General features: G+C 73.7%; 77 protein-coding genes and 1 riboswitch. Of the genes, 35 read left to right on the forward strand and 42 right to left on the reverse strand.

Going from position 1 to position 87,984, the window contains the following annotated elements:
- Both ACWF9Z_RS24240 and ACWF9Z_RS24245 read right to left on the reverse strand, forming a co-directional pair.
- On the reverse strand, nt 1-636 hold a 636-nt coding region (locus ACWF9Z_RS24240; RefSeq protein WP_453605120.1), incomplete at its 3' end, for a hypothetical protein.
- A 70-nt stretch (nt 637-706) separates the two neighbouring features.
- A complete protein-coding gene (locus ACWF9Z_RS24245) occupies nt 707-2,683 on the reverse strand; it encodes an acetoacetate--CoA ligase (RefSeq protein WP_453605122.1) in 1,977 nt (658 codons plus the stop codon).
- Between the two features lie 256 nt (nt 2,684-2,939).
- Between ACWF9Z_RS24245 and ACWF9Z_RS24250 the strand changes: the two genes are divergently transcribed.
- On the forward strand, nt 2,940-5,291 hold the full coding sequence (locus ACWF9Z_RS24250) for a glycoside hydrolase family 31 protein (protein WP_453605124.1): 2,352 nt from the start codon (nt 2,940-2,942) through the stop codon (nt 5,289-5,291).
- A 150-nt stretch (nt 5,292-5,441) separates the two neighbouring features.
- On the opposite strand, the gene ACWF9Z_RS24255 is transcribed toward ACWF9Z_RS24250, so the two are convergent.
- Together ACWF9Z_RS24255 and ACWF9Z_RS24260 are read right to left on the reverse strand one after the other, a co-directional pair.
- On the reverse strand, nt 5,442-7,283 hold the full coding sequence (locus ACWF9Z_RS24255) for a M1 family aminopeptidase (protein WP_453605126.1): 1,842 nt from the start codon (nt 7,281-7,283) through the stop codon (nt 5,442-5,444).
- A 334-nt stretch (nt 7,284-7,617) separates the two neighbouring features.
- Nucleotides 7,618-8,127 (reverse strand): NUDIX domain-containing protein, encoded by a 510-nt coding sequence (locus tag ACWF9Z_RS24260; protein ID WP_453605128.1) that lies wholly within the window; start codon nt 8,125-8,127, stop codon nt 7,618-7,620.
- 29 nt (nt 8,128-8,156) lie between these two features.
- On the opposite strand from ACWF9Z_RS24260, the gene ACWF9Z_RS24265 reads away from it, so the two are divergent.
- The 4 genes from ACWF9Z_RS24265 to ACWF9Z_RS24280 all read left to right on the forward strand — a co-directional run bounded on the left by ACWF9Z_RS24265 (nt 8,157) and on the right by ACWF9Z_RS24280 (nt 10,970).
- Nucleotides 8,157-8,906 (forward strand): M15 family metallopeptidase, encoded by a 750-nt coding sequence (locus ACWF9Z_RS24265; RefSeq protein ID WP_453605130.1) that lies wholly within the window; start codon nt 8,157-8,159, stop codon nt 8,904-8,906.
- Between the two features lie 13 nt (nt 8,907-8,919).
- Entirely contained in the window at nt 8,920-9,258 is a 339-nt protein-coding gene (locus ACWF9Z_RS24270; protein WP_453605132.1) for an Mpo1-like protein, read from the forward strand.
- 63 nt (nt 9,259-9,321) lie between these two features.
- Nucleotides 9,322-9,783: a Zn-ribbon domain-containing OB-fold protein gene (locus ACWF9Z_RS24275; protein WP_453605134.1), complete on the forward strand. Its 462-nt coding sequence runs from the start codon at nt 9,322-9,324 to the stop codon at nt 9,781-9,783.
- Nucleotides 9,780-10,970, forward strand: coding sequence for a lipid-transfer protein (locus ACWF9Z_RS24280; RefSeq protein WP_453605136.1), 1,191 nt, complete (start codon nt 9,780-9,782; stop codon nt 10,968-10,970). The genes ACWF9Z_RS24275 and ACWF9Z_RS24280 overlap by 4 nt, the downstream gene beginning before the upstream one ends.
- A gap of 187 nt (nt 10,971-11,157) precedes the next feature.
- Here ACWF9Z_RS24280 and ACWF9Z_RS24285 read toward each other — a convergent pair whose 3' ends face one another.
- From ACWF9Z_RS24285 to ACWF9Z_RS24300, 4 genes are read right to left on the reverse strand one after another with little or no spacing between them, the layout of a single operon-like run.
- Entirely contained in the window at nt 11,158-11,784 is a 627-nt protein-coding gene (locus tag ACWF9Z_RS24285; protein WP_453605138.1) for a GTP-binding protein, read from the reverse strand.
- Complete coding sequence (locus ACWF9Z_RS24290; protein WP_453605140.1) at nt 11,765-12,223, reverse strand: DUF742 domain-containing protein; 459 nt, start codon at nt 12,221-12,223, stop codon at nt 11,765-11,767. The genes ACWF9Z_RS24285 and ACWF9Z_RS24290 overlap by 20 nt, the downstream gene beginning before the upstream one ends.
- Before the next feature lie 10 nt (nt 12,224-12,233).
- Nucleotides 12,234-12,671, reverse strand: coding sequence for a roadblock/LC7 domain-containing protein (locus tag ACWF9Z_RS24295; RefSeq protein ID WP_453605142.1), 438 nt, complete (start codon nt 12,669-12,671; stop codon nt 12,234-12,236).
- A complete protein-coding gene (locus ACWF9Z_RS24300) occupies nt 12,668-15,703 on the reverse strand; it encodes a nitrate- and nitrite sensing domain-containing protein (protein WP_453605143.1) in 3,036 nt (1,011 codons plus the stop codon). The genes ACWF9Z_RS24295 and ACWF9Z_RS24300 overlap by 4 nt, the downstream gene beginning before the upstream one ends.
- 394 nt (nt 15,704-16,097) lie before the next feature.
- On the opposite strand from ACWF9Z_RS24300, the gene ACWF9Z_RS24305 reads away from it, so the two are divergent.
- Nucleotides 16,098-16,577, forward strand: a complete 480-nt coding sequence (locus ACWF9Z_RS24305) for a hypothetical protein (protein WP_453605145.1) — start codon at nt 16,098-16,100, stop codon at nt 16,575-16,577.
- An 18-nt stretch (nt 16,578-16,595) separates the two neighbouring features.
- Here ACWF9Z_RS24305 and ACWF9Z_RS24310 read toward each other — a convergent pair whose 3' ends face one another.
- From ACWF9Z_RS24310 to ACWF9Z_RS24320, 3 genes are all read right to left on the reverse strand, one after another.
- Entirely contained in the window at nt 16,596-21,233 is a 4,638-nt protein-coding gene (locus ACWF9Z_RS24310) for a hypothetical protein (RefSeq protein WP_453605147.1), read from the reverse strand.
- Between the two features lie 57 nt (nt 21,234-21,290).
- Entirely contained in the window at nt 21,291-22,202 is a 912-nt protein-coding gene (locus ACWF9Z_RS24315; RefSeq protein ID WP_453605149.1) for a hypothetical protein, read from the reverse strand.
- Between the two features lie 124 nt (nt 22,203-22,326).
- A complete protein-coding gene (locus ACWF9Z_RS24320) occupies nt 22,327-23,838 on the reverse strand; it encodes a hypothetical protein (RefSeq protein WP_453605151.1) in 1,512 nt (503 codons plus the stop codon).
- A gap of 189 nt (nt 23,839-24,027) precedes the next feature.
- On the opposite strand from ACWF9Z_RS24320, the gene ACWF9Z_RS24325 reads away from it, so the two are divergent.
- From ACWF9Z_RS24325 to ACWF9Z_RS24335, 3 genes are all read left to right on the forward strand, one after another.
- Nucleotides 24,028-24,831, forward strand: coding sequence for a LamB/YcsF family protein (locus ACWF9Z_RS24325; RefSeq protein WP_453605153.1), 804 nt, complete (start codon nt 24,028-24,030; stop codon nt 24,829-24,831).
- An 8-nt stretch (nt 24,832-24,839) separates the two neighbouring features.
- On the forward strand, nt 24,840-25,526 hold the full coding sequence (locus tag ACWF9Z_RS24330; RefSeq protein WP_453605259.1) for a 5-oxoprolinase subunit B family protein: 687 nt from the start codon (nt 24,840-24,842) through the stop codon (nt 25,524-25,526).
- Nucleotides 25,527-25,663: 137 nt separating this feature from the next.
- Nucleotides 25,664-26,539: a 5-oxoprolinase subunit C family protein gene (locus ACWF9Z_RS24335; protein ID WP_453605154.1), complete on the forward strand. Its 876-nt coding sequence runs from the start codon at nt 25,664-25,666 to the stop codon at nt 26,537-26,539.
- 140 nt (nt 26,540-26,679) lie between these two features.
- Here ACWF9Z_RS24335 and ACWF9Z_RS24340 read toward each other — a convergent pair whose 3' ends face one another.
- The gene (locus tag ACWF9Z_RS24340) at nt 26,680-28,086 is read right to left on the reverse strand and encodes a HEAT repeat domain-containing protein (protein WP_453605156.1); all 1,407 of its coding nucleotides are present in this window, start codon (nt 28,084-28,086) and stop codon (nt 26,680-26,682) included.
- Nucleotides 28,087-28,418: 332 nt separating this feature from the next.
- Nucleotides 28,419-28,844, reverse strand: coding sequence for an ankyrin repeat domain-containing protein (locus ACWF9Z_RS24345; protein WP_453605157.1), 426 nt, complete (start codon nt 28,842-28,844; stop codon nt 28,419-28,421).
- A 279-nt stretch (nt 28,845-29,123) separates the two neighbouring features.
- Between ACWF9Z_RS24345 and ACWF9Z_RS24350 the strand changes: the two genes are divergently transcribed.
- The gene (locus ACWF9Z_RS24350; protein WP_007262923.1) at nt 29,124-29,318 is read left to right on the forward strand and encodes a hypothetical protein; all 195 of its coding nucleotides are present in this window, start codon (nt 29,124-29,126) and stop codon (nt 29,316-29,318) included.
- Nucleotides 29,319-29,368: 50 nt separating this feature from the next.
- Nucleotides 29,369-31,051, forward strand: coding sequence for a hypothetical protein (locus ACWF9Z_RS24355; RefSeq protein ID WP_453605159.1), 1,683 nt, complete (start codon nt 29,369-29,371; stop codon nt 31,049-31,051).
- A 76-nt stretch (nt 31,052-31,127) separates the two neighbouring features.
- Here ACWF9Z_RS24355 and ACWF9Z_RS24360 read toward each other — a convergent pair whose 3' ends face one another.
- Nucleotides 31,128-32,630 (reverse strand): SCO1417 family MocR-like transcription factor, encoded by a 1,503-nt coding sequence (locus ACWF9Z_RS24360; protein WP_453605161.1) that lies wholly within the window; start codon nt 32,628-32,630, stop codon nt 31,128-31,130.
- Between the two features lie 263 nt (nt 32,631-32,893).
- On the opposite strand from ACWF9Z_RS24360, the gene ACWF9Z_RS24365 reads away from it, so the two are divergent.
- The 3 genes from ACWF9Z_RS24365 (at nt 32,894) to ACWF9Z_RS24375 (ending at nt 35,831) form a co-directional block, all read left to right on the forward strand.
- Nucleotides 32,894-33,664, forward strand: a complete 771-nt coding sequence (locus ACWF9Z_RS24365; RefSeq protein WP_453605162.1) for a glycerophosphodiester phosphodiesterase — start codon at nt 32,894-32,896, stop codon at nt 33,662-33,664.
- A gap of 67 nt (nt 33,665-33,731) precedes the next feature.
- Entirely contained in the window at nt 33,732-35,114 is a 1,383-nt protein-coding gene (locus ACWF9Z_RS24370; RefSeq protein WP_453605164.1) for an MFS transporter, read from the forward strand.
- Between the two features lie 342 nt (nt 35,115-35,456).
- Nucleotides 35,457-35,831 carry an RNA polymerase-binding protein RbpA gene (locus ACWF9Z_RS24375; RefSeq protein WP_007262928.1) on the forward strand — a complete coding sequence of 125 codons (375 nt, stop codon included), beginning with the start codon at nt 35,457-35,459 and terminating at the stop codon, nt 35,829-35,831.
- 85 nt (nt 35,832-35,916) lie between these two features.
- Here the strand turns inward: ACWF9Z_RS24375 and fxsA are convergent, their stop codons facing one another.
- The 4 genes from fxsA to ACWF9Z_RS24395 all read right to left on the reverse strand — a co-directional run bounded on the left by fxsA (nt 35,917) and on the right by ACWF9Z_RS24395 (nt 39,960).
- Nucleotides 35,917-36,513, reverse strand: coding sequence for an FxsA family membrane protein (gene fxsA / locus ACWF9Z_RS24380; protein ID WP_453605166.1), 597 nt, complete (start codon nt 36,511-36,513; stop codon nt 35,917-35,919).
- A 184-nt stretch (nt 36,514-36,697) separates the two neighbouring features.
- Nucleotides 36,698-37,468, reverse strand: coding sequence for a polyprenol monophosphomannose synthase (locus tag ACWF9Z_RS24385; RefSeq protein ID WP_453605167.1), 771 nt, complete (start codon nt 37,466-37,468; stop codon nt 36,698-36,700).
- Between the two features lie 347 nt (nt 37,469-37,815).
- Nucleotides 37,816-39,462 carry an amidohydrolase gene (locus ACWF9Z_RS24390; RefSeq protein WP_453605169.1) on the reverse strand — a complete coding sequence of 549 codons (1,647 nt, stop codon included), beginning with the start codon at nt 39,460-39,462 and terminating at the stop codon, nt 37,816-37,818.
- A 57-nt stretch (nt 39,463-39,519) separates the two neighbouring features.
- On the reverse strand, nt 39,520-39,960 hold the full coding sequence (locus tag ACWF9Z_RS24395) for an Lrp/AsnC family transcriptional regulator (RefSeq protein WP_356654368.1): 441 nt from the start codon (nt 39,958-39,960) through the stop codon (nt 39,520-39,522).
- Between the two features lie 229 nt (nt 39,961-40,189).
- Here ACWF9Z_RS24395 and ACWF9Z_RS24400 point away from each other — a divergent pair, with 229 nt between their 5' ends.
- The gene (locus ACWF9Z_RS24400; protein ID WP_453605171.1) at nt 40,190-40,636 is read left to right on the forward strand and encodes a hypothetical protein; all 447 of its coding nucleotides are present in this window, start codon (nt 40,190-40,192) and stop codon (nt 40,634-40,636) included.
- 101 nt (nt 40,637-40,737) lie between these two features.
- Here ACWF9Z_RS24400 and ACWF9Z_RS24405 read toward each other — a convergent pair whose 3' ends face one another.
- Nucleotides 40,738-41,841 (reverse strand): phosphotransferase family protein, encoded by a 1,104-nt coding sequence (locus ACWF9Z_RS24405; protein WP_453605173.1) that lies wholly within the window; start codon nt 41,839-41,841, stop codon nt 40,738-40,740.
- A gap of 154 nt (nt 41,842-41,995) precedes the next feature.
- Nucleotides 41,996-43,132: a hypothetical protein gene (locus tag ACWF9Z_RS24410; RefSeq protein WP_453605175.1), complete on the reverse strand. Its 1,137-nt coding sequence runs from the start codon at nt 43,130-43,132 to the stop codon at nt 41,996-41,998.
- Nucleotides 43,133-43,463: 331 nt separating this feature from the next.
- Here ACWF9Z_RS24410 and ACWF9Z_RS24415 point away from each other — a divergent pair, with 331 nt between their 5' ends.
- A complete protein-coding gene (locus tag ACWF9Z_RS24415) occupies nt 43,464-43,679 on the forward strand; it encodes a hypothetical protein (protein WP_453605177.1) in 216 nt (71 codons plus the stop codon).
- A gap of 329 nt (nt 43,680-44,008) precedes the next feature.
- On the opposite strand, the gene ACWF9Z_RS24420 is transcribed toward ACWF9Z_RS24415, so the two are convergent.
- The 6 genes from ACWF9Z_RS24420 to ACWF9Z_RS24445 form a co-directional block, all read right to left on the reverse strand.
- Complete coding sequence (locus tag ACWF9Z_RS24420; protein WP_453605179.1) at nt 44,009-45,181, reverse strand: acyl-CoA dehydrogenase family protein; 1,173 nt, start codon at nt 45,179-45,181, stop codon at nt 44,009-44,011.
- A gap of 144 nt (nt 45,182-45,325) precedes the next feature.
- Nucleotides 45,326-46,012 carry a TetR/AcrR family transcriptional regulator gene (locus tag ACWF9Z_RS24425; RefSeq protein WP_453605181.1) on the reverse strand — a complete coding sequence of 229 codons (687 nt, stop codon included), beginning with the start codon at nt 46,010-46,012 and terminating at the stop codon, nt 45,326-45,328.
- Between the two features lie 283 nt (nt 46,013-46,295).
- Complete coding sequence (locus ACWF9Z_RS24430) at nt 46,296-46,448, reverse strand: SCO1431 family membrane protein (RefSeq protein ID WP_453605182.1); 153 nt, start codon at nt 46,446-46,448, stop codon at nt 46,296-46,298.
- Between the two features lie 137 nt (nt 46,449-46,585).
- Entirely contained in the window at nt 46,586-47,008 is a 423-nt protein-coding gene (locus ACWF9Z_RS24435) for an SPW repeat protein (RefSeq protein WP_453605184.1), read from the reverse strand.
- 132 nt (nt 47,009-47,140) lie between these two features.
- Nucleotides 47,141-47,662 carry a hypothetical protein gene (locus ACWF9Z_RS24440; protein WP_453605185.1) on the reverse strand — a complete coding sequence of 174 codons (522 nt, stop codon included), beginning with the start codon at nt 47,660-47,662 and terminating at the stop codon, nt 47,141-47,143.
- 121 nt (nt 47,663-47,783) lie between these two features.
- Nucleotides 47,784-49,220 carry a peptidase C39 family protein gene (locus ACWF9Z_RS24445; RefSeq protein ID WP_453605187.1) on the reverse strand — a complete coding sequence of 479 codons (1,437 nt, stop codon included), beginning with the start codon at nt 49,218-49,220 and terminating at the stop codon, nt 47,784-47,786.
- A 143-nt stretch (nt 49,221-49,363) separates the two neighbouring features.
- Here ACWF9Z_RS24445 and ACWF9Z_RS24450 point away from each other — a divergent pair, with 143 nt between their 5' ends.
- Nucleotides 49,364-50,017, forward strand: coding sequence for a uridine kinase family protein (locus ACWF9Z_RS24450; RefSeq protein WP_453605189.1), 654 nt, complete (start codon nt 49,364-49,366; stop codon nt 50,015-50,017).
- Between the two features lie 401 nt (nt 50,018-50,418).
- Complete coding sequence (locus tag ACWF9Z_RS24455; protein WP_453605191.1) at nt 50,419-52,383, forward strand: AAA family ATPase; 1,965 nt, start codon at nt 50,419-50,421, stop codon at nt 52,381-52,383.
- An 18-nt stretch (nt 52,384-52,401) separates the two neighbouring features.
- On the opposite strand, the gene ACWF9Z_RS24460 is transcribed toward ACWF9Z_RS24455, so the two are convergent.
- The 10 genes from ACWF9Z_RS24460 to ribD all read right to left on the reverse strand — a co-directional run bounded on the left by ACWF9Z_RS24460 (nt 52,402) and on the right by ribD (nt 61,221).
- Complete coding sequence (locus ACWF9Z_RS24460; protein ID WP_453605193.1) at nt 52,402-53,505, reverse strand: hemolysin family protein; 1,104 nt, start codon at nt 53,503-53,505, stop codon at nt 52,402-52,404.
- Nucleotides 53,502-54,923 carry a hemolysin family protein gene (locus ACWF9Z_RS24465; RefSeq protein ID WP_453605195.1) on the reverse strand — a complete coding sequence of 474 codons (1,422 nt, stop codon included), beginning with the start codon at nt 54,921-54,923 and terminating at the stop codon, nt 53,502-53,504. The genes ACWF9Z_RS24460 and ACWF9Z_RS24465 overlap by 4 nt, the downstream gene beginning before the upstream one ends.
- A gap of 202 nt (nt 54,924-55,125) precedes the next feature.
- Nucleotides 55,126-55,590, reverse strand: coding sequence for a PH domain-containing protein (locus ACWF9Z_RS24470; RefSeq protein ID WP_453605196.1), 465 nt, complete (start codon nt 55,588-55,590; stop codon nt 55,126-55,128).
- Between the two features lie 81 nt (nt 55,591-55,671).
- Entirely contained in the window at nt 55,672-56,520 is an 849-nt protein-coding gene (gene hisG, locus ACWF9Z_RS24475) for an ATP phosphoribosyltransferase (RefSeq protein ID WP_453605198.1), read from the reverse strand.
- 110 nt (nt 56,521-56,630) lie between these two features.
- Nucleotides 56,631-56,912: a phosphoribosyl-ATP diphosphatase gene (locus ACWF9Z_RS24480; RefSeq protein WP_453605200.1), complete on the reverse strand. Its 282-nt coding sequence runs from the start codon at nt 56,910-56,912 to the stop codon at nt 56,631-56,633.
- A 35-nt stretch (nt 56,913-56,947) separates the two neighbouring features.
- Nucleotides 56,948-57,433: a 6,7-dimethyl-8-ribityllumazine synthase gene (ribH, locus tag ACWF9Z_RS24485; protein ID WP_356654284.1), complete on the reverse strand. Its 486-nt coding sequence runs from the start codon at nt 57,431-57,433 to the stop codon at nt 56,948-56,950.
- 82 nt (nt 57,434-57,515) lie between these two features.
- Nucleotides 57,516-58,817: a bifunctional 3,4-dihydroxy-2-butanone-4-phosphate synthase/GTP cyclohydrolase II gene (locus tag ACWF9Z_RS24490; protein ID WP_453605201.1), complete on the reverse strand. Its 1,302-nt coding sequence runs from the start codon at nt 58,815-58,817 to the stop codon at nt 57,516-57,518.
- Nucleotides 58,814-59,467 carry a nicotinamide mononucleotide transporter family protein gene (locus ACWF9Z_RS24495; RefSeq protein WP_453605203.1) on the reverse strand — a complete coding sequence of 218 codons (654 nt, stop codon included), beginning with the start codon at nt 59,465-59,467 and terminating at the stop codon, nt 58,814-58,816. Before ACWF9Z_RS24495 ends, ACWF9Z_RS24490 begins: the two co-directional genes overlap by 4 nt.
- The gene (locus tag ACWF9Z_RS24500) at nt 59,464-60,117 is read right to left on the reverse strand and encodes a riboflavin synthase (RefSeq protein WP_453605204.1); all 654 of its coding nucleotides are present in this window, start codon (nt 60,115-60,117) and stop codon (nt 59,464-59,466) included. Before ACWF9Z_RS24500 ends, ACWF9Z_RS24495 begins: the two co-directional genes overlap by 4 nt.
- Nucleotides 60,118-61,221, reverse strand: a complete 1,104-nt coding sequence (gene ribD, locus ACWF9Z_RS24505) for a bifunctional diaminohydroxyphosphoribosylaminopyrimidine deaminase/5-amino-6-(5-phosphoribosylamino)uracil reductase RibD (RefSeq protein ID WP_453605261.1) — start codon at nt 61,219-61,221, stop codon at nt 60,118-60,120.
- A gap of 262 nt (nt 61,222-61,483) precedes the next feature.
- Nucleotides 61,484-61,614: riboswitch (FMN riboswitch) on the reverse strand.
- A 458-nt stretch (nt 61,615-62,072) separates the two neighbouring features.
- Between ribD and ACWF9Z_RS24510 the strand changes: the two genes are divergently transcribed.
- From ACWF9Z_RS24510 to ACWF9Z_RS24520, 3 genes are all read left to right on the forward strand, one after another.
- Nucleotides 62,073-64,469: a chitinase C-terminal domain-containing protein gene (locus ACWF9Z_RS24510; RefSeq protein WP_453605206.1), complete on the forward strand. Its 2,397-nt coding sequence runs from the start codon at nt 62,073-62,075 to the stop codon at nt 64,467-64,469.
- 97 nt (nt 64,470-64,566) lie between these two features.
- Nucleotides 64,567-65,487 carry an RNA polymerase sigma factor SigJ gene (gene sigJ / locus ACWF9Z_RS24515; protein ID WP_453605207.1) on the forward strand — a complete coding sequence of 307 codons (921 nt, stop codon included), beginning with the start codon at nt 64,567-64,569 and terminating at the stop codon, nt 65,485-65,487.
- Nucleotides 65,488-65,548: 61 nt separating this feature from the next.
- Entirely contained in the window at nt 65,549-66,304 is a 756-nt protein-coding gene (locus ACWF9Z_RS24520; protein WP_453605209.1) for an SDR family oxidoreductase, read from the forward strand.
- A 124-nt stretch (nt 66,305-66,428) separates the two neighbouring features.
- Here ACWF9Z_RS24520 and ACWF9Z_RS24525 read toward each other — a convergent pair whose 3' ends face one another.
- Entirely contained in the window at nt 66,429-67,541 is a 1,113-nt protein-coding gene (locus ACWF9Z_RS24525; protein ID WP_453605263.1) for an ROK family transcriptional regulator, read from the reverse strand.
- Nucleotides 67,542-67,695: 154 nt separating this feature from the next.
- Between ACWF9Z_RS24525 and ACWF9Z_RS24530 the strand changes: the two genes are divergently transcribed.
- From ACWF9Z_RS24530 to ACWF9Z_RS24545, 4 genes are all read left to right on the forward strand, one after another.
- Nucleotides 67,696-68,910: an MFS transporter gene (locus ACWF9Z_RS24530; RefSeq protein ID WP_453605211.1), complete on the forward strand. Its 1,215-nt coding sequence runs from the start codon at nt 67,696-67,698 to the stop codon at nt 68,908-68,910.
- Nucleotides 68,911-68,971: 61 nt separating this feature from the next.
- Nucleotides 68,972-70,483 carry a uracil-xanthine permease family protein gene (locus ACWF9Z_RS24535; protein ID WP_453605213.1) on the forward strand — a complete coding sequence of 504 codons (1,512 nt, stop codon included), beginning with the start codon at nt 68,972-68,974 and terminating at the stop codon, nt 70,481-70,483.
- A gap of 76 nt (nt 70,484-70,559) precedes the next feature.
- Nucleotides 70,560-71,210 carry a DUF5995 family protein gene (locus ACWF9Z_RS24540; RefSeq protein ID WP_453605215.1) on the forward strand — a complete coding sequence of 217 codons (651 nt, stop codon included), beginning with the start codon at nt 70,560-70,562 and terminating at the stop codon, nt 71,208-71,210.
- A gap of 109 nt (nt 71,211-71,319) precedes the next feature.
- Nucleotides 71,320-71,583 carry a hypothetical protein gene (locus ACWF9Z_RS24545; protein WP_453605217.1) on the forward strand — a complete coding sequence of 88 codons (264 nt, stop codon included), beginning with the start codon at nt 71,320-71,322 and terminating at the stop codon, nt 71,581-71,583.
- Between the two features lie 70 nt (nt 71,584-71,653).
- Here ACWF9Z_RS24545 and ACWF9Z_RS24550 read toward each other — a convergent pair whose 3' ends face one another.
- The 3 genes from ACWF9Z_RS24550 to ACWF9Z_RS24560 all read right to left on the reverse strand — a co-directional run bounded on the left by ACWF9Z_RS24550 (nt 71,654) and on the right by ACWF9Z_RS24560 (nt 74,858).
- Nucleotides 71,654-73,351 (reverse strand): flavin monoamine oxidase family protein, encoded by a 1,698-nt coding sequence (locus ACWF9Z_RS24550; RefSeq protein WP_215031711.1) that lies wholly within the window; start codon nt 73,349-73,351, stop codon nt 71,654-71,656.
- 64 nt (nt 73,352-73,415) lie between these two features.
- Nucleotides 73,416-74,216, reverse strand: a complete 801-nt coding sequence (locus ACWF9Z_RS24555; protein ID WP_453605219.1) for a carbon-nitrogen hydrolase family protein — start codon at nt 74,214-74,216, stop codon at nt 73,416-73,418.
- Nucleotides 74,217-74,393: 177 nt separating this feature from the next.
- Nucleotides 74,394-74,858, reverse strand: a complete 465-nt coding sequence (locus ACWF9Z_RS24560) for a hypothetical protein (RefSeq protein WP_453605221.1) — start codon at nt 74,856-74,858, stop codon at nt 74,394-74,396.
- A gap of 361 nt (nt 74,859-75,219) precedes the next feature.
- Here ACWF9Z_RS24560 and ACWF9Z_RS24565 point away from each other — a divergent pair, with 361 nt between their 5' ends.
- Nucleotides 75,220-75,927: a GNAT family N-acetyltransferase gene (locus ACWF9Z_RS24565; protein ID WP_453605222.1), complete on the forward strand. Its 708-nt coding sequence runs from the start codon at nt 75,220-75,222 to the stop codon at nt 75,925-75,927.
- A 370-nt stretch (nt 75,928-76,297) separates the two neighbouring features.
- The gene (locus ACWF9Z_RS24570) at nt 76,298-76,711 is read left to right on the forward strand and encodes a WhiB family transcriptional regulator (RefSeq protein ID WP_453605224.1); all 414 of its coding nucleotides are present in this window, start codon (nt 76,298-76,300) and stop codon (nt 76,709-76,711) included.
- On the opposite strand, the gene ACWF9Z_RS24575 is transcribed toward ACWF9Z_RS24570, so the two are convergent.
- Nucleotides 76,689-77,144, reverse strand: coding sequence for an Lrp/AsnC family transcriptional regulator (locus ACWF9Z_RS24575; RefSeq protein WP_243334460.1), 456 nt, complete (start codon nt 77,142-77,144; stop codon nt 76,689-76,691). The two genes, ACWF9Z_RS24570 and ACWF9Z_RS24575, sit on opposite strands and share 23 nt — an antisense overlap.
- A gap of 10 nt (nt 77,145-77,154) precedes the next feature.
- Complete coding sequence (locus ACWF9Z_RS24580) at nt 77,155-78,624, reverse strand: amino acid transporter (RefSeq protein WP_453605225.1); 1,470 nt, start codon at nt 78,622-78,624, stop codon at nt 77,155-77,157.
- Between the two features lie 307 nt (nt 78,625-78,931).
- On the opposite strand from ACWF9Z_RS24580, the gene ACWF9Z_RS24585 reads away from it, so the two are divergent.
- From ACWF9Z_RS24585 to ACWF9Z_RS24620, 8 genes are all read left to right on the forward strand, one after another.
- Nucleotides 78,932-80,062: an LLM class flavin-dependent oxidoreductase gene (locus ACWF9Z_RS24585; protein ID WP_453605226.1), complete on the forward strand. Its 1,131-nt coding sequence runs from the start codon at nt 78,932-78,934 to the stop codon at nt 80,060-80,062.
- Complete coding sequence (locus tag ACWF9Z_RS24590) at nt 80,055-80,870, forward strand: SDR family NAD(P)-dependent oxidoreductase (RefSeq protein ID WP_453605227.1); 816 nt, start codon at nt 80,055-80,057, stop codon at nt 80,868-80,870. Before ACWF9Z_RS24585 ends, ACWF9Z_RS24590 begins: the two co-directional genes overlap by 8 nt.
- Nucleotides 80,867-81,961 carry a GDSL-type esterase/lipase family protein gene (locus ACWF9Z_RS24595; protein WP_453605228.1) on the forward strand — a complete coding sequence of 365 codons (1,095 nt, stop codon included), beginning with the start codon at nt 80,867-80,869 and terminating at the stop codon, nt 81,959-81,961. The genes ACWF9Z_RS24590 and ACWF9Z_RS24595 overlap by 4 nt, the downstream gene beginning before the upstream one ends.
- Before the next feature lie 145 nt (nt 81,962-82,106).
- Nucleotides 82,107-83,090 (forward strand): SCO0930 family lipoprotein, encoded by a 984-nt coding sequence (locus ACWF9Z_RS24600; protein WP_453605264.1) that lies wholly within the window; start codon nt 82,107-82,109, stop codon nt 83,088-83,090.
- Nucleotides 83,091-83,287: 197 nt separating this feature from the next.
- Nucleotides 83,288-84,103 carry a LytR/AlgR family response regulator transcription factor gene (locus ACWF9Z_RS24605; protein ID WP_453605230.1) on the forward strand — a complete coding sequence of 272 codons (816 nt, stop codon included), beginning with the start codon at nt 83,288-83,290 and terminating at the stop codon, nt 84,101-84,103.
- 270 nt (nt 84,104-84,373) lie between these two features.
- Nucleotides 84,374-84,649: a hypothetical protein gene (locus ACWF9Z_RS24610; RefSeq protein ID WP_356661365.1), complete on the forward strand. Its 276-nt coding sequence runs from the start codon at nt 84,374-84,376 to the stop codon at nt 84,647-84,649.
- A 116-nt stretch (nt 84,650-84,765) separates the two neighbouring features.
- Nucleotides 84,766-86,592 (forward strand): sodium/solute symporter, encoded by a 1,827-nt coding sequence (locus ACWF9Z_RS24615; protein ID WP_453605231.1) that lies wholly within the window; start codon nt 84,766-84,768, stop codon nt 86,590-86,592.
- On the forward strand, nt 86,589-87,824 hold the full coding sequence (locus ACWF9Z_RS24620; protein WP_453605233.1) for a histidine kinase: 1,236 nt from the start codon (nt 86,589-86,591) through the stop codon (nt 87,822-87,824). The genes ACWF9Z_RS24615 and ACWF9Z_RS24620 overlap by 4 nt, the downstream gene beginning before the upstream one ends.
- Nucleotides 87,825-87,984: the final 160 nt, after the last annotated feature.

The raw sequence follows: 87,984 nt of genomic DNA on the forward strand, positions 1-87,984 counted from the left end.
CGATCGCGCCGCCGGGGTCGGCGGGTGGCGGGCGGCGACGCGCTGTCCCCCCTGGGTGGGGCGCCTCCCCCCCTGGGGGGGGGGGCCCGGGCCGGCCCGGCCCACGAGGCGGTCGAGGGCGTCGGCGGCGCGCCGCAGGGAGGCCGTCCCGATGTCCTCCCCGCAGTCGGCGCAGCTGCCCACGGCGGTCAGGAGCCCGGCGGCGTACTCCCAGGTGGCCTGCCGGACGGCCTCCTCGACGAGGAGCGGGGCCAGCTCGTCGACGGAGCGGCCGGCGTGCGGGAGCGCGGCGCCGGTGCCGGCCAGCTCGGCGGTGAAGCGGGTGCGGCCCTCCGGAGTGTCCGGGTCGATCCCGTGCTCCGCGCAGTACTCGGCGTACTCCCCGGGGTCGAAGAGGGCGACGGTGGTGTGGATGCCCTGGGCCGTGAGGGAGCGGAGCAGTCCGTCCACGTGGTGGAGGTAGTCGCGGTGGTCGTCGAAGGTGAAGCTGCGGTAACCGCGCATGGCCGCGAAGTCCCCGGCGTCGGCCAGGAGGCCGACGGTACTGGGGGCTTCGCGGCGCAGTGCGCGGCGCCTGCTGGCGGGGGCGGGTCGTCCCGCCGTGGTTCCGGTCCTGGTGTCGTGCGAGCGTGGCATCGGTTCCCCCTGATGTGCGATCACTTGCTCACCGAGAGTAATCATCGCCACTGACAACGGCCCCCAGAGGTCAGCCCCGGGTGCGGGCGAGGTCCTCGTAGAAGCTCAGGAGGTCGAGGTTGTCCACCGAGCCGGGGTTGACGGCCTTGGCCATGGGGGCGCCCTGGAGGAGGCGCTTGACCGGGACCTCGATGCGCTTGCCCGTGAGGGTGTGCGGGACGCCCGGTACCTCGATGATGTCGTCGGGCACGTGGCGCGGGGAGAGCTCCTCGCGGATGGTCGCCTTGATCCGGGCGCGGAGGGCGTCGTCGAGAACGGCCCCGGGCGCGAGGTGGACGAAGAGCGGCATCCAGTAGCCGCCGTTCGGCTCTTCCAGGCCGATGACCAGGGACTCCTTGATCTCGGGGAGTCGCTCGACGGCCTCGTAGATGTCGGCGGAGCCCATCCGGACGCCCTGCCGGTTCAGGGTGGAGTCGGAGCGGCCGTGGATGACGACGGAACCGTGGTCGGTGATCGTGATCCAGTCACCGTGGCGCCAGACGCCGGGGAACATCTCGAAGTAGCTGTCGCGGTAGCGGCTGCCGTCGGGGTCGTTCCAGAAGCGGATCGGCATGGAGGGCATGGGGTTGGTGACCACGAGCTCGCCCACCTCGCCGGTCACGGGCTTCCCGGACGGGTCCCATGCCTGGAGGTCGGTGCCCAGGCAGGCGGCCTGGAGTTCGCCGATGTGGACCGGGAGGGTGGGGACCGCGCCGGCGAAGCAGCTGCAGACGTCGGTGCCGCCGCTGACGGAGGCGATCCAGAGGTCCTCGGCCACCTCGTCGTGCAGCCAGCGGAAGCCGTCGGGCGGCAGCGGGGAGCCGGTGGTGGCCACGCACGTGACCGCGGAGAGGTCGAAGTCGCGGGAGGGACGGACTTCCGCCTTGCGGCAGGCCATCACATAGGCGGCGGAGGTCCCGTAAAGAGTGGCTTTGGTCCGCTCCGCGATGCGCCATTGGGCCCCTGTATCGGGGAATCCCGGGCTGCCGTCGTAGAGCACCACGGTGGTTCCGGTGAGCAGGCCGGAGACGAGGAAGTTCCACATCATCCAGCCGGTGGAGGTGTACCAGAAGAACCGGTCCTCGGGACCGAGGTCGCAGTGGAGGCCGATCTGCTTGAGGTGCTCCAGGAGGATGCCGCCCTGGGACTGGACGATCGCCTTGGGCAGGCCGGTGGTCCCGGAGGAGTAGAGGACCCACAGCGGGTGGTCGAAGGGGACCGGCTCGAAGACGGGCTCGGTGTCGCCCGAGGTGAGGGCGGACCAGTCCAGGGCGCCCGCGGGGGCCGGCGTGCCCAGGAGCGGGATGTGGACGACGGCGCGCAGCGAGGGGAGCTCGGCGCGCAGCTCGGCGACGGTGTCGCGGCGGTCGTGCTCCTTGCCGCCGTAGCGGTAGCCGTCGACGGTGAAGAGGACGACGGGTTCGACCTGCTGGAAGCGGTCCAGGACGCTGCGCGCGCCGAAGTCGGGGGCGCAGGAGGTCCAGACCCCGCCGACGGCGGCGGTGGCGAGGAGCGCGGTGACGGCTTCGGGGATGTTGGGGAGGTACCCGCTGACCCGGTCGCCGGGGCGTACGCCCAGGGCGCGCAGTTCGGCGGCGAGCGCGCCGACCTGGCGGCGGAGCTCGGCCCAGGTGACGGGGGTGGGCTCGTGGGTCTCGTCCACGTGGAGCAGCGCGGCGTCGCCGGCGCGGGCCGGGTCCTCGCCGGCGCGCAGGGCGTGCTCGGCATAGTTGAGGGTGGCGCCGGGGAACCAGCGTGCGCCGGGCATGGACCGGTCCGCGAGGACGGAGGCGTACGGGGTGGTGAAGCGGACGTCGAACCACTCGGCGACGGCCTGCCAGAAGGTGTCGAGCTCGTCGACGGACCAGCTGTGCAGGGCCGGGTAGCCGCCGTCGGCGGGGGCGCCGTGGTGCTCGGCCGCCCAGGCCTGGAAGGCGGTGATCCGGGCTGCGGCGATCCGGTCGGGGCCCGGGGACCAGAGGGGCTCGGGCGGGGTGGCTGCGGTCATGGGTCGGCTCCCGGTCACGTCTGCGGCTCGCGCTTCGTAAGCGTGTCGTCTTGGTGGGTCGTGTGCTGTCCGTACGGTGCGGTGTCCGTACGGTGCCACCGCGCGGGGGGTGTGCGCGCGACGGCTCACAGGGACGATGCCATGTGATCGACATCCGCACCAGAGCGGTCATCGGGGGTCGGCTGTGATCCTTTTCCGAGTGAACGGCAGTTGAACGCAGCCTGCTGGGCCGGGTGGCGGTGGCAGGGTGGGCGCCATGGACGGCTCTGGACTGGTGCGTGTGCTCAAGGACCTCGGCAGCGAGCGGGGGCGGCGCGCTTGGCGCGCCGCCTGGCGCAACCGGCGCGTGGACGCGGCGGGGCTCGTGCCCCGGGGCGCGGAGCGGGCGCGGGTCCCGGGGCTGCTGACCGGTACGGAGCCCCGGCCGGGCGGGGGTGTACTGCGGTTCACCCGTTCGGAGCTGCTGATACGGGTCACCACGGGCGGGGCGGTGTTCTGGGGCTGGGACGGGGCCGCGCCTACGCCCTCGTACGCGGTGGTCGGCGAAGGGCCGGATCCCGATCCGCGCGCGGTGCTGGAACCGGACACCGGGGGCGGCTGGCGGGTGGTGTCGGAACGGGTGACGGTCGCGGTGTCCCGGCACGGGGCCGTGGAGGTGCGTACGCCCGGCGGGGCGGTGCTGCGGCGGGAGCTGCCGCCGCGCTGGTGGGAACCGGCGGAGGGGCCGGCCGGGGGCGGGTCGGCCCGCTGGCTGCTGCGCGGTCAGGTCCCGGCGGACGCGCGGGTCTTCGGTCTCGGGGGGCGCGCGGCCGGACCCCGGCTGAGGGACGGCTCGTACCGGCTGTGGAACACCGATCCCCAGCACGGGTTCGGGCCGGGCGACGACCCGCTGTACATCACCATGCCGGTCCAGCTGGTCGTGGCGGACGCGGGGACGCACCTGGTGTTCCACGACAACACCTGGGACGGGCGCGTGGTGTTGCGCGAGGGCGAGGAGGGCGCGGGCTCGGGGGCCGACCGGCCGGGGACCTGCGAGCTGCGCATGGAAGGCGGTCCGCTGCGGTGCTGGGTGCTGGTGGGTCCGCCCGCCCGGGTGCTGCAGGGCTGGTCGGGGCTGACGGGCGGGGCCGCCGTGCCGCCGGACTGGGCGCTCGGGTACCAGCACGCGCGGTGGGGGTTCGGGAGCGCGGCGGAGGTCCGCCGGATCGTGGCCGGTTACACGCGGCGGGGCCTGCCGCTCTCCGCCCTCCATCTGGACATCGACCACTACGACGGGCACCGGGTCTTCACGGTGGACCAGGAGCGGTTCCCCGGCCTTCCGGGGCTGGCCTCCGAGTTGGCGGCGGACGGCGTGCGCCTGGTCTCGATCGTCGACCCGGCGGTGAAGGCGGGCGACGCGCTGCACGCCTCGGGGCTCGCGGTCGGCCCGCACGGGGCCTTCGTGCGGGACGCTGCGGGGCGCGAGGTCCGCGGCGAGGTGTGGCCGGGTGAGTGCGCGTACCCGGACTTCACCGACCCGGCCGTGCGCGCGTGGTGGGGCGGGCTGTACGCGGAGCGTCTCGCGCAGGGCTTCGCCGGGTTCTGGCACGACATGAACGAGCCGGTCTCCTTCGCCGCGTTCGGGGACCGGACGCTCCCCCGCTCGGCGCGCCACGCACTGGACGGGGCCGGCGGCGACCACCGGGCCGCGCACAACGTGTACGGACTGACGATGGCGCGGGCGGGCTGGGAGGGCCTCGTACGGCTGCGCCCGGCCGAGCGCCCGTTCCTCTTCTCCCGGTCGGGGTGGGCGGGGATGCAGCGGTACGGGGGCACGTGGTCGGGGGACGTGGAGAGCACCTGGGACGGGCTGCGGGCATCGCTGGCGCTGGTGCTGGGGCTCGGACTGTGCGGGGTGCCCTACTCGGGTCCCGACGTCGGCGGCTTCTGGGGGTCGCCCTCCCCGGAGCTGTACCTGCGGTGGCTCCAGCTGGGCTCGTACCTGCCGCTGTTCCGGACCCATGCGGCGATCGGGGCCGGGCGGCGGGAACCGTGGGAGTTCGGGGCGGAGGCCGAGGAGGGCGCGCGGGCCGTCCTGGCCGAACGGGAGCGGCTGCGCCCGTACTTCGTGACGCTGGCGCACCTGGCGCGGCGGACGGGGGCCCCCTACGTACGGCCGCTGTGGTGGGGGGCGCCCGAGGACCGGGCGCTGCGGGACTGCGAGGACGCGTTCCTGCTGGGGGACGCGCTGCTGGTGGCTCCGGTACTGGAGTGCGGGTCGGACCGGCGGGCGGTGCGGCTGCCGCGCGGCCGGTGGTACGACACGGCGACGGGCACGGCGTACGAGGGGCCCGGCCAGGTGCTGCTGGACGCGCCGGCCGACCGGATCCCGGTGCTGGCGCGGGCGGGCGCGCTGCTGCCGGTACGGGGCACGGACGGGTCGGTGGCCCTGGAGGCCTGGGCTCCGGCGCGCGGGCGTACGGGCGGGGGGCTGGTGATCCGCGATCCGGGGCCGGGTTTCGAGCCGGGCGAGCCGGAGCGGTACACGGTGCGGTGGATCGGCGACGCGGTGGTGGTGGAGGACGAGGCGGGGGCGCCGGTGGAGGGCGTGGTGGTGCGGGGGCTCTGAGGGGCGGCCCGCCGAGCGGGCCCGCATCCCCGGGGGTCACCTCCCCCGGGGACCGCATCCCACGGGCCTCATCCCCGCGGGCGGCGCCGAGAAGCGGATGCGCCGCGGGCGGCCCCGGGACGGGGCGCACCCGCGGCGGACCGGTGCCCGCTAGCCGTCGATGCGGTGCGTGGACCAGAACGAGGTCAGGTCCGTGGTCGTGGCGGCCTGGGCGGCCGCCTTGAACTCGGCCGTGGTCGAGACCCCGTACCAGTGCGAGGTGGCGTAGTCCTTCAGGAGTTTGGCCATGACCGTGTCGCCCAGGACGCGTCGCAGGTCGTGCAGGGCGCACTTGCCGTAGCCGTAGACGACGGTGGAGTAGCGGGACGAGTGGGCGTCCCAGTAGGCCATCGAGTTGGTGATCTTCTCGGCCGACGAGGCCCAGGAGACGCTGTTCCAGCAGCTCGCGCCGGTCTTGTTCTGCGCGAGGTCGGTGGCGTAGTCGGTGAACGACTCGTCCAGCCAGGGGCTGGTGTACTCGTCGTCGCCGACGATGCCGTACCACCACTGGTGGGCGATCTCGTGGGTGAGCGCCGTGGTGCTGACCAGGTCGAGGACGAACCCGGGGTACTCCATGCCGCCGAACCAGTAGTTGTTGTCGATCACCGCGTCCAGCTCGCCGTACGGGTAGGCCCCGAACCTGGCGGAGTGGGCGTCCACGGCGGACTTGGCGGTGGTGAGCATCGACTGCGAGTCGGCCGCGCTGATGCCGGAGACGGAGTAGATGTTGACGGGGGTGCCGGCGGCCGAGGTGCCGGAGATCTTGCTGAAGGGGCCGGCCGCCCAGGCGAACTCACGGACCTTGGTCGCGGTGGCGGTGGTGACCGTGCGTCCGCTGGTTCCCGGGGTGTCGACCGAGGCTCCGGTGGCCGGCACCAGTAGGGAGGTGGGGTGGTCCAGGGTCACCTTGAAGTCGGAGGCCAGCGCGTAGAACGACTCGCCGTTGTTCGTGTACGGGTCCAGGTGCCAGCCGGCTCCGTCCCGGACCGCGAGCACCGGCAGGGCGTTGCCGACCATGCTGAAGGCCCCGTCGTAGCCGAACCGGTCGGCGCCGCTGGGGACGGTGATCCCCAGGTCGAAGCCGATGGTGGCGCTCTGGCCTTGGGCCAGCGGCGTCGGCAGGGTGATCTGGAGGGCGGTGCAGCCGACGGACAGCGCGCCCGCGGTGCCGCCGGTGACGTTGGTGACCGTGATCGGCATCGCGGAGCAGCTGCCGTGGTAGTTGTCCCACAGCCGCAGGTACACCTCGCTGAGGGCGGTGGCGGAGGCGTTGGTGAAGCTCGCGCTCTCGTGGCCGGTCCAGCCGGTGCCGCTCGCGTTGCTGCTCAGGTCGACGGTGTACGCGGGTGAGGCCGGAGTGCGCGTGTTGTCCGCGGGCGGGACGGTGCCTCCGGAGGTGTCGAGGGCGATGTCGTCGATGACGAAGTTCGTCTTGAGGCTGGAGTCCTCGGTGCCGGTGAAGGCGACGGTGACGGTCTGGCCCGCGAACGCCGAGACGTCGAAGGACTTCTGGGTGTAGCCGGTGTTCTTGTCGAGGTTGGAGTACGTCGCCAGCGTCGTGGTGCCGATCTTCGCCGTCAGCTTGTCGTACTTCGTCGACGTGGTCGTCTCGGTGGTGTCGACGTGCAGCCAGAAGGTGAGGGCGGCGGTGCTGCACCCGGAGGGGATCGTGACGCTCTGGGAGAGCGTGTCGGTGTGCGTGCTGCCGACGCCGTCCAGCCAGGCGAAGTAGGTGCCGCCGTGGGCGCTCTGACCGGCGCGGTTGGTGATCACGCTGGTCTGTGACTGGCTCCAGGGCGAAGTCCCGCTCTCGAAGCCGCCGTTGGCGACCACCTGGGCGGGGGTGCAGGCGGCGGGCGCCGCTGCCGCGGAGGCGGCGGGCAGTGCGGAGGCGACCAGCGCGGCGATGGCGAAAGCGCTCGCCGCGAGGGCCTTGTGGGGGGTGGATCTCACGCGAAACTCCTTTGAGGCGGCCGGGATCGCGGCCTGCTCGGCGGCTGCCGGGCCGGCTTGGGTGCGCCGGAGGGCAGCCGTGGGGGTGACGGCTGCGCGAAGCCTGGCAGATTTGACCGGAGCATGCCATCAGAGTTCGGTAAAGGTGTCCCCCTCTCCGCTCGGCGGACGAGGACGTCGGCGGACGAGGACGTCGGCGGACGAGGACGTCGGCGACCGAGCGGAGCGGCGCGCGGCTCCCAGCCGGCGGGGCGGGGCGGAAACCGGCGGCCTCCCGGGGCGGCGGCCGCGGTCCGGCCCGTGGAGTTCCGGGTCCCCCGTTACCGGTGCCCGCTCACGCGTACCGTCCCGCGAACCAGTCATCCGCCGCCCGCGTGTGCAACGGGAAGGCCAGCTCCCGCGGACCGCGCAGCACGTGCCAGCCCGTCGTCTCGTCCGTCGGGACGGACGCGGGGAGGGAGGAGGCCGGGCGGGCGGGGAGGAGGCCGAAGAGGAGCAGGTGGCCGGCCGTGGAGGTGTGCGCGGCCGCGAGGGCGACCTCGGCGGCCGGGGCGAGGATGCCGGTCTCCTCGTGGAGTTCACGGACGACCGAGGCTCGCCAGTCCTCGCCGAAGTCCATGAAGCCGCCGGGCAGGGCGACGCCGCCGAGCGCGGGCTCGATGCTGCGGGTGATGACCACCAGGCCGGTGCCGAGCTCGTCCTCGACGGGGAGGAGGGCGACCGCCACCGGGAGGGGGTTGCGGTAGGCGACCGCGCCGCACGAGCGACACGTACGGGGCCAGTCGGTCGAATCGAACAGTGCTCCGCAGGAGGAGCAGTGCGAGTCCTTCAGGTGGGCCGGCATGCGGCGATGATAAGCCAAGGGGCATGCGGATGACGGTCGTTGCGGGATGGATCGGAGCACTGGGAGTGCTGGGAGCGCCGGGAGCTCCGGCCACGGGCGCCCCGGCGCCCGGCTTCGCCGTGCTCGCGGAGGTCGATCCGAGCATCGGGCAGGAGATGCGGTACGCCACCGCGCACAATTTCACCGGCGCGGTCGTGGACGGCTACGAGGAGCCCGTCTGCCTGCTCGCGCGGCCCGCCGCCGAGGCCCTGCGCAGGGCGCAGCGGGAGGCGCTGCGCCGCGGGTACTCGCTCCTCGTGTACGACTGCTACCGGCCGCAGCGGGCCGTCGGCCGGTTCGTCCGCTGGGCCCGGGACCCGGCGGACCAGCGGACCAAGGCGGAGTTCTATCCGGGGGTGGCCAAGGAACGGCTGATCCCGGACGGGTACATCGCCGAGAGGTCCGGACACAGCCGCGGCAGCACCGTGGACGTGACCTTGACGGAGCTGGTGCCGCGTCGGGCGACGTTCGCCCCGTCGCGGGCGCTGCCCGGGGCGGCACGGGGCCGCGAGCCCCTCGACATGGGGACCCCCTTCGACTACTTCGATCCGCTCGCGCACACCGACAGCCCCCGGGTGACGGGCGCGGCCCGCGAGCACCGGGAGCTGCTGCTGCGGGTGCTCGGCGGCCAGGGGTTCGTGAACCTGCCCGAGGAGTGGTGGCACTTCACGTACCGGCCGGAGGCGTTCCCGGACGCGTACTTCGACTTTCCCGTCTCTGTCGCGTCCGTTCACCCCTGAGTACCGTGCCCGCATGACTTTCAGTTCGTACGAGGAGTTCTGGCCGTACTACGTCGCCATGCACTCCCGCGCCGCCACCCGCTGGGTCCACCTCACCGGCACCCTCACCGGCCTCGCCCTCACCGCCTACGGACTCGCGCGCGGGCGGAGGCGCTACGTCCTGGCGCTCCCCCTCATCGGGTACGGGACGGCCTGGCCGGCGCACTTCCTCATCGAGAAGAACAACCCGGCCACCTTCGGCAATCCGGGCTGGTCGCTGCGCGGGGACGCGCAGATGATCCGGATGATGCTGGCCGGGCGGGACGCGGAGCTGGGCGAGATCGCGCGGAAGTGGCTCGCCGAGAACGGGTGACCGGGGGCGTGTTCCCGTGACAGACTCCTGACGGATCGTCAGATTCTGTTTTCGGGAGGGGTCTTGGAACGCACACGTACACCCGTCGTGAGCGGGTGGTTCACCGAGGACGGTGCGGGGGGCGGCCTCCGGCTGCTCGGCACCCGGTGCTCCGCCTGCACAGCCGTGTTCTTCCCGCGCGAGGACGCGTACTGCCGCAATCCGCACTGTCCGGGCGGCGGCGAGCTCGTCGAGACCCCGCTCTCCCCGCGCGGCCGGATCTGGTCCTACACCGACGGGCGGTACCGGCCGCCCGCGCCGTACGTGTCCGACCCGGACGCGCCCTGGACCCCGTACACCCTGGTGGCCGTGGAGCTGGAGGCCGAGGGGATGGTCGTGCTGGGGCAGACGGTGCCCGGGGTGACGGTCGCCGATCTGGCGGTCGGGATGGAGGTCGAGGTGGTGGGCGGCGTGCTGAACGAGGACGCCGCGTCCGGCACCACCTGGACCACCTGGCACTTCCAGCCGGTGGGGGTGGGGCGATGAGCGCCGACGTCGCCGTCCTCGGGGCCGGTATGCACCCGTGGGGCAAGTGGGGGCGCAGCTTCGTCGAGTACGGGCGGGCCGCCGCCCGGACCGCGCTCGCCGACGCCGGACTGGAGTGGACGGACGTGCAGTCCGTCGTCGGGGCCGACACCGTGCGGTCGGGATATCCCGGCTACGTGGCCGGCGCGACCTTCGCCCGCGCGCTCGGCTGGCAGGGCGCGCGCGTGACCAGCGTGTACGCGGCCTGCGCCTCGGGCGCCCAGGCCATCGGGGCGGCCAGGGCGCAGATCCTGGCCGGACTCGCCGACGTCGTCCTCGTCGTCGGGGCGGACGCCGCGCCGAAGGGCTTCTTCGCCCCGGCGGGCGGGGAGCGGCCGGACGATCCGGACTGGCTGCGCTTCCGGGTCCTGGGGGCCACCAACCCGGCGTACTTCGCCCTGTACGCCCGTCGGCGCATGGCCCTGTACGGGGACACCGGTGAGGACTTCGCGCAGGTCAAGGTGAAGAACGCCGCGGCCGGACTGCTCAACCCGAACGCCCGCTACCGCAAGGCCGTGACGGCCGAGGAGGTCGCCGCCTCGGCGGTCGTGGCCGATCCGCTGCGACTGCTCGACATCTGCGCCACCTCCGACGGGGGCGCGGCGCTCGTGCTGAGCAGCATGGACTTCGCGCGCTCGCGGGGGATCGCGGACCCGGTGCGGATCAGGGCCGTGTCCACGGTGACGCCCACCTATCCCCGTACGGTCCTCGACCTGCCGGACATCGCCACCGACTCGGTGACCGCCGTGGCGGCCGCGCCCGGTTCCTTCCGGTCCTCGATCGCGCGGGCCGCCTACGAGGAGGCGGGGCTCGGGCCGGACGACCTCTCGCTCGCCGAGGTGTACGACCTGTCCACGGCGCTGGAGCTGGAGTGGTACGAGGACATCGGCCTGTGCGGGGAGGGCGAGGGGGCCAAGCTCGTGCGGGAGGGGGCGACGGCGCTCGGCGGGCGGATTCCCGTCAACACCAGTGGCGGGCTGGCGTCGTTCGGGGAGGCCGTACCGGCGCAGGCCATCGCGCAGGTGTGCGAGCTCACCTGGCAGTTGCGGGGCACGGCCGGGGACCGGCAGGTGCCGGGGGCGCGGGCCGGGATCACGGCGAACCAAGGGCTGTTCGGGCACGGTTCGGCGGTCGTCGCCGTCCGGTGACGGCCGCCGCGCGGCGGCGCGGCCCTGCTGAACAGGGGCTGTTGTCCGAATGCTTGACGGCCCCCGGCGGCGGGTTCACACTCGCTCCACAGTCCCGCTCCGCGACGGGACCAGAGCCCCCCATGTGAGCCGCGGCCCGTACCCCAGTCGGCGGGGGTACGGGTCGCCTCCATGTCAGCCCCGGCGCTCAGGCCCCGGCGCTCAGGCTCTGCCGACGGGCCCGCGCCAGCGTCATCGCGTGTTCCACGACCCCCACCAGGACGTCCTTGACCGACTCCCGGTCGCGGGCGTCGCACAGCAGCACCGGCACCTCGACGCCGAGGTCCAGGGCCTCCCGTACGGAGACCACGGGGTGCCGGTCGGCGCCGTCGAAGCAGTTCACCGCGACCACGAAGGGGATCTCGCGCCGTTCGAAGTAGTCGATGGCGGCGAAGCAGTCCGCGAGGCGGCGGGTGTCGGCGAGCACGACGGCGCCGAGCGAACCCTGGGCCAGTTCGTCCCACAGGAACCAGAACCGGTCCTGTCCGGGCGTGCCGAACAGGTACAGCACCAGGTCCTCGCGCAGCGTGATGCGCCCGAAGTCCATGGCCACGGTCGTGGTGTTCTTCCCCTCCACTCCCCCGGTGTCGTCGACGCCCCGGCCCGGCTCGGAGAGCCGTTCCTCCGTCCGCAGCGGTCTGATCTCGCTCACCGCACTGACCAGGGTGGTCTTGCCCACCCCGAAACCGCCCGCGACCAGGATCTTCAGGGTCAGCGGTTCGACCGGCGTCACGGCATGCATGGCGCCGGTGCGGCTAGAGCGCCCGAAGGCCATCGATCACCTCACGCAATATGGATTCATCGGGCAGTTCGGCCGGGGGCACCGGCCGGCTCACGTGAACCAGCTCTTCGTCGGCGAGATCGCCGATCAGGACGCGGACGACGCCGACCGCGAGGTCGAGGTCGGCCGCGAGTTCCGCGACGGACTGCGGCCGCGCCCGGCACAGTCCGAGGATGTGGGCGTGTTCCGGGGAAAGGGTCGCGTCCCAGACGGGATCGTCGGCCGCGGCTTCCGCGACCACCAGCGCGATCAGGTCGAGCCGGTGCTGGCCCGCGTGACTGGTCCGGCCGCGGGTCATCGCGTACGGGCGCACGACGGGACCCGCGTCGTCGTCGAACCACTGCTCGGCGGCCCCGTCGGGCGCCGCTCCGGAGGCCGCCCCGTGGGTCGGGGCGGGGATGCGGGCGGGGTAGTCCTGGCCTGGATCGCTCATGCCGTCCGACTCACCCTCCGGCTGGCAGCCCGGTGCGCGGGGCGGTCGCCAGGTGGTCGCCGACGCGCTTGACCATGAGGGTCATCTCGTACGCGACCTGCCCGACATCGGACTCCGAGTCGGCGAGGACCGCCAGGCAGCTGCCGTCCCCGGCGGCCATGACGAAGAGGAACGCCTCGTCCAGTTCGACCACCGTCTGGCGGACCGTGCCGGAGTCGAAGTGGCGGCCGACGCCCTTGGCCAGGCTGTGGAAGCCGGAGGCCACGGCCGCCAGGTGCTCGCTGTCCTCCCGGGTCAGGTCGGCGGAGCTGCCGGTGGGCAGGCCGTCGCCGGAGAGAACCACGGCCTTGCGGATGCTGGCGACCTTCTCGACGAGCTCGTCCAGGAGCCAGTTGAGCGGTCCGGAGCCGCGGCCCCAGGTGTCGTTGCCGGACTGCGGTGCCGTCATCGGCCGTCCCCCTCGTTCTCGTATCCGGGGCCGGAGGCGGCAGAGGTGCCGTCCCCGGACTCGGACTGCTGCGGTGCTCGGTGCCGGGCGTCCCGGTGTGCGGCCTGCCGTACGCCGGGACCCGCGGCCGCGTCGGCGTCCTGCGCGGTGTTCCGCGGGGCGTCCTGCGCGGTGTTCCGTGCGGTGTTCTGCGCGGTGTTCTGCCGGGCGTCCCGTTCCTGGGCCTCCCGCTCGGCCCGCTGCCGCGCGTGCTGGTCCCGGCCCGCCGTCCAGCCCCGCTGGAGGGAGGACATGCGGCGGCGCACCTCGTCGGCGTCCCGGTCCGCGATCGGCTCCGTGGCGGCTTCCGCGGGGGCGGGGGCCGGAGCGTCCTTCAGCTGGGGCGCGAGGTTGGCCTGGCGGACGCGTCGGGGCAGGCCGCTGCCGCCGCCCTGGCCGGGCGTGGCCCGGTCCGCTCCCGCGGCATCCGGGGCCTGGGCCGGGGCGGGATCGGGGACCGCCGCGACGGGGCGGGGCTGGATCCGGCGGCCGTGCTCGGCGATGAGCGTCGGCGCGGGCCTGCGGCGCGGGAGCGGTACGGCTCCCTTGGCGCGGGGGCCGTCGGGGCGGACGGAGTCCGGGTGGGAGGTCTCCAGGCGGACGGGTCCGGTGGGGGCCAGGGGGCCTCGGTCCCGTTCCCGGAAGCCGTCGCGGCCGCCGCCGTTGCGGTCGCCGGCGTTGACGTTGCCGTTGCGGTCGCCGCGGTCGGCGGCGTCCGCCGTACGGTCACCGGCGCGGTCGCCCTTCCAGGGCGTGCCGCGCTCGGCGTGCCGCTCCGCGTGCGGGCGGCTCGCCTGGCGCAGGCCCAGCAGGGAGCTGCGCGGGGTGCCGTTCGGCGGGGTCTCGTCGTCGAGCGTGGTCATGGCGGGCCGGCCGTTGGCTCCGGTGCCGCCGGCGACGCCGACGACGCCGGTGAGGCCCGCGATGCCGGCCGGGGATCCGTCCAGGACGGTGGCGGGGTCGTCGAGCCCCAGCATGCCGACCGGGGCCTCCAGCTCGACGGGCCCGCGCAGTTCGGCGCCGGCCGGGAGCCTGCGGTCCCCGGGGCCCGGCTCGACCGCGGCCGCCGCGGGGCGGGCCCGGCCGCCCGCGGCCTTGCCGCCGGCCAGGCGGATCCCGGTGCCGTTGGTCTCGGGAGCCTCCGTCAGCAGGGTCATCGGGAGGAAGACCACCGCGGTGGTGCCCCCGTAGGGGCTCTGCTGGAGGCCGACCTTGACCTCGTGGCGCTGCGCGAGCCGGCTGACGACGAAGAGGCCGAGCCGGTCGGTGTCGGAGAGCTCGAACTCGGGGGTCTCCGACAGCCTGAGGTTCGCGTCGAGGAGCGCCTCCGGGGTCATGCCGAGGCCGCGGTCGTGGATCTCCAGGGTGAAGCCGTTGGCCACGGGCTCGCCGAGCACCTGGACCGCCGTGTGCGGCGGGGAGAACACCGTCGCGTTCTCGAGGAGTTCGGCGATGAGGTGGGTGATGTCGGCGACGGCCGGGCCCGCGATGCCCAGGCGGGGGAGCCTGCGCACCTCGATGCGCTCGTAGTCCTCGACCTCCGCGACGGCGGCCCGTACGACGTCCATCAGCTGGATGGGCTTGCGCCACTGGCGGGAGGGCGCGGCGCCGGAGAGGATCACCAGGCCCTCGGCGTGGCGGCGCATGCGGGTGGTCATGTGGTCGAGGCGGAAGAGGTCGGCGAGCTCCTCGGTGTCCTCGGTGCGCCGCTCCATGGTGTCGAGCAGGGTGAGCTGGCGGTGGAGCAGCACCTGGTTGCGGCGGGCCAGGTTGACGAACACCTCGGAGACCCCGCGGCGCAGTTCCGCCTGCTTGACGGCCGCCTCGATGGCCGCGCGCTGGAGGGTGTTGAGGGCCAGGCCGACCTGGCCGATCTCGTCCTTCTCGTACTCCAGGCGGGGTGCTTCCGTCTCCAGGTCCACGAGTTCGCCCGCGGCGAGGCGGCGCATGACGCCGGGGAGGCGGACGCCGGAGACCTCGTGGGCCTCCTTGCGCAGCCGGGACAGGTCGCGGACCAGCTCGCGGCCGATGCGTACGGACAGGACGAGGGAGACGAGCAGGGCGATGAAGCCGAGGACGCCCGCGACGGCGGCCTGGACCAGCACGTTCATGGCCACGGGCTCGACGCGCTCCTGGTAGCGGTCGCCGGCGGCGGTGCCCATCGTGGCGAGGTCGGCGAGGACCTTCTGGGAGGCCTCGTCCCACTGGGCGGGGGTCGCGCTGCGCGGGTTGCGTCCCGGCCCCTGGGCGATGAATCGTTCCTCTGCCTCGCGCAGGGCCCTGCTCTCGGGGTTGTTCCAGTACTGCTCGAACTGCTCCCGGTCGGCGGACGGGAGGAGGGCCAGGTTGAAGTCGTAGAGCAGCTTGCGGTTGGCGACGAGGTCGGAGACGTGCCGGATGTCCGCCGGGCTGACGCTGCGCGCGGCGAGGGCCGAGGCGACGACCGCGTCCTCGCGGGAGAGGGTCTCGCGGGCGTGGGTGATGCCCACGAGGGCGCGGCCCTGCTTGTCCATCTCCACGTTCTCGAGTGCGTGGAGATTCACGAGGAACTCGTAGCAGGGGTCGACCAGCCGGCTGTAGAGCTCCAGCGCCTGGCTGGTGTCGAGGGAACCCGAGTCGACCGCGGTGCGGAGCGAGCCGATGCCGTGGAAGGCGTCGAGGATGGAGTTCAGGCGCCGGGCGGCGGCAGGGCTGAGCTCGTCGCGGACGTCGGGGTCCTTGGCGTCGGCGGTGATCTTCGCGACCACCTCGTCGGTGGCCTTGCGGCGCTTGACGAGTTCGGTGGTGGCGGTGGACGCCCGGGGATCACCGATGACCACGAGGGTCTGGCGGCGTTCGGTCTGGATGACCCGGACGACGTCCTCGACGGGGTAGCCGACCTTGTCGATGACATAGGCGACGCCGAGGAGCTGCGCGGCCTGCCGGCCGGTGATCACCGTGGCGAAGCCCCACAGGGCGGTCAGGGAGACGAGCGGCACAAGAAGCAACGCCACGATCTTCCGGCGGATGGATTTCCCGCGAAAGCGCATGGCCTCCCCAGCCTCCCCCAGGTCAACCCCGCTGTCGGGGGCCGGTGTTCCGTCATTTAAACGGCGTGAGCCTACTACTGCCACAGCGCACCTTCGAAGGCGTGTCCGGACATTTTCGGCCGAAGGTCTGGCCGAAGATCACGAGTTGTCCGATAGGTCCGCCAAGAGCGGCCCGATTTGTGGCACATGACACTTGGTGCGGCGTCAGTTCCCGTAACGGGATGGATGGCTGGAATTCTTCGTTCCGCTGCGATTCCGGGCATCGCGCGCGGGCGCGGCGCGGGAATCTCCGGGCCCCTCCGTACGTCTACCTGTTCCGGGGGCGCATGACCGGCCCCGGGGAGGGGAGGAGCGGAGCATGGCGACGAAGCACGAGGACGGTACGGCAGGGCCCGGAGCGTCGTCCGGGCGGGCCTTGTGGGTCGAACAGGCGGCGGGGACGCGGCGCATGCCGGATCCGGTCCGCGAGTCCGCCGTGCGCGCGGTGCTGATCGTCGCCGTGACGCTGACGGTCGCGACGACGGCCTTCTTCCTGACGGTCACCGGCTCCTGGCTCGCCTTCCCGCTGGCGCTCTGCGCGATAGCCGGGACCGTCGTGGCCACCTGGGGCGTGCTGGACGTCATGATCACGCGGCAGACGTGGAACCAGCGGTACGGGGTCGTCTCGGAGCCGAGCAGCACGGCGCGGGGGCGGCGGCGCGAGCGGCGGCGGTCCCGCCGCGAGGCGGCCGCGGCCCGGTCGCGGCCTCCCGTGCCGCAGCCCCGGCAGCCCGACCGCGTCCGCGGGCACGGCGAGGCGAGCGGCATCTGGCCGCCGGCGTCCGGGACCGGCCGGTGACGCCGCACCGGCCGCCCGTCACGCGGACGAGGCGGCGCCGCGGCGGAACATGCGGGTCGCCGTGATCTCCCCGTGGATGGTCTCCTCGTCCGGTGCCTGGTGCGGCAGCCCCGGGCGCAGGTGCTCCTCCACGCTGATGTACTTCAGCCCCGCCCTCAGGTCGGCGTCGTTGCGCAGCCGGATCACCAGCGGGAACTCGGCGAGGGCCGTGGTGTCGAACAAGCCCGTCGTGTAGAGCAGCTGGACGCCGAGCGCGTCGGAGACGGCCCGCTGGAGCTCCAGCAGGTACGTGGCGTTGGCGCGCCCGATCGGGTTGTCGAGGAACAGCGTGCCCGCGTGCCGCTGCTTGTCGCGGCCCCGGTCGTTGCTGCGCAGCGCCGCCATCGTGCAGTACAGCGCGATCGCCGCGGTGAGCAGCTGGCCGCCGGAGAAGACGTCGCCCATCTGGCCGACCGGCACCCGCTCGGCGCGCAGCACCGCGTCCGGCTTGAGGATCTCCACCGCGATGCCCTTGGGTTCCAGGGCCGCCTGGACCCCGTGCAGCAGCAGTGACATGCCGTCGCGGCGGCCCTCGCCGAAGGAGGCGGTGCTGTTCTTCTTCACGGCCGCGCGGGTGGCCTCGTCGATGACCTCGCCGAGGCGTTCGGTGAGGGTGGCCTGGTCGGGCTCCTCGAAGCGGATGCGCAGGAACTCCTGGCCCGACCACTCCCCCAGGCCCTCGGGGAGCTGGGAGAGCCGCTGGGCGGAGCGCAGGGTGGCCAGGGCGGACTCCACGAGTCCGCGCAGCCGGTCCACGATGCTGTCGCGGTTGCGCTCCAGCTGCGCCAGCTCGTCGGTGAGGACGCGCAGCCGGGGGGCGAAGGCGACCGCCCAGGCCGCCGCGTGCTCGGGCAGGGCGGAGGCGGGCAGTTCGCGGATCTGCTGGCGCGCGGGGGTGCGTACCTGCTCATAGCGGTTGGCGTTGGCGTGCCGGACGAGGGTGTCGCTCGCCTCGCGTACGGCGGACTCGGCGGCCGACAGGTCGGCGGTGCAGGCCCGGAGCGAACGGCGGGCCTCGGCGGCCGACTGGCGGGCCTCCTCCAGGGTGCCGGCGTGCGCGACCGGCTCCTGCTCGTCCTCCTGGTGGGTGTGGTCGCGCAGCAGGTCCCGCAGCAGGGCGGCGGTCTCGTCGAAGCCGCCGGCCCCGTCCTCGGCGGCGCGGTGGGCGCGCAGCAGGTCGGCGTGGGCCGCGCGGGCGGACTCCACGGCGGCGGTGTGCGCGCCGAGCTGGGCGGTGGCGGTGCGCAGCAGGGACTGGGCCTGCTCGACGTCCGCGGGGACCAGTTCCTCGGGCAGCTCGGTGTGCGCACCGCCCTCGGCGGGGGCGTGCCGTTCGGCCTCGCCGCGCAGGCGTCCGAGCTGCTCGCTCGCGGTGGTCGCGCGGGTCTCCAGCATCTGTACGAGGGCCTCGGCGCGCGCGGAGGCGGCCTGCCGGGAGGGGCCGTCGGAGCCGTCGGTGCCCTCGAGGAGCTGGGCGGCGCGGGTGCGGACCTTGTTGGTGAGCCGGTCGAGCTCCGCGAGGGCGGCGCTCTCGTCGCTCTCGGCGCGGGCCTGTTCGGCACGCAGGTCGGCGCCGACGCCCACCTTCTCGTAGAGCTGGGAAGCGGCCCGGTAGGCCTCGCGGAGGTCGGGGAGCGGGGCCTTGCGCGTGCCGTCTCCGGCGGGCAGGGGGTCGGGGGCGCCCGCGATCTCCGCCCGTTCGGCGCGCAGGGCGCGGGCCGTGCGGCGGGCGTCGTCGGCGGCGCGCTGGGCGGCGCGGCGGTCCTCGTCGGCGGCGCGGGCGCGGTCGAGGCAGACCTCGGCGCGGGCCTCGGCCTCGGCGGCCTCCTCGGCGAGTTCGCGGACCTTGGCCTGCCAGCCGGCGCGCTCGCGCAGGCGGTAGGCGAGACCGGCGAGGGCGTCGGCCACCCGGCGGGCGCGCTGGGCGGTGTCCTGGCGCTCGTCGCGGATCCGCGCGGCGTCGGCGGCGGCCTCGTCGGCCTCGGCGCGTACCGTACGGGCCTCCGCGAGCTCGGCGTCGGTCTCCTCGGCGAAGGTACGGGCGGCGGCGGCCTGGCCCGCGAGCTCGGTGAGGCGGCCGGGCGGGCAGCCGGTGCGCCAGGAGGCGAGCCGGGCGGCGAGTTCGCGGTCCGCGGAGAGGCGGGCGGCCAGGTCACGGATCTCGGTGTCGCGGGCGGTGGCCCGGGTGCGCAGCGCCTGGCGCTCCTCGTCGGCGGCGTGCTCGTCGTGCATGGCCGGGTTCGGCGGCACGATGAAGATGCCGGAGGCGCCCGGTGCGTCGGCGGCCCCGGCGGGCGGCACGGGGGCCAGCAGGGCGGCGGCGGTGCCGACGGCGACGGTGGAGCGGGGCAGCAGGGCGGCGCCGGAGAGCACTTCGCGGGCGCGGGCGTGGGTGTCGGGGTCGGTGATGACGACGCCGTCGACGAGTTCGGGGCGGGCCGCGAGGACGGCGGCGTGGTCGGCGGGGTCCACGGACTGGGCGAGGTAGCGCCAGCCGGGGAGGGCCGGGATGCCGTGTTCGCCGAGGTACTCGACGGTGGCGAGGACGTCGGGGCCGGGCGGCAGCAGGCCGCCGTCGCCGAGGGCGCCGAGGATGCGGGAGTCGTCGGCGGCGGCGGTGCGCAGCTCGAACAGCTGGCGTTCCGCCGCGGCGACCCCGTCGGTGAGCAGGACGCGCAGGTCGTCGGCGCCCCGGTCGAGGTCCTCGGGCGTGAGGCCCCCGGCGGGGGCCTCGTGGCCCGCGGCCCGCTCGGGCCGCTCGGGACGGCCGGCGTCCGGGGCGCCCAGGAGGGCTGCCAGCCGCGGGGCTTCGGCGAGCGAGGCGGCGGCCCGGTACTCGGCGCCGTACGCGGCCTCGGCCGCGTCGGCGGCGTCCGCCGCGCGGGCGGCGGTGAGCTCGGCGCGCGATTCCGTCCCGGTGGCGTCGCGGGCGGCCTCGGAGGCGCTGCGGGCGGCCTCGCGGGACTCGTCCCAGGCGGCCACGGCCGTCTTCTCGGCGTCGGACGCGGCCAGCGCGGCCCGCGCCGGGTCGGCGTCGGGGGCGGAGTCGTCGAGCCAGCCGGCCCGCACGGCCTCGTCGGTCTCCTGCTGGACCTCGGCGAGGCGGGCGCGCAGGTGCTCGGCCTCGCTGCGGGCCCGCTGGGCGGCGGTGGCGGCGGCGGTGGCGTCGCGGTGGGCGGCCTCGCCGGTCTCCTGGAGGACGGCGGAACGCTCCTCCTCCTCGTTGGCGGCCCGCTCGCCCTGCTCGGCGGCGGTGTGCAGGGCCCGTACGAGCTCGACGGCGGCGGTGGACCGCGCGGCCAGCGCCGGGGCGGCGTCCCGCTCGGCCTCCAGGATCGCGGCGGCGACCCGGGCGGAGCGGTCGGCTGCGGCGCGGTGGCGCAGCACGTTCTCGGCGGCCTGCCAGGCGGCGTGCAGGGTGCGGGCTTCGAGGAGCTCGCGGCGCTGCGCGGCGGCGGCCTTGTCGGCGACGGTCAGGGCCAGCGAGGCGTGCCGGTAGGCGAGTTCGGCGGAGACGGCGGCGCTGCGGGAGCGTGCGGAGTCGGCGGCGGTGACCGCGTGGGCGGCGCCGGTGACCCGCTGCGCGAGGTCGGCGGCGCGGCCGCGCTCCTCGGTGGCGCGGGCGGACAGCCGCCGGGCGAGGGAGCGCGTGCGGCGTTCGGCGCCGGCGTGGACGTCGCGCAGCCGGGAGCGGCTCTCGGCGGCCTCGACGATCTTGGTGAGGAGGTCCACCGATCCCGCGGTGAACTCCCGTTCGGCCATCAGCTCGGAGCGGCGGCCGAGCTTGTTGCCGAAGCCGTGGACGAGGTCGGCGAGCCCGTCGGTGTCACGGGTGTCGGTGACGGCGCGCAGCAGCAGGTCGGTGAAGTCGGAGTCCTTCTTCACCGCGAAGAGGCCGGCGGCCTCGCCCTCGTCGGCGTTCATCTCGCGCTGGTAGCGGAAGAGTTCGGGGTCGAGGCCCAGCTCGGTGAGGTGCTCGTTCCAGCGGTCGTGGATTTCCTCGAAGTACACCTCGAGGTGCGGGTAGGCCTTGCCGGCCTCGGTGAGGGCGTCGCGGAAGCCCTTCATCGTGCGGCGCCGCCCCTTGGCTCCGGAGACTCCCTCGACGGGCGGGCGCACCGAGGTGGCCTCGGCCACCGGGAGGTTGTCCAGGCCCAGACCCGGGCCGGGGCGGAAGGAGTACCAGGCCTCGGCGAACTTGCGCGGGTCGTTGGAGACTTGGCGCCCGCGCCACTCGCTGACCTTGCCGACGACCACGCACGCGCCGGTCTGCGTGTGCTGCCACTCCAGCGCCACGTGACCGCAGTCGTCGGCGAGCAGGAACTTGCGCAGCACGCCGGAGCTGGCGCCGCCGAGGGTGTTGCGGTGGCCGGGCAGCATCACCGAGAAGATCAGCTTGAGCAGGACGGACTTGCCGCCGCCGTTCTCCAGGAACAGCACGCCGGCGGGCGCGGGGCGGCGCGGCGGCCCGGTGGGCTCGTCCTGGAAGAACTCCGCCTGCGCGGGCGCCGGGTGGGGCACCGGCGCCCCGACTCCGCGCAGGTCGAGCACGGTGTCGGCGTACCGCGCGCCGGCGGGCCCGATGGAGTAGAGGCGGATCCGGGACAGCTCGTACATGGCGGCGGGTTCTCGCGGTCTCTCGTAAGGGTGGGGGTACGGGGATCGGGGCGCGGGCTAGGCGTGGAAGGGCAGCCCGGCGTCGGCGGCGAGCTCCAGGTCGTCGCCCTCGGGCGGCGGCAGGAGGCTGGCGGAGCCGTCGCTGACGGGGACCACCCCGAGGTCCAGGAGCTCGGCCATGGCCGCGCTGCCCGCCATGTCGCGGACCTGGAGCTGGTAGCGGGGGGTGGTGCGGTAGGTGCCTCCGGAGTCGTCCCCGGTGCGCTGGAGGAAGCCGGAGTCGGTGAGGAAGGCGGCGGCCTTGCCGACGATGCCGGTGGTGGAGCCGGCCAGGCGGCGCGCGTCCTTGGTGGCTCCGGTCGCGCTGCGGCGGGCGTAGACCCGCCAGGCGGCCTCCAGGCCGGGCGCGTCGGAGGCCGGGTCGGTGTTCTCGCCGAGCTCCTCCGCGCGCTCCTCCAGCCGGCGGCAGGTCTGCCGGACGAAGGAGTCGACGCCGTTGACGGTGATCCGGCCGATGTAGCCGTCGTCGGCGAGGTCCTCGGGCCGGGGGAAGGCGAGGGCGGCCACGGCGAGGTGCGCGAGACCGTGCAGGAAGCGGTCCGCCGAGTCGGCGGTGGCGCGGCGGGCGTAGTCGCCCATGCGGACGGCGAAGACCGAGTCCTCGTCCGCGGCGACGGCCATGCCGGCGCGGGGGGACACCTCCAGGACGACGAGCCCGAGGCCGGTGGCGACGGCGTCGGCGAGCCGCCCGAAGGCGGTCTCCTCGCGGTAGCGGCGCAGCAGTTCGGCGTACTCGGCGTCGCGGGCGGGCAGCAGCTTGGGCTGCAGCCCGAACGCGACCAGCCGGGCCGCGTCGGCGGCGTCCGCCGGGGTCACGGAGGCGGTCGCCTGTCCCGGTACGGCCGGGACGGCCGACGGCGCGTCGGGCTCGCTCCACGCGGGGTGCTGCTCGGCGTGGTGGTCGCTCACGGGTACTGCCTCTCGTGGTGTGCGGTGGTGCGTGCTGCGGGCGGGGCGGAGCCGGACGGTGGCGCCGGGGCGGGGGCGGGGGCGGGCCCGGCGGAGCCGGACGGGGGCGCCGGGGCGGTGGCGGTCATGCCGCCTCCGTGCGGTCCGCCGTCATGGCCGCCGAGTCGAGCAGGGCGGTTCCGACGATGAGGTCCGCGCCGCCGAATTCGGGGTCGTCGAGCTCGGTGCCGTCGTCGACCGCGAAGAGCAGCCGCTCCTCCCCCTGGCGGTAGGCCGTGCCGACCGCCGGGCTCGCCGCGTGGACGGCCAGCAGGGCGACGAGGTACGGCAGGTCCGGGTCGGAGCGGCGGGCCTCGGCCAGGAGGCCGGACAGCCGGCGCGGGGCGTCGTGCGGAAGCTCCAGGAGCTCCATCGCGGCGGCGAGCTGCTCCTCGCTGAAGCGGCTGTCGTCCGGGGTGGCGATCAGGTCGGGCTCCGGCATCTCCACGCCGAGGTGCTCCCGCTCCACCGGCGGGGTGAGCAGGATCTCCACCAGGTCGGCGACGCGCACCGAGACCGGGGTCCGCAGGCCGGCACCGGACGCGAAGAAGGCGTCCGTGACCCGGGAGGCCTGGGCGAGCGGCAGCGGCAGGACGGGGGCGACGAGCTGCCCGTACAAGTCGATCCCGGAGCGGGCCGCGGGAGCCGCGAAGGCCTGCCGGTCCTGTTCGGCGCGGAACAGCGGGCCCGCGTCCAGCAGCCGGGACTGCAGCTGCGTGTGGCGGCGGATGCAGTCCTTGACGATGTCGACCAGCTCGGCGGCGCGCCGCTTGTTGTCCGGCTCCTCCGCCTCGTCTCGCGCCTTGCGGATGTTGGTCAGGATCGCGTTCTCGTGGCGGTAGCGGTCGGCCACGTGGTCGAGGGCCTCGGCGATCATGTCGGGTACGGTCACCAGCCAGTCCACCGCCCGTACGTTGCGCCGGGTCGCGTCCAGCGTGCGGCGCAGGGTCTCGGCGTACTGGACGGTGCGGTAGCGGGCCTGCTCGGCGGCGAGCTGGGCGTCGGCGAGCCGGCCCCGGCTGATCAGGACCTCCAGTTTGACCTCGGCGGCGATCTGCGCGCTGGTGACGTCCGTGTCGAGGGCGCCGACCAGGACGTTGACGGCTTCGTCCGTCGTGCGCAGGTACACCGCGCCGCCGTACCCGGGAACTTCCTCGATCAGCTTGAAGTCGTAGTCCCGGCGGACGTACACCCCGTCGGGCCCGAACGTGCCGTAGATCGCGCGGAACCCCCGGTCGACGCTGCCGACGTTGATCAGGTTCTCCAGCACCCAGCGGGCCACCCGCTCGTGCTCGGCCGCCGGGCGTCCCGGCGCCTGGGCGGCGACCCTCGGCAGCAGTCTGGCCACTATCTGCTCGTGGTCGGCGCCGGTGTCGAAGTCCATGTTGAGCGTGACCAGGTCGATCGCGGCGAGCGCGACCTCCGCCATCGCGTAGATCCCGTACTCGCCGGCCAGATTGGCCTTGCGTACGTCGAGGTCGTGCAGCGGGGCGGTGCAGGCGAGCGCGCGCAGCCGCCGGGCCAGGCCCTCGTCGGCGGCCGGGCCCGGCGCCGGGGACGGAAGGGTCTTCGCCGTGGCAGGGAAAGTCACGGACAAAGACTAGGCGCTGATACTGACAACATCCCAAACGGGATGGTTCGGCCCGTTCGCTCCCACCGCCGGCGGGACCACCCGGCGGACGGGCGGCCGGACACGCGGCCGGACGGACGGCCGGACGGACGCGGGGCACGGACGCGGGGCACGGAGGACCGGCGGACGGAACCCGCCCTGTTCTACGCTCACCGCATGGCTTCCATGATCACACCGGATTCGCCCGGCCCCGCCGCCCCCGTGATCGACCTCAACGCCGATCTCGGCGAGGGCTTCGGCCGGTGGACGCTGACCGACGACAAGGCCCTGCTGTCCGTCGTCACCAGCGCCAACGTCGCCTGCGGCTTCCACGCGGGCGACCCGTCCATCATGCGCCGCGTCTGCGAGCTGGCGGCGGCCCGCGGGGTGCGGATCGGCGCCCAGGTCTCGTACCGGGACCTCGCGGGCTTCGGCCGCCGGGCCATGGACGTGCCGGCCGACGAGCTGGCCGACGAGATCGCCTACCAGATCGGGGCGCTGGAGGTCTTCGCCCGGGCGGCCGGCTCTGCGGTGTCCTACGTGAAACCGCACGGGGCGCTCTACAACCGCACCGTGCACGACGCCACCCAGGCCGGCGCCGTCGTCTCCGGCGTGCTGCTGGCGGCCGGGCGGCCGGGGCTCCCCGTGCTCGGCCTGCCCGGCTCGCTACTGCTGGCCGCGGCCGAGCACGCCGGGCTGCGGGCCGTCCCGGAGGCCTTCGCCGACCGCGCCTACACCCCGGCGGGCACCCTCGTACCGCGCGCCGAGCCGGGAGCCGTGGTCGACGACCCGGACGCGGTGGTCGTCCGCGCCGTCGCGATGGCCACCGAGCGCGCGGTGACGGCCGCCGACGGATCCCGTGTCCCCGTCCCCGCCCGCTCGCTCTGCCTGCACGGGGACACGCCCGGGGCGGCGGAGCTGGCCCGGCGGGTCCGGACGGCGCTCGGCGCGGCCGGAGTCCGGGTGGAGGCGTTCGCGTGACCGGCGCGGTGAGGACGCTCGCCGTCGGCGCCGACGCGCTGCTGCTGGAGGTGGACACCGCCGAGGAGGTGGCCGCGCTCCACGCGGAGCTGCTGCGCCGCCGGGCGGGGGCCGCGGGGACGGCGGAGGCCGCCGGGACGGCGGGGACGGCAGGGACGGCGGGGAGGGAGGACTCCGCCGGCCTGGAGGGCGTACGGGACATCGTGCCCGCCGCCCGTACCGTCCTGCTCGACGGCGTACGGGACCCGCGCGCCCTCGCGGCCCGCATCTCCCGCTGGACCGTCCCGCCGCTCGCACCGGCCGACGGTCCGCCGCCGGTCACGGTCCCGGTGCGTTACGACGGACCGGACCTGGCCGAGGTGGCCGCGCTGTGGGGAGTGGCTCCCGAGGAGGTCCCCGGCATCGTCGGCGGCATCGGGTTCCGCGTCGCCTTCTGCGGCTTCGCCCCCGGCTTCGGCTACCTGACCGGCCTCCCGCCCCGCTTGCGCCTCCCCCGCCGCGCGACGCCCCGTACGGCCGTCCCGGCCGGGTCACTGGCGCTGGCGGGCGAGTACGCGGGGGTCTATCCGCGCTCCTCCCCCGGCGGCTGGCAGCTGATCGGCTCGACCGACGCGGTCCTGTGGGACCCCTCGCGCGAACCGGCCGCGCTGTTCGCGCCGGGGGTACGGGTGCGGTTCACGGAGGCGGCGGCGTGAGCGGGGGCACGGGGGGCGCCGGAGGCACGGGGGCCGGGGAGTCCGCGGGGTCTGTGGGGTCTACGGGGTCTACGGGGTCTACGGGGTCCGGGCCTACGGGGCTCGTAGGGCGCGGGCAGGCCTCGCATGCCGTCGAGGTGCTCCGGCCGGGCGCGCTGACCACCGTCCAGGACCGGGGCCGGCCCGGGTACGCGCATCTCGGCGTACCCCGCTCGGGCGCCCTCGACGCGGGGGCGCACGCGCTGGCCAACCGCCTGCTAGGCAACCCGCCGGAGGCCGCCACGCTGGAGACGACCCTGGACGGCGTGGGTCTGCGCGCCGTGGGCGGCCCGGTGGTGGTGGCCGTGACGGGAGCGCCGTGTGGTGTACGGGTCTGCGGGCGAGCGGTGCCCTGGGGAGCCCCGGTCCTGCTGCGAGCCGGGGCGGAGCTCGAGGTGGGCCGGGCGGAGTCGGGAGTGCGCAGCTACGTCGCGGTGCGGGGAGGGTTCGCCGTACAGCCGGTCCTGGGCAGCCGCTCGACGGATCTGCTGTCGGGCCTCGGGCCGCCGGTCCTCACGGCGGGGGCGTTGCTGGAGGTGGGGCCGGCCGGTCCGGATCCGGTGGCCGGGACGGACGCCCTGGCGGTGCCGGGCCCGCCCTCGGAACTCGTGCTCCCGCTCCGGCTGGGGCCGCGGACCGACTGGTTCGACCGGGAGTCGGTCACGGACCGGCTGCTGCGCGCGCGGTACCGCGTCTCGGCGGCCTCGAACCGCATCGGCCTGCGCACCGAGGGCCCCCCGCTGTCCCGGGCCCGCGGCGGCGAACTGCCGAGCGAGGGCATGGTGCTGGGCGCGGTCCAGGTCCCCCCGGACGGCCACCCGGTGGTCTTCCTGGCCGACCACCCGGTCACCGGCGGCTACCCGGTCATCGGCGTAGTCCCCCCGGGCCCCGCCCTCGACGCAGCCGCTCAGGCCCGACCGGGGATGGGGGTTCGGTTCGTGGGGGTTCGGGTCGGGGGAGCTCGGTTCGGATGAGCTTGGTTCGGGGGGCGGGGACGTTGACGGTGGGGCGGGGTAGGCCGGGCTGCGGCCTGCCGGGGGCGAGGCCCACCCCACCCCCGCCGAGCCGTCAACGCCCCCGCCCGACCGCAGCGAAGGCCCACCCCACCCCCGCCCTACACCGCCGACTCCGGAGCGATCCTGTTGCGGACCGCCGACTGGACGTCCTCTTCTTCCGCCGGGTCCGCCGCCAGGCGGCGGAGTCGCGGGGTCACTCGGGCGTCCGCCGTCGCCGCGTGGTGGGCGGCGACCTCGCGCGTGGTCTCCTCGCAGTCCCAGAGGCATTCGACCGCGAAGCCCTCCGCGAACGACGGGTCCGTGGCCGCCAGGGCCCGCGCGGCGCGGCCGCGCAGGTGGGACGAGGCCGTCTCGCGGTAGACGTGGCGCAGCACCGGTGCCGCGCAGCCGACCGCGAGCCGGCCGGCTCCGTCGACCAGGGCGAACAGCCGCGCCGCGTCGGGGCCGGCGCCCCGCACCGTGGAGCGCAGGGCTCCGAGCACCAGGCCCGCGTCCTCGGCCCCGCCGCGGGCGGCCAGGATGGCCGCCGCGGCCGCTCCGAGGGCGTCGGGGCGGTGGATCCAGCGCCGGGCCCGCTCGACGGCGCCGGGGCCGCACATGCGCTCGTACGCGGCTACGGCCGGTTCGTCGCCGGCGGCTTCGATGAGGTCCAGTACGGCCGGGTTCTCCGGTTCCGCGAGGACCAGGTGGTGCAGGGCGGTGGCGCGGGCGGCCTCGCCGCAGGCGCCGGCGGCCGCCGCGAGGATCGCGGAGCGGTCCTCCGGCGTGGCCACGGCGGCCAGGCAGCGGGCGGCGGGGACGTGCAGGGGGGTCCCCCGGCTCAGGCCGTCGGCGGCCCAGTCGAAGACGGCCTGGACGCCCCAGCCGGGCTGGGGGCCGCGCGGGGTGAGCTGGCGCTGCCAGCGGTCGAAGGAGCCTTGCTGGCGGGCGGCGCGCAGGCGGGCGGCGTAGGCGGGGGCCTCGGGGTTCTCCTCCCACAGGCGCCAGGGTCTGGGCTCGTAGGCGTCGCGGACGGCGGCGGCGAGCCGCGCCTCACCCTCCGGGGTGGCGGGGAACCGGGCGAGGACGGCGTCGGCCAGCGAGCGCAGGCCCTCGTCGTCGTCGCGCAGGGCGAGCTCGTCGAGGGCCCAGGCCCAGTTGGCGCCCGTGGCGGCGTAGCGGCGCAGCAGCATGAGTGCGTCGTCGCGGCCGTACGAGGCCAGGTGTCCGAGGACGGACAGGGCGAGGCCGGTGCGGCGGTCGTCCTCGTCGTCGAGGTCGTCGACGCCGAAGAGGTGGGTCTCGATCGCGCCCAGGGGGCCGTCGAGATCCAGGTACAGCCGGGCGTAGTACAAGGAGCGGTTCTCGACCTGCCAGTCCTGGCGCGGATCGCCGGCCACGCACCGGTCGAGCGCCGCGAGGGCCTCGGCCCTGGGCGCCGCGAGGGCGTGCAGCGTGCCGTCGCCGCGGCCGCGCTGGAGGAGACCGAGCAGGGTGCCGCTCGGCGCTATGACTGGTTCGAACATGGGAATGGCCTCAAATCAAGCTGGGGACGCAACCGGGAATCAAAATTCACAGGGCCGCGTAACAGCATGTGAGGACGTCCGCCGTCATGTTCCGCTCGATGTAGACCATTGCCTTCTCACTCTCGTCGGTGCTTCGCGGCCAGGGCGGCGGTCCCCCGGCAGGAAGGGAGCCGGACACCCGTTGTGTCCTGCCCGCTCCTGCCCGTCCGCCATGTCCGCGAATCGAATCCGTCGTCATGATGACCCAGTCGGTTTGTGCGCCGCGACCACATTTAAGGCCGCCGTGACCAATCCGTGAGGTCTGGGCCGGTCAGGGACCGGCCAAAAGCGGACTACTTGGCTCCGAAAAGTTCCAGCAGGTCAGCCTTTGCGAACATGCGGGCCGTGTCCACGGCGGAGGGGGTTCCGGCGTTCGGGTCGGCCCCGCCGGCGAGCAGCGCACGGATGACGGCCTCCTCGCCCTTGAAGACGGCCCCGGCGAGCGGGGTCTGGCCGCGGTCGTTGGCGCGGTCGGCCTCGGCGCCGCGGGTGAGCAGGGCCGTGACGGCGTCGGCGTGGCCGTGGTACGCGGCGAGCATGACGAGGGTGTCGCCGCGGTCGTTGGTGAGGTTCGCCGGGACGCCCGCGTCGAGGTAGGCGGCGAGGGTCTCGGTCTCACCCTGACGGGCGAGGTCGAAGATCTTGGTGGCCAGCTCGATGACGTCCTCGTCGGGAGCGTCCGGGGAGGCCTGGGAGCTGCCCTCGACGTGCTCACTCATCGGTCGTACCGCCTTTCACGGGCAGGGGTGCGTACGGCAGCGCGTCCGTACGGGTGAATCGCCAGAGTAGCGCCCGGACCTGCACATGAGCGGAGCGGGCCGAGGCAATGATCACCCTGCGGCCCCCTTGCGGCCTGCCCGCCCGGCACGCCAGCCGGGCTGGGCCGGTCAAGTGAAAATTCTTCATATTCACCCATATGCACCTTTTGTCGCATTGATACTTGCTGTGAGCCTGGAAGAACTGATGGTGACTGTCCCCACCCACCAGGAGAACTCCTCATGGTCCTTTCCATCTCAGGTGTCGTCCTGCTCGGCATCATCTGCTTCCTCTTCTTCAAGAAGGACGGAATGAAGCTGACGCACGCGTTCGTGTGCGCGCTCTTCGGCTTCTTCCTCGCGGGCTCCGCCATCGCCCCCAGCATCACGGCGAGTACGGCGAGCCTCGCGAGCCTTCTCGGCGGGATCAAGCTCTAGCGCCCCGCCCAGGCAACCACCCGAAGCATCCACAACTCCAGGAGACGCCCGTGGTCCGGCGCCCACTTCCCCGCATCCTCAGCAGCGGCACCGTGTCGCTGACCCGGGGCCGCGACTTCGCTCGCACGGCCGCCGACAGCGCCACGGACGTCCTCCATCCGCTCCTCGTCATCGGACGGGGACTGCGCGTCCTGGCCTCGGCCGGGCGGCGCAAGTGGTGCGACACCCCCAAGGACAAGCGTGGTCCCGCACTGTTCCTGGGAGCCGCCTGCGTCCTCGTGGTCGCACTCGTCCCCTACGGCCCCCTCACCGCCCTGCTCACCCTCATGGCGGCGGCGGCCTGGCAGGGACGCGACCGCACCCCGGTGAAGACCGGACCCAGCGATGCCGAGACCGAGCGCCTCGGCTCCCTCTACGAAGCCCTCGTGCCGTACTTCTCCATTCCGGAGGATCCGAGTCCGCTCTTCGCCCACGGCGGGGACTGGGACAAGGCCTTCAGCGGCTACGAGTTCGACGAGGCGGGCCGCGTCACCCGGCTCCACATCCGCTACCCGGCCTACTTCACCGACGGCGAGGCCGCCTCGCGGGCCCGGATCGAGGCACTGCTGCACGCCAAGTCCGGGCGCGGACGGGAGTATCTCTTCGACTGGGACGAGGAGGGCAACCAGCTCGGCCTGAGTGTGCTGGCGGCGCTGCCGACAGGTATCGCCGCCCAGCCCTTCGTGACGTCCCCCGGTGAGACCGTGCTCGGTTTCACCGACGCCGGCGGGGTGCAGCGCACCCTGCCCGTCCTGGAGGCCGACGTACCGCGCGACATGCCGCCGGTCATCTGGCGCACCGGCTCCCGCTCCGCCGAGCCCCACCTGCTGGCCGTCGGCCAGCCCGGCAGCGGAACCTCCACGCTGCTGCGCTCGGTCGCCCTGCAGGCCCTGCGGCACGGGGGCGACGTACTGATCGTGGAGGGCGGCGGCAGCGGCGAGTACTCCTGCCTGTCCGGCCGCGCCGGCGTGCTGGCCGTGGAATGCGGGCTGGCCGGGGCGCTGGCCACCCTGGAATGGGCCGCGCGCGAGACCGAGCGGCGCCTGATCGCCACCCATCGCGCCCGGGAAGCGGGCCGGGCCGCGCCCGAGGACACCCGCCGCCCGCTGTGGATCCTGCTCGACCGGCCCAGCGTGCTGGGCCACCTCGCCGCCGCCGAGGGCGCCCCCGACCCGCTCGCGCAGCTCCAGGTGCCGCTGCGGCACGGGCGCGCCGCGCACGTGACCGTGGTGGTGGCCGAACAGTTCGACCACCTGGAGCTGCTGCACGACTCCGTCTGGCAGCACACCCGGGCCCGGGTCGTCCTGGGGTCCGCCTCGATCCAGCAGATCGCCGACGTGCTGGGACTCCCCCCGCACACCACGCCGACGGCCGTCGCGCCGCCCGGGCGCGGGTACGCCCGGCTCGGCACCGGTCCCGTGCACCGGCTGCAGGTGCCCGCCACCCCGGACCCGTACGACGAGGCCACCCACCCGTCGCACCGGCAGGCGGTACTGGAGCTCCTGCCCGAGCGGCAGGCCCAGCCCAAGGCCGTGCCGGACCACGCCACACCGACGAAGCCGCTGCGCATCCTCCAGCCGGTGCAGCCCCTGCAGCCGTCGCAGGCGGTCCAGCCGGGGCAGCCGCCGGCCCAGGCGCAGGGTCCGTCGATCGACACCCCGGGGATCCCCGAGGTCCCGGTGGACGCCCCCTGAGGAGCGTCAGGCCGAGGGGTGGAGGGCGCCGGGCGCACGGCCCGCGGACCACGCGGCAGGCGGCCCGGCGGCGCTCCTACGCGACGAACGTGCGCGGCGGCTCCGCGCCGCCGCCGCCCGCGCCCGTGCCGACCAGCCGGGCCGCGGCGGCGAGCCGGGCTGCCGCCTCCTCCGCCACCGGGCCGCCGACGGTGAACGGGAGCCGTACGTACCCCTCGAAGGCACCGTCGACCCCGAACCGGGGGCCCGAGGGGACCCGTACGCCGACCCGCTCCCCCACCTCGGCCAGCCGGGAGCCGGAGAGGCCGCCCGCGCGGGCCCACAGCGTCAGGCCGCCGCGCGGTACCTGGAACTCCCAGTCCGGCAGTTCCCGGCGCACGGCCGCCACCAGGGCGTCGCGGTTCTCGCGGGCCTGGTCGCGGCGGATCTCGACGGCCTGCGCCCAGCCGCCTGTGCGCATCAGCCAGTTCACCGCGAGCTGTTCCAGCACGGGGGTGCCGAGGTCGGCGTACGCGCGGGCCGCCACGAGGCTGCGGATGACGTCGGGAGCCGCGCGGACCCAGCCGATGCGCATGCCGGCCCAGAAGGCCTTGCTGGCGGAGCCGACGGTCACGACCGTGGAGCCGGCCGGGTCGAAGGAGCAGACCGGGCGCGGCATCTCCACGGCCGGATCGAGCTGGAGCTCGATCATGGTCTCGTCGGCGACGAGCACGGTGCCGGCCGAGCGGGCGGCCTGCACCATGGCGCGGCGCTGCTCGTCGGAGGCGAGCGCGCCGGTCGGGTTGTGGAAGTCGGCGACGACGTAGGCGAGGCGGGGGGCCGAGTCGCGCAGGACCTGGCGCCAGACGTCCATGTCCCAGCCGGTCAGCCCCTCCGCCATGGCCACGGGCACCAGGCGGACCCCGGCGGCGCGCATGAGCTGGAGGATGTTGGCGTAGGAGGGGGATTCGACGGCGATCCGCTCGCCGCGCCCCGCGAAGAGGCTGCAGATGGCGTCGATGGCGCCCATCGCGCCCGTGGTGACCATGATCTGCTCGGGCATGGTCGGGATGCCGCGCTCGGTGTAGCGGTCGGCGAGCATGCGGCGCAGGGCGGGCAGCCCGGCCGGGTAGTCCCCGTGGGTGTGGGCGTACGGGGGGAGTTCCTCCAGGGCTCCCTGGACGGCCCTGGTGAGCCACGGCTCGGGGGCCGGGAGGGCGGCGCAGCCGAGGTCGATCATCGAGCCGAGGGATTCGGGGGGCAGGGGTTCGAGGCCGCGTGCGGGCGTCGGGTTGCCGGCCGGCACCGAGGTCCAGCTGCCGGCGCCCCGGCGGGACTCCAGGAACCCCTCGCCGCGCAGGGCCTCGTAGGCGGCGGCGACGGTGGTGCGGCTGACGGAGAGCACCACCGCGAGCTCCCGCTCCGCGGGGAGGCGCGCGGCGACGGGAACGCGGCCCTCGAGGACGAGGAGGCGGATGCCGTCGGCGAGGGAGCGGTACGCGGGCAGCTTGCGCGCCCCGGGCACGGCGGCCCGCCCCTGCTGGGAGGTGATGAGCCGGCCGAGCTGTGCGGCGCCTACCGCCGAGGTCCACTGCGCCATGGGTTCCGGTCCACCTTCGTCGAATTGGCCCCCTACCGGCCCCTGGGGTCCGGTATTGGATTGATCCCGCCGGTCCAGACTGTCACGCGGTGGTTCCTTCCGGCCAGGGGGCCCCGTGTGCGGGGGGTCCGCGGCGCCGGGCGGACGGGCCCCGCCCCGGGCGAGGGCCCCGCACGGTCCGCCGGAACCCCGCCGGCGGGCCGTTCACCGGCCGGACACCGGGGCACTCCCGCCCCGGCGGGAACAGGGGGCATACTGCCGCGGTGACGCACGTACGCCTTCGCCATCCCTATCTCGACCACCCCGCTCCGATCCCCTTCGCCCATCGCGGCGGGGCCGCGGACGGGCTGGAGAACACCGCCGCCGCCTTCCGGCGGGCCGCCGACGCGGGGTACCGGTACTTCGAGACCGATGTGCACGCCAGCGCCGACGGCAAGCTGGTCGCCTTCCACGACGCGACCCTGGACCGGGTCACGGACGGCCGCGGCCGCATCCGGGAGCAGCCGTGGAGCCGGATCCGGGAGGCCCGGGCCGGCGGGACCGAGCCGCTGGCGCTCTTCGAGGACCTCCTCGAGGAGTTTCCGCAGGCCCGCTGGAACGTGGACGTCAAGGACGAGTCCGCCCTGCACCCGCTGGTCAATCTGATCGCGCGCGCGAAGGTCTGGGACCGGGTGTGCGTGGGCTCCTTCTCGGAGAGCCGGGTCGCGCGGGCACAGAAGATCGCCGGTCCCCGGCTGGCCACCTCGTACGGGGTGCGCGGCGTGGTCGGGCTGCGGCTGCGCTCGTACGCGATCCCGGCGGCGCTGCGCGCGGGCGCGGTGGCGGCGCAGGTTCCGGAGACGCAGGCGGGCATCCGCGTGGTGGACCGGCGGTTCGTACGCACCGCACACGAACGGGGACTCCAGGTGCACGTGTGGACCGTGAACGAACCGGAACGCATGGAGGCGCTGCTCGACCTCGGTGTCGATGGCATCATGACCGACCGGATCGACATCTTGCGCACGGTGCTGGACCGGCGCGGGGCCTGGGCCTGACCGGCCGCGGGCCTGCGCGCGCACGGTCGGGGGCCGCGGCGGTACGGGGACCAGCGAGGGGGCACTCATGAGTGCGCAGACCACAGATCAAGCGGAACCGGGTGCGGAGGACGGCAGAACCGCCGCCGCGGCCGCCGCGGCACGCAAGCGCGAACAGCACGGCTGGTACTTCTACGACTTCGCCTGCTCGGTCTATTCGACGAGCGTGCTCACCGTGTTCCTCGGGCCGTACCTGACGGCGGTGGCCAAGGCCGCCGCCGACGCCGACGGCTACGTGCACCCGCTGGGCATCCCGGTGCGGGCCGGCTCGTACTTCGCCTACTCCGTGTCGGCCTCGGTGATCGTGGCCGTCCTGATCATGCCCCTGGTGGGTGCGCTCGCGGACCGCGGCGGGCGCAAGAAGCCGCTGCTGGCGGCGGCCGCGTACACGGGAGCGGCGGCGACCACCGGGATGTTCTTCCTCGGCGGCGAGCGCTATCTGCTCGGCGGGCTGCTGCTGATCGTCGCGAACGCGGCGCTGTCGGTCTCGATGGTGCTCTACAACGCCTATCTGCCGCAGATCTCCACGCCGGACGAGCGGGACACCGTCTCCTCGCGCGGCTGGGCCTTCGGCTACACCTCGGGCGCCTTCGTCCTCGTACTGAACCTCGTGGTCTACCAGGGCCACGACTCGTTCGGACTGTCGGAAGGCGCGGCCGTACGGATCTGCCTGGCCTCGGCGGGACTGTGGTGGGGAGCCTTCGCGATCGTCCCGCTGCGGCGGCTGCGTGACCGGGCCGTGGTCCGGGAGGCGGGGGCGGGGCCGGCGGTCAGCGGCTGGAAGCAGCTCGTCGCCACCCTGAAGGACATGCGGCGCTACCCGCTGACCCTGTCGTTCCTGCTGGCATACCTGATCTACAACGACGGCGTGCAGACGGTGATCTCCCAGGCCTCCGTCTACGGCTCGGAGGAGCTCGGGCTCGAGCAGTCCACTCTGATCGTGGCCGTGCTGCTCGTGCAGGTCCTGGCGGTGGCGGGTGCGCTGGGGATGGGCCGGCTGGCGGCGCGGTACGGATCCCAGCGGACGATCCTCGGTTCGCTGGCCGCGTGGGGGCTGACGCTGGCCGCCGGCTACTTCCTGCCGGCCCGGACCCCGATGTGGTTCTTCGTGCTCGCCGCGATGATCGGGCTGGTGCTGGGCGGCAGCCAGGCGCTGTCGCGCTCGCTGTTCTCGCACCTGGTGCCGGCGGGCAAGGAGGCGGAGTACTTCTCGGCGTACGAGATGAGCGACCGCGGGCTGAGCTGGGTGGGACCGCTCGTCTTCGGCATCACCTACCAGGTCACGGGGAGTTACCGGGACGCGATCATCTCGTTGGTGGTCTTCTTCGCACTGGGTTTCGTGCTGCTCGCCAGAGTGCCGGTGCGGCGCGCGGTGGAGGCGGCGGGGAATCCTGTACCCGAGCGGATCTGACCGGATCCGAGTGGACTCGGGTGGATATCGGCTGGGCCTCGAGCGGATCCGAGAAGGATCCAGGACGCGAATTCGGAACAGATTTCGACGTTCAAGCGAAGGGCCGGTAGTGTACGCCTTTGGCCTGCCAGGCGGACCGTTACTGCGTGCTTACGAAGTGAAGACGTTGGGTGACATCTGCTGCCAGATGTGACAAAACGGGCATTGGTGGGTACAACAAGGGGCGGCACGACGGGCGACGCGTGACCCGGAGCGGGAATCTATACCGCCGACCGGACGTTGACCGGATGACGACGACAGCGACACCTGTCCTGTGGGCGACAAGCCCGGGAGGCACGATTCATGAGTGAGCGAGCTCTCCGCGGTACGCGGCTCGTGGTTACCAGCTACGAGACGGACCGCGGCATCGATCTGGCCCCGCGCCAGGCGGTGGAGTACGCATGCCAGAACGGACATCGATTTGAGATGCCGTTCTCGGTTGAGGCAGAAATCCCGCCGGAGTGGGAGTGCAAGGCGTGCGGCGCCATGGCACTCCTGGTGGACGGGGACGGGCCCGAAGAGAAGAAGGGCAAGCCTGCGCGAACGCACTGGGACATGCTCATGGAGCGACGCACCCGCGAGGAGCTGGAGGAAGTGCTGGCCGAGAGGCTGGCGGTCCTTCGTTCCGGCGCCATGAACATTGCCGTGCATCCGCGGGACAGCCGCAAGTCCGCCTGACAGCCGGACGCCAGCACAGCAAGACAGCAAGAAGCCGAGGGCCCCCGCCACACTGCGTGGCGGGGGCCCTCGGCTTTGTCGTGGATCAGGGGGTGAGCGGCGGCCGGTAGGCGGAGTCGGCGCCGGAGCCGGGCTGCGCCGGCCGGTCCTCGCGGACGACCTCGCCCGGGATGACCTCGCCCGGAATGACCTTGCCGTCCGGGTAGTGGATGCGGGCCTGCTGGAAGGCGTCGCCGAAGGATCCGGTGGGCGCCGACGCCATCTTGCGCTCCAGCGTCCTGGACGCGCGGCGGCCTATCCAGGCGCGGACCGGCGGGAGCAGGCAGAGCAGGCCCACCGCGTCGGAGATGAGGCCCGGCATCATCAGGAGGAGGCCGGCCAGCATGGTCAGGCCGTTGCCCCGGCCGGGCTGCGCCGGAGCGGGCTGTTTGCCCGCCTGGGCCTGCTGGAAGGTGTCCGTCAGGTTCTTGAAGGCGCGCCGCCCGGCCCTCTTGATGAGCACCGCACCGAGGACCAGGCCGCCCACGAGCAGCAGGGCGACGGCACCGCCGCCGAACGCTCCGGCGACCAGGCTGAGCAGCCAGATCTCCAGGATCAGCCAGGCCGCGATGGCCAGGGGGAGGAAGGTGCGGGCCGGCGAGCGCCGCCGGGGGGCCGTAGAGGTCGGAACTCCGGTCGTCATACCACCAGTGTGCCTGGGCCGATATAAAAGCGTCCTCAGCCGGAGGTACCGGACATCCCCTAGGGGTGCCGGGACGGGCGGGACCGGGGCGGGCCGGACCCGGACGGGACGGGCGGGACGGCCGGACCGGGACGGCGCGCACCGGCGGCCGCCCCGGCACCCGCCGCGGCCGGCCTGCCGCGGGCTACTTGCCGCGGAGTCTGCCGGTCACCTTGTTCACGTGTTCCGTCACGCCCCACTGGGTGACCCGCCAGAGGGCCTCCACCACGATGTCCTTGCTCATCTTGCTGTCGCCGAACTCGCGCTCCACGAAGGTGATGGGCACCTCGACCACGCGGAAGCCCTTGCGCACGGCCCTGCGGGCCAGGTCCACCTGGAAGCAGTACCCGGCGGAGGCCACGTCCTCCAGGCCGAGGCCCTCGAGGGTCTCGCGCCGGAAGGCCCGGTAGCCGCCGGTGATGTCCCGGAGCGGGACGCCCAGCATCATCCGGGAGTACGTGGAACCGCCGCGGGAGAGGAATTCACGGCTCTTCGGCCAGTTGACGACCCGGCCGCCGGGGACCCAGCGGGAGCCCAGCACGAGGTCGGCGCCTTCGAGCGCGGTGAGCAGCCGGGGCAGTTCCTCGGGCTGGTGGGAGCCGTCGGCGTCCATCTCCACGATGACGCCGTAGCCCTGGTCCAGGCCCCACTGGAAGCCGGCCAGGTAAGCCGCTCCGAGCCCTTCCTTGCCCTTGCGGTGCAGGACGTGGACGTGCTCGTCCTGGGCCGCGAGCTCGTCCGCGAGCTTTCCCGTTCCGTCGGGGCTGTTGTCGTCCGCGACCAAGATGTGGGCCTCGGGCACAGCCGCGCGGACGCGGCCGACGATCAGCCCGATGTTCTCCGCCTCGTCGTAGGTCGGAATGATCACCAAGGCCGTGCCGAGCGGTCCGTAGCTTCGCTGTCCGCCGTCGCTCACTGATTCCCCTTTTGCGTTCTCGTACATCCCGTACGTCTTCGTGTACGTCGTGTCGCAGAGGATGATTTTAGAACAGCGATCGGAGCCCGCGGTCCTTCGGGCCGGACCGGCGCCCGCTGGCTGCGGGCCGCCTGACCGTTGTCTACTGGACCGACGGGCCCCGACCGGAGGCCACCCTCCCCCGTGCTCCTTCGAAGCAGGGGGACCCCCTTCCGGCGAAACCTTCCCTCGCCCCCGAGGCGCGGGCGCGGCTGAGCGAACGGCTCCGTCCGGTACGGACGTCCGGTGGTGGACCCGGCCGAACCTATCCGGGTCCGGCCGCCCTGACCGAACCAGGGACCGCCGGATCACCCCTGTGGCCGTACGAATACCTCCCGGCCGCCGACGACGGTGGCCAGGCAGACCGGCAGTTCCGCGCCGGGGGTCAGGTCCGGGAGTCCGGGGGTGCCGGAGCGGGGGTCGGTGGACCAGCGGGCGACCCGGTCGTCGGGGGCCTGCACCACCAGCTCGGCGGCCTGCCAGACCGCGTAGTCGGCCGGGGCGCCGGGAACGAGGGTGCCGGCGTCGTCGCGGCCCAGGGCCCGCCAGCCGCCGCGGGTGTGGGCGGCGAAGGCGGCCCGTACGGAGATCCGGTGGGCCGGCGTGCGGTGGAACGCGGCCGCGCGGACCGTGCCCCAGGGATCGAGCGGGGTGACGGGGGCGTCCGAGCCGAACGCGAGCGGGACGCCCGCCTTGAGCATGGCCGCGTACGGGTTGAGCGTGCGGGCGCGCTCCGCGCCGAGCCGGTCGGCGTACATGCCCTCCTCGCCGCCCCACAGCGCGTCGAAGGCGGGCTGGACGGAGGCGGTGAGGCCGAGCGCCGCGAAGGCGGCGATGGCGGCCGGGGTCATCATCTCGGCGTGCTCGACGCGGTGGCGGGCGGCCCGGACGCGGTCGAGGCCGACCTTGTCGGCGGCGGCCGTGACGCCGGCGATCACGGCGCTGATCGCCGCGTCGCCGATGGCGTGGAAACCGGCCTGGAGCCCCGCCTCGGTGCAGGCCGCCACGTGCGCGGCGACGTCGTGCGCGTCGAGGTAACCGGTGCCGGTGTGGCCGGCGTCGGCGTACGGGGCGTGCAGGCAGGCGGTGTGCGAGCCGAGGGCGCCGTCGACGAAGAGGTCGCCGGCGGCCCCGACGGCGCCGAGCGCCTTGGCCTGGTCGAGGTCGCGGTCGGCCCAGTAGCCGAAGACCCGGGGGCCGGGGCGGGTGCGCGCGAGCTCCATGAGGGCGGTGAAGTCCTCGGCGGAGGAGATGTCCGGGCCTGCGCACTCGTGGACGGAGCCGATGCCGAGGGAGGCGGCCCGGTCCAGGGCGGCCCGCTGGGCCTCGGCGCGCTGGGCCGGGAGGAGGGCTTCGAGCGCCGCGCGGCGGACCTGGTGGTGGTCGTCGCGGGTCAGCGGCTCGTCGCCGGCGCTCCGGACCCCGGGGACGAGGTCCAGGAGGGCCGTGGACACCACGGCGGAGTGCACGTCGATGCGGCTGAGGTAGAGCGGCCGGCCGCCGGTGGCCTCGTCCAGTTCCCGGCGGGAGGGGGCACGGCGCTCGGGCCAGCGGGCCGCGTCCCAGCCGTGCCCGAGGAGGACCCGGTCGGCGGGGCGGCGGTCCGCGTACGCCCGCACCCGCGCGAGGGCCTCGGCCAGGGAGGCGGCCCCGGAGAGGTCCAGTCCGGTCAGGGCCAGGCCCGCCGAGGTGGTGTGGACGTGGGCGTCGGTGAAGGCGGGTGTGACGAGCGCGCCGCCGAGGTCGACGACCTCGTCCACGCCCTGCGCGAAGGCGTCCGCGGCGCCCTCGGAACCGACCCAGGCGACGTGGCCGCGCTCGACCACCATCGCGGTGGCGAAGGGGTCGGCGGGGCTGTGGACCTCTCCGCCGCGCAGGAGGACGGTCCGGTGGGGTCCGGAGGCGGCGGAGGTGCCCGGTGTTCCGGCGGCGGAGTCGGCAGTGCGGTCTGTCATGCCGACAGTCTCCCCTTTGGGGCGCGCCGTCCGCACGGTCGGGGTCGCCCGGGGCGGTTACACGCGCGGGGGGCGGGATTCGTACGGGGTGGAGAGGACCACCGTCGTGCGGGTGGCGACGTGGGCCAGGGCGCGCAGGCGGCCGAGGAGGTCTTCCAGTTCCAGGGGCGTCGCGACGCGGACCTTGAGGATGTAGTTCTCGTCGCCCGCGACGCTGTGGCAGGCCTCGATCTCGGGAACCCCGGACAGCCGGTCCGCGATGTCGTCCGGCGCGCTCGGGTCGAAGGGCTTGACCGAGATGAAGGCGGTCAGCGGCAGCCCCACGGCTTCGGGGTCGACGACGGCCGCGTAGCCGCGGATGACTCCGCGCTGTTCCAGGCGGCGTACTCGCTGGTGGACCGCCGACGTGGACAGGCCGGTGGCCTTGCCCAGGTCCGTGTAGCTCATCCGCCCGTCCCGCACCAGCAGATCCACGATCTGGCGGTCCAGCTCCTCCATTGCGCTCATAGCCGCACAACTTACGTCCCTGACCCGCTCCAGGCCCAGCCGTGTCCACGTTTTGACGCGGCACCACATGGCACCTGCGCCGGGCATGTGACCAAGGCCACAGGAGTACGCGGGCGTACGACGGCCGGATGTGGTTACTCGTGCCGTGCGACGGGAAGTGCTTGGGATGGCCGTGGGCGAAGAAGCTGCCCGCCCGGCCCACCCAAGGGGGAGTACATCCATGCTGAACACCAAGCGCGCCGGTCGCACAGAACCGGAGCCCCTGGAAATCGTCGAGGGCGACTACGCCGACGACGACGACTACCTCGGATACGCCGAGGGATTCGAGATCCACCACGCGGTCTGCCCGGACTGCGGTCAGGCGATCGCCCTCGTCGCGGACGAGGAGTTCCTGCCGCAGCACGCCCTCTGCCTGACCCCGTGGAACCCCTTCGGGCTCACGGTGTGCGCGGGTACCGGGCGGCCCGCCTCCGACGCGCTGCCCACCCTCGGGCTCGCCGCCGAGGGGACCGCGGAGCTGGAGCCCGTCGTGCACCTCGCGCTGCCGCAGGGGCTCGACTGGCGTACGCAGCCCTTCTCGCACGTCGGCGGCCCCGGCTCGCGCCCGGTCCGGATGCCGGCGCCCGCGACCCTGCCGCAGAAGCGGCAGCACGCCCAGGCCGCCTGAGCCGCCCGGGCGCCGTACGTCCGCGCATCCACGTCCCGCACCCACGTCCCGCTTCAGCGCTTCCGCGCGTCCACTTCCGCGGCCGAACTCCCGCGTACGGGCTACCAGTACGTTCCCTGCACCATGGCGGCCAGGCTGGCATGGTGCAGGATCAGGCCGTCCGGGTCCGCCGGGACCTCCACCTCGCCGAAGTGCGCCTGCCGGTAGGCGATGCGCAGCATCACGATCCCGTGCCGCAGGGCTGCGTAGAGGGTGTGGAACTCCATGTCCCGCGGCGTGTGCCCGGTGAGTTCGGCGTACCGGCGCTCGATGTCGTCGCGGCGCAGGAACTCCGGCAGGCCGGGCTGGCCGAAACCGACGGTCAGGTCCTGGAAGAAGCGGTGGAGGTAGACCGTCCAGCCGAGGTCGACCTCGCGCGGGGCGAGGGCCGCCATCTCCCAGTCGAGGACGGCGACGGGCGCGAAGCCGTCGGCCTCGTAGATCACGTTGCCGATGCGCGCGTCGCCCCAGTTGAGTACGGCCGGGCCGCCCTCGTCGGCCGGCCAGAGGTCTTCGAGGCGGTCGAAGGCCCGTTCCAGCAGCGGGGACCTGGACTTTCCGGTCACCACCCAGTCGTAGTAGGCGCGTTGGGCGTCGACGTGGCGGCGCAGCGGGCTGCCGTCGCCCTCGGGGAGGAGGAACTGCGCCTCCTCGGGCGGGAACTGGTCGTGGAGCCGGGCCAGGAGGGAGACGCTCGCCTCCTGGAGTCGGGCGCGTTCGGCGTCGGTCGCGGCGTGGAGCCAGTTGCCCTCGTAGGTGTAGGGCATCACGTCGGGCGGTACGCGGCCTTCGGCGCGGGCCATCACGAAGAAGGGCGCTCCGAGCGGAGCCGGGTCCTCTTCGAGCCACTGGACGCGGGGGACGGGCAGGTCGGTGTGCGAGGCGACCAGGCTCATCACGCGGTGCTGGCGGGGCATGTCGTAGGTGGGGAAGACGGTGTAGGCGGCCGGGTCCGCGGCGAGGCGCAGGGCGCAGGCGCGGACGGGGGCGTCGGGGTGTTCGATGTCGAAGAGCAGGGTCTCGCTGGACATGCCGTTGGAACCGGGGACGGAGACGTTGGTGACCTTCGCGCCGGGGAGCTCGGTGTCGAGCCAGGCGGCGAGGCGCCGGCCGAGTTCCTCGGGTTCGCGGGTGGAGGTGCGGGGGCGTGGTGCCGGTCCTGCCATGGGGATACCCCTTCCTGTTCCTGCCTGACTGCCTGACCTGCCTGACCTGCCCGGTGCCGGCCGTTGCCGCCTGGCCTGCCCGGTGCCGGCCGGCCTGTCGGCCTGCTTGCCTGCTCCGGCCCGCTCCGGCCGGCTTTCGTCCCGTCCGCCGCCGCTACGGGGCCACGGAGCCGTAGTCGGTGAAGCCGCTCGGGTCGTGGCGGCCGAAGCTGCCGTGTTCGAAGATGCCGAAGCCGGTCCGGCCGTCGAGGGTGAAGCGGGCCGAGTGGTCGGTGACCCCGAAGGCGGCCATGGGGTGGGCGGCGGGGTCCGAGAGGTCGTACACGCGGCGGTCGGTCCAGCCGCGGCCCTTCCAGGTGCCGTGCTGCCAGTCGGACGCGGGCGGGTAGCCGGCGCCGACCGCGAGCGGGGAGGAGTTCAGGATCTCCACGCCCAGTTCGAGGGGCTTGCGGCCGGCCGGGTCGGTGAGGTGCACGACGGCGCTCACCGGGTGGCGGGTTCCGGGCCGGTAGCGGATGTCGGTGTGCGGCCAGCCGAGCTGTACGTCGTGACGGCCGCTGTCCTCGGGGAAGACCTCGACGGCTTCGCTGAGGTTGCGCAGGCCGTCGGCGTCCTCCTGGGCGATGACCATCAGGAAGCGGTCCTCGAACCGGACGGGGATCCAGAGCCAGTGGAAGCCCTCGGGCCGGTACTCCTCGGCGGCGCGGCCGCCGTCCTCCCCGGGGATCGGGCGGACGCCCCAGCTGCGGTCGCGGGTCCCGGTCCACTCGGCGGCGTCGAGGACGTACTCCTCACCCTTGGCGCGGAGGGTGCCGGTGACGTGCCCCGCCTGGACGAAGCGACGGCCTTCGAGGAGGAGGCGGTCGCCGCGACGCTGCGTGTGGTGCGGCTCCCAGAGGGCGGGGAACTCGGCGGTCCAGCTGATGTCGTACGACAGTCCGTCGGGGTCGTCCGGGTCGGCGGCGCAGGTGAGCCCGATGCGCTTGAGGGGTTCGTCGACGGCGATCCGGAGCGGGCCGACGGAGAGGTTCATCCGGTCGTCGGTCAGGGCGTCGGAGGCGCGGACGGCGAGGAGTTCGTCACCGACGCGCAGGGTGGCGTAGGCGTCGATGACACCGGCGTTGGGGTAGACCCCGAGGCCGACGATGAGGACGGCGCGGCCGGCGTGGTCGAAGACGTGGAAGATGCAGCGGTCGTAGGCGTTGCGGTCGCCGGTGACGAGGTGCTTCATCGACAAGGGGGCCTGGTGGATGGGGTACTCGTCGAGCGATATGGGGCGGTCGGCGGGCATGACGAAACCTCCGGGGCGGTGTACGGGTGGCACCTGGGCGGAAATGACGGTACGTCAGATTCGGTGGCGTCGGCCAGAGTTGTGGCACGAACTGTCAGGAAGGCACGGTGTGCGGCGGGAACCGGCGGGGCGGTTCACGACCGTGGCCCCGCGGCCGTGCCCGCACTCCCCCGCACTCCCCCGGCCGGCGCCGGCCGGCACCTCCCGGCGGGCCCGGACGCGCCCGGCGGAGGCCGCCGCACCCGACGAAGAGAGGGAAACGGGGGGCTTGTCGAACGGATGGGCGGGGTTACCCGTGGCTCCGGTGGCGCGTTGGCCCGGTATGACCACGATGGAGACTTCCACGCCGAAGGTGGGGCGCCGCCGACGGGCACCGGCAGCAGGAAACGAAGAATCGGTTCAGCTCGCCGCCGACCCGCCCATCTACAGCGCGCTGCTCACCCGCTGGACCGAGGACGGCCGGACCGTGCCCGGGCGGCGCGATCCGGAGTGGTCCAAGATCACGTCCTCGCCCATCTGGCCGAGCGGGCCCCTCTTCGGCGCCTGACCGCCCGCCGCGCGAGCGGGCCGCCGCCGGCCGGACACCTCAGCGGCCGGACACCTCAGGGGGCACCCCAGAGGGCACCTCAGCGGGTACTTCAGCGGATGCCGCAGCAGACGGACAAGCCGTCGAGTGCGGCTCGTGCGTCCACCCCTGGCCATGCGCACACACGGGTCGCGATCCGGCCGCACCCCCGGGCCGAGGACCGGCCTGACACCGCACTCGGAGCGGGTCACCGGGTCACGGCGACCGCTACGGCACCTCACCTCACCTCACCTCACCTCACGGCCACAGCACCTGCGCGGTGACCGGAGGGGTTCAGCGGGTCGCGGGTGCTAGCGGGATTCCGGGCCCGCCAGGTGGCGGGCGATCACCATGCGCTGGATCTGGTTCGTGCCCTCCACGATCTGGAGGACCTTCGCCTCGCGCATCAGCCGCTCGACCGGGAAGTCCGCCGTGTAGCCGTAGCCGCCGAGCACCTGCACCGCGTCCGTCGTGACGGCCATCGCCGCGTCGGTGCAGAAGAGCTTGGCCATCGCCGCCTGGCGGGAGAACGGCTTGCCCGCGTCCCGCAGCCGCGCCGCCGCCAGGTACAGCGCGCGGCCCGCCTCGATCTTCGTCGCCATGTCGGCCAGCATGAACCGCAGGCCCTGGAAGTCGGCGATCGGGTGTCCGAACTGCTTGCGGTCCAGGGCGTAGCCCAGGGCCTCGTCCAGGGCGGCCTGGGCCACGCCGATCGCACAGGCGGCGATGCCGAGGCGGCCCGCGTCCAGGGCGGCGAGGGCGATGGTGAAGCCCTGGCCCTCCTCGCCGATGCGGCGGGTGTCGGGGACCCGTACGCCGTCGAAGTGCAGCTGGGCGGTGGGCGAGCCCTTCATGCCCATCTTCTTCTCCGGGACCGCCGCGGTGAGGCCCGCCACGTCACCCGGGACCAGGAAGGCCGTGATGCCCTTCGGGCCGTCCGCGCCCGTGCGGGCCAGGACGGTGTAGAAGTCGGCGACCCCGCCGTGGGTGATCCAGGCCTTGGTGCCGTCGATGATCCAGTCGTCGCCGTCCCGGACCGCCTTGGTGGTCAGCGAGGCCGCGTCGGAGCCGGCTCCCGGCTCGGAGAGGCAGTACGCGCCGAGCAGGCCGCCGCCGAGCATCGCGGGCAGGTGGGCGCCCTGCTGCTCCTTGGTTCCGTAGCCGGCCAGGCCGTGGCAGGCGAGCGAGTGGACGCTGACGCCGAGCCCGACGGTCAGGCGGGCCGCGGCCAGCTCCTCGAGGACCTGGAGGTAGACCTCGTAGGGCTGCTCGCCGCCACCGAACTCGCCGGCGTACGGAAGACCGAGCAGCCCGGCCTCCGAGAGCAGGCGGAAGACGTCGCGGGGAAAGTGGCCCGCGTCCTCTTCGTCTGCGGCCAGGGGCCGGATCTCCCGCTGGGCGATCTCGCGTACGAGCGCGAGCAGGTCGCGGGACTCCTCGGTGGGCAGCTGCCGGTCCACCTGGTGCGGCGCGCGGTCGGTCATGGCGGCGCTCTCCTCATTCGTCAAGCACGGGGCGGCGCGTGAGGGTGGTACGCGTCGCCGGGTCTCGGGGCTCACAGCCGATAGTGCCCTCCCGGATCGCGCGAAGGTCCTGTTCAAGTGGCTGCGGCGGTTGAGTATGCCCGATCAGGGGCTTCCCGTCACGGGTACGGGATCACCGCCCGGGAGATCGCTCTCCGCCACGGGCGGGGCCGGGCACTCGGGAACGAGTTCCCCGATCACCGTCAGCGTCGCGCGCAGCATGCGGACCAGCAGGGCGCCGACCTCGGCGCGGTCGGGACGGCCGGGCACCTCGGCCGAGCCGATCCAGTCGAGCGTGCCGCCCTCGACCCCCGACAGCCAGCCGACCAGCGCCAGCCGGGCGACCGGCGGGATCGTGCGGCTGCCGTACGCGCCTTCGGCGATGGTCCCGACGAGTTCCTCGCGGACGGCGTCGCGGATGGCGAGGACCTCGGAGTCGGAGCCGACCCCGCCCGTGACGATGGTGCGGTAGGCGGCCTGGTGGTGCTCGGCGTAGTGCAGGTAGCCGTCGATCGTGCGGCGCACCCGCTCGGCGTCGGGGACGTCGCCGTCGGCGGCGGCGCGGGCGACGAGCTCGGCGACGGAATCCTCGACGATGGCCAGGTAGTAGCCGCGCTTGCTCTTGAAGTAGTAGTAGATGAGGCCCTTGGCGACGCCGGCGTGCTGGGCGATGTCGTCCATGGAGAGTGCGTCGTACGAGGTGTCGGCGAACAACTTGCGCCCGATCGCCATGAGTTCGGCCCGCCGAACCTGCGAACGTCCGGTCGTTCCGCGCTGTTGACTATTATTCAAATTCAGCCCTAGCCTCGAAGCGCCACAGGATGCCCGCAGTATCGCAGACCGGTGCGCCGAGAAGGCCTCCCCCTCCCGACTGAGCAGCAAGGGCCCGGCCTCCCCCGTGCGGCCGGACGACCGACGGCCTGCGGCCGGAGGCCTCGCGATCCCCAGGGTGGCCGCCGCGGCGATCACGGGGGCGGGGGCGGGTCGAGGGCGGGGGTCTACGGGCTGGTGGGCGTTCCGGGCCGGCACCGGCGGGTCGCGCCCGGACCGGAGGCCGCGGCGCCCGTGGGGACCGTCAGATCCAGCCGACCTGGGTGACGAACATGGCCACGACGACGACCAGGGTCCAGCCGAGCACGTGCTCCAGCCAGGAGGAACCGTCCTCGGGGCCGCCGGTGCGGACCAGGTCGCGGGCACGGGAGGTCGGGGCTGCGCTGTGTGCGGTCATGCCGTCCAATGTGACAGCGATGGCGCCCCTCGCGGTAGAGACGACGGTCACGGGTGGCATGTCTCACGCCCCCGGCCGCGGAGGCGGGCCGGGGGCGCGAGGGGCGCGGGCACGGCCGGGCGGCCGTGCGGGCACGGTCAGGTGGTGCGGCTGCGGCCGGCCATGGCCGCCATGGCCAGGGCGAGGCAGAGGGCGACGCCACCGGCGATGACGTTGCTCACCACGGTGCGGGTCGTGTCGACGTTGCCCGCGATGACCCACGGCGCGACGATCGTCCAGGCTCCGAGGGCGACCCCCGTCCAGGCCATGGCGTGGGTGCGCTCGTAGGCCGAGCCGAGCCCGCTCATGCACAGGCAGTACGCCAGACCGGCGATCAGGTTGTTGACCGCCAACGAGCTCAGTCCGCTGAATCCGACGATCCACGGCGAGGCCGCGATGTAGAGACCCGTGATCAGCGCCAGCGCCTCGACGGCCTGGGCGCCCGGTGTGCTGGTGACGCGCTCGAACCGGGTGCGCATCTCGGCGAGGTCGGGGTGGTGTTCGATGCTGTGGGTGGTCATGGGGGCCGCCTCCTCGTGAAGCGTGAAGCCTTTATGTGCCCTTTATTCCACTATGGTCCACTTGTCACGCATGCGGGTCAACGAGAAATTTCACGGCTCCCGGACCGGCTACCGGACCGACCTCCGGACCGGCTACCGCCTGCGGGACTGCGACCGTCGGCGGTCCTTGCGCACCCCGGCGGCGGTGGAGGTCGCGCCGGAGAACGCCGTCAGCAACGCGGCGCCGGCGAGCGCCCACTCGACCTTGCCTCCCCCGCTCTCCTGGGCCGTCGTCGTGACCCTTTCGATCACCTTCTCGGTCACCGTCACCGTCGGCCCCACCGTCACGGTCCGCGTCTCGGTCGCGACGGCGGCCGGTGGCGCGTCGGTCGGTCGCGGCGGCCACGCCGTCGGGGCCGCGTGAGCCCCACCGGACCTGGTGGGACTCGCGGAAAGGGCCGGCGAGGCCTCCTCGGAGCCGACGAGCGGGTCGGGAGGGGGCGCGGTGACGGTGGACACCACCGTCGTCTCTCCGGGTGGCGGGTGCGCCGACACGGTGACGAGGGTCAGCGCGGTGAGCGCGGAGAAACCCAGGACCATGAGGACGATGCCGGTCCAGAAGAGCTTCGAGCGCCTCGCCGCGCGGACGGCACCCCTGGGTGCGTCGGGGGTCACCCCTCCACCATGCGCCCCCGCGCCGGAGCCCGCGCGGCCTGCGCCGCCCGGGACCTCCGCGGACGCCTCAGGTCTGCCGGGAGGGCCCCTCGCCCTCGTGGACGGGGGCTGGCCCGTGCGCCTACAAGACCCCCACCGCCCGCAACGCGGCGAGTTGACCCGCGTTCGGGCGGGCGGGTCCGTAGAGGTAGCAGACGCCGCCCGTACCGGAGAGGACCTTGCCCGCCGCGCCCCTTCGCTTGGTGCGCAGCCAGTTGTTCTCCCATTCGCGGCGCCGGTAGACGCGGCGCACGGACGCGTTGTCGGCCGAGTTCGGGTCGTTGGCGATCACGTCGCCGGCCGCGGTGAAGCCGATGACGGTCATCAGGTGGCCGGCCGTGCCGTAGCCCGCGCCCGTGAGCTCCTCGGCGGTGAAGGACTGCGAGGTGATGACCGGGATGCCGGCCCGGACCAGGGTCTCCAGGTCGGTGAGGGAGCCGAGCCGGGTGACGACCCCGGCCAACTGCCGGTAGGTGGCGGCGTAGGCGGCGTTGAAGGGCCAGTTTCCGCAGCCCTTGTACGCGGCGTCGTAGGTGGAGCGGGCGGCGTGACAGACCTGCGGGTCGGCGTAGCCCTTCTTGACCCAGGTCAGGGCCTTGGCGCTGGCCCTGCGGCCCCAGAACTCGATGATCATCTGGGAGGAGGTGGGGCTGCACCAGGCCTCGCCGCCGTTGTCGTACTCGGGGTACTGGCCCGCGTGGGTCTCCTGTGAGTACCGCGGCACCTTCAGCTCGTGGGCCACGCCGGAGGGGACGGAGGCCGGGACGGTGAACCGGTCCGGGAGGCCGGAGGCCATGGCGCCCGCCAGCCACACCGTCGGGCCGCGCTCGGCGCCCGGCTTGCGGTACAGGGTCAGGCGCAGCCGCCAGCCCTTGATCCGCAGCCCGCTCGCGGGGGCGTCCACGGCCACGGTGTCGGTCCAGACGGTGGTCTTGCCGTCGGTCTGGCCGTCGATGGAGGTGCGCCGGATGTCGCCGTCGCCGGAGGCCCAGCGGCCCATCACGTACCAGGGGGTGGCCGTGCCGTCGGTGTAGGTGCCGCGCAGCTCGATCTGGATCCAGGTACCGGCCGGGGTGCGGGCGTTCCAGGAGGCGATGACCTCGGTGGCGGGCACGGTGGAGGCGTGCACCGGGGAGGTCCAGACGGCGTACTCCCAGGTGCTCTTCTTCCCGGTGTGCGGATCGGCGTACTCGCTGCGGCCGGCCGGCGTCTTGATCTCCAGGCCGGGGCGGGCACCTCCGACGGGGGTGGTGCCCTGGTGCGTCCCGGCCCGCCAGTGCGCGTATCCGTACCAAAACCGGTTGTCCACCGTCCTGCCGGTGGCCGCGGCGGCGGGGGCCTCCACGGCCGTGGCCGCCGGAGCCTCTGCCGGGCCGGCGCCGGGCGCGGGCTCCGGGCCGGCCCCGGCCCGGCCGCCCGGGACGGTGGACGCCGAGGCCCGCCCGCCCGGGACGGTGGCCGCGGTGGCGGCCGCGAGGACGACGGCCAGCAGGGCACGGCGTGGTGTGGGTGCGGACATCGGCGTGGCCCCCAGGGGTAGCTGCGGTGGTCGACGGCTCCACCCTTCCAGTTCCCGCGTACCGGACGCCGAAGCCGCGGGGCCGTGTCGGGGGTGACGCGGGCGCCGGCCGGGCCCGCCGCGGGAGCCCCTACGCTGGTCGGGTGGAGCCTCAGCCGTCACTTCCGCCCCTTCATCCCCTTCAGTCGCTCGCTCGCGCGCTCGCCGCCCTGCCGCCCTCCCTCGGGCCGGTGCGCCTGATCGGCATCGACGGGCACGCCGGTTCCGGCAAGACCACCTTCGCGGGGCGGCTGGCCGAGGCGCTGGGCGGTGCGCCCGTACTGCACCTGGACGACGTGGCCACCCACGAGGAACTCTTCGCCTGGGACCGGCGGCTGCGCGTCCAGGTGCTGGATCCGCTGGCCGCGGGACGGCCCGCGCACTGGGCACCGTACGACTGGGTCGAACGGGACTTCGGCCCGGAGCGGAAGCTGGAGCCGGCTCCCGTACTGCTCGTCGAGGGGGTCGGCGCCGGGCGCCGGACGCTGCGCCCGTGGCTGGCGCGACTGCTGTGGATGGAAATGCCGCACGCGAAGTCCTGGGGGCGCGGGCGCGACCGGGACGGGCGCGAACTGTCCGACTTCTGGGACGGATGGGAGCGCGCGGAACTCGCGCACTTCTCGGATGATCCTTCACGCCCCTTCGCGGACACGCTGGTACGGCAGAGCGGTACGGGATACGAGTGGTCTTCCGGGGCTGCTGGGATCCCCGCAACCACCCCTTCCCTTACCGAGGGTGACGGGCTCCCCCAGGCCTGAGGGGCCTCGGACATCCGCGCTCCGGAGGCCTTCCCCGCCTCCTTGACCCGGGGGCCGGACCGGCCTTACGTTCTGAAGGAGCGGCCCTCACCGGCCGCCGCAGACGCGAAGCCCCCGATCGTTCCCCCGTGATCGGGGGCTTCGTACTGCCCCGGACCGCTCCGCGGTCCGCTCCTCGGCGGGCCTTCGCGCCGCCTTCGCACGCGCCGGACAGCCATCACTCCTTCACCCTGCGTCACGACCCGCCCCAGGGGCTCGCACCCGAACCGTCTTCGCCGCACCCTACGTAAGGGGCGTAACCGCAGGTACGATGCACCTCTGATTTCATCGGCGCAGGGACAACTCACGTGTGTTTTACGGGGGTTGCCGCGCACCACGGGGACAGGCTTGTGGGGGACCTGATGGATTTCGCCGCGGTGGGCAGCGCACACGCCCCGGCCGAACTCGCCTGGCTGCGAGGGGTGGACGCCTGCACGATGGGCGCCTACCCCCAGGCCGAGGAGGAGTTCCGGACGGCCGTACGCCTGGATCCCACGATGGCCGACGCCTGGCTCGGCCTGCACGCCTTACGGGTCGACACCACCAACGCGCTCCTGCGCATGTACGCCCACCGGGACCGCTTCGGGGAGCAACGGAACCGCCACCGGCGGACGCTGAACTCCTGGTACTGGCTCGGCTGGTGGGTGCAGCCGGTGCTGGAGAGCCGCCGGGACCTGCTGCTGGCGCACGCCTCGCACTGGCTGGACGGCCGGCACGTGCCGGAGCTGGACCGGGCGCTGGCCGCGCTGCCGCCCGTGGACACCGATCCGCAGGTCCGCTTCCTGCACGCCTGCCGGGCGTATCTGGTCAAGGACTGGGAGCAGTTGGTGCGGCACACGGACTCCCTGGTGGACGATCCGCTGCTGGGCATCGAGGCGGGCCTGTTCGGCGGGATGGCCCGGGTGCGCCTCGAGATGTACGGGCAGGCGGAGCCGCTGCTGTCGGCCTCGCTGATGCGCTGCCGCAGCGAGCAGCCGCAGCGCAAGGAGCTGCGGTACTGGCTCGCGCGGGCGCACGAGGGGACCGGGCGCAGCGCGGCGGCCCTGCCGCTGTACCGGGCGGTGCACCGGGTGGACCCGGCCTTCATGGACACGGCGGCCCGGCTGACGGCGATCGAGGACAGCGAGGACGCCGACGGACTCGCCGGGTACGCGGGGAACACGGGCTACGAGGGGCTCGGCGGGCACGGCCTGTCCCCCTCGGGCGGGGACTTGGCGGCGGTGGCGCTGGGCGGCGCGGGCCCGGTCCAGGACATCGCGGCGGACGGGCAGGCGGAGCCGGACCAGCTGTCCTCGCCGGAGCCCCCCGAGCCGCGGCACGGCGCCGGTGGCCCGCCCTCGGGGCCGGGCCCGGGCGGGCCCGGTGGACCCGGCGGGGCGCGGCGCAAGGTGGCGCTGCCGGCCCAGCCCGGACCGGCGGGGCTGCCGCCCGGTCCCGCGGATCCGGCGGCGCTGGCCGAGGCGCTCGAGGAGCTGGAGCGGATGGTGGGCCTGGAGCCGGTCAAGCGGCAGGTGAAGGCCCTCTCCGCGCAGCTGCACATGGCCAGGCTGCGGGCGGGCCAGGGGCTTCCGGTACAGCCGCCGAAACGGCACTTCGTCTTCTCGGGGCCCTCGGGCACGGGCAAGACCACGGTCGCGCGGATCCTGGGCCGGGTGTTCTACGCGCTGGGGCTGCTCGGCGGCGACCACCTGGTGGAGGCGGGGCGCGCGGACCTGGTGGGCGAGTTCCTCGGGCAGACCGCCGTGAAGGCGAACGAGCTGATCGACTCGGCGATCGGCGGGGTGCTGTTCGTGGACGAGGCGTACAGCCTCTCCAACTCCGGTTACAGCAAGGGGGACGCGTACGGCGACGAGGCCCTGCAGGTGCTGCTGAAGCGGGCGGAGGACAACCGCGACCACCTGGTGGTGATCCTGGCGGGCTATCCGGCCGGGATGGACCGCCTGCTGGCCACCAATCCGGGGCTGTCCTCGCGGTTCACCACCCGGGTGGACTTCCCGAGTTACCGGCCGCTGGAGCTGACGGCGATCGGCGGGGTGCTGGCGGACGCCAACGGCGACCTGTGGGACGCGGAGGCGCTCGAGGAACTGCGCAGCATCAGCGGGCACGTGGTGGAGCAGGGCTGGATCGACGAGCTCGGCAACGGCCGCTTCCTGCGCACCCTGTACGAGAAGAGCTGCGCGTACCGGGACCTGCGGCTGTCGGGCTTCGCCGGCGATCCGTCCCGGGAGGACCTGTCGACGCTGCGGCTGGCGGACCTGATGCAGGCCTACGGCGAGGTCCTGTCGGGCCGGGGTCCCCAGGAACGGCCGGAGCCCCCGCCGTTGTAGGGCGGGGGCCGCGGCCGGTCAGCGGGCCAGGACGTCCCGCGAGACGGCGGCCGGTACGGCCGACGGCGCCGGGGCGGCCCGCCGGGCGGGCGGAGCCGTGCGGTGCGCGGGGTCGCGCACCTCTCCGACCAGCATCTCCAGTACGTCTTCCATGGCGACCAGGCCGAGCACCCGTCCGGCCGGGTCGGCGACCTGGGCGAGGTGTGTGGCGTCCCGGCGCATGACGCTGAGGGCGTCGTCGAGCGGGAGGGTGGAGCACACGGTGGTCATCCGGCGCCAGACGCGCTGGGGCACGGCCCGCTCCCGGTCCTCCAGGTCCAGTACGTCCTTCACGTGCAGGTAGCCCATGAAGGCGCCGCTGTCCGCGCGGACGGGGAAGCGGGAGTACCCGGTGCGGACCGTCAGCTGCTCGATCTGGCGGGGGGTGACGGACGGGCCGACCGTGACCAGCCGGTCGGGGGCGAGGAGGACGTCGGTGACCGGGCGGCTGCCCAGCTCCAGCGCGTCTTCCAGGCGCTCCTGTTCGCCGGGCTCGAGGAGTCCGGCCTGCCGGGAGTCCTCGACGAGCCGGCCGAGCTGGGCGGAGGTGTAGACGGCCTCGACCTCGTCCTTGGGCTCGACCTTGAAGAGCTTCAGGATCAGCTTGGCGCACGCGCCGAGGGCGGTGGTGACCGGCCCGCAGACGCGGGCGAAGGCGACCAGGCCGGGACTGAACCACAGGGCGGTCCTCTCGGGGGCCGCCATGGCGAGGTTCTTGGGGACCATCTCGCCGATGACCAGGTGCAGGAAGACCACGGCGGCGAGCGCGAGCGCGTAGCCGAGGGGGTGGACCAAGCCCTCGGGCAGGTGGACGGCGTGGAAGAGGGGCTCCAGCAGCCGGGCCACCGTCGGCTCGGCGACCGCGCCGAGGGTGAGCGAGCACATGGTGATGCCGAACTGCGCGGCGGCCATCATGCGCGGCAGGTTCTCCAGCCCGTGCAGCACCTGGCGGGCCCGCTTGGAGTGGGCCGCGAGGGGCTCGATCTGGCTGCGCCGGACGGAGACGAGGGCGAACTCGGCGCCGACGAAGAAGCCGTTGGCCAGGACGAGCAGCAGGGCGAAGAGGAGTTGGAGCGCGTTCACCGGCCACCCACCGACTGGAGCTCTGCGGGGGCGGGCAGTGCGTCGGACCCGCCCGGGGCCGGTACGCCGGCGTGCGGCGCGCCCGGGTCCGGCTGGCCGGAGCCCAGCGGTGCGGTGCGCACCAGCCGGACCCGTTCGGCGCGGAAGCGGCCGACCTGGCGGACGGAGAGCTTCCAGCCGGGCAGTTCGGCGCGGTCCCCGGGGGCGGGGATCCGGCCGAGCAGATCGGCGACGAGGCCGGCGACGGTCTCGTACGGGCCTTCGGGGACCTCGAGGCCTATCCGGCGCAGGGTCTGCACGCGGCAGCTGCCGTCGGCCTCCCAGGAGGGGCGGCCGTCCTCGGCGGGTACGGCGGCCAGTTCCGGATGGTGGTCCTCCGCGAGGTCGTGCTCGTCGCGGACTTCGCCGACGAGCTCCTCCACGATGTCCTCCAGGGTGACGACTCCGGCGGTGCCGCCGTACTCGTCGACGACCACGGCCATGGGCTGCTCGCTGCGCAGCCGTTCCAGCAGCGGCTGCACGGGCAGGGAGCCGGGCACCAGCAGCGGGGCGACGCAGATGCGGCTGACGCTGGTGCGGGCGCGTTCGGACTCGGGCACGGCGAGGGCGTCCTTGAGGTGGACGACCCCGGTGATCTCGTCGATGCGCTCGCGGTAGACCGGGAAGCGTGACAGCCCGGTGGCGCGGGTCAGGTTGAGCACGTCGGCGGCGGTGGCCGTGTGCTGGAGGGCGCTGACCTTGACGCGGGGCGTCATGACCAGCTGGGCCGTGAGCTCGCCCAGCGAGAGGGTCCGTACGAAGAGGTCGGCGGTGTCCTGTTCGAGGGCGCCGGCCTGGGCCGAATGGCGGACCAGGGAGACCAGTTCGCCGGGGGTGCGGGCGGAGGCCATCTCCTCGGTGGGCTCCACGCCGAGCGCGCGCACGAGGCGGTTGGCGATGGCGTTGAGGGCCGCGATGACCGGCCGGAAGGCCCGGGAGAAGGCGTGCTGCGGGCCGGCGACGAAGCGGGCCACTTGGAGCGGCCGGGAGACCGCCCAGTTCTTCGGGACGAGCTCGCCGACGACCATCTGGACGGCGGAGGCGAGCAGCATGCCGATGACGACGGAGACTCCGGGGACGACGCCCCCGGGGAGGCCGGTCGCGGACAGCGGACCGGCCAGCAGGGCGGCGAGGGCGGGCTCGGCGAGCATGCCGACCACCAGGGACGTGAGGGTGATGCCGAGCTGGGTGCCGGAGAGCTGGAAGGACAGCTCCCGCAGGGCTTCGACGACCGTGCGGGCACGGCGGTCACCTTCGGCGGCGGCGCGTTCGGCCTCGGGTCTCTCCACCGTGACGAGGCCGAATTCGGCAGCCACGAAGAAGCCGTTGGCGAGGATCAGGGCGAATGCCGCCACGAGCAGGAGTAGCGGGATGGTCATGATGCCGCCGCCCACAGGGGGAGGGCGGCGCGGGTACTACCGGACGATCCGTCCATTGCTGGAGGGAGTCACTCCTCGAGTCGCAGGTGCCCACGGGCCACGAGGTCCGGGGCCGGTGGGAGGGCGCATCGTCGCGCCCCCACACCAGGGTAGTCACTGAGATCGCCGCCGCAATGGGACGCAGCGACGAGGTCGGCCGGGCTCAGTCGTTCTTCGAGCCGGTTCCGCGGGTTTCGGCGAGGGCGCGCAGGGCGCGGGCGTCGGCGATCGCCTGGTCCTTGGCGACCCCCGGCTGGATGCCGAGGGCGGGCAGGCTGGTGCCGTCGCTGAGGTCGAGGAACACCCACGCGTCGCCGGGGCGGAGGTTGACGCGCAGGATCTGCGCCCACTCCAGGCGGCGGGTGGTGGTGAGGTTGACCACCGTCACTCCGGCCTCGTCGGCGACCACCTTGGGGCGGCTGAGCAGGACGGGGACGGAGGAGAGCAGGGCCGCGGTGAAGACGAAGGCGATCCGCTCACCGGGGTGCAGGGTTTCGAGGATCAGCGCGATCGTCGTGATGGTGATGAACATGGCGGCGCCGACGCCCAGCAGGACGGCCCGGGTACGGGTCGGCCGGAAGGTGACCGGGAGGGCGGGCGGTACGGGCTGGGCGGTGGCGTCGGCCATGTTCGTCAGATGCCTTCGGATGGTGCCAGGTGGTGCGGATCACGGGGTGCGCGGGCGGCGGACCGGGGGCCGGCCCGCGCGTCAGAGGCGGCAGGCGTGGATCGAGGTGGTGAGGATCGCGCGGGCGCCGAGCTCGTAGAGGTCGTCCATGATCCGCTGCGCCTCCTTGGCGGGGACCATCGCGCGGACGGCGACCCAGCCCTCGTTGTGCAGCGGGGAGACGGTCGGCGACTCCAGGCCCGGGGTGAGGGCGACGGCGCGCTCCAGGTGCTCGGCGCGGCAGTCGTAGTCCATCATCACGTAGCTGCGCGCCACCAGGACGCCCTGGAGGCGGCGCAGGAACTGCTGGGCCCGCGGGTCCTCGGGGTCGGTCCCGTTGCCGCGGATGACGACGGCCTCGGAGGTCATGATCGGCTCGCCGATGACCTCCAGGCCGGCGTTGCGCAGGCTGGTGCCGGTCTCGACGACGTCGGCGATGATCTGGGCGACGCCGAGCTGGATGGCGGTCTCGACCGCGCCGTCGAGGTGGACGACGGAGGCCTCGATGCCCTGGTCGGCGAGGTGCTTGGCGACGATTCCCTCGTACGAGGTAGCGATGGTCATCCCGTGGAAGTCCTCGGGGCCCTTCGCGGTGCCGGGGATCGTGGCGTAGCGGAAGGTGGAGCGGCCGAAGTTGAGCGGCAGGATCTCCTCGGCGCTGGCGCCGGAGTCGAGCAGCAGGTCGCGGCCGGTGATGCCGATGTCCAGCTTGCCGGAGGACACGTAGATCGCGATGTCCTTGGGGCGGAGGTAGAAGAACTCCACCTCGTTGCCGGGGTCGACGACCACGAGCTCCTTGGACTCCTTGCGCATCCGGTAGCCGGCCTCATGGAGCATCGCCGACGCCGGTCCGGAGAGAGAACCCTTGTTGGGGACGGCGATGCGCAGCATGGGGCTTCCTTTGATGCGTAGGTGCGAAAGGGTGTGCTGGTACGGGTGCGGTGACCGGCGCGCGGACGCCCCGGCAGGGTGCGCCGGGGCCTCCGCGGATCTGCTCCGGCCTAGAGGTGCGCGTAGACGTCGTCGAGGGAGATCCCGCGCGCCACCATCATCACCTGGACGTGGTAGAGCAGCTGGGAGATCTCCTCGGCGGCGGCTTCCTTGCTCTCGTACTCGGCGGCCATCCAGACCTCGGCGGCCTCCTCGACGACCTTCTTGCCGATGGCATGGACGCCCTTGCCGACGAGCTCGGCGGTGCGGGAGGTGCTGGGGTCGCCGTTGGCGGCCTTGTGCTGGAGCTCGGTGAAGAGCTCTTCGAAGCTCTTGGAGGGTTCGTTGGCCATGATGGTCCTCAGAATACGGGGTGTGCGGGTGCCGGCTAGCGCCAGGGTTCGCTGACGGTCCGCAGCGTCATGGCGGTGGAGACGGCGGCGGTGACCGCTTCGTGCCCCTTGTCCTCGTTTGACCCCTCGAGTCCGGCGCGGTCCAGCGCCTGCTCGTCGTTGTCGCAGGTCAGCACGCCGAAGCCGATGGGGACTCCGGTGTCGATCGATACCTGTACCAGGCCCTGGGTGACGCCCTGGCAGACGTAGTCGAAGTGCGGGGTGCCGCCGCGGATGACCACGCCGAGGGCGACGACGGCATCGTAGCCGCGACCGGCCAGTACCTTCGCCACGACCGGGAGCTCGAAGCTGCCCGGGACGCGCAGCACGGTGGGCTCGTCGATGCCCAGCTCGTGCAGGGCCCGCAGGGCGCCGTCCACCAGGCCGTCCATGACCTTCTCGTGCCACTGGGCCGCGATCACGGCGACTCGCAGGTCTCCGCAGTTCTTCACGCTCAGTTCGGGTGCGCCCTTGCCGCTCACAGCTCTGCTCCTCGGTGTTCCGGTGTCTGACGGGGAAGTGTGTCTGGTGGGGAAGTGTGTCCGGCGGGGTGGAGGCCGGCGGCTACTGGTTGCCGCAGGCGGACGCGGCCTGGGCCGCGTCCAGCCAGGGCAGGTCGTGGCCCATCCGGTCCCGCTTGGTGCGCAGGTAGCGCAGGTTGTGCTCGCCCGCCTCCATGGGCATCGACTCCCGGTCGGAGACCTTGATGCCGCCCCGGACGAGGGCCGCCGCCTTGTCGGGGTTGTTGGTCAGCAGCCGGACGCTGTGGACCCCGAGATCGGCGAGCATCTGGGCGCCGGCCGCGTAGTCGCGGGAGTCGGCGGGCAGGCCCAGCTCCAGGTTGGCGTCGAGGGTGTCGCGGCCGCGCTCCTGGAGCTCGTAGGCGCGCATCTTGGACAGCAGTCCGATGCCGCGGCCCTCGTGGCCGCGCAGGTAGACGATCACGCCGCGGCCCGCGGCCTGGACGCGTTCCATGGCGGCGTGCAGCTGGGGGCCGCAGTCGCAGCGCTGGGACTGGAAGATGTCTCCGGTCAGGCATTCGGAGTGCATCCGGACCAGGACGTCCTCGCCGTCGCCGATCTCGCCGTGGACGAGGGCGACGTGCTCGACGCCGTCGACGGTGGAGCGGTACCCGTACGCCGTGAAGTGTCCGAAGGCGGTCGGCAGGTTGACCCGGGCCTCGCGGCGCACGGTGGGCTCGGCGGAGCGGCGGTAGGCGATCAGGTCCTCGATGGAGATGATCGTCAGGCCGTGCTTGCGGGCGAAGGGGATGAGCTCCGGCAGCCGCAGCATGACGCCGTCCTCGCCGGCGATCTCCACGATGGCGCCGGCCGGGCGCAGGCCCGCGAGGCGGGCGAGGTCGACGGCGGCCTCGGTGTGGCCGTTGCGGACCAGCACGCCGCCGGGCTTGGCGCGCAGCGGGAAGATGTGGCCGGGGCGGACGAAGTCGGCGGGGCCGCTGACTCCGTCGGCGAGCAGCCGCAGGGTGGTGGCGCGGTCGGCGGCCGAGATGCCGGTGGTGACGCCGTGGGCGCCGCTCGCGTCGACGGAGACGGTGAAGGCGGTCTGCATCGACTCGGTGTTGTGCTGGACCATCTGCGGGAGTTCGAGCCGTTCCAGCTCGGGGCCCTCCATCGGGGCGCAGATCAGGCCGCGGCACTCGCTCATCATGAACGCGATGATCTCGGGGGTGGCCTTCTCGGCCGCGATGACGAGGTCGCCCTCGTTCTCGCGGTCCTCGTCGTCCACGACGACGACCGGGCGCCCGGCCGCGATGTCGCGGATGGCCTGCTCGACCGGGTCGAGCCGGAAGGGCTCGGGGTAGGTCTCGTCGGGCACGGGCTTCAGGACGGGGTTCGGGGTCATGCCGTTGCTCCTTCCAGGGCCGGGGCGGGGGTGGTGCGCGAGCGCTGGTACCAGTCGTAGGCGCCCCAGAGGACGAGGGCGAAGTACACGACGTAGACGAGGCCGGAGAAGGCCAGTCCGCTGTTGAAGGCGAGGGGGACGCCGACCAGGTCGACGAGGAGCCAGGCGAACCAGAACTCGACCAGGCCGCGGGCCTGGGCGACCATCGCGACGATGGTGCCGACGAAGATGTAGGCGTCGGCCCACGGGCTCCACGACAGGCTCGGGACGAGGGTGAACAGACCGCCCACGGCCAGGGTCCCGGCGGCCGCGCCGGCCAGCAGGAGGCCGCGCTCCTTCCAGGTGGCGGTGCGGACGGCGATGGTCCCGTCCTGGGCCTTGCGGCTGCCGAGCTGCCAGGCACGCCAGCCCCATACGGCGACGCCGATGACCAGGAGCTGCTTGCCGACGCCGCCGGCGAGGTGGGCGGAGGCGTAGGCGCCGACGAGGATCAGGCCGGAGAGGAGCTGGGCGGGCCAGGTCCATATGGAGCGGCGCCAGCCGAGCGCGAGGGCGCCCAGGCCCATCAGGTTGCCGATCATGTCGGACCAGATGACCTTCTGGCCGAAGACCGCGAAGGCCTCGGTGTTGAGCCAGGTCAGAGCGCTCACTGGGCTGCCCCTTCGGTGTGCGGCACGTGTCCGGCCAGAGGGGTCCCGGCCTGGGGGGTCACGCCGGCGGCGAGCAGGCGCTCCACGTACTTGGCGAGGACGTCGACCTCGAGGTTGACCGGGTCGCCGGGCTGCTTGATGCCGAGCGTGGTCAGCGCGAGGGTGGTGGGGATGAGGCTGATGGTGAACCAGTCGGAAGCGGCCTCGACCACGGTCAGGCTGACGCCGTCGACGGTGATGGAGCCCTTCTCCACGACGTAGCGGGAGAGGTTCGCCGGGAGCGCGACCTTGACGAGCTCCCAGTGCTCCGAGGGGGTGCGGGAGAGGATCGTGCCGGTGCCGTCCACGTGGCCCTGGACCAGGTGGCCGCCGAGGCGTCCGCCCAGCGCCATCGGGCGCTCCAGGTTGACGCGGGAGCCCTTGCCCAGGGCGCCGAGGCTGGAGCGGTTGAGGGTCTCCTGCATGACGTCGGCGGTGAACTCGCCTTCGGCGCACTCCACGACGGTCAGGCAGACGCCGTTGACCGCGATGGAGTCGCCGTGTTTGGCGCCCTCGGTGACGAGGGGGCCGCGCAGGCGGAAGCGGGAGGCCTCGGGAAGTTCCTCGACTGCGGTGACTTCGCCCAGTTCTTCGACGATTCCGGTGAACACTCAGTGCTCCTTGAGGGCAGTGTGGGCGGTGTGGGAGGTGAGGACGGTGGGGGCGGACCGTACGGCGGTGACGCGGATGTCGCTGCCGATGCGGACGGTCTCGGTGATGCGGAGCCGCAGCGCTTCGGTGAGGGTGCCGATGCCGGCGTCGGCGAGGGCGTTCGGGCCGGCGCCGAGGAGGACGGGGGCGAGGTAGCCGACGACCTTGTCGACCACGCCCGCGGCGACGAAGGCCCCGGCCAGGGTCGGGCCGCCTTCGAGGAGTACGGAGCGGACCCCGCGCCGGTGGAGTTCCAGGAGCAGGGCGTCCACGGAGATCCCGTACTTGTCGTACGGGAGCCGGGTCAGCTCCACTCCGGCCAGGTGGCGGGTGTCGGCGTCCTCGGCGACGGCGATCAGGGTGGGCGCGGCTTCGTCCAGCACCCGGGCGGTGGACCGGATGGTGGCGTGGGTGTCGAGGACCACCCGCAGCGGCTGGTCGGCGGAGCGGCCGGCGGCTCCGCGCACCGCGAGGTGCGGGTCGTCGGCGCGCAGGGTGCCCGAGCCGACGACGACGGCGTCGGCCTCGGCGCGCAGCCGGTGGACGTCGTCGCGGGATTCGGGGCAGCTGATCCAGCGGCTGGTGCCGTCCGCGGCGGCGACGCGGCCGTCGAGGGTCGCGGCGTACTTCCACAGGACGTACGGGCGGCCGAGCCGCACCGAGGTCAGCCAGGCGGCGTTGCCCTCCTCGGCCTCCGCGGCCAGCAGTCCGGCCGCGGTGTCGATCCCGGCGGCGCGCAGGGTCGCGGCCCCGCCGCTGGCCTGCGGGTTCGGGTCGCAGACGGCGTAGAGGACGCGGGTCACGCCAGCCTCGACGAGCGCCTGCGCGCAGGGTCCCGTACGGCCGGTGTGGTTGCAGGGTTCGAGGGTGACGTAGGCGGTGCCGCCGCGGGCGGCGGGGCCCGCGGCGCGCAGGGCGTGGACCTCGGCGTGCGGGCCGCCGGCCCGCTCGTGCCAGCCCTCGCCCACGACGGCGCCGGAGGCGTCGGTGATCACGCAGCCGACGACGGGGTTGGGGCTGGTGGAGCCGGTTCCGCGGGCCGCGAGCTCGATGGCCCTGGCCATGGCGGACGTGTCACGGGCGGTCGTGTCGGCCGCCGGTCCGTCCGTGCCCTGGACGGGGTTGCCGCTGTCGTGCGCGTCGGCGTGGGTCGCCACCGGGTCCTCCTGCCTCATCGGGCACGGACTCCGGGGCCTGTCGGGATACGACAGATGAAGCGGGTAGCACACGCGGGGACGCCGAGGCCGAGAACACGGTCCACTCGAAGGCGCGTCCCGAAGGATGCGCCGATGGACCGCCGACGGCGGCGTACCGGTGACTGGCCCGCCGCGCACTGCCTCCCATCCGGACTTTAACCGTCGGTCCAGGAATTTCACCTGGTCAACCGGCCGCTGGCTGCGGACGGGTCGCGGACTATAACCGCCGGTTCGGAATTACACCGACCCCGGAGTGCGCTGCTACTGGTACTAGAGCCAGTGTGCCACGGGTGATCGGCAGCCATGCGGGTGAGTCAATGTGGCCTAGGTCACACGTGCGGTCACTCTCCGGGGTCGCCGTTGCTCCGTCCGGCCCCTCAGGCCGCCTCCCACAGGGTCCCGCCCGCGCCGCGCCCGCGACCCGTCACGGACCCCTCCTCGAGCCGCACCCGGACCCGCCCCGAGCCTCACTCCGGGCCACACCCGGACCCCACTCCGGACCCGCCCGCCCCTGCCCGATTCCGGACCGGTCCGCGGCCGAGCCGCGCCGCAGCGGGCTCCGCTTTGGTCCAGACCTATTGACGGGTTGGTCTAGTCCTCTTAACGTTCCCTTCATCTTCTCCGGGAGACAGCCCGTCAGATGTGCGCACGTCGCGGGCCAACACGCACCACTTCTCGGCCTGTTGTGTCCTGCCATCCTCCCCTCCCCAGGAGGCACAATGCTGTCCCCCGCACGCACGAGAGCGATGCTCCTGACGTCCGGCGCCGCGATCGCCGGACTGTTGGTCGCGGGCCTCTCGGCAGGCGTCTCGCACGCCGCCGACCACGAGACCTGTCGCCCCGACGGTCTGTACAAGACGCCGGGCGTGAACGTCCCGTACTGCTCGGTGTACGACACCGAGGGCCGCGAGAAGATGGGCGCCGACCACCAGCGGCGCGTCATCGGCTACTTCACCGGCTGGCGCACGGGCAAGGACGGCACGCCGGCCTACCTGCCCCACAACATCCCGTGGTCCAAGGTCACCCACCTGAACTACGCCTTCGCCCACGTCGACGGCAACAACAAGATCTCGGTCGGCGCCGACAACGCGAACAACTCCGCCACCGGGATGACCTGGCCGGGTGTCGCGGGCGCCGAGATGGACCCCGCCCTCCCGTACAAGGGCAATTTCAACCTGCTGAACAAATTCAAGAAGCAGTACCCGAACGTCAAGACGCTGATCTCGGTCGGCGGCTGGGCGGAGACCGGCGGCTACTTCGGCGACGACGGCAACCGCGTCGCCTCCGGCGGCTTCTACTCGATGGCCACCAACGCCGACGGCTCGGTCAACCAGGCCGGCATCGACACCTTCGCGGACTCCTCGGTCGAGTTCATCCGCACCTACGGTTTCAACGGCGTCGACATCGACTACGAGTACCCGACCACCATGAAGGACGCGGGCAACCCGCTGGACTGGCAGCTGTCCAACGCCCGCCGGGCCGGACTGGTCAAGGGGTACGCGGCCCTGATGAAGTCGCTGCGCGAGAAGCTCGACCGCGCGGGCGCCACCGACGGCAAGCACTACCTGCTCTCGGTCGCCGCCCCCTCCTCCGGCTACCTGCTGCGGGGCATGGAGACGTTCCAGATGCAGAAGTACCTGGACTACGTCAACGTCATGTCCTACGACCTGCACGGCGCCTGGAACGAGTTCGTCGGTCCGAACGCCCAGCTCTTCGACGACGGCAAGGACGGCGAACTCGCCGCGGCCGGGGTCTACTCGACGTCCCAGTACGGCGGCATCGGCTACCTGAACACGGACTGGGCCTACCACTACTTCCGCGGCTCCATGCCGGCCGGCCGCATCAACATGGGCCTGCCGTACTACACCCGCGGCTTCAAGAACGTGCAGGGCGGCACCGACGGCCTGTGGGGCAAGGCCCCGGCCACCACCTGTCCGGCCGGCGCGGGTCTGACCAAGTGCGGTGACGGCGCGGTCGGCATCGACAACCTGTGGCACGACCTCGACACCAACGGCGTCGAGGCCCCGGCCGGGTCCAACCCGATGTGGCACGCGAAGAACCTGGAGAAGGGGGTCGTCGGCGACTACGTCACGAAGTACGGCTTCCCGGCGAACACCACGCTGACCGGCACCTACGTCCGCAAGTACGACTCCACCCTGGTGGCGCCGTGGCTGTGGAACGCCCAGAAGAAGGTCTTCCTCTCCACCGAGGACGAGCAGTCCGTCAACGCCAAGGCCGACTGGGTCGTCGACAAGGGCATCGGCGGCACGATGGTCTGGGAGCTCGCCGGCGACTACGCGTACAACGCGGCCAAGGGCCAGTACGAGATGGGCGACACGCTGACGACCGCGATGTACGACAAGTTCAAGTCGGCCGCCCCGTACGGCGCCAAGCGCGCCACGATCACGATGCCGACCGAGGCCATCAAGGTGGACGCCGACTTCGGCGCCTTCCCGCTCGGCGACTCCAACTACCCGATCGGCCCGAAGCTGACGATCACCAACAACACCACGGCGACCCTGCCGGGCGGTACGGAGTTCCAGTTCGACTACTCCTCCTCCGCGCCGGGCAACGCCAAGGACCAGTCCGGCTGGAACACCACGATCATCCGCAGCGACCACACGGGCACCAACGTGGGCGGCCTGAAGGGCGACTACAACCGGGTCTCCCTGAAGCTGCCGGCCTGGCAGTCGCTGGCCCCGGGCGCCTCGGTCCAGCTGGACTTCGTCTACTACCTGCCGACCTCGACCCCGTCCAACTGGACGGTGGCCTTCGGCGGCAAGACGTACGGCATCGCCGGCGACCTGGCCCGCGGTACGACGGTGGTCGAGCCGGGCGGTGCGACGCAGCCGCCGACCACTCCCCCGACCACCCCGCCGACGACGCCTCCCACGACGCCGCCGACCACTCCCCCGACGACGCCTCCGACCACGCCCCCCACGACTCCCCCGGGCGGCACCTGCGCCGACCCGGCCTACGTCGCGGGCAACGTGTACACGGGCGGATCGCTCGTCTCCCACAAGGGCCACCACTGGAAGGCCCAGTGGTGGACGCAGAACGAAGAGCCCGGCACCACCGGCGACTGGGGTGTCTGGAAGGACCTGGGCGCCTGCTGACCAAGTAGGCGGCTGGTGAAGGAGACGAGGACCCGGTGGCCCGGCGGCCACCGGGTCCCCGCGTTCTCGCGTACGGGGGGCTTCGTAGGCTCGGGCCGTGATCGCACAGGGCACCGCCTCCGTGGCGGACTTCGAGGAACACCGGCCGCGGATGTTCGCCATCGCCTACCGCATGCTCGGCTCGGCCTCGGAGGCCGAGGACACCGTGCAGGAGGCCTACCTGCGCTGGAGCTCGGCCGCCGACCGCGATTCCATCGAGCACCTCGGTGCCTGGCTCGCCAAGGTCGTCACCCACCTGTGCCTCAACCAGATCGGCTCGGCCCGTGCCCGGCGCGAGGCGTACGCGGGCCCCTGGCTGCCCGAGCCGGTCCTCACCGGGGAGGGCGCGCTCGGCCCGCTGGAGTCGGCGGAACAGCGCGACAGCGTGTCGATGGCCCTGCTGGTGCTGCTGGAGCGGCTCACTCCCACGGAACGCGCGGTGTACGTACTGCGCGAGGCCTTCGCGTACGGCCACCGGGAGATCGCCGGGCTCCTCGACCTCACCGAGGCCAACTGCCGCCAGCTCTACCGGCGGGCGGCGGGACGCGTGAGCGCGGGCAAGGCCCCCGAGCGCCGCTTCCGGCCGGATCCGGCGCAGTGGCAGGGACTGGTGGTGGGCTTCCTCGAAGCCGCCCGCAGCGGGGACCTGGCCCGGCTGGAGGGGCTGCTGGCCGCCGACGCCCGGTACGTGTCCGACGGCGGCGGCGTGGTCAGCGCGGCGCGGCGGCCGGTCGAGGGCCGCAACAACGTGGCGCGGTTCCTGCTGGGCGTGCTGCGGAAGTACCCCCTGGACCTCGCGTTCACCTTCGCGGAGGTCAACGGGGAGCCGGCCCTGTTCCTCGGCGGGGTCGGAGTCCTCCAGGTGGACTTCGAGGACGGGCTGGTCGGCGAGGCGCGGGTGGTGATGAACCCGGAGAAGCTGGAATTCGTCCTGCGCCAGCTGTCACATTCCGGGGGGCTGTCCGGTCCCAGCTGCTGAACGCATCGCGTGCACGCGCTTCGCGCGCCGCCCGCACCGCCCGAGGGAAGGAACGGACACCATGAGCACCATCCTCGTCACCGGGGGCACCGGAAATCTCGGCGCCCTGGTCGTCGGCCGGCTGCGCGCCTCCGGCCACGACGTACGCGTCCTGAGCCGGCGGGCCGCGGAGTACCCGGTCGATCTGCTGACCGGCAGCGGGCTGGACGCCGCCATGGCGGGCGCCGAGGTGGTCGTGCACTGCGCGAGCAGCCCTCGCGGCGGTGACGACGTGGCCGCCGGGCACCTGATCGAAGCGGTCCGGCGGGCCGGGACGGTCACCAACCTGGTCTACATCTCGATCGTGGGCGTGGACGAGGTCCCGCTGGGCTACTACCGCACCAAGCTGAAGGTGGAACGGCTGCTGGAGGCCTCGGGGCTGGGCGTGACGATCCTACGGACCACCCAGTTCCACGACCTGGTGGTCCAGATGGTCGGCACGGCGGCGAAGCTGCCCTGGGTGATGCCGCTGCCCAAGGAGGTCCGGGTCCAGCCCATCGCGGTGGAGGAGGTCGCCGACCGGATGGTGGAACTGGCGGTCCCGGTCCCGGCGGGCCGGGTCCCGGACATGGGCGGCCCGGAGGTCCACTCCCTGGCGGACCTGGGTCGCGCCTGCCTGGCGGCGGCCGGCAAGCGCCGCCGGGTGATCACCGTGCCGCTGGCGGGGAAGACGTACGCCGGGTTGCGGCGCGGCGGGAACCTGACGCCCTCGCACGCGGTGGGCAAGGGGACCTTCGCGGAGTACCTCGCGGGGCGGGGGGCCGCGGCGGGCCGCTGAGCGGCCGTGCCGCCGGACGGCGGTCCGGCGGGGCGCCGTGCCGCCGACCGGCGCGCCGCCCGGCGGGCTCGGGCCGGTGGTCCGTCGGCCGCCCCGGGCTCCCGGACCGGCCGGTTCCCCGGGGTCAGGCCGGGAAGAGCACCGACTGGGCGGCTTCGCGGGCCGCCAGCCGGGCGCCCGTGAGCACTGCCGGGTCGCCGAGGGCGGTGGCCCTGACCTCGGTGGGGACCGGGGTCAGGGTGGCGAGGCGGCGGGAGACCCGGGCCGCGAGCCCGGGGCCGCCGGCGCGGCCCAGTTCGCCGCCGAGCACGACGCAGCCGGGGTCCAGGACCGCGGTCACCGCGGCCGCGCCGAGCGCGATCCGCTCGGCCAGGGCGTCGAGGAACGCCTCCCCGGCCTCCCCCACTTCCCCGGCCTCCCCCGCGGAACCCGCCAGCGCGTCCTCGACGGAGACGTCGAGGCCGTGCGCCACGGCCAGGGCGGCCACCGCGCCACGGCTGACCAGCGCGTGGTAGCCGCCGTCGCAGTCCGTGGCCGAGGGCAGGCCGCCGGTCCCCGGCACGGGGAGGAAGCCGATCTCGCCCGCCCCGCCGGAGGCCCCGCGGCGCAGCCGGCCGTCCAGGACCACCGCCGCGCCGACGCCCGCGCTGAGCCAGAGCAGCACGAAGGAGTCCACGTCCCGGGCGGCTCCGACGCGCTGTTCCGCCAGCGCCGCCAGGTTGGTCTCGTTCTCCACCACGACGGTCGCCGGCAGCCGCCGCTGGAGCGCGGCCACCAGGTCCCGGTGCCAGGCGGGCAGTCCGATGGTGTCGCCGAGTTCCCCGCTGCCCGGTGAGACCAGGCCGGGTGCGCCGATCACCACGGTGTGGAGCCGGTCCGCGCCGGCCTCACGGGCGAGTTCCTCGAGGCGGTCGACGGCCTCCTCCACCGCGTCGACGGGCAGCGCCGCCTCGGCCAGCGGCCTGCCGAGCAGGTCGGTGACGACCGCGGCCGCGCTGTCCACCCGTACGTCGAGCGCCGCGAGGTAGGCCCGCCGCGCGACGATCCCGTACAGCCGGGCGTTGGGTCCGCGCCGCTGCTCACCGGATTCGCCGACCACCTCGATGAGTCCGGCTTCGGTGAGGCGTTCCACCAGGTCGGCGACGGACGGCCGGGACAGGCCGGTCAGCTTCTTGAGCTCGGTGGCCGTCAGCGCGCCCTCGTCCTGGAGCAGTCGCAGGGCCAGCCGGTCGTTCATGGCGCGGGCCGTGCTCGGGGACGCGGGGGACGGAGCGGCGGCGGTGCCAGGTGCGGGTGCGGCGGCGGTCAGGGCCTTGGCAGGAGTCACGGCACCCATCCTATGAGTTCCCCGGGTCTAACTATCAGGCAGGGTCCCTGATAGTTTACGGGTCATGACCGGGGAAACCGACCACAGCCCGGCGCGACTGCGCCATGCCCGCTTCGCCATCGCCGCCGTCTTCTGCGCCCACGGCGCGGTCACCGGCTCCTTCGCCACCCGCATCCCCTGGATCCAGGACCACGCCCACCTCAGCGCGGGCACCTTGGGACTGGCCCTCGCCTTCCCCGCCCTCGGCGCCGCGCTGGCGATGCCGCTGGCCGGGAGGATCAACCACCGGCTCGGCGCCCGCGCCGCCCTGCGGGTGCTGCTGGCCCTGTGGACGCTCTCCCTCGCCCTCCCGAGCCTGGCCCCGAACCTCGTGACGCTCTGCTTCGCGCTCTTCGTCTACGGGGCCACCGCCGGCATGGCGGACGTCGCGATGAACGCGCTGGGCGTGGAGACCGAGAACCGGCTGAAACGCTCCATCATGTCCTCGCTGCACGGCATGTGGAGCGTGGGCGCCCTGCTCGGCTCGGCCGTGGGCACCCTGGCCGCGCACACCGGCGCCGACGCCCGCCTCCACCACCTGATCGCCGCGCTCGCGCTGACCGCGGCCGGGCTGGTCGCCGTACGGGGCGTCCTGGACCTGCGCACCGACACCGGCGGGGAGGCTCCGCCGCACTTCGGGCTGCCCCCCAGGTCCGCGCTGTTCATCGGGGGGATCGGCTTCTGCGCGGTCTTCGCGGAGGGCGCGAGCATGGACTGGTCCGCGGTGTACCTGCGGGACGTGCTCGACACGGACGCGGGCCTCGCCGCCGCCTCCACCACCGCCTTCGCCCTCACCATGGCCCTGGCCCGGCTGGCCGGGGACAGGGTCGTGGACCGGTTCGGCGCGGTACGGACGGTCCGCGCGGGAGGCGCGCTGGCCACCGCGGGCGGGCTGCTCGTGGTGACGGTCCGGCACCCGGCCGGGGCCCTGGCCGGTTTCGGGCTGATCGGGCTGGGCATCGCGGTGGTGGTCCCGCTGGCCTTCGCGGCGGCCGCGCGCAGCGGGCCCGCCCCGGCGCAGGCCATCGCCGGCGTCGCGACGATCACGTACACCTCGGGGCTGATCGCCCCGTCGGCGATCGGCGCCGTGGCCGACGCGACCTCGCTGGTGGTGTCGTTCGGGCTGGTCACGCTGCTGGCCTTCGCCCTGATCCTGGGGGCGACCGTGCTGCGGCAGCGGCCGGTGGCGGCGGGGGCCTCGGACGCAGACCGGGACGAACCCGCCGCTGTCCGGCCGTAAAGTATCGCCTGGCCTCCCGGCCTCGTAGCGTGACCGGACCGACCGACGGAAGTGGTGGAAGATGGGCTTCGGCGTGGGCTGGACCCTGCACGGAGACGGGCGGACGCCCGCTCCCGGCGCGGTGGTGCGGCCGGACGAGCGGCTGACGTGGCCGCGGACCGCCGGACTGGGCGCCCAGCACGTCGTGGCGATGTTCGGAGCGAGTTTCGTCGCGCCGGTCCTGATGGGCCTGGACCCGAACCTCGCCATCATGATGTCCGGTGTCGCCACCGTCATCTTCCTGCTCGCGACGCGCGGCCGGATCCCCTCCTACCTGGGCTGCTCGCTGGCGTTCGTGGGCGTCGCGGCGGCGATCCGGGCGGGCGGCGGGGACAGCGCGGTCGTCACGGGCGCGGTCTTCGTGGTCGGCGGGGTGCTGTTCCTGGCCGGGCTGGCCGTGCAGCGGTTCGGGGCGCGGATCATCCACGCGGCGATGCCGCCGGTGGTGACGGGCGCGGTCGTGATGCTGATCGGCTTCAACCTCGCGCCGGTGACGGCGTCCACGTACTGGCCGCAGGACCAGTGGACGGCGTTGCTGACCATGCTGGTCACCGGACTCGCCGTGGTGTGCCTGCGGGGCTTCTGGTCGCGCATCGCGATCTTCCTCGGCCTGGTCTTCGGGTACGCCGTCTCCTGGGTCTTCGACCTGGTCTTCGGCAAGATCCACTCCACGACGGGCGGGCCGGACGCCGTCGACCATTGGCGGCTCGACCTGTCCGGGGTCGCCCAGGCCGACTGGATCGGCCTGCCGAGCTTCCACGCGCCGCAGTTCGAATGGTCCGCGATCCTGATCGCGCTGCCCGTCGTCATCGCGCTGATCGCGGAGAACGCCGGGCACATCAAGGCCGTCGGGGAGATGACCGGCGACCCCCTCGACGACAAGCTCGGCACGGCCATCGCGGCCGACGGCGCCGCGTCGATGCTCTCCACGGGGCTGGGCGGCCCGCCGAACACCACGTACTCCGAGAACATCGGCGTCATGGCGGCGACCCGGGTGTACTCGACCGCGGCCTACTGGGCGGCTGCCGGCTTCGCGCTCCTCTTCGGCCTGTGCCCGAAGTTCGGAGCGGTCGTCGCCGCGATCCCCGGCGGGGTGCTGGGCGGGATCACCGTGATCCTGTACGGCATGATCGGCCTGCTCGGCGCGCAGATCTGGATCAGCGGGCGGGTGGACCTGCGCAATCCGCTGAACCTGGTGCCGGCCGCGGCGGGCATCATCATCGGCGTGGGCGGCGTCACGCTGCACATCACCGACAGCTTCGAGCTGGGCGGGATCGCGCTCGGCACCATCGTCGTCATCACCGGCTACCACACGCTGCGGTACTTCGCGCCGGCGCACATGAAGGAGCAGGACCCCCTGCTGGACTCGGGGACGTCGACGTACGACGAGGCGGCGTACGACGAGGCGGCGTACGACGAGGCGGCGTACGACGAGGCGGCGTACGACGAGGCGGCGAGGGCGGCGGCGTCGGACGAAGCGGGCGGCGGGAGCGCTGCGGACGCCGCCGGGAACTCCGGGGACAAGCGGGGTTGACGTTGTTTCGCCCGAACCGGCGAAGCGCACGGCCAAGTTCCCCTGATCCCGGCCCGCGGCTGCGACGCTGCCTCCCATGGCCCCCATGGAAGCGGTGCTGGCGCGGATGCGCGCCCTGGACGAGCGGCTCCCCGAGCGGGACGGCGTCGCCGTCTTCAACCGGGTGTACCTCACGGTCACGCAGACGCTGCACGAACGGATCTCCCGCGGGGCGTTCCCCTCGCCGCGCCGGGCGGAGACGCTCAGCGTCCGCTTCGCCGAGCGCTATCTGACGGCGGTGGAGGCGGAGCGGGCACCGGCGTGCTGGCGGCCGCTGCTCCAGTACCGCCGCCACCCGGGGGTCCGGCCGCTGCAGCACGCGCTCGCCGGGATCAACGCGCACATCGGCCACGACCTGGCACTGGCGGTGGTCGCCACGTGCCGGTCCCTGGACTGCGAGCCGGACGCGCTCGAAGCGGACTTCGACCGGGTCGGGGACACGCTGGTCTCCCTGGAGGAGCAGATCCGGGAGGACCTGATGCCGGGTCCGGACCTGCTGGAGGTCGCGGATCCGCTGACGCACCTGCTCGGCGCGTGGAGCCTGGAGCGGGCCCGGTCGGGCGCATGGGCGGCGTCCCGCCTCCTGTGGTCCCTGCGCCGCTCCCCCGACCTGGCGGAGGAGTTCACCGACTCCCTCGACGCGGGCGTCGGCCTCGTGGGCCGCTGCCTCCTGACCCCCACGGGCTGAAACCCCGGTGCGGCCCGGGACGGCGGCACTAGCCTTGGGCGGTGACCAGCTTCGCCACGCACCGGCTCAGGGTGCACGACACCACGCGCGCGCCCTACCGCCGGCCGGGGTGCGCAGGCCCGCGGTGATGCGGCTCCGGCCGGACGCCGACGGCCGCCAGGAGCGGGACGGCGCGTGTCCCGTGTGCGCGGCCGACCGGGGGACGGTGGAAGGGGACCGCGACGGGTACGGGGTCCACACCCTGTGCGCGCGGTGCGGCCTCGGCCTGGACCGGAGGCCGCCGCAGCCGCTCGACGTGCGGGAGCGCACCGAGGTGCGCGCCGCCTTCCGCCGTCGCGAGCACCTGATCTGGACGCGCTGCCCGGAGGCATGAGAACGGGCCGTCTCCGCGCTCGCGCACGCGAAGACGGCCCGGATCAGGGGGACCGGCGGGGCCGGGGAGGTCAGTCCTCCGGGAGTTCGACCGGGGCGATGTCGTCGTAGACGTCGCCCGGGCCCGGGTTGGTGGCGTCCGTGGAGCCGCCGAAGTGGTGCATGACGCCCCAGACGGCGTTCAGCGCCGTCTGGACCGCGCCCTCCGCCCAGCCGGCCGTCCAGGAGATGTCGTCGCCCGCGAGGAAGATGCCGCGCTTGTCCTCGGGGAGGCGGTCCTGCATGAAGTGCGTGAACAGGCGCCGCTGGTAGCGGTAGTGACCCGGCAGGTTGGCCTTGAACGCGCCCATGAAGTACGGCTCGTTCTCCCACGACACGGTCACCGGGTTGCCGATGATGTGGCGGCGGATGTCGACCTTCGGGTAGATCTCGCCGAGGGACTTCAGCATGACCTCCATCCGCTCGTTCGCGGACAGCGGCAGCCACTTCAGGCTGTCGTCGCACCACGTGTACGAGAGGCAGATGACGGCGGGCTTGTCCGGGCCGTTGTCCAGGAGGTACGTGCCGCGGGTCATGCGGTCGGTCAGGGTCATCGACATGACGTCGCGGCCCGTCTCCTCGTCCTTGTCCAGCCAGAACGGGCGGTCGACCGGGATGAACAGCTTGGACGACTCCATGTAGTGGGTGCGCTCCATCGCCGTCCAGTGGTCGATCGGGAAGAGCGAGTCGTCGCACGCGATCTTGGACAGGAGCAGCCACGACTGGGCGGTGAAGATCGCCGCGCGGTACGTGCGGATGTCGCCCGAGGCGTCCGTGACCGTGATGCGGTTGCCCGCGGTGCGGTGCAGGCGGGTCACCGCCGGGCGGGGGGTGCCGCCGTGCAGGGAGGAGAGCGAGGTGCCCTGCGCCCAGTGGACGATCTTCTCCGGCTCACGGTCCCACATGCGCAGCGGAAGCTGCTGCGAGCCGCCCACGATGCCCTGGTGGTGGTCGTCCGCCTCGGTGTAGACGACGCGGAGGATCTCCAGGATCGAGTTCGGGAAGTCGGTGTCCCAGCCGCCCGTGCCGAAGCCGACCTGGCCGAAGATCTCGCGCTTGCGGAAGGACTTGAAGGCCTCCGACTCGCAGAGGAACCCGTAGAAGGTCTGGTTGTCGAGCTTCTCGACCAGCTTCGCCCAGATCTCGCGGATGCGCGGGACGTCCCGCTCGCGCATCGCGGTGTTCATGTCGGAGAAGTCGGCGCCCTCGTCGAGGCAGTCGTTCCACGCGGCGGCGACGTCGCGGTAGATCTGCGGGAGGTCAGCGATGGTCTCGGCGTAGTGCGACTCGCCCTTGAGGTCCACCACGGTGGAGGGGGTGGCCGGGGAGAGCGGGTTCGGGAAGGGCTCGGTGACCAGGCCCACGAGGTCGATGTAGTGCTGGAGCGCCGTGGAGGACGGCGGGAAGCGCATCGCGCCCATCTCAGCCGTCAGTTCGTCCGTGCCGGTGCCCTCGAAGCCCACCGTGCGCAGCCGGCCGCCGATCTGGTCGGCCTCGTAGACGACGGGCTTGAGGCCCATCTTCATCAGCTCGTAGGCGGAGATGATGCCGGACAGCCCGCCGCCGATGACGGCGACCTCGGTGCCGTGCTCGGTCGCCGGTATCTGCCCCAGGCCCGCCGGGTGGGCGAGGAAGTCGTCGTACGCGTACGGGAAGTCCGGCCCGAACATGGTGATCGGGGGCTGGCCGTCGCTGTGCGGGACGGCGGTGGTGGGCACCGTGGACGTCATGGGGTACGGCTCCTAGCGGGGTGGGGCAGGGGGGAGGGGCAGGCGGCGGCGCGCGGGACCGCGGTCAGGCGAGGGAGGCGTACAGGCCGGGCCGCCGGTCGCGCAGGTACGGGTTCGTCTCGCGCGAGGCGCGCAGCAGCTCGGGGTCGGCCTCGCCGAGCACGAGCTCCTCGCCGCGTCCGGCGCGGGTCCGGGTGACCCCGTCGGGGCTCGCCAGGCAGCTGAGGCCGACGAACTCGAACTCGCCTTCCGGGCCGGTGCGGTTGACATACGCGATGTACATCTGGTTCTCGAAGGCCCGTACGGGGACGAGCTGTTCGGCGACGAACTGGAACGGGTGCATCTGCGCGGTCGGCACCAGGAGGAGGTCGGTGCCGGCGAGCGCGTGCGCCCGGACGTTCTCGGGGAACTCCACGTCGTAGCAGATCATGATGCCGATGCGGAGACCGTTCAGGTCCGCCTGGACGACGGGGGTGTCGCCGGGGGTGAAGGCGTCCTGTTCGAAGCAGCCGAAGAGATGGGTCTTGCGGTAGTTCGCGAGCCGGGCGCCGTCGGGGCCGATGAGCTGCGCCGCGTTGTACACCGTCTCCCCGTCGCGCTCGGGGTAGCCGTAGAGCACGGCCACCCCGTGGCGGCGGGCGATCTCGCCGATGGCACGCGCGGACATGCCGTCCGCCGGTTCCGCGAGCCGGGCGATGTCCTCGATCTCCAGCGCGTAGCCGGTCAGGAACATCTCCGAGGTCACGAGGAGCCCGGCCCGCGCCTGCGCGGCACGCGCCGCGGCCTCGTCGAGCGCCTTCAGGTTGTCGGCGGTGTCGCCGAGCCGTCCGGAGCTCTGGAGGAGTGCGGTGCGCAGCGGGGGCATGGGCGTACCTCTGGGGCAGGAGGGGTGGGGGTCCTCAAACGGTACGTTCGCGCGTTCGACCGGGACAAGCCGTGAGCGTTGCGCTCCGCGCATCGATTCGTTGCGTATTGCGGGGTCCGGGCGGCGATTCGTTGCGCGGAGACCCGCCGGGCGGTCCGATGAGCCGGTCCGGGGTGGTCACGGGGCCTCGTGGAAGGCCGGGTGTGCGCTGAGGCGGCGCAGGTCCTCGAGGATGTCCGGGGTGTGGTTGGACACCACCCGGCCGCTCCAGCCGTCGCAGAGGGCGGGAACCGCGAGCGTACCGCCGTCGCGGTGTCCGGCGGCCTCGTAGGCGCGGCGGAGGGCGTCGTGCCCCGCGGTGTCGCGGCCCGGGCGCAGGACGGTCACGGCGACGGCGTCCCGGAGGCCGAGGCCGGTGAGCGCGGCGGCGACCCCGAGGCAGCTCGGACAGTCGTCGGCGGCGAGATAGAGCCGGTACCGGTGCGGGACGGGCGAGAACCCGGCCCCGATCCGCCCGCGCAGGGACCCCTCCTGCCGGGCCCGGGGCCCGGACTGCGATCGAGGCTGGGCCTGGGGCCGGGGCGGCTGCGACCGGGGCTGGGCCGGGGTCTGGGCCGGGATCTGGACATGGGTGTGGGACATGGGAGCCTCTCCTGCTGTCGGTGTGCGGAGACGTGCGTCTGTCGCCGCCGTACGGGCCCCAGGGGCTGAGGGGCCCGAGGGCGTACGGGGCCGAAGGCCTACGGAGCCGAAGGCGCGTACCGGGCCGGTGGCGCGTGCGCGGCCGGCTTCAGGCGGCCGGGGCGGAGGCGCTGCAGACGCGCAGGAGATCGATGTGCAGGCGGCGGGTGAGCCAGGAGCGGCGGAGGGGAGCGGGTGGCGTCGTGCGCTGATCCACCGGGTCCCCCTCGTGTCCGCGGCCCCCGTTAGGCTGACGAGCGCAGTCTCGTCCCGCCGCTCGGGGCCGTCAAGAGTGCCCGCGCCGGAAGAAGGAAGATCCGCCATGTCCGCCCAGTCCCGGCCCGGTTCCGTCCTCGACAATCCCGTCTGGGCGGCGCTCGACGGCCCGCACCGGGGCTTCGCCGAGACCGGGCCCGCCGGGCTCGCCGCCCGCTATCCGGGATCCGTGTCCCCGTTCGCCGCGCTCTGCGACCCCGAGGACCCGCACGCCTGGGCCGATCTGGCCGCGCTCACCGGGCCCGGCGAGGAGGTCTGGGTGACCGGGCTGCTGACCCCGCCGCCCGGCTGGCAGACCCTGCTGTCGCTGCCGGGCGTGCAGCTGGACGGCCGGCCGGTGCGGGGCGAGGAGGAGCCGGAGGCGGTCCGGCTGGGCGCCGAGGACGTGCCGGAGATGCTGGAGCTGGTCGCACTGGCCAAGCCCGGCCCCTTCTCGGAGCGCACCGTCGAGCTGGGCACGTACCTGGGGATCCGCAGCGGCGGCCGGCTCGTCGCGATGGCGGGCGAGCGGATGCGCCCGCCGGGCTGGTCGGAGATCAGCGCGGTGTGCACGCACCCCGACCACCGCGGCAAGGGGCTGGCCGGGCGGCTGATCCGCGCGGTGGTGAACGCCGTGGAGGAACGAGGGGACAGTCCCTTCCTGCACGCGGCCGCGCAGAACACCTCGGCGATCGGGCTCTACGAGGCCATGGGGTTCACCCTGCGCCGGGAACCGCTCTTCATCGGCCTCCGCACCCCCGACACGAAGGGCTGACACGGGGGGCAGCGCGGCCGTCGCGGCGCCGGTCGCCGCCCGGGTGGCGCCCGGGTGGCGCCGCCGAGCCGGCAGCGGGGCACGCGGGCCCGGCACGACCCGAAAGAGACGGCCCCGTCCGGGGCGGGGCGGCCGCCCGAGGCCGGAGAGGGGCCCGGAGGGGATACCCGGTGGGGATACCCGGTGGGGATACCCGGTGGGGGTCACTCGAAGGGGGTACCCGGAGAGGGTGCCCCGGAGGACGGAGCCGGGGCTGCCGGCGGCCAACCGGCTTGCGCAGGAAGGGGTTTCACCCGCGAGGGTTTGGCCCGGCGCGGTGCGGTCAGACGCGTGACAAGCATCCGGCGACCGCATCGCGAAAGGAACCGCCATGTCCCGCAGCGCCTCCAGGACCGACACGACACCCGCGTCTTCCCGGATTCCCACGCCGGACGTGACCCGGCTGCCCGGCTCCGCCGTCCACCACTGGGAGTGGCAGTCGCAGGCGGCCTGCCGCGAACTGGGCTCGAACCGGTTCTTCCACCCCGCCGGAGAACGGGGCGAGGACCGGGAGGAGCGCGACGCGGCCGCGAAGCGCGTCTGCGCCGCGTGCCCGGTGCGCGAGGCGTGCCTGGAGCACGCCCTGCGCACGCGCGAACCGTTCGGGGTGTGGGGCGGCAAGACCGAGGAGGAGCGCCGCGCACTGCCGCGCCCCTCCCGCAGGAGGAGCGCCGCGGCCGCGCCCAAGGGTCCGGGCGGGACGACCCGGCCCGACAGGTCCACTACGCCGGGGCGCCCGAGGTGAAGCGGCGGAGCAGCGGGGAGAGGACGAGCACCGACTTGGTGCGCTCCACGAAGGGCTCGCCCGCGATCCGTTCCAGGACGCGCTCGAAGTGGCGCATGTCGGAGGCGAAGATCTGGACGAGGGCGTCCGCGTCGCCGGTGACGGTCGACGCGGACACCACCTCGGGGTAGCGCTCCAGGCCCCGCCGGATGTCGTCCGGCGAGGTGTTGTGGCGGCAGTACATCTCGATGAAGCCCTCGGTCTCCCAGCCCATCGAGGCGGGGTCCACGCGGACGGTGAAGCCGGTGATGGCTCCTTCGGCGCGCAGCCGGTCCACACGCCGCTTGACGGCGGGGGCCGAGAGTCCGACCTCGGAGCCGATGTCCGCGAAGGAGCGGCGCGCATCCTTGGCGAGGGCATGCACGATGCGTTCGTCGAGATCGTTCAGTCGCACTGCGCGTGGATCACTTCTCTGCTGCGGCCGGTTCTGCTGCGGCCAGTCGGGAGCGGCGGATGCCGTAGAGGAAGTAGATCACGAGCCCGACGGCCATCCAGCCACCGAAGACGATCCAGGTGGCGGTGTCCAGGCTGAACATCATGTAGGCGCACGCGATGAGGCCGAGGATCGGCGTGACGGGGAACAGCGCCACCTTGAAGGTGCGCGGCATGTCCGGTCGGGTGCGGCGCAGGATGACGACGGCGACGTTGACGAGACCGAAGGCGAAGAGGGTGCCGATGCTGGTGGCGTCGGCGAGCTTGCCCAGCGGGATGAAGGCGGCGAGGACTCCGCAGAAGAGGGAGACGATCACCACGTTGGCGCGCGGGGCGCCGCTCTTCGCGTCGACCTTGGCGAACACCTTGGGGACGAGGCCGTCGCGGGACATGGCGAAGAGGATGCGGGTCTGGCCGTAGAGCACGGCGAAGACCACGGACGCGATGGCGACGACGGCGCCGGCGGCCAGGACGACACCCCAGAAGGTGTGGCCGGAGACGTCGGTCATGATCTGCGCGAGCGCGGCCTCGGTGCCCTCGAAGTCCTGCCACGGCATGGCGCCCACGGCGACGAACGCGACGAGGACGTACAGCACGGTGACGATCAGCAGGGAGAGCATGATCGCCCGGGGCAGGTCGCGCTTGGGGTTCTTGGCCTCTTCACCGGCGGTGGAGGCGGCGTCGAAGCCGATGTACGAGAAGAAGAGGGTGGCGGCGCCGGCGCTGATGCCGGTGATGCCGAGCGGCGCGAGGGGGGCGTAGTTTCCGGCCTTGATCCCCATGAAGCCGATGCCGATGAAGAGCAGCAGGGTGACGATCTTGACGCCGACCATGATCGAGTTGATCCGGGCGCTCTCCTTGGCGCCGCGCATCAGGAAGACCATGGCGAGCAGGACGACGACCAGGGCGGGCAAGTTGATGAAGCCGCCGTCGCCCGCCGGGTGCGAGACCGCGTCGGGGATCGTGATGCCTATGGTGCCGTCGAGCAGTTCGTTGAGGTACTCGCCCCAGCCGACGGCGACCGCCGCGACGGACACGCCGTACTCCAGGACCAGGCACCAGCCGCAGATCCAGGCGATGAGCTCGCCCATGGTGGCGTAGGAGTACGAGTACGAGGACCCGGAGACCGGGACCGATCCGGCCAGCTCCGCGTAGGAGAGCGCCGAGAACAGGGCGGTCAGGCCCGCGATGACGAAGGAGATCGTCACGGCGGGGCCGGCCTTGGGGGCCGCGGTGCCGAGGACGACGAAGATGCCGGTGCCCAGGGTGGCACCGATGCTGATCATGGTCAGCTGCCACATGGTGAGCGAGCGGCGCAGCGAGCCGCCCTCACCCTGGCCGCCCTCGGCGACGAGCTGCTCGACCGGCTTGCGGCGGAGCAGGGGGTGGGCAGGCTTGCGGGGCTCGGAGGTGAGCGGTGGCGCCTGGCCGTGGTCGAGCACGAGGGGACTCCTTTGTCACTGCGGGTGGGGTGTCAGGCGTCGACCGCAGCGATCCGGAGCAGGACAGGCCGAAGGCCTGGGCATGGGGGACCGCCGAGCAGGCGGTCCTCGCCACTCCACGTACAGCGAGTGAGCCTACGAGCTGAGTGATACCGCCCGTAATGCACCATCCTTGCACATTGGCGGACGATCGTTGCGCGGATCTGTCCTGGATGGTCCTTTGTTGCGTAGGGATGATCGATCGCTGCGCAGCCCTCCTCGACCCCCGATGATTGACACTTCGTCAGATCTGTCGCAGCGTGCCGCCATGGATCTGGACGTGCTCTACGAGATCGACGTGCCGCGGCCCTGGCGGGGACCCCATCCGCACGGCCAGCGGGCCGCCGAGCAGCGCGCCTACCGGGAGGCGGTGGAGCAGATCCGGCTCGCCGACCGGATGGGTTTTCGCACCGTCTGGGCGGTCGAGCACCACTTCCGCGAGGGCCGCTCGCACTGCCCGGCCCCCGAGGTCCTCCTCGGACACCTGGCCGGACTCACCGAGCGGATCAGGCTCGGCTTCGGCGTGACCCTGACCCCCTTCGCCTTCACCCCGCCCCAGCGCATCGCGGAGAAGGTGGCCACCGTCGACGTGCTCTCCGGCGGCCGGGTGGAATGGGGCACCGGCCGCTCCACGCCCATGGAGCAGACGGCCTTCGGGGTGGACCGGGAGAAGTCCCGGGACGACTGGCGCGAGGCCATCGAGATCGTGACCGGAATGTGGCGCGAGGAGTACTTCTCCTACGCGTCGGACCGTTTCCGCTTCCCGCGCCGCATGGTCACCCCCAAGCCGGTGCAGGATCCCCACCCGCCCGCCTGGATGGCGGCCACCTCCCCCGGCTCGGCCGAGGTCGCCGGGGCGCACGGCCTCGGACTGCTCTCCTTCTCGATCATGCAGCCGCTGGAGGCGATGGCCCGCCAGGTGGCCGCGTACCGGACGGCCGCGGCCACCCCGCGCCCGCTCACCGACGTCACGACCGACCGGGTCGCCGCCTACACCCTCGTCCACGCGACCGCGCCGCGCACCGAGCCCGGCGCCCACGTGTGGGAGTCGGTGGCCTGGTGGTACGCGAACCTCGCGCGGTTCACCCTGGAGTGGGAGCTGCCGCACCTGGACCCCGAGGAGCGCGAACGGACCTTCCCGCTGCTCACGCCCATCCTCGAAGGGCACGTACCCGTAAGGGAGTTCAGCGACGGGGACATGATCCTCATCGGGGACGCGGAGACGATCGTCGCCAAGGCCAAGCGGTACGCGGACCTCGGCGTCGACCAGCTCATCTGCTACGTCCAGTGGGGATACCTCGAGCACCGGGAGATCCTGCGGACGCTGGAGATCCTGGGCCGGGAGGTCATCCCCGAGCTGGCCCGCTACCGCCCGCGGCGGGAGCCGGCCGGTGACTGAGCCCTCCGACACCTCCCCCGTGCCCGACTACGGCGCGCTGCACCGCCTCGACGGCCACGGATTCGTCCTGCTCGGCGCGGGCAACGGCATCGGCCGCCAGACCGCGCACGCCCTGGCCGCCGGCGGCGCCCGGGTGCTGTGCGTGGACGTGGACGAGGCCCGGGCCCGGGCGGTGGCCGCCGAGACCGGGGGGATCCCGTACGCCGCCGACGTCACGCGCCGCGGCCCCGTCCGGGAGCTCTTCGCCGAGGCCCCGCTGCTGCTCGGCGGCCGCCCGGTCGGCGGGGTGGTCGACATCGTCGGGATGGCCCGGTACGCGGCGCTGCCCGAGCTGGACGACGCCGGCTGGGACTGGCACTTCGACCTGGTGCTGCGCCACGCCTGGCTGGCCGTCCAGTACGGCGGCGAGGCCGTCGCGGCCGGCGGGGGCGGCCCGCTGGTCTTCGTCGCCTCCGTCTCCGGGCTCACGGCCGCCCCGCTGCACGCCGCGTACGGGGCCGCGAAGGCCGGACTGATGTCATTGGTGCGCTCCGCGGCGGTCGAACTGGGCCCGCGCGGGGTACGGGTCAACGCGGTGGCACCGGGCGTGGTGTGGACGCCGCGGGTCGCCGCCCTGCTGGGCGCCGAAGGGCGGCGGCGCAACGCGGAGAACGCCCCGCTCGGGCGGGTCGCCGAGACCGCGGACATCGCGGCCGCGCTGTACTTCCTGGCCTCGCCGCAGTCCTCGTACGTCACCGGGCAGACGTTGGTGGTGGACGGCGGGGTAGGCGTGAAGTTCCCGTATCCGACGACCGGAGGCGAGCAATGAGCACGCACCGAGCCCAGGACGCCACCGGCGTCTCCGACGCCTCCGACACCACCGGACCCGCCGGCCCCGGACCGGCGCCCGCGCCGGGACCGGCCTCCGAGCCCTGGCAGGACCCGGCCCCCTTCCTGCGCGGCGTGGCCTGGCTCGACGAGGGGCGCCCCGTGCGGGCCGACCCCGCCGACACCATGCGGCTGCCCTGGGACACCGGCGAGCGGGCCACCCTGCCCATCGGGGTGCGCCTGGAGTTCACCGTCCAGGACGCCCGGGCGGTGGAGATCCGCTACCGGGCGACGCTGCCCGGACCCACCGACGCCCTGCGGGACCTCGCGCACGGCTTCGCCCTCTGGGACCGGCACGGCGTGGTGCGCGAGCTGTACACCGAGCCGGCGGCGGAGGCCGTCGTCCGCATCGAGCTGCCGGGCGGCCCCGGCCCGTTCACCGTCCATCCGCCCGAGGCGCAGTCCCCGCTGATCCTCGGCATCCGCGGGATCGGCGGCCGGGTCGCGCCCGCGCCGCCCGCCCCGCGCTGGGTGGTCCACGGCGACTCCATCACCGAGGGCTGGTGGTCCACCCGGCCCGCGCACGGCTGGCCGGCGGTCGCCGGACGGGCGCTCGGCTGGGACACGGTCAACCTCGGCTACGCGGGCGCCGCCCGCGGGGAACTGGCCACCGCCGAGCAGCTCGCGGGGCTCCCCGCCGACTTCCTCACCCTCGCCTTCGGCACCAACTGCTGGTCCCGGGTGCCGTTTTCGGTCCCGCTGCTGTACGAGAACACCCGCGCGTTCATCGAGCTGGTCCGCCAGGGCCACCCCCGGACACCGCTGCTGGTCCTCTCCCCCGTGCTGCGGCCCGACGCCGAGCGCACCCCGAACAAGCTGGGCGCCACCCTGGGCGCCCTGCGCGACGCGATGGAACGCGCCGTCCGGGACCGGATCGCCGCCGGTGACGCGCGGCTGACCCTGCTGGCGGGGCGGGACCTGCTGGGACCCGAGCACCTGGCGGACGGTCTGCACCCCAACGACTCCGGACACCTGACGCTCGGCCTCGCTGTGGCCACGGCCATGCGGCGGGCCGGGTTCGGCGCGGGGTGAGTGAAACAGCCCACACCGGAGGAAGTGAACCCAGCGGCTCCGACGAGGCGTGTCCTGCGCACAGTTGCCGACGCACCCGCCGCCGCACGCCCGGACGGACGGACGCGGCGGTGGAGGCGAGGACACACACGTGGGAGAGAACAAGATGGGCATCAAGCGCGGAACCACCCTGGCGGCCGTGGCCGTCGCCGTCGCACTCACCGCGACCGCCTGCGGCGGGGACGACACCGCGGGCGACACCACCAAGCCCGCCGGTGCGGTAGCCCCCGCGAGCCCTTCCGCGGGCGGTGACGGCTACGCGTACGGCTCGGGCTCGGGATCCGGCGCGGGATCCGGCTACGGCTCCGTCTCGGACACCGCCGCCAAGCCCGCCGGGCAGCTGGCCGTCACGCAGAACGAGCAGCTCGGCCCGGTCCTCACCGACAGCGCGGGCTTCACCCTGTACCGCTTCGACAAGGACACCGCGAAACCCTCCAAGTCGAACTGCGACGGGGACTGCGAGAAGACCTGGCCGGTGGTCGCGGCCGGCGACGCGACCGCCTCGGCGGGCACCGACCCGGCGCTGCTGGGCGAGGTGGTCCGTACCGACGGCAGCAAGCAGCTGACGGTGGCGGGCTGGCCCGTGTACCGGTACGGCAAGGACACCAAGGCGGGCGACACCAACGGGCAGGGCGTCGGCGGCACCTGGTTCGCGGCCGCGCCCGACGGGAAGAAGGCCGCGAAAGCCGCCGCCCCGGCCCCCGCCGCGAACCCGGCCGCGAACCCGGCCGCGAGCGCGCTGACCGTGGCCAAGGACCCCAAGCTCGGCGACCACATCGTCGACGGCAACGGAATGACGGTCTACCGGTTCAAGCCCGACACCGCCTGGCCCATGGTCTCCAAGTGCGAGGGCGACTGCGTGGCCAAGTGGCCGGTCGTACCCCCGGTGGCCCAGTCCGACGCCAAGGGCATCATCGAGAAGAACTACCTGGTGCTGGACCGCCCCGACGGCAAGAAGCAGCAGACGGTCAACTGCTGGCCCGTCTACACCTTCACCGGCGACAAGAAGGCCGGCGACATCAACGGCCAAGGCGTCGGCGGCACCTGGTACGCCGTCGCCCCCGACGGCAAGCTCCTCACCGGCCAGTAGTCCCCCCGGGCGACGGCGCCCCGTCCCGTGACGGGCCGCCCGCCCCGCCCCGTCCGGTGCCGGCCCGCCCCCGCGCGGCGCCGCCGGACGGCACGTCACCCCCGGACCGCCCGACCGCGCGGCCTCTGCCTCTCCTCCCCCCGGGCAGGGGCCGCGCACCTTTTCCCCGCGCCGAAGCGGAACCTAGACTCGCCCCCATGCTGCGCGTACTGGCCGTCGACGACGAGAAGCCCCTCCTCGAGGAGCTCCTCTACCTGTTGCGCTCCGACCCCCGCGTGCGCAGCGCCGAGGGCGCCTCGGACGCCACCGGGGCGCTGCGCCGGATCACCCGGGCACTGGAGAGCGGTCCCGAGGGGCCCGACGGCATCGACGTGGTCTTCCTCGACATCCACATGGCCGGGCTGACCGGGCTGGACATCGCCCGTCTGCTGGCCGGGTTCGCGCGGCCGCCGCTGATCGTGTTCGTCACCGCCCACGAGGGGTTCGCCGTACAGGCCTTCGACCTCAAGGCCGTGGACTACGTGCTGAAGCCCGTACGCCCGGAACGGCTGGCCGAGGCCGTGCGGCGGGCCTGCGCGCAGGCCGCGCGGCCCGGGGAGCAGGTGGCGCCGGACGCGCCCGGGGCGGCGGCGCGCGGGCCGGTCCCCGAGCTCGCCGCCGTGGCCGCCGCCGACCGTGCGCCCGAGCAGATCGCCGTCGAACTGGGCGGTGTCACCCGCTTCGTCGCGATCGCCGACATCGCCTACGTGGAAGCCCAGGGCGACTACGCCCGGCTGCACACCGACGAGGGCAGCCATCTGGTGCGCATCCCGCTGGCCACCCTGGAGGAGCGGTGGGCGGCACGGGGATTCGTCCGGATCCACCGCCGCCACCTGGTGGCGCTGGCCCGCATCGACGAACTGCGCCTGGACGCGGGCACCACGACGGTCCGCGTCGGGCCGGCCGAACTCCAGGTGAGCCGGCGGCACGCGCGGGAGCTGCGCGACCTGTTGATGCGCCAGGCGACGGGCTGACGCGCGGCACGGGCGCGCCCGCGAGGACCCGGAGCGCCGCGTACCGGGCACGGGCACCGCACCGCGCCGCACCGCGCCGGGCACCGGGCACCGGGCACCGGGCACCGGGCACCGGCCGCGATGACCGTCCGGCGCGCGGGCGCGCCGTTCACCGCGCCGGGAGGGGCCTACGGCGACCCGCCGCGGCCGTCGGCCGCAGGGGTCGCCCGGGCGGCCCGTCCGCCCGCCCGGCCCCGCGTATCGTGGATCTTCCGCCCCGGGAGGAAGCAGATGTCCGAGATCCAGGCGCTGCTGGACGCCCTGACCGGACTGCCCCGCACCCGTCCGGCCGGCCCGGCCGAGGCCGAGGCCCTGCTGGCCCGCCTGCGCAGCGCGGCCGCGCGCTGGGCCGACGTCCTGTACGAGGCCCACGAGGGCGCGCGCGGCCAGGTGCCGCCGAGGGCCGAGGCGGCGCTGACGCTGGCCTTCCGGCGCGCGGAGGAATCGTACGTGGAGCTCGAAATCGCCCTGCGCGACTGCGTGGAGCACCGCGACCCCGCGCACTGACGGGATCCGGCCGGGCGGGCGGGGCGGCCCGCGCAAGGGCCCGCGGGAAGGCCTGTCGACCGGCCCGGGGCATGCGTAGACTCCCGTGACCCCGCCCCCAGCCGAAGGACCGACCGGTGAACCAGACGTACGCGCTGACCGCGGTCGCCGTCGTCGTCCTGGCCACGGTGCTGGTCGGCTCGCTGGGTCTGCGGATATCCCGGACCACCTCCGACTTCTACGTGGCGTCGCGCACGGTCGGCCCCCGCCTCAACGCGGCGGCCATCAGCGGCGAGTACCTGTCCGCCGCCTCCTTCCTCGGGGTCGCCGGCCTGGTGCTGCTCCAGGGCCCGGAGATGCTCTGGTACCCGGTGGGCTACACGGCGGGGTACCTGGTGCTCCTCGTCCTGGTCGCTGCCCCGCTGCGCCGCTCGGGCGCGTACACCCTCCCCGACTTCGCCGAGGCCCGGCTCGAATCGCGGGCGGTGCGCCGGATCGCGGTGCTGTTCGTGCTCGGGGTCGGCTGGCTGTACCTGCTGCCGCAGTTGCAGGGTGCGGGACTGACGCTGGAGATCCTGACGGGGGCCCCGCACTGGGTGGGCGGGGTGGTCGTCGCCTGCGTGGTGACGGTGGCGGTGGCGGCCGGCGGGATGCGCAGCATCACCTTCGTACAGGCCTTCCAGTACTGGCTGAAACTGACCGCTCTGCTGGTCCCGGTGTTCTTCCTGCTGGGGGCCTGGGTGGGGGACGGCGCACCGCGCGCCACCTTCGACGCCCCCGCGGTCCTGCGCGCCCACACCTCCGTGACGCTCGCCGAGGACGTACGCCTGTCCCTGGACGCGCCGTTGACGGTGACGGTGACCGGTCGGATCGACGGGCGGGCGTACGCGGAGGAGCCCGTGACCCTGGGCGCCGGGCAGCATGTCGTACGGGCCCGCGCGCGCCTCGCCTTCGCCCCTGACTCCCCCGTGCCCGGCACCTCGGCGGACTCCGGGCCGGGGGTGTCCAGCTGGTCGGAGCCGCTGTCCGGGGACCGGCCGGAGCTGCGGCTGTACGCGACGTACGGGCTGATCCTGGCCACCTTCCTCGGGACCATGGGGCTGCCGCACGTGGCGGTCCGCTTCTACACGAGCCCGAACGGACGGGCGGCCCGGCGCACCACGTCGGTGGTGCTGGGGCTGGTCGGCGCGTTCTACCTGCTGCCGCCCGTGTACGGGGCGCTGGGCCGGATCTACGCCCCCGAACTGGCCCTGACCGGCGAGGCGGACGCGGCGCTGCTGGTGCTGCCGGACCGGATGGTGGGCGGGCTCACGGGGGAACTGCTGGGGGCGCTGCTCGCCGGGGGCGCGTTCGCCGCGTTCCTGTCGACGGCGTCGGGGCTGACGATGGCGGTGGCGGGGGTGCTGCACCAGGACGTGCTGCCCTCGCGCGGGGTGCGCAGCTTCCGGGCGGCGGTGCTCGTGGCGATCCTGGTTCCGCTGGCCGGGAGCGTGGCGGCGGCGGACGTTCCGGCGGCGGACGCGGTGGGGCTGGCCTTCGCGGTGTCGGCGTCCTCGTTCTGCCCGCTGCTGGTGCTGGGGATCTGGTGGCGCGGGCTGACGCCGCCGGGGGCGGTGGCCGGACTGGTGACGGGAGGCGGGGCGGCGCTGAGCGCGGTGCTGGCGACCCGGGCCGGACTGGCTCCGGCGGGCTGGGCGAACACGCTGCTGGCGTGGCCCGCGGTGTGGTCGGTGCCGCTGGGGTTCGTGACGATGGTGGCGGTGTCGCTGGCCACGCCCGCGCGGATCCCGGCGGGGACGGCGGCGACGCTGGCGCGGCTGCACCTGCCGGAGGACGTCGCGGGCGGCGCGGAGGGTGGCGCGGCAGACCGCGCGGGCGGTCGGCGGCGCGGCCAGGTCGGCAGCCAGGTCGGCGGCGCGGGCGGCAGTGGCGCGGATGGTAGCGGCGCGGGCGGTGCTCCATGAGCGGAGCGGTGCTCTCGATCCTGGCGGCGGCCGGCGTCCCGCTGCTGCTGGGCCTCGGCTGGGCGGGCGGCCGCCGCCATGCCCGGCGCGGGGAGCGCGCCCTCGGCCTCGACCTCGGCACGCCCGTCGAACGGGCCACCTTCCACACCCTGCACACCGCTTCGCTCGCCGCTCCCCCGCTGCGCGCCGGGCTCACCGAGGACGCCGCCCGCAAGGCCGCCAAGCGCCTACGCTCGCTGCTCGGCACCGAGGCGCTGTGCCTCACCGACCGCGAGCACGTCCTCGCCTGGGACGGTCCGGGCGCCGACCACCACCAGTGCCACGCGATGGCCCGGGTCGCGGTGATGCTGGAGTCGGGGCGCAGCCAGAGCGTACGGACCGCGTGCGAACGGTCCGACTGCCCGCTGAAATGGGCGGTCGTCGCCCCGCTGACCGGCGAGGACGGGATGCTGGGCGCGCTGGTGGCCTACGGCTCGCGGGAGTCGGCGGTCCTGGTGCGGGCCGCGACCGAGCTCGCGCGCTGGGTCTCCGTACAGCTGGAGCTGTCCGAGCTGGACCGGTCGCGGACCCGGCTGATGGAGGCGGAGATCAAGGCGCTGCGCGCGCAGATCTCCCCGCACTTCATCTTCAACTCCCTCGCCGCGATCGCCTCGTTCGTGCGCACCGATCCGGAACGGGCCCGGGACCTCCTGCTGGAGTTCGCGGACTTCACCCGCTACTCCTTCCGCCGGCACGGGGACTTCACCACCCTGGCCGAGGAGCTCCGCTCCATCGAGCAGTACCTGGCGCTGGCCGGGGCCCGGTTCGGGGAGCGGCTGAAGCTGACCTTGCAGGTGGCTCCGGAGGTGCTGCCGGTGGCGCTGCCCTTCCTGTGTCTGCAGCCGCTGGTGGAGAACGCGGTCAAGCACGGGCTGGAGGACTCCACCGAGGAGTGCCGGATCACCATCGCGGCCCGGGACGCGGGCGCGGAGGCGCTGATCACCATCGAGGACAACGGCGTCGGGATGGACCCGGCCCTGCTGCGCCGGATCCTGGCCGGCGAGCACCCGGGCTCCTCGCCGGGCGTCGGGCTGCCCAATGTGGACGAGCGGCTGCGCCAGGTCTACGGGGACGACCACGGGCTCGTCATCGAGACGGGGATCGGCGCGGGCATGAAGACGACGGTCCGGATTCCCAAATACCGCGCGGGAGTGCACAGTGCGGCCCCGCCCGGCCGGACCCCCCGCCGCTGAGTCGTGCCCCGCCCCCTTCCTGTGGAAGACCGGCCGGAGCCCGGGAACGCCCGGGGGGGGCCCCCCCCCCCCCGGGGGGGGCCGGCGGGGGCGGCGGGGGGCGCCCGGGGGGCGGGGGGGGGCGCGGGGGGCGCCGGGGGGGCGCCCCCCGGCCCGCGTG

Source organism: Streptomyces sp. NPDC054961 (genome assembly GCF_053609145.1).

Coding starts and splice junctions, on each gene's coding strand:
- ACWF9Z_RS24245 (WP_453605122.1), bottom strand. CDS start 2,683: ATGACCGCAGCCACCCCGCCCGAGCCCCTCTGGTCCCCGGGCCCCGAC.
- ACWF9Z_RS24250 (WP_453605124.1), top strand. CDS start 2,940: ATGGACGGCTCTGGACTGGTGCGTGTGCTCAAGGACCTCGGCAGCGAG.
- ACWF9Z_RS24260 (WP_453605128.1), bottom strand. CDS start 8,127: ATGCCGGCCCACCTGAAGGACTCGCACTGCTCCTCCTGCGGAGCACTG.
- ACWF9Z_RS24265 (WP_453605130.1), top strand. CDS start 8,157: ATGACGGTCGTTGCGGGATGGATCGGAGCACTGGGAGTGCTGGGAGCG.
- ACWF9Z_RS24270 (WP_453605132.1), top strand. CDS start 8,920: ATGACTTTCAGTTCGTACGAGGAGTTCTGGCCGTACTACGTCGCCATG.
- ACWF9Z_RS24280 (WP_453605136.1), top strand. CDS start 9,780: ATGAGCGCCGACGTCGCCGTCCTCGGGGCCGGTATGCACCCGTGGGGC.
- ACWF9Z_RS24285 (WP_453605138.1), bottom strand. CDS start 11,784: ATGGCCTTCGGGCGCTCTAGCCGCACCGGCGCCATGCATGCCGTGACG.
- ACWF9Z_RS24290 (WP_453605140.1), bottom strand. CDS start 12,223: ATGAGCGATCCAGGCCAGGACTACCCCGCCCGCATCCCCGCCCCGACC.
- ACWF9Z_RS24295 (WP_453605142.1), bottom strand. CDS start 12,671: ATGACGGCACCGCAGTCCGGCAACGACACCTGGGGCCGCGGCTCCGGA.
- ACWF9Z_RS24305 (WP_453605145.1), top strand. CDS start 16,098: ATGGCGACGAAGCACGAGGACGGTACGGCAGGGCCCGGAGCGTCGTCC.
- ACWF9Z_RS24310 (WP_453605147.1), bottom strand. CDS start 21,233: ATGTACGAGCTGTCCCGGATCCGCCTCTACTCCATCGGGCCCGCCGGC.
- ACWF9Z_RS24325 (WP_453605153.1), top strand. CDS start 24,028: ATGGCTTCCATGATCACACCGGATTCGCCCGGCCCCGCCGCCCCCGTG.
- ACWF9Z_RS24340 (WP_453605156.1), bottom strand. CDS start 28,086: ATGTTCGAACCAGTCATAGCGCCGAGCGGCACCCTGCTCGGTCTCCTC.
- ACWF9Z_RS24345 (WP_453605157.1), bottom strand. CDS start 28,844: ATGAGTGAGCACGTCGAGGGCAGCTCCCAGGCCTCCCCGGACGCTCCC.
- ACWF9Z_RS24350 (WP_007262923.1), top strand. CDS start 29,124: ATGGTCCTTTCCATCTCAGGTGTCGTCCTGCTCGGCATCATCTGCTTC.
- ACWF9Z_RS24360 (WP_453605161.1), bottom strand. CDS start 32,630: ATGGCGCAGTGGACCTCGGCGGTAGGCGCCGCACAGCTCGGCCGGCTC.
- ACWF9Z_RS24370 (WP_453605164.1), top strand. CDS start 33,732: ATGAGTGCGCAGACCACAGATCAAGCGGAACCGGGTGCGGAGGACGGC.
- ACWF9Z_RS24375 (WP_007262928.1), top strand. CDS start 35,457: ATGAGTGAGCGAGCTCTCCGCGGTACGCGGCTCGTGGTTACCAGCTAC.
- fxsA (WP_453605166.1), bottom strand. CDS start 36,513: ATGACGACCGGAGTTCCGACCTCTACGGCCCCCCGGCGGCGCTCGCCG.
- ACWF9Z_RS24390 (WP_453605169.1), bottom strand. CDS start 39,462: ATGACAGACCGCACTGCCGACTCCGCCGCCGGAACACCGGGCACCTCC.
- ACWF9Z_RS24395 (WP_356654368.1), bottom strand. CDS start 39,960: ATGGAGGAGCTGGACCGCCAGATCGTGGATCTGCTGGTGCGGGACGGG.
- ACWF9Z_RS24400 (WP_453605171.1), top strand. CDS start 40,190: ATGCTGAACACCAAGCGCGCCGGTCGCACAGAACCGGAGCCCCTGGAA.
- ACWF9Z_RS24405 (WP_453605173.1), bottom strand. CDS start 41,841: ATGGCAGGACCGGCACCACGCCCCCGCACCTCCACCCGCGAACCCGAG.
- ACWF9Z_RS24410 (WP_453605175.1), bottom strand. CDS start 43,132: ATGCCCGCCGACCGCCCCATATCGCTCGACGAGTACCCCATCCACCAG.
- ACWF9Z_RS24415 (WP_453605177.1), top strand. CDS start 43,464: ATGGAGACTTCCACGCCGAAGGTGGGGCGCCGCCGACGGGCACCGGCA.
- ACWF9Z_RS24420 (WP_453605179.1), bottom strand. CDS start 45,181: ATGACCGACCGCGCGCCGCACCAGGTGGACCGGCAGCTGCCCACCGAG.
- ACWF9Z_RS24430 (WP_453605182.1), bottom strand. CDS start 46,448: ATGACCGCACACAGCGCAGCCCCGACCTCCCGTGCCCGCGACCTGGTC.
- ACWF9Z_RS24435 (WP_453605184.1), bottom strand. CDS start 47,008: ATGACCACCCACAGCATCGAACACCACCCCGACCTCGCCGAGATGCGC.
- ACWF9Z_RS24445 (WP_453605187.1), bottom strand. CDS start 49,220: ATGTCCGCACCCACACCACGCCGTGCCCTGCTGGCCGTCGTCCTCGCG.
- ACWF9Z_RS24455 (WP_453605191.1), top strand. CDS start 50,419: ATGGATTTCGCCGCGGTGGGCAGCGCACACGCCCCGGCCGAACTCGCC.
- ACWF9Z_RS24465 (WP_453605195.1), bottom strand. CDS start 54,923: ATGACCATCCCGCTACTCCTGCTCGTGGCGGCATTCGCCCTGATCCTC.
- ACWF9Z_RS24470 (WP_453605196.1), bottom strand. CDS start 55,590: ATGGCCGACGCCACCGCCCAGCCCGTACCGCCCGCCCTCCCGGTCACC.
- hisG (WP_453605198.1), bottom strand. CDS start 56,520: ATGCTGCGCATCGCCGTCCCCAACAAGGGTTCTCTCTCCGGACCGGCG.
- ACWF9Z_RS24480 (WP_453605200.1), bottom strand. CDS start 56,912: ATGGCCAACGAACCCTCCAAGAGCTTCGAAGAGCTCTTCACCGAGCTC.
- ACWF9Z_RS24490 (WP_453605201.1), bottom strand. CDS start 58,817: ATGACCCCGAACCCCGTCCTGAAGCCCGTGCCCGACGAGACCTACCCC.
- ribD (WP_453605261.1), bottom strand. CDS start 61,221: ATGGCCAGGGCCATCGAGCTCGCGGCCCGCGGAACCGGCTCCACCAGC.
- ACWF9Z_RS24510 (WP_453605206.1), top strand. CDS start 62,073: ATGCTGTCCCCCGCACGCACGAGAGCGATGCTCCTGACGTCCGGCGCC.
- ACWF9Z_RS24520 (WP_453605209.1), top strand. CDS start 65,549: ATGAGCACCATCCTCGTCACCGGGGGCACCGGAAATCTCGGCGCCCTG.
- ACWF9Z_RS24525 (WP_453605263.1), bottom strand. CDS start 67,541: ATGAACGACCGGCTGGCCCTGCGACTGCTCCAGGACGAGGGCGCGCTG.
- ACWF9Z_RS24530 (WP_453605211.1), top strand. CDS start 67,696: ATGACCGGGGAAACCGACCACAGCCCGGCGCGACTGCGCCATGCCCGC.
- ACWF9Z_RS24535 (WP_453605213.1), top strand. CDS start 68,972: ATGGGCTTCGGCGTGGGCTGGACCCTGCACGGAGACGGGCGGACGCCC.
- ACWF9Z_RS24540 (WP_453605215.1), top strand. CDS start 70,560: ATGGCCCCCATGGAAGCGGTGCTGGCGCGGATGCGCGCCCTGGACGAG.
- ACWF9Z_RS24550 (WP_215031711.1), bottom strand. CDS start 73,351: ATGACGTCCACGGTGCCCACCACCGCCGTCCCGCACAGCGACGGCCAG.
- ACWF9Z_RS24555 (WP_453605219.1), bottom strand. CDS start 74,216: ATGCCCCCGCTGCGCACCGCACTCCTCCAGAGCTCCGGACGGCTCGGC.
- ACWF9Z_RS24560 (WP_453605221.1), bottom strand. CDS start 74,858: ATGTCCCACACCCATGTCCAGATCCCGGCCCAGACCCCGGCCCAGCCC.
- ACWF9Z_RS24565 (WP_453605222.1), top strand. CDS start 75,220: ATGTCCGCCCAGTCCCGGCCCGGTTCCGTCCTCGACAATCCCGTCTGG.
- ACWF9Z_RS24570 (WP_453605224.1), top strand. CDS start 76,298: ATGTCCCGCAGCGCCTCCAGGACCGACACGACACCCGCGTCTTCCCGG.
- ACWF9Z_RS24585 (WP_453605226.1), top strand. CDS start 78,932: ATGGATCTGGACGTGCTCTACGAGATCGACGTGCCGCGGCCCTGGCGG.
- ACWF9Z_RS24595 (WP_453605228.1), top strand. CDS start 80,867: ATGAGCACGCACCGAGCCCAGGACGCCACCGGCGTCTCCGACGCCTCC.
- ACWF9Z_RS24600 (WP_453605264.1), top strand. CDS start 82,107: ATGGGCATCAAGCGCGGAACCACCCTGGCGGCCGTGGCCGTCGCCGTC.
- ACWF9Z_RS24605 (WP_453605230.1), top strand. CDS start 83,288: ATGCTGCGCGTACTGGCCGTCGACGACGAGAAGCCCCTCCTCGAGGAG.
- ACWF9Z_RS24610 (WP_356661365.1), top strand. CDS start 84,374: ATGTCCGAGATCCAGGCGCTGCTGGACGCCCTGACCGGACTGCCCCGC.
- ACWF9Z_RS24620 (WP_453605233.1), top strand. CDS start 86,589: ATGAGCGGAGCGGTGCTCTCGATCCTGGCGGCGGCCGGCGTCCCGCTG.